General features: G+C 62.2%; 118 protein-coding genes, 2 tRNA genes, 1 other RNA gene and 1 pseudogene (1 of these 122 running past the window's edge). 74 read left to right on the top strand and 48 right to left on the bottom strand.

The window, feature by feature from the left end:
• The 6 genes from MU521_RS16500 to MU521_RS16480 form a co-directional block, all read left to right on the top strand.
• A protein-coding gene (locus MU521_RS16500) for a TROVE domain-containing protein (protein WP_092693959.1) crosses the window boundary here: on the top strand, positions 1–1166 show its 3' portion. The gene continues 364 nt to the left of window position 1, outside the view; the window shows 1166 of its 1530 coding nt (coding positions 365–1530); its start codon lies beyond the left edge, outside the window; it ends in the stop codon at positions 1164–1166.
• Positions 1167–1191: 25 nt separating this feature from the next.
• A tRNA-Gly gene (locus MU521_RS16495) sits at positions 1192–1266 on the top strand.
• 144 nt (positions 1267–1410) lie between these two features.
• A complete protein-coding gene (locus tag MU521_RS16490) occupies positions 1411–1713 on the top strand; it encodes a hypothetical protein (RefSeq protein WP_092693958.1) in 303 nt (100 codons plus the stop codon).
• 288 nt (positions 1714–2001) lie between these two features.
• A complete protein-coding gene (locus MU521_RS16485) occupies positions 2002–3246 on the top strand; it encodes a hypothetical protein (RefSeq protein WP_175452905.1) in 1245 nt (414 codons plus the stop codon).
• A 212-nt stretch (positions 3247–3458) separates the two neighbouring features.
• Positions 3459–3947, top strand: coding sequence for a DUF8154 family protein (locus tag MU521_RS21685; RefSeq protein ID WP_092693957.1), 489 nt, complete (start codon positions 3459–3461; stop codon positions 3945–3947).
• Positions 3948–4105: 158 nt separating this feature from the next.
• Complete coding sequence (locus MU521_RS16480) at positions 4106–5149, top strand: HNH endonuclease (protein ID WP_092693956.1); 1044 nt, start codon at positions 4106–4108, stop codon at positions 5147–5149.
• A gap of 124 nt (positions 5150–5273) precedes the next feature.
• On the opposite strand, the gene MU521_RS16475 is transcribed toward MU521_RS16480, so the two are convergent.
• Positions 5274–5630, bottom strand: a complete 357-nt coding sequence (locus tag MU521_RS16475) for a DUF8165 family protein (RefSeq protein ID WP_092693954.1) — start codon at positions 5628–5630, stop codon at positions 5274–5276.
• 120 nt (positions 5631–5750) lie between these two features.
• On the opposite strand from MU521_RS16475, the gene MU521_RS16470 reads away from it, so the two are divergent.
• A complete protein-coding gene (locus MU521_RS16470) occupies positions 5751–6593 on the top strand; it encodes a CBS domain-containing protein (RefSeq protein WP_092693952.1) in 843 nt (280 codons plus the stop codon).
• A gap of 205 nt (positions 6594–6798) precedes the next feature.
• On the opposite strand, the gene MU521_RS16465 is transcribed toward MU521_RS16470, so the two are convergent.
• The 10 genes from MU521_RS16465 to MU521_RS16420 form a co-directional block, all read right to left on the bottom strand.
• Entirely contained in the window at positions 6799–7425 is a 627-nt protein-coding gene (locus tag MU521_RS16465) for a hypothetical protein (protein WP_250864815.1), read from the bottom strand.
• Complete coding sequence (locus MU521_RS16460) at positions 7416–9308, bottom strand: hydantoinase B/oxoprolinase family protein (RefSeq protein WP_250864814.1); 1893 nt, start codon at positions 9306–9308, stop codon at positions 7416–7418. Before MU521_RS16460 ends, MU521_RS16465 begins: the two co-directional genes overlap by 10 nt.
• The gene (locus MU521_RS16455; RefSeq protein WP_092693946.1) at positions 9298–9696 is read right to left on the bottom strand and encodes a hypothetical protein; all 399 of its coding nucleotides are present in this window, start codon (positions 9694–9696) and stop codon (positions 9298–9300) included. Before MU521_RS16455 ends, MU521_RS16460 begins: the two co-directional genes overlap by 11 nt.
• On the bottom strand, positions 9693–10373 hold the full coding sequence (locus MU521_RS16450; protein ID WP_092693944.1) for a helix-turn-helix domain-containing protein: 681 nt from the start codon (positions 10371–10373) through the stop codon (positions 9693–9695). The genes MU521_RS16455 and MU521_RS16450 overlap by 4 nt, the downstream gene beginning before the upstream one ends.
• A gap of 182 nt (positions 10374–10555) precedes the next feature.
• Positions 10556–10972, bottom strand: coding sequence for a VOC family protein (locus MU521_RS16445; protein ID WP_092693942.1), 417 nt, complete (start codon positions 10970–10972; stop codon positions 10556–10558).
• Positions 10972–12537, bottom strand: a complete 1566-nt coding sequence (locus MU521_RS16440; protein ID WP_092693940.1) for a long-chain-fatty-acid--CoA ligase — start codon at positions 12535–12537, stop codon at positions 10972–10974. The genes MU521_RS16445 and MU521_RS16440 overlap by 1 nt, the downstream gene beginning before the upstream one ends.
• Before the next feature lie 32 nt (positions 12538–12569).
• Entirely contained in the window at positions 12570–13082 is a 513-nt protein-coding gene (locus MU521_RS16435) for an acetone carboxylase subunit gamma (RefSeq protein WP_092693938.1), read from the bottom strand.
• Positions 13083–13098: 16 nt separating this feature from the next.
• Positions 13099–15621: a hydantoinase B/oxoprolinase family protein gene (locus MU521_RS16430; RefSeq protein WP_092693936.1), complete on the bottom strand. Its 2523-nt coding sequence runs from the start codon at positions 15619–15621 to the stop codon at positions 13099–13101.
• Positions 15622–15767: 146 nt separating this feature from the next.
• Positions 15768–17936 carry a hydantoinase/oxoprolinase family protein gene (locus MU521_RS16425; protein ID WP_092693934.1) on the bottom strand — a complete coding sequence of 723 codons (2169 nt, stop codon included), beginning with the start codon at positions 17934–17936 and terminating at the stop codon, positions 15768–15770.
• Between the two features lie 177 nt (positions 17937–18113).
• Complete coding sequence (locus MU521_RS16420; protein ID WP_092693932.1) at positions 18114–18473, bottom strand: hypothetical protein; 360 nt, start codon at positions 18471–18473, stop codon at positions 18114–18116.
• Positions 18474–18526: 53 nt separating this feature from the next.
• Between MU521_RS16420 and MU521_RS16415 the strand changes: the two genes are divergently transcribed.
• Complete coding sequence (locus MU521_RS16415) at positions 18527–19162, top strand: IS6 family transposase (protein WP_092693930.1); 636 nt, start codon at positions 18527–18529, stop codon at positions 19160–19162.
• Positions 19163–19165: 3 nt separating this feature from the next.
• Here MU521_RS16415 and MU521_RS16410 read toward each other — a convergent pair whose 3' ends face one another.
• On the bottom strand, positions 19166–19837 hold the full coding sequence (locus tag MU521_RS16410; protein ID WP_092693928.1) for a hypothetical protein: 672 nt from the start codon (positions 19835–19837) through the stop codon (positions 19166–19168).
• A 224-nt stretch (positions 19838–20061) separates the two neighbouring features.
• Positions 20062–21087, bottom strand: coding sequence for a DUF7961 domain-containing protein (locus MU521_RS16405; protein WP_092693926.1), 1026 nt, complete (start codon positions 21085–21087; stop codon positions 20062–20064).
• A gap of 408 nt (positions 21088–21495) precedes the next feature.
• Here MU521_RS16405 and MU521_RS16400 point away from each other — a divergent pair, with 408 nt between their 5' ends.
• Together MU521_RS16400 and MU521_RS16395 are read left to right on the top strand one after the other, a co-directional pair.
• Positions 21496–21843, top strand: coding sequence for an Hsp20/alpha crystallin family protein (locus MU521_RS16400; protein ID WP_092693924.1), 348 nt, complete (start codon positions 21496–21498; stop codon positions 21841–21843).
• 134 nt (positions 21844–21977) lie between these two features.
• The gene (locus tag MU521_RS16395; RefSeq protein ID WP_092693922.1) at positions 21978–22931 is read left to right on the top strand and encodes an HNH endonuclease; all 954 of its coding nucleotides are present in this window, start codon (positions 21978–21980) and stop codon (positions 22929–22931) included.
• Between the two features lie 861 nt (positions 22932–23792).
• Here MU521_RS16395 and MU521_RS16390 read toward each other — a convergent pair.
• Both MU521_RS16390 and MU521_RS16385 read right to left on the bottom strand, forming a co-directional pair.
• A complete protein-coding gene (locus tag MU521_RS16390) occupies positions 23793–26663 on the bottom strand; it encodes a DEAD/DEAH box helicase (protein WP_092693918.1) in 2871 nt (956 codons plus the stop codon).
• Between the two features lie 2 nt (positions 26664–26665).
• The gene (locus MU521_RS16385; protein ID WP_092693916.1) at positions 26666–27523 is read right to left on the bottom strand and encodes a hypothetical protein; all 858 of its coding nucleotides are present in this window, start codon (positions 27521–27523) and stop codon (positions 26666–26668) included.
• Positions 27524–27681: 158 nt separating this feature from the next.
• Between MU521_RS16385 and MU521_RS16380 the strand changes: the two genes are divergently transcribed.
• From MU521_RS16380 to MU521_RS16335, 10 genes and pseudogenes are all read left to right on the top strand, one after another.
• The gene (locus MU521_RS16380; RefSeq protein WP_092693914.1) at positions 27682–29463 is read left to right on the top strand and encodes a DEAD/DEAH box helicase; all 1782 of its coding nucleotides are present in this window, start codon (positions 27682–27684) and stop codon (positions 29461–29463) included.
• An 80-nt stretch (positions 29464–29543) separates the two neighbouring features.
• On the top strand, positions 29544–33017 hold the full coding sequence (locus tag MU521_RS16375; RefSeq protein WP_139171145.1) for a hypothetical protein: 3474 nt from the start codon (positions 29544–29546) through the stop codon (positions 33015–33017).
• Positions 33018–33043: 26 nt separating this feature from the next.
• Positions 33044–33994 carry a hypothetical protein gene (locus tag MU521_RS16370; protein ID WP_139171144.1) on the top strand — a complete coding sequence of 317 codons (951 nt, stop codon included), beginning with the start codon at positions 33044–33046 and terminating at the stop codon, positions 33992–33994.
• Positions 33991–34884 (top strand): hypothetical protein, encoded by an 894-nt coding sequence (locus MU521_RS16365; protein ID WP_092693908.1) that lies wholly within the window; start codon positions 33991–33993, stop codon positions 34882–34884. The genes MU521_RS16370 and MU521_RS16365 overlap by 4 nt, the downstream gene beginning before the upstream one ends.
• 161 nt (positions 34885–35045) lie before the next feature.
• Complete coding sequence (locus MU521_RS16360; protein WP_092693906.1) at positions 35046–36485, top strand: hypothetical protein; 1440 nt, start codon at positions 35046–35048, stop codon at positions 36483–36485.
• A gap of 407 nt (positions 36486–36892) precedes the next feature.
• Positions 36893–38956, top strand: a complete 2064-nt coding sequence (locus MU521_RS16355) for a PD-(D/E)XK nuclease family protein (protein WP_217630176.1) — start codon at positions 36893–36895, stop codon at positions 38954–38956.
• The gene (locus MU521_RS16350) at positions 38949–39857 is read left to right on the top strand and encodes a RecB family exonuclease (protein WP_217630175.1); all 909 of its coding nucleotides are present in this window, start codon (positions 38949–38951) and stop codon (positions 39855–39857) included. The genes MU521_RS16355 and MU521_RS16350 overlap by 8 nt, the downstream gene beginning before the upstream one ends.
• Complete coding sequence (locus MU521_RS16345; protein WP_092693902.1) at positions 39854–43294, top strand: UvrD-helicase domain-containing protein; 3441 nt, start codon at positions 39854–39856, stop codon at positions 43292–43294. The genes MU521_RS16350 and MU521_RS16345 overlap by 4 nt, the downstream gene beginning before the upstream one ends.
• Positions 43295–43370: 76 nt before the next feature.
• Complete coding sequence (locus tag MU521_RS16340; RefSeq protein ID WP_092693900.1) at positions 43371–43652, top strand: ribbon-helix-helix domain-containing protein; 282 nt, start codon at positions 43371–43373, stop codon at positions 43650–43652.
• Positions 43645–43924 (top strand): annotated as a pseudogene (locus MU521_RS16335) (type II toxin-antitoxin system RelE family toxin). The gene MU521_RS16340 and the pseudogene MU521_RS16335 overlap by 8 nt, the downstream one beginning before the upstream one ends.
• Before the next feature lie 58 nt (positions 43925–43982).
• On the opposite strand, the gene MU521_RS16330 reads toward MU521_RS16335, so the two are convergent.
• Both MU521_RS16330 and MU521_RS16325 read right to left on the bottom strand, forming a co-directional pair.
• Complete coding sequence (locus tag MU521_RS16330; RefSeq protein WP_092693898.1) at positions 43983–44417, bottom strand: type II toxin-antitoxin system VapC family toxin; 435 nt, start codon at positions 44415–44417, stop codon at positions 43983–43985.
• Positions 44418–44669, bottom strand: coding sequence for an AbrB/MazE/SpoVT family DNA-binding domain-containing protein (locus tag MU521_RS16325; protein WP_092693896.1), 252 nt, complete (start codon positions 44667–44669; stop codon positions 44418–44420). It abuts the gene before it with no gap.
• Positions 44670–44803: 134 nt separating this feature from the next.
• On the opposite strand from MU521_RS16325, the gene MU521_RS16320 reads away from it, so the two are divergent.
• From MU521_RS16320 to MU521_RS16295, 6 genes are all read left to right on the top strand, one after another.
• Positions 44804–47017 carry an AAA domain-containing protein gene (locus tag MU521_RS16320; RefSeq protein WP_092693894.1) on the top strand — a complete coding sequence of 738 codons (2214 nt, stop codon included), beginning with the start codon at positions 44804–44806 and terminating at the stop codon, positions 47015–47017.
• A 77-nt stretch (positions 47018–47094) separates the two neighbouring features.
• Positions 47095–47364 (top strand): AbrB/MazE/SpoVT family DNA-binding domain-containing protein, encoded by a 270-nt coding sequence (locus tag MU521_RS16315; RefSeq protein WP_092693892.1) that lies wholly within the window; start codon positions 47095–47097, stop codon positions 47362–47364.
• On the top strand, positions 47364–47792 hold the full coding sequence (locus MU521_RS16310; protein ID WP_092693890.1) for a type II toxin-antitoxin system VapC family toxin: 429 nt from the start codon (positions 47364–47366) through the stop codon (positions 47790–47792). The genes MU521_RS16315 and MU521_RS16310 overlap by 1 nt, the downstream gene beginning before the upstream one ends.
• Positions 47793–47858: 66 nt before the next feature.
• Positions 47859–48203, top strand: coding sequence for a DUF8165 family protein (locus MU521_RS16305; protein WP_092693888.1), 345 nt, complete (start codon positions 47859–47861; stop codon positions 48201–48203).
• Between the two features lie 100 nt (positions 48204–48303).
• Positions 48304–48597: a UPF0175 family protein gene (locus MU521_RS16300; protein ID WP_092693886.1), complete on the top strand. Its 294-nt coding sequence runs from the start codon at positions 48304–48306 to the stop codon at positions 48595–48597.
• Positions 48597–49085 carry a PIN domain-containing protein gene (locus MU521_RS16295; RefSeq protein ID WP_092693872.1) on the top strand — a complete coding sequence of 163 codons (489 nt, stop codon included), beginning with the start codon at positions 48597–48599 and terminating at the stop codon, positions 49083–49085. The genes MU521_RS16300 and MU521_RS16295 overlap by 1 nt, the downstream gene beginning before the upstream one ends.
• A 45-nt stretch (positions 49086–49130) precedes the next feature.
• Here MU521_RS16295 and MU521_RS16290 read toward each other — a convergent pair whose 3' ends face one another.
• The 4 genes from MU521_RS16290 to MU521_RS16275 all read right to left on the bottom strand — a co-directional run bounded on the left by MU521_RS16290 (position 49131) and on the right by MU521_RS16275 (position 54642).
• Positions 49131–50174 carry a hypothetical protein gene (locus tag MU521_RS16290; RefSeq protein WP_092693870.1) on the bottom strand — a complete coding sequence of 348 codons (1044 nt, stop codon included), beginning with the start codon at positions 50172–50174 and terminating at the stop codon, positions 49131–49133.
• The gene (locus tag MU521_RS16285) at positions 50174–50674 is read right to left on the bottom strand and encodes a hypothetical protein (RefSeq protein WP_092693868.1); all 501 of its coding nucleotides are present in this window, start codon (positions 50672–50674) and stop codon (positions 50174–50176) included. Before MU521_RS16285 ends, MU521_RS16290 begins: the two co-directional genes overlap by 1 nt.
• Before the next feature lie 70 nt (positions 50675–50744).
• Entirely contained in the window at positions 50745–52526 is a 1782-nt protein-coding gene (locus MU521_RS16280) for a HEAT repeat domain-containing protein (RefSeq protein WP_175452904.1), read from the bottom strand.
• A gap of 7 nt (positions 52527–52533) precedes the next feature.
• Positions 52534–54642 carry a vWA domain-containing protein gene (locus tag MU521_RS16275; RefSeq protein ID WP_092693866.1) on the bottom strand — a complete coding sequence of 703 codons (2109 nt, stop codon included), beginning with the start codon at positions 54640–54642 and terminating at the stop codon, positions 52534–52536.
• A 325-nt stretch (positions 54643–54967) separates the two neighbouring features.
• Between MU521_RS16275 and MU521_RS16270 the strand changes: the two genes are divergently transcribed.
• From MU521_RS16270 to MU521_RS16260, 3 genes are all read left to right on the top strand, one after another.
• Positions 54968–56533: an ATP-binding protein gene (locus tag MU521_RS16270; RefSeq protein ID WP_175452903.1), complete on the top strand. Its 1566-nt coding sequence runs from the start codon at positions 54968–54970 to the stop codon at positions 56531–56533.
• 281 nt (positions 56534–56814) lie between these two features.
• Positions 56815–57063, top strand: coding sequence for a hypothetical protein (locus MU521_RS16265; RefSeq protein WP_092693862.1), 249 nt, complete (start codon positions 56815–56817; stop codon positions 57061–57063).
• Between the two features lie 211 nt (positions 57064–57274).
• Complete coding sequence (locus MU521_RS16260) at positions 57275–58483, top strand: MFS transporter (RefSeq protein WP_092693860.1); 1209 nt, start codon at positions 57275–57277, stop codon at positions 58481–58483.
• 115 nt (positions 58484–58598) lie between these two features.
• Here the strand turns inward: MU521_RS16260 and MU521_RS16255 are convergent, their stop codons facing one another.
• Positions 58599–58928 carry a PadR family transcriptional regulator gene (locus MU521_RS16255; protein ID WP_092693858.1) on the bottom strand — a complete coding sequence of 110 codons (330 nt, stop codon included), beginning with the start codon at positions 58926–58928 and terminating at the stop codon, positions 58599–58601.
• 387 nt (positions 58929–59315) lie between these two features.
• Here MU521_RS16255 and MU521_RS16250 point away from each other — a divergent pair, with 387 nt between their 5' ends.
• Positions 59316–59600 carry a hypothetical protein gene (locus MU521_RS16250; RefSeq protein WP_092693856.1) on the top strand — a complete coding sequence of 95 codons (285 nt, stop codon included), beginning with the start codon at positions 59316–59318 and terminating at the stop codon, positions 59598–59600.
• A gap of 115 nt (positions 59601–59715) precedes the next feature.
• Here the strand turns inward: MU521_RS16250 and MU521_RS16245 are convergent, their stop codons facing one another.
• Positions 59716–60060 carry a helix-turn-helix domain-containing protein gene (locus tag MU521_RS16245; RefSeq protein ID WP_092693854.1) on the bottom strand — a complete coding sequence of 115 codons (345 nt, stop codon included), beginning with the start codon at positions 60058–60060 and terminating at the stop codon, positions 59716–59718.
• Between the two features lie 94 nt (positions 60061–60154).
• Between MU521_RS16245 and MU521_RS16240 the strand changes: the two genes are divergently transcribed.
• A complete protein-coding gene (locus MU521_RS16240; RefSeq protein ID WP_092693852.1) occupies positions 60155–60472 on the top strand; it encodes a hypothetical protein in 318 nt (105 codons plus the stop codon).
• An 897-nt stretch (positions 60473–61369) separates the two neighbouring features.
• Here the strand turns inward: MU521_RS16240 and MU521_RS16235 are convergent.
• Positions 61370–61723 (bottom strand): Hsp20/alpha crystallin family protein, encoded by a 354-nt coding sequence (locus tag MU521_RS16235; RefSeq protein ID WP_175452902.1) that lies wholly within the window; start codon positions 61721–61723, stop codon positions 61370–61372.
• A gap of 450 nt (positions 61724–62173) precedes the next feature.
• Between MU521_RS16235 and MU521_RS16230 the strand changes: the two genes are divergently transcribed.
• Positions 62174–62320, top strand: a complete 147-nt coding sequence (locus MU521_RS16230) for a hypothetical protein (protein WP_175452901.1) — start codon at positions 62174–62176, stop codon at positions 62318–62320.
• 184 nt (positions 62321–62504) lie between these two features.
• Here MU521_RS16230 and MU521_RS16225 read toward each other — a convergent pair whose 3' ends face one another.
• Together MU521_RS16225 and MU521_RS16220 are read right to left on the bottom strand one after the other, a co-directional pair.
• Positions 62505–63422, bottom strand: coding sequence for an ADP-ribosylglycohydrolase family protein (locus MU521_RS16225; protein WP_092693850.1), 918 nt, complete (start codon positions 63420–63422; stop codon positions 62505–62507).
• Positions 63423–63747: 325 nt separating this feature from the next.
• Positions 63748–63822 (bottom strand) — tRNA-Arg (locus MU521_RS16220).
• Between the two features lie 139 nt (positions 63823–63961).
• Between MU521_RS16220 and MU521_RS16215 the strand changes: the two genes are divergently transcribed.
• The 3 genes from MU521_RS16215 to MU521_RS16205 all read left to right on the top strand — a co-directional run bounded on the left by MU521_RS16215 (position 63962) and on the right by MU521_RS16205 (position 66056).
• The gene (locus tag MU521_RS16215) at positions 63962–64822 is read left to right on the top strand and encodes a geranylgeranylglycerol-phosphate geranylgeranyltransferase (RefSeq protein ID WP_092693848.1); all 861 of its coding nucleotides are present in this window, start codon (positions 63962–63964) and stop codon (positions 64820–64822) included.
• Between the two features lie 129 nt (positions 64823–64951).
• Entirely contained in the window at positions 64952–65587 is a 636-nt protein-coding gene (locus MU521_RS16210) for an RAD55 family ATPase (RefSeq protein WP_092693846.1), read from the top strand.
• Between the two features lie 58 nt (positions 65588–65645).
• Entirely contained in the window at positions 65646–66056 is a 411-nt protein-coding gene (locus tag MU521_RS16205) for a CoA-binding protein (protein WP_092693844.1), read from the top strand.
• An 18-nt stretch (positions 66057–66074) separates the two neighbouring features.
• Here the strand turns inward: MU521_RS16205 and MU521_RS16200 are convergent, their stop codons facing one another.
• Complete coding sequence (locus tag MU521_RS16200; RefSeq protein ID WP_092693841.1) at positions 66075–66389, bottom strand: DUF5798 family protein; 315 nt, start codon at positions 66387–66389, stop codon at positions 66075–66077.
• Between the two features lie 110 nt (positions 66390–66499).
• On the opposite strand from MU521_RS16200, the gene MU521_RS16195 reads away from it, so the two are divergent.
• The 4 genes from MU521_RS16195 to MU521_RS16180 all read left to right on the top strand — a co-directional run bounded on the left by MU521_RS16195 (position 66500) and on the right by MU521_RS16180 (position 68867).
• Positions 66500–66895, top strand: a complete 396-nt coding sequence (locus MU521_RS16195; RefSeq protein WP_092693839.1) for a DUF7548 family protein — start codon at positions 66500–66502, stop codon at positions 66893–66895.
• 97 nt (positions 66896–66992) lie between these two features.
• An RNA gene (gene ffs, locus MU521_RS16190) (signal recognition particle sRNA) lies at positions 66993–67304 on the top strand.
• A 230-nt stretch (positions 67305–67534) separates the two neighbouring features.
• Positions 67535–67897 (top strand): VOC family protein, encoded by a 363-nt coding sequence (locus tag MU521_RS16185; RefSeq protein WP_092693837.1) that lies wholly within the window; start codon positions 67535–67537, stop codon positions 67895–67897.
• A gap of 94 nt (positions 67898–67991) precedes the next feature.
• Complete coding sequence (locus tag MU521_RS16180) at positions 67992–68867, top strand: formate/nitrite transporter family protein (RefSeq protein WP_092693835.1); 876 nt, start codon at positions 67992–67994, stop codon at positions 68865–68867.
• Between the two features lie 15 nt (positions 68868–68882).
• On the opposite strand, the gene MU521_RS16175 is transcribed toward MU521_RS16180, so the two are convergent.
• The 3 genes from MU521_RS16175 to MU521_RS16165 form a co-directional block, all read right to left on the bottom strand.
• Positions 68883–69767: a mechanosensitive ion channel family protein gene (locus MU521_RS16175; RefSeq protein WP_175452900.1), complete on the bottom strand. Its 885-nt coding sequence runs from the start codon at positions 69765–69767 to the stop codon at positions 68883–68885.
• Positions 69764–70012 (bottom strand): YhbY family RNA-binding protein, encoded by a 249-nt coding sequence (locus MU521_RS16170; protein ID WP_092693833.1) that lies wholly within the window; start codon positions 70010–70012, stop codon positions 69764–69766. Before MU521_RS16170 ends, MU521_RS16175 begins: the two co-directional genes overlap by 4 nt.
• Before the next feature lie 94 nt (positions 70013–70106).
• Entirely contained in the window at positions 70107–70391 is a 285-nt protein-coding gene (locus tag MU521_RS16165; RefSeq protein ID WP_092693831.1) for a ribonuclease P protein component 4, read from the bottom strand.
• Between the two features lie 108 nt (positions 70392–70499).
• Between MU521_RS16165 and MU521_RS16160 the strand changes: the two genes are divergently transcribed.
• From MU521_RS16160 to MU521_RS16150, 3 genes are all read left to right on the top strand, one after another.
• A complete protein-coding gene (locus MU521_RS16160) occupies positions 70500–71561 on the top strand; it encodes a glycosyltransferase family 4 protein (protein ID WP_092693829.1) in 1062 nt (353 codons plus the stop codon).
• Between the two features lie 25 nt (positions 71562–71586).
• Complete coding sequence (locus MU521_RS16155) at positions 71587–72693, top strand: glycosyltransferase (RefSeq protein ID WP_092693827.1); 1107 nt, start codon at positions 71587–71589, stop codon at positions 72691–72693.
• An 89-nt stretch (positions 72694–72782) separates the two neighbouring features.
• Positions 72783–73853, top strand: coding sequence for a sensor histidine kinase (locus tag MU521_RS16150; RefSeq protein ID WP_092693825.1), 1071 nt, complete (start codon positions 72783–72785; stop codon positions 73851–73853).
• Positions 73854–73903: 50 nt separating this feature from the next.
• Here MU521_RS16150 and MU521_RS16145 read toward each other — a convergent pair whose 3' ends face one another.
• From MU521_RS16145 to MU521_RS16125, 5 genes are read right to left on the bottom strand one after another with little or no spacing between them, the layout of a single operon-like run.
• Positions 73904–74386: a hypothetical protein gene (locus tag MU521_RS16145; protein WP_092693823.1), complete on the bottom strand. Its 483-nt coding sequence runs from the start codon at positions 74384–74386 to the stop codon at positions 73904–73906.
• A 49-nt stretch (positions 74387–74435) separates the two neighbouring features.
• Positions 74436–74750: a DUF8060 family membrane protein gene (locus MU521_RS16140; protein WP_092693821.1), complete on the bottom strand. Its 315-nt coding sequence runs from the start codon at positions 74748–74750 to the stop codon at positions 74436–74438.
• Positions 74747–75766: a DUF7490 domain-containing protein gene (locus tag MU521_RS16135; protein ID WP_092693819.1), complete on the bottom strand. Its 1020-nt coding sequence runs from the start codon at positions 75764–75766 to the stop codon at positions 74747–74749. Before MU521_RS16135 ends, MU521_RS16140 begins: the two co-directional genes overlap by 4 nt.
• Before the next feature lie 60 nt (positions 75767–75826).
• On the bottom strand, positions 75827–76585 hold the full coding sequence (locus tag MU521_RS16130; RefSeq protein ID WP_092693817.1) for a DUF2797 domain-containing protein: 759 nt from the start codon (positions 76583–76585) through the stop codon (positions 75827–75829).
• Between the two features lie 58 nt (positions 76586–76643).
• Positions 76644–77573 carry an NAD-dependent epimerase/dehydratase family protein gene (locus MU521_RS16125; protein WP_092693815.1) on the bottom strand — a complete coding sequence of 310 codons (930 nt, stop codon included), beginning with the start codon at positions 77571–77573 and terminating at the stop codon, positions 76644–76646.
• 397 nt (positions 77574–77970) lie between these two features.
• On the opposite strand from MU521_RS16125, the gene MU521_RS16120 reads away from it, so the two are divergent.
• Together MU521_RS16120 and MU521_RS16115 are read left to right on the top strand one after the other, a co-directional pair.
• The gene (locus MU521_RS16120) at positions 77971–78258 is read left to right on the top strand and encodes a hypothetical protein (protein WP_139171142.1); all 288 of its coding nucleotides are present in this window, start codon (positions 77971–77973) and stop codon (positions 78256–78258) included.
• Positions 78259–78307: 49 nt separating this feature from the next.
• A complete protein-coding gene (locus MU521_RS16115; protein WP_092693811.1) occupies positions 78308–78520 on the top strand; it encodes a hypothetical protein in 213 nt (70 codons plus the stop codon).
• A gap of 139 nt (positions 78521–78659) precedes the next feature.
• Here the strand turns inward: MU521_RS16115 and MU521_RS16110 are convergent, their stop codons facing one another.
• The gene (locus MU521_RS16110) at positions 78660–78977 is read right to left on the bottom strand and encodes a hypothetical protein (protein ID WP_092693809.1); all 318 of its coding nucleotides are present in this window, start codon (positions 78975–78977) and stop codon (positions 78660–78662) included.
• A 128-nt stretch (positions 78978–79105) separates the two neighbouring features.
• On the opposite strand from MU521_RS16110, the gene MU521_RS16105 reads away from it, so the two are divergent.
• The 6 genes from MU521_RS16105 (at position 79106) to MU521_RS16080 (ending at position 83139) form a co-directional block, all read left to right on the top strand.
• A complete protein-coding gene (locus tag MU521_RS16105; RefSeq protein WP_092693807.1) occupies positions 79106–79654 on the top strand; it encodes a tRNA (cytidine(56)-2'-O)-methyltransferase in 549 nt (182 codons plus the stop codon).
• Between the two features lie 103 nt (positions 79655–79757).
• On the top strand, positions 79758–80291 hold the full coding sequence (tfe, locus tag MU521_RS16100; RefSeq protein WP_092693805.1) for a transcription factor E: 534 nt from the start codon (positions 79758–79760) through the stop codon (positions 80289–80291).
• The gene (locus MU521_RS16095; RefSeq protein WP_092693803.1) at positions 80291–80956 is read left to right on the top strand and encodes a DUF2110 family protein; all 666 of its coding nucleotides are present in this window, start codon (positions 80291–80293) and stop codon (positions 80954–80956) included. Before tfe ends, MU521_RS16095 begins: the two co-directional genes overlap by 1 nt.
• Positions 80953–81720, top strand: coding sequence for a DUF5803 family protein (locus MU521_RS16090; RefSeq protein ID WP_092693801.1), 768 nt, complete (start codon positions 80953–80955; stop codon positions 81718–81720). Before MU521_RS16095 ends, MU521_RS16090 begins: the two co-directional genes overlap by 4 nt.
• A 56-nt stretch (positions 81721–81776) precedes the next feature.
• Positions 81777–82412 carry a chemotaxis protein CheC gene (locus tag MU521_RS16085; RefSeq protein ID WP_092693799.1) on the top strand — a complete coding sequence of 212 codons (636 nt, stop codon included), beginning with the start codon at positions 81777–81779 and terminating at the stop codon, positions 82410–82412.
• Between the two features lie 31 nt (positions 82413–82443).
• A complete protein-coding gene (locus tag MU521_RS16080; protein ID WP_092693797.1) occupies positions 82444–83139 on the top strand; it encodes a competence/damage-inducible protein A in 696 nt (231 codons plus the stop codon).
• Between the two features lies 1 nt (position 83140).
• Here MU521_RS16080 and MU521_RS16075 read toward each other — a convergent pair whose 3' ends face one another.
• A complete protein-coding gene (locus MU521_RS16075) occupies positions 83141–83281 on the bottom strand; it encodes a hypothetical protein (RefSeq protein WP_175452899.1) in 141 nt (46 codons plus the stop codon).
• A gap of 132 nt (positions 83282–83413) precedes the next feature.
• Between MU521_RS16075 and MU521_RS16070 the strand changes: the two genes are divergently transcribed.
• Both MU521_RS16070 and MU521_RS16065 read left to right on the top strand, forming a co-directional pair.
• Positions 83414–84481 carry an ATP-NAD kinase family protein gene (locus MU521_RS16070; protein WP_092693795.1) on the top strand — a complete coding sequence of 356 codons (1068 nt, stop codon included), beginning with the start codon at positions 83414–83416 and terminating at the stop codon, positions 84479–84481.
• Between the two features lie 103 nt (positions 84482–84584).
• Positions 84585–85619 carry a phosphate signaling complex PhoU family protein gene (locus tag MU521_RS16065; RefSeq protein ID WP_092693793.1) on the top strand — a complete coding sequence of 345 codons (1035 nt, stop codon included), beginning with the start codon at positions 84585–84587 and terminating at the stop codon, positions 85617–85619.
• 53 nt (positions 85620–85672) lie between these two features.
• On the opposite strand, the gene MU521_RS16060 is transcribed toward MU521_RS16065, so the two are convergent.
• Positions 85673–86092: a DUF7528 family protein gene (locus MU521_RS16060; protein ID WP_175452906.1), complete on the bottom strand. Its 420-nt coding sequence runs from the start codon at positions 86090–86092 to the stop codon at positions 85673–85675.
• Positions 86093–86233: 141 nt separating this feature from the next.
• On the bottom strand, positions 86234–87436 hold the full coding sequence (locus MU521_RS16055; RefSeq protein ID WP_092693791.1) for an LEA/WHy family protein: 1203 nt from the start codon (positions 87434–87436) through the stop codon (positions 86234–86236).
• 127 nt (positions 87437–87563) lie between these two features.
• Between MU521_RS16055 and MU521_RS16050 the strand changes: the two genes are divergently transcribed.
• The 4 genes from MU521_RS16050 to MU521_RS16035 are packed head-to-tail and all read left to right on the top strand — an operon-like array spanning position 87564 to position 89318.
• Positions 87564–87749 carry a DUF7525 family protein gene (locus MU521_RS16050; protein ID WP_092693789.1) on the top strand — a complete coding sequence of 62 codons (186 nt, stop codon included), beginning with the start codon at positions 87564–87566 and terminating at the stop codon, positions 87747–87749.
• 53 nt (positions 87750–87802) lie between these two features.
• Entirely contained in the window at positions 87803–88027 is a 225-nt protein-coding gene (locus tag MU521_RS16045; protein ID WP_092693787.1) for a DUF7123 family protein, read from the top strand.
• A gap of 50 nt (positions 88028–88077) precedes the next feature.
• On the top strand, positions 88078–88506 hold the full coding sequence (locus MU521_RS16040; RefSeq protein ID WP_092693785.1) for an SRPBCC family protein: 429 nt from the start codon (positions 88078–88080) through the stop codon (positions 88504–88506).
• Entirely contained in the window at positions 88503–89318 is an 816-nt protein-coding gene (locus MU521_RS16035) for a carbon-nitrogen family hydrolase (RefSeq protein WP_092693783.1), read from the top strand. The genes MU521_RS16040 and MU521_RS16035 overlap by 4 nt, the downstream gene beginning before the upstream one ends.
• A gap of 211 nt (positions 89319–89529) precedes the next feature.
• Here the strand turns inward: MU521_RS16035 and MU521_RS16030 are convergent, their stop codons facing one another.
• The 3 genes from MU521_RS16030 to MU521_RS16020 all read right to left on the bottom strand — a co-directional run bounded on the left by MU521_RS16030 (position 89530) and on the right by MU521_RS16020 (position 92315).
• Positions 89530–91056, bottom strand: a complete 1527-nt coding sequence (locus MU521_RS16030) for an aldehyde dehydrogenase family protein (RefSeq protein WP_092693781.1) — start codon at positions 91054–91056, stop codon at positions 89530–89532.
• Entirely contained in the window at positions 91053–91424 is a 372-nt protein-coding gene (locus MU521_RS16025; RefSeq protein WP_139171141.1) for a hypothetical protein, read from the bottom strand. Before MU521_RS16025 ends, MU521_RS16030 begins: the two co-directional genes overlap by 4 nt.
• A gap of 93 nt (positions 91425–91517) precedes the next feature.
• Complete coding sequence (locus MU521_RS16020; protein WP_092693779.1) at positions 91518–92315, bottom strand: RIO1 family regulatory kinase/ATPase domain-containing protein; 798 nt, start codon at positions 92313–92315, stop codon at positions 91518–91520.
• Positions 92316–92409: 94 nt separating this feature from the next.
• Here MU521_RS16020 and MU521_RS16015 point away from each other — a divergent pair, with 94 nt between their 5' ends.
• The 4 genes from MU521_RS16015 (at position 92410) to nth (ending at position 95019) form a co-directional block, all read left to right on the top strand.
• Positions 92410–93552: an acyl-CoA dehydrogenase family protein gene (locus MU521_RS16015; RefSeq protein WP_092693777.1), complete on the top strand. Its 1143-nt coding sequence runs from the start codon at positions 92410–92412 to the stop codon at positions 93550–93552.
• A 103-nt stretch (positions 93553–93655) separates the two neighbouring features.
• Positions 93656–93880 carry a hypothetical protein gene (locus MU521_RS16010; RefSeq protein WP_092693775.1) on the top strand — a complete coding sequence of 75 codons (225 nt, stop codon included), beginning with the start codon at positions 93656–93658 and terminating at the stop codon, positions 93878–93880.
• Positions 93881–93882: 2 nt separating this feature from the next.
• A complete protein-coding gene (locus tag MU521_RS16005) occupies positions 93883–94260 on the top strand; it encodes a hypothetical protein (protein ID WP_092693773.1) in 378 nt (125 codons plus the stop codon).
• Between the two features lie 75 nt (positions 94261–94335).
• Positions 94336–95019, top strand: a complete 684-nt coding sequence (gene nth / locus MU521_RS16000) for an endonuclease III (protein ID WP_092693771.1) — start codon at positions 94336–94338, stop codon at positions 95017–95019.
• A 155-nt stretch (positions 95020–95174) separates the two neighbouring features.
• Here the strand turns inward: nth and MU521_RS15995 are convergent, their stop codons facing one another.
• Entirely contained in the window at positions 95175–95660 is a 486-nt protein-coding gene (locus MU521_RS15995; RefSeq protein WP_092693769.1) for a DUF7321 family protein, read from the bottom strand.
• A 94-nt stretch (positions 95661–95754) separates the two neighbouring features.
• On the opposite strand from MU521_RS15995, the gene MU521_RS15990 reads away from it, so the two are divergent.
• From MU521_RS15990 to MU521_RS15955, 8 genes are all read left to right on the top strand, one after another.
• Positions 95755–96645 (top strand): DUF7319 domain-containing protein, encoded by an 891-nt coding sequence (locus MU521_RS15990; RefSeq protein WP_092693767.1) that lies wholly within the window; start codon positions 95755–95757, stop codon positions 96643–96645.
• Positions 96646–96714: 69 nt separating this feature from the next.
• Positions 96715–97365 (top strand): halocyanin domain-containing protein, encoded by a 651-nt coding sequence (locus MU521_RS15985; RefSeq protein WP_092693765.1) that lies wholly within the window; start codon positions 96715–96717, stop codon positions 97363–97365.
• 2 nt (positions 97366–97367) lie between these two features.
• Positions 97368–97757 carry a DUF7318 family protein gene (locus MU521_RS15980; protein WP_092693763.1) on the top strand — a complete coding sequence of 130 codons (390 nt, stop codon included), beginning with the start codon at positions 97368–97370 and terminating at the stop codon, positions 97755–97757.
• A gap of 3 nt (positions 97758–97760) precedes the next feature.
• Entirely contained in the window at positions 97761–98636 is an 876-nt protein-coding gene (locus MU521_RS15975; RefSeq protein WP_092693761.1) for a cytochrome B, read from the top strand.
• Between the two features lie 2 nt (positions 98637–98638).
• Positions 98639–99442 (top strand): cytochrome b, encoded by an 804-nt coding sequence (locus MU521_RS15970; protein ID WP_092693759.1) that lies wholly within the window; start codon positions 98639–98641, stop codon positions 99440–99442.
• 4 nt (positions 99443–99446) lie between these two features.
• A complete protein-coding gene (locus MU521_RS15965) occupies positions 99447–100208 on the top strand; it encodes a cytochrome b family protein (RefSeq protein WP_092693757.1) in 762 nt (253 codons plus the stop codon).
• A 43-nt stretch (positions 100209–100251) separates the two neighbouring features.
• Complete coding sequence (locus MU521_RS21860; RefSeq protein WP_394327229.1) at positions 100252–100650, top strand: DUF7315 family membrane protein; 399 nt, start codon at positions 100252–100254, stop codon at positions 100648–100650.
• A complete protein-coding gene (locus tag MU521_RS15955) occupies positions 100643–100909 on the top strand; it encodes a DUF7314 family protein (protein WP_092693755.1) in 267 nt (88 codons plus the stop codon). The genes MU521_RS21860 and MU521_RS15955 overlap by 8 nt, the downstream gene beginning before the upstream one ends.
• 433 nt (positions 100910–101342) lie before the next feature.
• Here MU521_RS15955 and MU521_RS15950 read toward each other — a convergent pair whose 3' ends face one another.
• Positions 101343–101783 (bottom strand): DUF7313 family protein, encoded by a 441-nt coding sequence (locus MU521_RS15950; protein WP_092693753.1) that lies wholly within the window; start codon positions 101781–101783, stop codon positions 101343–101345.
• 57 nt (positions 101784–101840) lie between these two features.
• Complete coding sequence (locus MU521_RS15945; RefSeq protein WP_092693751.1) at positions 101841–102608, bottom strand: NAD(+)/NADH kinase; 768 nt, start codon at positions 102606–102608, stop codon at positions 101841–101843.
• 123 nt (positions 102609–102731) lie between these two features.
• Between MU521_RS15945 and MU521_RS15940 the strand changes: the two genes are divergently transcribed.
• Entirely contained in the window at positions 102732–103796 is a 1065-nt protein-coding gene (locus MU521_RS15940) for a polyprenyl synthetase family protein (RefSeq protein ID WP_092693749.1), read from the top strand.
• Here the strand turns inward: MU521_RS15940 and MU521_RS15935 are convergent.
• Entirely contained in the window at positions 103793–104113 is a 321-nt protein-coding gene (locus MU521_RS15935; RefSeq protein WP_245681201.1) for a DUF7410 domain-containing protein, read from the bottom strand. The genes MU521_RS15940 and MU521_RS15935 overlap by 4 nt on opposite strands.
• Complete coding sequence (locus MU521_RS15930) at positions 104110–105507, bottom strand: hypothetical protein (protein ID WP_245681200.1); 1398 nt, start codon at positions 105505–105507, stop codon at positions 104110–104112. The genes MU521_RS15935 and MU521_RS15930 overlap by 4 nt, the downstream gene beginning before the upstream one ends.
• Before the next feature lie 149 nt (positions 105508–105656).
• On the opposite strand from MU521_RS15930, the gene MU521_RS15925 reads away from it, so the two are divergent.
• Together MU521_RS15925 and MU521_RS15920 are read left to right on the top strand one after the other, a co-directional pair.
• Complete coding sequence (locus MU521_RS15925; RefSeq protein WP_092693745.1) at positions 105657–106526, top strand: cytochrome c oxidase subunit 3; 870 nt, start codon at positions 105657–105659, stop codon at positions 106524–106526.
• Between the two features lie 434 nt (positions 106527–106960).
• The gene (locus MU521_RS15920; protein WP_092693743.1) at positions 106961–108154 is read left to right on the top strand and encodes a PAS domain-containing response regulator; all 1194 of its coding nucleotides are present in this window, start codon (positions 106961–106963) and stop codon (positions 108152–108154) included.
• Between the two features lies 1 nt (position 108155).
• On the opposite strand, the gene MU521_RS15915 is transcribed toward MU521_RS15920, so the two are convergent.
• Positions 108156–109613: a PAS domain S-box protein gene (locus MU521_RS15915; protein WP_092693741.1), complete on the bottom strand. Its 1458-nt coding sequence runs from the start codon at positions 109611–109613 to the stop codon at positions 108156–108158.
• A gap of 150 nt (positions 109614–109763) precedes the next feature.
• Here MU521_RS15915 and MU521_RS15910 point away from each other — a divergent pair, with 150 nt between their 5' ends.
• The 3 genes from MU521_RS15910 to MU521_RS15900 all read left to right on the top strand — a co-directional run bounded on the left by MU521_RS15910 (position 109764) and on the right by MU521_RS15900 (position 111686).
• Complete coding sequence (locus MU521_RS15910) at positions 109764–109934, top strand: hypothetical protein (protein WP_175452898.1); 171 nt, start codon at positions 109764–109766, stop codon at positions 109932–109934.
• Between the two features lie 225 nt (positions 109935–110159).
• A complete protein-coding gene (locus MU521_RS15905) occupies positions 110160–111164 on the top strand; it encodes a tyrosine-type recombinase/integrase (protein WP_092693739.1) in 1005 nt (334 codons plus the stop codon).
• 63 nt (positions 111165–111227) lie between these two features.
• Positions 111228–111686: a hypothetical protein gene (locus tag MU521_RS15900; RefSeq protein ID WP_217630174.1), complete on the top strand. Its 459-nt coding sequence runs from the start codon at positions 111228–111230 to the stop codon at positions 111684–111686.
• Positions 111687–111794: the final 108 nt, after the last annotated feature.

The following is a 111794-nucleotide window of genomic DNA, read 5'->3' as shown; positions in this document are numbered from 1 at the left end:
GAATGGACGAGACGGCGACCGCGCTGGCGGTCCACGACGACCTCTTCGGCGGCACCGCGCCGTGGCCGCTCCGGCGCGGTATCGAAGACGCCCTCGTCGAGATGGCCGACGCGTACACGCTCGGGAAGTACACCCTCTCGCGGCGTGAGGTGACGCTCCACGACGTGTTCAACCGCGTCCACCCGACGCCGGTCGACGCCGACCAGGAGGCCCTCTTCGAGCGGTTCATGCGCGGCGACCTCGACGACTACCCGGATGTCGAACCGCTCCCAGCCCCGAACACCTGGGAGACGGTGATCTCCGAGCGCGGGAACACCCGTGAAGCCTGGGAAACACTGATCGAAGACGAGGCGTACACCCTGCCGATCTTCGCGTCGATCCGGAACCTCCGGAACATGCTCGAGGCCGGCGTCGACGAGGCAACGATCGTCGACCACCTCGACCTCGAGGCGGTCCGGCACGCCCCGCTGTACCCGTTCCGGTACTACCAGGCCTACAAGGCCCTCCAAGCGGCCCGGATCGACGCGCCGGCCGTCGAGCGCTGGCTGGAACAGGCCATCGACGTGGCCGTCGAGACCGTCCCCGACGGCCTGGGCGAGACGTTCGTCGCCGTCGACCTCTCGGGGTCGATGGACGCGACGCTCTCGCAGAACGGCACCCTCCGGTACAAGGAGATCGGCTCGCTGTTCGGCGCGATCCTCGCCGACCGCGGTGCCCGCGTCGGTGGCTTCGGTGACGACTTCCGGGAGGTCCCGATGCACGCCGACGCGCCGGTCCTCCAGCGACAGGACGCCCTGCTGGGCATCGACGAAGACGTCGGTCATTCGACGAACGGCTGGAAGGCGCTGCGACACCTCCGCGAGGAGGGTATCGCCGTCGACCGCATCGTCGTGTTCACCGACATGCAGATCTGGGACTCCCGAATCGGGTTCAGTGACGACGCCGCGACGGTTCGCGAGGAGTTCGACGCCTACCGAGACAGAGTCGCGCCGGACGCGTCGCTGTACCTGATCGACCTGGCGTCCTACGGCGACCTCGTCACGCCAGAGGGCTACGAGGACGTGTACAACGTCTCCGGCTGGTCGGAGAACGTTTTGGAGTTCATCCAGCACGCTGAACAGCCGATGCAGGTCATCGACGAGATCGATGCTGTCGAACCGCAGTAGTGCGGATTCCAATTTTTCGAAGTGCGCGCGAGTGGTGTAGCCTGGCCGATCACGCGGCCTCGCCAGGGCCGAGACGAGCGTTCGAATCGTTCCTCGCGCATCGGAGTGTGGCTCGCGGTGCTACCGCGCGGCTCGCGGCTCGACGCGTCGCGTCTCGCCGCTCGCACCGACCGAGAATCTCCCTGCGAACTCATCGGTTCGCACGGGTCGATTCTCGCGCCGCTCTCCAACGGAGGTGACACACATGGCAATCACAGACACCGACACTGAACAGAACACGACGACCGTGCCGGCAGTGCTCGCCGTCCGAATCCCCGACAGCGCCGGGGCCGACCTCGCGACCGGCGCCGAACAGCGACTCGGTCGCGTCGAAGGCGTCCACGCAGTCACCGTCGACGGGCTCCGCGGGCTCGAACCGCGGTTCACCGCGACGCTCGTGACCGTCGCCGTCACCATCGAGAGCGGCGCGGCCGTCGAGGATCTTCGCGAGCGGCTCTCCGACGCGGTCTGTGTCGACACCATCGACCGGCTGGAGACCAGCGAGTGATGCTCCCCAGTCGGTTGATGTGAATAGGGACGACGAGAAACGTGGTGAGTACGCCTGACAAAATATCGGGGGAAGAATCGTCCCGCTCAGCCACTGACTGGTGTTATCTCGAATTGACGGCAGACCGTTTTTACGTAACGCTGAGCGGAGTACTTAACCGGTGCCGGATGCACGCGATTCTTTAAATATGTTCTGAGGGTGTTTAAGTACACATCGGTCGTCGGGAGACCGTGCTTCCGATGGCGACCCCCTCTAACCCTTTTACGTGAATCGCCAGTATTCTCGGATATGGTTCGCAGATCTGGCGTCGACGACGTTCTCCCTCCCCATGAGTTCGAGACGCTGTTTCAGAAAGCAGCCACGATCAAAGATCCTGCCAGAGCAGTCGAAATGTCGGGTCTACTGGTGTTCGCCGGTCGCCTCGGCGGGCGCAACGCAGAGGTGTTGCACACGTGCGATGACTACGTGATCCGCAATTACAAAGGCGAGATCGTCGACTACCAGATCCCGACTGGCCTCGAGTGCAGTGACGACTGTCCTGTCTGTCGGATGCTCGCCAAGCAGGCCGCACGGGATGCTGACGCCGACGATGCCCACTGGACCGACTTCATCGACCAGTACTGGTCGCCCAAGTCCCACGCCGGAGGGCGCAAGATCCCCGTTCTTACCGAACGCCAAAGCGAGATGATCGACCTGTATCTGGAGTATTACGGTGGGTATGAAGCCCCGATGACCGAGCAGACGTACCGCAACCGATTGCTCCGGCTCGAAGAGGTCTGTGACGCGGTCGATGTCAACCTCTATCCCCAGTCGTTACGCGCGACAGCCGTCAACAACCTCATTCTTCGCGGAATGAATCCTGTGATGATTACGAATTTTATCGGCTGGAAGTACCTCTCGACCGCGATCTACTACGTGACGAAATCTGATCATCGGCTACGGATGGCCCTCCAGGAAGCCTATAACCGCGACGTCACGATCCCGTACCATCTACCGGACGAGCCGCGGACCTTCAGCGAGATCCGAGCGAACAACGATCTGTGGGAACTCGACCAGCTGACGCCGGAGCGCTACCGCGCGAGTGACGACGACATCGATGGGAACGAAGATCCGTTGGAAACCCACGCACAGAAGTCGATCGAGAATACCACGCTGTCGGATTTCCTGGACTCGGCCGAGAACCAGAGCCAGATCGGGCCGGCTGTTCTCACAGCTGGGACGGAAGCAATCGATCACCTCGAGGAGCGCGGCCGGTCAGTCTGGGATCGCGTCGTCGGCCTGCCGCTCCTGGACCAACTGGGGAAGACGCGTCGACGGCTCCTTCCCAGCGGCATGGTCCTGCTAACGCTCATGTTCGTGACCGCTCTCGTGATCGCCAGCACCACGAACGCCGTCGACCTCGCGGCCGGGAGCGTGGAACTGACCCAGCCCGCGGCCGCGGCGCTTCTCCTCGCCGGCTATCAGCTCTTCCAGAGCTCGGATTCAGTACTCGGGGACCGCCTCGCCCAGCTGGACGGTGAGACCGATGCGTGATGACGTCGACGACGAAACTGAGCTGGAGCAGTCATCGCGACCAGAATGGCATACGTGGCGTGTGTCGTTGCGATCTCTTGGAACTACACTGACGAGCTCCGCGACGTACTCGGCGATGGTCTCGTTGTCTAGGACTCGGAGAAGTTCGAGACCGTTCGAGATATGGTCTTCGACGGTGATCTCGATGAGTAGAGACCTCTAACCCGCAAGCCATCCTCGACGCACTCGCCGCAGCTATCGACGCATTCAACGAAGAAGGATACGGTGTCCCGACGCGCGAAGACGCGATCAATTCCGACGCCGACTGGAAAACCCAGCTGACAAAAGCATGCCGGCTGCTGGCGGCGGTCGATACACTCTCCAGCCAAGGCTTCTATACCGCGACAATCGAATTGTGCTTCGGCGCGACCGAACGCTCCGTCGAAGCCTACGCCCTAGCTGAAGGTGGCGACGATCTCGATGACTTTCACGACCACACCACCTGCTACGACGGCGCAACCGCCCTCGGCCTGCTCTCCGATGCGACAACACGCAAACTCCGGCAGCTGTACAACACCAACCGCACAGACAGTTACTATGGCGGCCGACGCCCGACAGAACGTCAAGCGGAGACAATGCAGCAACTCGCTCGAAGCGTCCACAAGTACGCGACAGACCAGATCCGGGAAGGCGGGGTCTGCGTCTGCAACTCTCTAGAGTGACGGATCTTGGTTCTCATTCAGCCGGCTAAGGTGAGTAACCTGAGGGAGGACGGCAACGCCAAGCTCTATTACGGCAAGTCCAACAAGGTCACATCCTGAGCTCTCTTTTGAGTATCACGCAGGCATTTATTGACTAACGGATGTAATGCCGCGGTAGCATGCAACACGCGTTCCGGGTCGGGCAACAATACCGCGACACCGGGAGTTACCGCAACCCGGACGACCAGTTCCTCCGATGGATTCGCGGCCCGCTCGACACCGGCATCAAGAACACCGGCGGCATCCGCGACCTCGGTGCGGACCGGTCTGACACGCCCGCAGCACTCGTTCTCGTCTCCAACGACAGCGGTATCTCCCAGCACGACGACCCGTGGGAGGACACCCTCGCTGTCAACGCCGGGTACATCAGCTACTGGGGCGACGCGAAAGCCGACAACCCCTACGACGAGTCCACACAGAACCAGAAAATCAAAGCCGCCTTCGACAACGCCGCGGCCGGTCGGCGCGAGAACGTCCCGCCGGTTCTCGTCTTCCGCAAACCCGAATCAGGCGTCGTCGAATTCTGCGGCCTCTGCGTTCCCGACCACCTCGAGGTGCGCGCATACCGTGCTGAGGACGGAACACAGGTCCCGAACTACCAGTTCCACTTCTCAATCCTCAACACCAACACCGTCCCCGTCACCTGGCTGCACGAGCGCGCCCAGCAGAACGATGACAGCGCGGCACCCGACGTCTGGCAGCAGTGGGTCCAGTCAGGAGAGGTCGCACAATGGCCGACCGGTGAACCCCTCGATTCGAGCGGCCGGGTTCGCCGCTATGAGACTGCGGAAATCACCGTGAGCGACGCCTTCCGGGCAGACACACTCGAACGCTACGGCCACGAGTGCACCCTGACTGGCATTCAAGAAGATGCTTTGCTGGATCTCGCGCACGTCCTCCCCCGGAGTCAGCACCCTGACTTAGCTGAACACCCGGAGAATGTGCTCGTGTTGAACTCGCTGCACCACCGTGCGTTCGATGCCGCGCTGTTCACCATCGACAGCGACTACCGCATCCAAACGAGTCCCTCATTCGACCCAGCCCATCCCTTCCTTCGCGAAACCATCCTCAATCGACAAGACGACCAACTCTCGTTCCCACCGACTGTTGAGATTCGGCCATCGTTCCTCGAAGAACTCAACGCGGGTCTCTCATGGCTATAACTCACTCTTCCAACAGCTTGCCGGATGTACAGGGCGGCCTCCGGGTATTCTTCTTCGAGATTAGTGGTCATTGGCAGGCGAAGGTATTGCTGATCTTCGGCCAATTCGAGCCACCACTAAACGGTCAGGGGTTTCCAAATTCGGCAAGTGAGTGGTTCGGGCTGTCAGTGGTCCATTTCCCGATCTGAATGAGCTCGAACGTGTCGAGGGAAGCCGTAACCTCTTCGCCGAGTTGTGCCTGGGCCGCTGGTGGGAGACTATCGATGGGAATCGCGGTGAGTGCGTGCTGAGTGAGAAAGTAGCTGGTAGCGAGACTCGTCGGGGCAACAACAACGACATCCTCGCCGTCAACATCGGCAAGTTCCAGTTGGGCATCCCGATGCTGGAGTACCTCAGCATCAAGATCATCGACAGGGAACAGCTCGGCAGCGTCCCCGTAGTCGATGCTCGCCGTCGCCGACTGAAAATGCTCTTTGGGCATTAATAGTTGAGAATATATGCCCCATGAGCATTAAATTTGTGATGGGTGACTTCCGTACTCCCGACCTCAGCAGGCACCTCCGTCCCTCAGTTTGACTATCCAGCCACCCCACGAGTCGATATGCCCCGCGATTTGTACGACTGTACAGCAGCCGAACTCGCCACGCACTCAGTCGTATCTCTCGACGACAATATGGCTCCGAGCGACGCCGCCACATGGCTTGACGAGAACGGCTACGACGCCGCCCCAGTCTACGCAGACGACGAGCCAATCGGGTTCCTTCACAAAGACGACGTCACAACGGACGACGACGGCGACACTCTCGACGACCACCTCACCCCACTGACCATCAACTACCTAATCAGCGGCGACGCCGCCTTCCCCACCGTCCTCGACGCCCTCATCGAACATCCCGTATACTTTCTCGGCGGGCACAACCACGTCACCGGCATCCTCACCCGCGCCGACCTCAACACCGCCCCAGCGCGCATCTACCTCTTCGACCGCATCACCTACCTCGAAGAACACCTCCGCGAACTCATCCTCGACACAACGCCCGACTGGAAGAACACACCCGTTACTGTCGATGAGCTTGAGGATATCCAAGACCGATACGAAGACGCACAAGCCGCGAACGTCGCCTTAGACGAACTCCACTACGCGCAATTCTCCACGCTCGAAACCATCGTCACCAACATCAAGGCCTGCTGGGAAACCTGCGGCTTCTCCACCAACGGGACCGCTGAGACTCGCCTCCACGACATCACCGGGCTCCGCAACGACGTCGCCCACGCCAACCTCCTCGTCGAAAACACCGACAGCAACGACTTCCTCACCGAAGGCCGCACCACCGAAAACCTCTACAATACCCTCGATACCATCACTGACGTCCTCGACAACCTGCAAGAGGCTGGCTACGATCCGGGAGCAGCACAACCCGCCCAATCCCACCCTGAAACCTGATCGGTTCCTCGAGTCACCAGTCGTGTTGACGGCCATCGGATACGGCAACCAACTCGAAATTCCAGATTGACTCCGCCTCGGCCCTCTCTCGGAGCGATACTACCATATCACAACAATCCTGAGGAGATGCGACAGGTCGAGAAGCGCCACGAGCGAGCTGCCGCCGAAGCCAGAGAGGGTTCTCACTCACGACCGAACAAGGAAATCAATCGTCGTCGGTTGCTTGCTTGTGGTCGCCGAAGGTAGCCTTTGGCCCGGATAGGCTTTGGATAGACCGATTGAGCCAAGTATATGGGACGTACGGCTCGTCATCAACGTCTGCCCACGTTTTGTGTCGCTGAGTGTAATTGTCCCACATCGGACGAAGTCCCGTGTCGAATCGATTGTCGAGTGACCGTTCGGCTTGCTCACTGAGATCGAACTCGAAGTCCTCGGGCAGGTTCCAGAACTCACGGAAGAACGTATCGAAATGGTCACTCATCCGCATGCTGCTCGCGTAGGTCTTCTTGATGTCGTCGATGAGCGCCTCTTCCTCAATAATCCGTGCTCGTTCGTCCTCGTACCATTCCGAGACAGGTTTGGCGTCTTCGGTGCGCTCCTCACGCATCTCGCGGCGCCGTTGCTCGGTTGCTTCGTCGTCAATCTCCCACTCACCTTCCACCGCAGAGTTGTGTTTCGCGTTGTCGTCGACTTTCTCGACGACAACGCCGTAGGCATCCGCAGCGTGGCGCGGGAGCACGTACCCATCGTGGATGTCCGAGAGCACGTCTTCGGGGTCACGTTCGAGCGGGTCCCCGAGTCCTGACCCACCGCGGAGGTAGTTCAGGTACATGTCGTAGTCGGTGAATTCTTTGGGCGTGCTGATGCCCTCCGGCCGCCGATTGATTTCGCCGTCGATTTCGGATTCGAAATCGCCGCTTTCAGGATCAAGATCGTGCTGTGGGTAGTCCTCCTGGTTCTCGAACCGTTCCTTGAGGTCTGTATCTGGGCGTTGAGGATATACCCCGAGGCTGCGGGGTAGCCACCGAAGAGCCCGCCGTCGCTGGTCATGTAGCCGTTCCCCATCTCGTAGAGCAACCACCGGCTGACGTCTTTGACGGTGCGCATCGACTCGAATCCAGCGCCGCCGGCGCGCCGACCGGCACCGCCGGTGTTGGGCTTGACGGCACGACCCAGGAACGGCAGCGGTTCAGTCATTTCCCACACTTCCGCGTCGCCCATGTCGCCTTCGGGGTTCCAGATGGCTGCCGCGTGGGGTTCACCGTCTTCGACGTAGCGGGCGCCGACACCCTCACACGCCGACTCGAAGGAATTGACGGCGTGGAGTTTGTCGAACTGGTCGATGCCGCCGCCCTGGAGCCAGTTCGACGTGTTGGCGTTGCCAGCGTTGATTTCCTCCCAGAACCCGCGGGCGTAATACCCCCGGGAGAGGTGCTGCCACAGCGGTGCCCAGGCGGACACGAGGAAGTGCCACGCGTAGGCGTGGGCTGTTTCTGTATTCTGGGTGTTTGCCCAAGAGCCGACGGGGAGATGGAAATCACAGGCGTAGTAGGCCCCATCGTTGACGAGTTCGTTCGGGATGACAGTCTGTGTGAGCATCACCCAGATCCCACCCTGGATTGCGGCGGGCGTGCAGTTGTAGGGATGCCACCCCCACTTGTTCGCGCCCTCAAAGGACACTTGGAATGTTCCGTCTTCGCGGACGTGCAACTCTGAGGGAGCGTGCATGATGTGGTTCTCGTTGGCATACTCACGAGTGACGTTCTCTTGATCCTCGTAGAGGGCGTCAACGAATGAGGCGCCGCGGTAGGTCCCCGGGAACATTGTCCGTTTGATGCGCGTCCGGAACCCTCGACGCCCGTTTTCAATGGCCTCTCGTGAGAGTTGTTTGAACGTCTCGATGCCAACCTGATCGATGAGGTTTTTCACGGAGTCGCGAATCATCAGACAGCCGGTCACACGCGTTCGTTCGTCGAGTTTCAGGAAATTCGGGGTCCGCGTCTTCGCAGGATACTCTTTCCGCCACGAGTTATACAGTTCGAAGTCTTCACCGATTTTACGCGCGGTATAGTAGGCGCCATCGCCGAAACGAGATGCCTGTGAGACGTTCATGCTCCCGGGCCCGATGGCACCAGTGTCGATAACGTGGTTGACACCGCCGGCCCAGGCGACCAATTCCCCATCGTGGAAAATGGGGATCAGCGTCATCAGATCGCACGGATGCACGTCCCCGACGTGAGGGTCGTTGTTGACGAAGATATCACCTGGTTCGATGCCAGGGTTGTCTTCGTAGTCGTGATTAATCATGAATTTAATCGCCTCGCTCATCGTGTGGACGTGGACGATGATCCCCGTCGAAACGGCGATAGAGTCACCTTCAGGGGTAAAGAGGCCATAGCACAACTCACCCTCCTGCTCGACAATCGGTGTAGCGGAGACTTCTTTCGACGTCTCGCGTGCTGTGACTAGATCGCCACGGAGACGGGAGTACAACTGCTCGTAGCGGATCGGATCGTCATCCTTCATCGAGAGATCCGATAGACCGGCATAGTGATCCGTCGCTTCTGTCTTGTCCTCGAGCATCGCCAACTGTTCGCGGAGGGTTTTCCCGCCCCAACCGATGCCCTCGCCCCGGCGTTGCTTTTCTCGTAGTTTCTCTTTTTCGCGCTGTGCTTCCGCTTGCCGTTGCTCGCGTCTGGATTGGTTATTGACCATACTCAAGTTCCTCCAAGATGATTGCGTCCTCTCCAACCACCAAGTCACCCGAAATCCCATCGTGGAGTAAAATCGATTGCGTGGCGTCGTCGATGCGAGCCTTACCAGTGAGCGTTCGCTCCGAAATACCGATACAGATCCGTGACGCGTCAACCTCGACAGCGAAGGCGGCAAGATCTGACGCGTCATAATTCTCTGGAAGGCAGTCAATGGTATACTCCACGCCGTAGTTGAGCATCGGATTGATCGCTTGGATGAGTGGTCCAAGCCCTCGAGCGCTCGACAATCGCAGGAAATAGACCGTCTCACCAGCCGTCACGATAGAATCAAGGATCTCCTCGACCGCAGATTCTTCCTCGACAGAGTCGATAATGATAATCGTACTCATTCTTGCGGTCCAAAGAGGAGTTTACAGAAGTTGTGCTGGACACGACGGAGCCGTTCGCTCAGCGTGGACCTACTGATATCGAGCTCGGCCGCAATCTCTTCGGCGGTTACCTCTTGTGGGACTTTGAAATACCCCATCTGATAGGCAGTCTCCAGCACTTCCAACTGCTCGTCGGAGAGTTTCCCCGACATGCTTTGTTTGATTTTGTTGCTTCCCAACGGGAACCCGATGCGGTTGGTCTGTGTCGTCCCGAGTAGCTCGAGTGACCCGTATTCTTCCTCGACAGCACTGGCGACCTCTTTCAGGTGATTCCAGTCACGAACAGAGGCAACAACCTCCAGTTGCGAATTCTTGCCCACGATGCGGTGTGGAATCGCTCGATTCTCCGTCAGCAACCCGAAGACGGTCACGTCTGTCGAATCGGCGATCACACCCAGATAGTAGGTATGCGAGCTGACCTCTGCTTGTGACATGTCGATGATCTCGAGCCCGGGGAGTTCCATCGCAAGGCTGTCTTCGGTGACCTCAGAATCGGTTCGGACCGTCAAAAAAAGAAACACAGCACTGTTTGCCACAGGCATTGCGTTGTCAATTTCGATGCTTTCGACCGCTTCCCCAGTCTCGAGGAGTCGTGACGGAATCCCCGCCATGCCAAGCTGAAACTCGATTCTGAGCATGTATCAGTGAGTTGCCCGTCGTCTCTGTGGTCTCTCATGCTGCTCTGCCTGTTCGCCAACAACCTCACATGTGTTCAGACCATGCCGTCCAAGCTCTGGAGTGGCTGGGTACAGACGCCAACGGAGAAACCATGGTAACGATTTGCACGAACGGAGGCGATATATGTTTTCCCCTTACGTCATCAGAGGAATGCTGGTTCACTGTTGCGTTCGACCAGTTCGATTCGAATGCCGTTGGCTGCTCGCCGCTCCAAAAACACGACGCGTGCTTCGCCTGCTCCCTGCCGCGGAGTCTCGTCTGCCAGAGGAACGTCCAGCGATTTCAGGTCTGTCAACCACGCCTCGATATCATCAACCCGCAAGGCAACATGATGTAACAGGGCCCTCTGCTCAGTCTCAGCAAGTTCCGCGGTAAGGTCCGATCCCTCCTCAAGTGGTTCGACCAGTTCGAGTAAACTCTCGCCGACGGGAAGAAACGCGATACGGACCCCGAACCCTGGGACCGTTTCCACAGCACTGACGTCCAATCCGAGGGTTTCGAAGAGGGATGTATGCGACTCGATATCATCAACGAGGATACCGATGTGGTCGATGTGCATCAGCTCACCTCCCGTGTCTCGTCTTCCCAGTACGGTTCCCGAAGCTGCTTCTTGTCGATTTTTCCGTACGGCGTCGTCGGCAGTTCATCAACCACCTCCACGGTTTTCGGGACTTCATAATCGGCCAATCGGTCGGCACAAAACGATCGGATTGCAGTTCGGTCGATCGTGTCGCCTTCGGGAACGACGACAGCTGTGACAGCCTCACCCCACTCGTCGTCAGGGATCCCGATGACAGCGACGTTGGCGACCTGCTCGTGTTGCTGGACGACGTCCTCAACCGTCACGGAGTAGACATTCATGCCACCACTGATGATGACATCGGCATCCCGATCGACGATGTAGAGATATCCGTCTTCGTCTCGCTTCCCGATGTCACCGGTTTTGATCCAGCCGTCGTCCATCGTCTCGGCAGTTACTTCGGGCAACTCGTAGTAGCCCGTCATGGAGTAAGCCCCGCGAGCCAGAATCTCGCCCGGTTGGCCGGGCGGAACCGCCTCGCCATCGTCGTCAACGACTTTGACCTCACACATCGCTGTCGGCAGCCCACACGACGACAGGCGTTGCTCGTCCGCCGGGTCGTGAGCTGTCTTCGGGAGAACCGTGATGAGATCCGGTGTCTCGTATTGACCGTACAGTTGCACGAAGACGTCTCCGAGCTTGTCCAGCCCTTCCCGGAGGCGGTCGGGTTTCATCGGTGCAGCGCCATAGACCAGCGTCTCCAGCGATGCCGTATCGAACGACTGCCCGTCGAGTGTATCGAGGAGACGGTACACCATCGTCGGCACCATGAACGTCCACGCGATGTCGCGTTGCTCGATGAGCCTGAGCGCACGCTCTGCATCGAACCCCTGGGTGACGACGTGGTGACTCCCCTGCGTTAACCCACCGGCCAGGATGAGACCAGCCGAATGGGGCAGTGGCGTCATCAACAGGAGTTTGTCGCGGGGTTGGATGTTGAGTTCGAGAGCGTGTGCGTGGGCGTTCAAAACGAGGTTTTCTTGTGTGTGTTTCACTCCTTTCGGATCGCCTGTGGTACCACCTGTATGGAAGACGCCAGCGAGGGTATCCGCAGTGACTGCGACGTCCGGTGTTGATGGCGTCGCTGCGTCGAGCAGCGCCTCGAATTGATGGTACTCGGCTGTTTCCGCGACCTGGTCAGCAGTCTGAATGCCGATAATCCGATCCAGTGTCGGGACCGCCGGAACGATATCCCGCACCGTGTTGACGAAGTTCGGCCCCGCGATGACTGTCGTTGCATCACTGTTGGCAAGCATATACTCGATGTCATCGGGCCCGAGCATGTCATTCAGCGGCACTTTCGCCAGCCCAGCACGCGCAAGCGCGATATCGGCGACGGCGTATTCGGGCCGGTTCGACATGAGCACCCCCACGCGGTCCTCTCGGTCGTGGCCGAGTTCCACGAGTGCGTTGGCAAGGCGTGCCGACTGCGCATCGAGTGTGTCGTAGGTCACCGTCTGGTCGTCGAACGAGATGGCCGGTGCTGACGCGTGGCGACGCAGTATCGACTCGTACAGATGTTTCAGTGTTGGTTGTGCGGACATAGGTCGTCAGGAAAGAGACAGTGTCTGTCCTGCTATGCTGTCTGCTCGGGCGTCGGGATCGGCTCGTCGATCCACTCGTTGTAGAACGTCTCGATGTCAGGTTCGAACTCGTGGATGAGTGGGTAGCCTGGCATCACGTTCGTCACTTCGAGCAGCGTCTTGCATCCGGGACAGAAGAACTCCCGCAGTTCCATGTAATCGGGATGGGGATGCATATTCTCCGGGTAGATGTCGAGATACTCCTCTTCGGTGTCGCGGACGTTGATCAGCGCGTCAGCCTTCCAGTTCTCGTCGTGTTCACAGAACTCGTGACCGCAATCACACTTGATGATCCACTTATCGTCTGATTTGGCCACGACGTAGAGATGGTCCGCATACGGGATGATAATCGGATCGTCCCAATCGACGCGCTCCTGGAGCACGTCGCGGACCTTCTGGAAGCGATCAGCATCTTTGAAGTCGCTCATCATGTCGTGCAACTGGTTCCACTCGAGATTGTCGTCGACGAGATCTTCGATGTGTTCGCGTGGATAGGATTCTGGCATTGTTTGTCACCTCTTGTCAGTCGTCATCCATTGCTTTTCCGGAGGTCGGTTCGCCAAACGACGCGTCGGGGCTCGAGAGATCCTTGATCGAGCGGTCAGAGTTCCACGTGTAGGGAACCGCAGGTTCGTCGTCGCGGCCGACACCCCACCACGTCTCGTGACCTTTGGTGGGATTCTTCCACTTCCGCTTGAAGCCAGTCTTGAAGCGGTTCTCGAGCGACTTCTCGGCCTTCTCGCTGAGATCGAATTCGAAGCCCTCAGGCAGATCCCAGAACTCGTGATAGAACTCCGCGAACTGTTTGCTCATCCGCATGCTGCTCGCGTAGGTCTTCTTGACGTCGTCGATGAGATCCTCTTCCTCGATGATTCGGTCACGCTCCTCTTCGAGCCACTCCGTGACCGGCTGGGCCTTTTCCGCACGCTCTTCACGACGTTCGGCGCGGAGTTGTTGGGTTGCTTCCTCGTCGACTTCCCACTCGCCTTGAACGGCGGAGTTGTGCTTTGCCTCCTCGTTGACTTTTTCGACGACGACAGCGTATGCGTCCCTGGCGTGCCGGGGGAGCACGTAGCCGTCGTGGATATCCGAAAGCACGTCTTCGGGGTCACGTTCGAGCGGATCGCCCAGTCCCGAACCACCGCGGAGGTAGTTCAGGTACATGTCGTAGTCGTCGAACTGCTTGGGCGTGCTGATGCCCTCCGGCCGACGCGTGATCTCGCCGTCGATTTTGGACTCGAAGTCACCGCTTTCGGGATCGAGATCGTGCTGCGGGTAGTCCTCCTGATTCTCGAACCGTTCCTTGAGGTCCGTATCCTGGGCGTTGAGGATATACCCCGAGGCTGCGGGGTAGCCACCGAAGAGCCCGCCGTCGCTGGTCATGTAGCCGTTCCCCATCTCGTAGAGCAACCACCGGCTGACGTCTTTGACGGTGCGCATCGACTCGAATCCAGCGCCGCCGGCGCGCCGACCGGCACCGCCGGTGTTGGGCTTGACGGCACGACCCAGGAACGGCAGCGGTTCAGTCATTTCCCACACTTCCGCGTCGCCCATGTCGCCTTCGGGGTTCCAGATGGCTGCCGCGTGGGGTTCACCGTCTTCGACGTAGCGGGCGCCGACACCCTCACACGCCGACTCGAAGGAATTGACGGCGTGGAGTTTGTCGAACTGGTCGATGCCGCCGCCCTGGAGCCAGTTCGACGTGTTGGCGTTGCCAGCGTTGATTTCCTCCCAGAACCCGCGGGCGTAGTAGCCACGGGACAAGTGTTGCCACAGCGGTGCCCAGGCGGACACGAGGAAGTGCCACGCGTAGGCATGGGCTGTCTCCGTGTTCTGCGTGTTCGCCCACGATCCTTCCGGCAGGTGGAAGTCACAGCTATAGTAGGCGCCGTCGTTGACGTTCGCGTTGGGAATGACGGTTTGGGTGAGCATCACCCAGATGCCGCCTTGAATCGCGGCCGGCGTACAGTTGTAGGGGTGCCAGCCCCACTTGTTCGCACCCTCGAACGAGACTTGGAAGGAACCGTCCTCGCGGACGTGCAGCTCCGAGGGTGCGTGCATCAGGTGGTTCTCGTTCGCATAGGACCGCGTGAGGTTATCCTGTCCTTCGTAGAGGGCGTCAACGAACGAGGCGCCGCGATAGGTGCCCGGCAGCATCGTCTTCTCGATGCGGTTGCGGAATCCACGGCGGCCGTCTTCGACGGCCTCGCGGGACAGCTGTTTGAACTTGTCGACGCCATACTCGTCGATCATCTCGTTGACTGCATCCCGGATCATCAGACAGCCGGTCATCCGCGTTCGTTCGTCGAGTTTCAGGAAGTCCGGCGTTCGCGTTTTGTCGGGATAGTCGTTCTTCCAGGAGTTGTACAGTTCGAGATCCTCACCGATTTTGCGCGCGGTGTAGTAGGCACCGTCACCGAAGCGGGAAGACTGCGAGACGTTCATACTCCCGGGCCCGATGGCGCCGGTGTCGATGACGTGGTTGACACCGCCGGCCCAGGCGACCAGCTCCCCATCGTGGAAAATGGGGATCAGCGTCATGATGTCACAGGCGTGTACGTCGCCCACGTCCACGTCGTTGTTGACGAAAACGTCGCCCGGTTCGATACCGGGACTCTCTTCGTAGTCGTGATTGATCATGTACTTGATGGCCTCGCTCATCGTGTGAATGTGGACGATAATCCCCGTCGAGACGGCGATGGAATCACCTTCGGGGGTAAAGAGGCCATAGCACAGCTCGCCTTCCTGTTCAACGATCGGTGTGGCGGCGACTTCTTTTGATGTCTCGCGCGCCGTCACCAGGTCACCCCGGAGCTGCGAGAACATCTGCTCGTACTCGATCGGCTCCTCGTTTTTTAATTCGAGTTCGTCGATACCGGCGTAGTGGCCGCTCTCCTCCGTCTTCCGTTCGAGTTCTTCAAACTGCTCACGGAGCGATTGGCCGCCCCAGCCGATACCTTCACCGTTTTCTTCCTTTTCGTGGACCTTCTCCTTCTCGCGTCGCATGCGAGGGAAGTCTTCCTCGGACTGTTGTTGTTGGCTCATAGATGGTCAAAGCGTGTTCGGGTGCATCTGTTCCGAGCCAGATGCGGGCTCGTGTAGTGCACCTACTGCCCGAGGCTCGCACCAACCGAACCGGTGCATCACGACGAGCAGTAGGTGCATCTCTACACGGGGAGTGGGGAATGGTGTTAAGCCGAGTCCGAGAGGTGGTGGACGCGATGTTCATCAAGCCACGTCTCATGGCCCGGCGGCAACACGAACGTCGTCGCGGCACCTTCCAAGACAGCCGGCCCGGTGATTTCGTTGCCTGGCTGGAGTGCGTGGAGGTCGTAGATGTCCGTCTCGACCCACTCGCCGTCCCAGTACGTTTCCCGCGGCTCTTTGTGCGCTCCTGCTGGCGGCTCAGGACCGTGCGTCTCCTCGGTCGGGATTTCCGGTTTGACCACGTCTCGGACGCCGCGAACTGACGCCTGTGTAACCGTGTGTCCGAGCTCCGGTGACCGGGCTTCCTCGGAGTACTGGCGCCGGTAGGCGTTCTCGAAAGTATCCAAGAGCCGCTCGAGTTTCTCGGCCGTATCGACTCGACTGACCGGCGATTCGATGTCGATGGCGTTGAGCTGGCCTTGGTACTGCCCGAGAATGTGGTACTGGAAGTCAATCTCGTCGCGGCCGATGTTGCTGTTCTCGAACTCAGCAGCCACCTTGTCCTCGAGGTGTTTCCAGATGTCAGTCAGTTGCTCGCCGGCCGTCTCGGCCGCCTCCTCCATCGAGAGGTCGGCGTCGATGTCGATGTTCGTCGTCTGGTCGTACCGGTATTCGAAATCAGCTGCCCCACAGCCGAACGCGGAGAACGCGGCCGCCCACTCGGGAATAAGTACCTCGTCGAACCCGAGATCCTTGGTGTAGCCAGCGGTATGTACCGGGCCGCCGCCGCCGTAGGACAGACACTTGAAGTTCGACGGCGCGTAGCCTTCGCCAGTGACGACAGCCTCGAGGTCGTTCCGAAGTTTGTTTTCGAGGATATCGACGACGCCCTGCGCGGCCTCGTAGACGCCCATATCGAGCGGCTCGGCGACCTGCTCTTCGATCTCTTCGAGGGCGACTTCACGGTCGATAGGCATGTCGCCGCCAAGGAAATTCTCGGGGTCGATCCAGCCGAGCGCGACGTGACAGTCAGTCACGGTCACAGTCTCGACATCCGTCTCGACAGCGCTGACACCGACCTGGTCGCCGGCACTTTCCGGCCCCAGCTCGATTTTGTCGAACGTCGGGTTGACGCGCACGTAACTTCCCGTCCCGGCGCCGACACTCTCCATATTGACCATCGGCAACGACAGCAGAAGGCGAGCCATCTCGGGATTGTAATCGATATCCCAGTCGTTCCCGATGATGATCCCCATGTCGAAACTGGTCCCACCGATGTCGGTGCAGACCATGTTCTCGTAGCCCAGTTTCTCGCCGAAGTAGTTCGCCCCAATCATCCCGCCAATCGGTCCTGAGATGAGTGTCCGCGCGAGCTCGTTGGCATGAATGTCGACTGTGCCACCGTGACTCGCCATCACACGGACGCCCACTTCGCCGCCGTGGTCGTCAACGGCATCTTGCACATTCTGGAGCTGATGGCGCGATGGTTCGGCGGCGAAAGCCTCGGCTGCGAGCGTGTTCAACCGCGGGAGCTCCTTGAGCGTCGGATAATACTCACTCGACAACATCACGTCGGTGTCCATATCGCGCTCCGCGATGATCTCCTCCGCAATCTCCTTGGCCCGATGTTCGTGGGTATCGTTCTGGTAGGCGTGGAGGAACATCACCGCGATGTGGTCAACACCCCTATCGAGGAGGTCGTTGACCGACTCCCGGACGTCGTCCTCGTAAATCGGCACCAGCTCGTTCCCCTTCACATCGATCCGTTCTCGCACTCCGCGAATCTGATCGCGCGGAATCAGCGGCTCGGGGTGTTTGTGTGTATTGACGTGGAGCCGGTCCGAGTACGAAAACCCGGTATAGGATTGTCGGCCACGCCCCATCCGAAGTGTGTCTTCCATGCCGCCCGTGATGAGAATCCCGACATCGACCTCGCTCTCGCGCTCGACCAGCCGGTTGAGCATGGCTGTCCCCGAGTACACCGTCGAGACAAGGTCTGGGAAGCCTTCCTCGACATTGAGGTTCCAATCCTCAAGGGCATCCTGAGAGGAGTTGATGAACCCTCGGGACTCGTCTTCCGGTGTCGTCTTGGCTTTGCCGACAGTGAATTTCCCGTCTTTATCCATCAGGAACGTGTCCGTCATCGTCCCGCCGGCGTCAATTGACAGTATCTCTGCGTTGTGGTCTGTTGGGTTGTCTTCTGAGCTCGCCATCACGTCAGTGCAACCAGTGTGGTTAGTTAGTCATTACCACGAAGCCCGTTGAACGGCAATGACACGAGATGACAACCGGAACACAAATGTTTAGCCTTTATAATAAGAACCTCAGTAGCTGCTGGCGCCGCACCACCCAGCCCCGATCTTCACATTCGGCCCCTTCGCTCGCTGCACCTACAACGCGTCCTCCACCTCCTGGAGCGCATCAATTGCTCGTTGCAACCGAGCACGCACCTCCGCAGCAGCGTTCTCACCACCCCCTCCAGCGTTCTCCTCTCCACCAACGTCGTGAGCGCCTGACGCCGCCTCGGACTCCTCCACGACTCCCGTTTCCTCTCCTGACTCCGGGGACTGGTCGGCGACCACATCGAGTTGCTGCTGTTCATCACTGCCATCCTCTGTGGTCTCACTGGTTACAGAGGGCTGCTCGGAGTGCGTGTCGTCAGTGGGCCGGCCGCCGCGGTTGAACGCGTCCAGCGGGAAGGCGTACGCGCAGGCGCGTTTGTGCTTGTTGAACGTCGTGCGGCGCGACACGGCGGTGTTCAGATAAGATTGAAAAGTGAGGCGGATGCGGTTTTTAGTGCTCTATGCCAAAAACCAACCGCCTCAACGGCTGTTTAGACCAGATCGAGTTAGAGTTTGTGGAGCGAGAAGCGACACCGCGACTGCTGATGAAGCTCAGTATTCAGTTACATCTGGCTGGACTCTATCCTTCGAATACTGTTTCGTTTCTTGAGGTATTCGGTGTCCAACGCGCACGATCCACCGTTCACAACTGGGTTCACAAGGCCGATCTACAGCCCCAAGACGGACGCCAGCCGGATCACGTTGCAGTTGACGAGACCGTGATCCAACTCGACGACGAGCAATACTGGCTGTACGCCGCCGTCGATCCAGATACGAACGAATTACTCCATACAAAGCTTGAGCCGGTGAGAACCAATGCATTCGCTCACGCGTTCTTCGCTGAACTCCGCGAGAAACACGATATCGATGACGCTGTGTTTCTCGTCGATGGTGCAGCTCCGCTGAAAGACGCCTGCCAGCGACACGGCCTCGATTTCAGATACGAACGCCACGGAAATCGGAACAGTGTCGAACGTGTCTTTCGTGAGGTAAAACGCCGTACCTCTTCGTTCTCAAACTGTTTCAGCAACGCCGACCGAGACACAGCTGACGACTGGCTCCAATCATTCGCCTTCGCATGGAATCAGCTAATCTGAACACTACCCCTCATCTCGGGAAGAATGAATATCAAACATGAGCTCCACGAGACGGGCGATACCCTGATCATTCACCATAATCTCTCGTGTGAGCCCAGTCCAGGCCGGCAACGCATCAACGAACAACTTTGAGGTGCCAAAGAACGAACGCAGTTCATTGAGGGCAGCGTCTGTGCTATCGTGCTCACGCTCTGCAAATGAGACGAGTCGGTGACCGAGATTGGTGAGGTGAGTTGTCTCCCCAGTCGTCTCAACTAAGTCGAGATGGTGGGCGCCAGCACGAGCGCCCGAGATATCGCTTGTAATTTTCTTACCGTCCTTATTTTGTTCCGTCATTAACGAAGCAACTGCTCTGGCAGGGTTCATTGTAGCAATATCTACAGCCAGCGTGTATCCAAAGTAGTTTTTTGGATGGTTAAGACGGAAATCCGGAATGGTGGGTGTCGGTTCGGGAAATCGGTAGTTGCCGTTATCGTCAACAAACTTTATCTCGCCACCTTCCCGTAGTCGTTGCAGAGTTTGACGGATTTTCGCCTGGATGGTGTTGTTATTCGGGTACTCTGCGGCGAGTCGGTCCTCGGCAAACTCATAGAACTCAGCTAGTGTGAATGTTTTCTGGTCGTGTTCTTCCCGGTAGCGATCAAGTTCCCGCTTAACCGAGTCCTTCCAGGTCATGGCTTGGGTAAGATAGATTGATCCATAGGTGTCATAGTGTGAAGTGTGATCCAGTGGTAGATACTTTTATTATTCTCTGACACTTAATGACGCTAACTGTCCATGGTTGCTATCCGCTCAGTAGCTTGTTGATTGAATCCGACTCCTTCTTGAGTGTTTGTTGTATTATTAAATCCATTACTAAAATTACCTCTATTGGAATGGTTTAACTTTCATATTTGGCTTTATTTATCAGTTTGGCCAATGTCAGCGAATTCCAGTTCTGTGTGGGAATACTCGTATGTCGACAAGCCTTCTTCCTCACAATGATCCGGCAGGTTAGCTGGCGGGACTTCGTCGCCTCGCGGCCCCTCGTAGACGACAGTGAGAGTATCATCTGTCTCGGATCGTTCAACGACAACCGCTGGGTTGGGATCGTCGTGTGAGGTTTTGATGACGTAGTCGCCGACGGTGAATGGGTTGGCTGCGAACTGGAGGTTCTCGTGCTTGTAGGTGTAGAGGCTGATATCTTGGTCGACGCAGTACGAGGATAGGAGTGCTGGGTCGATGTCGCGCCAGTCGCCTGGGCCTTCGTCCATGGAGCTGGGGAAAGCGACTCTAACGGCTTCGCCGTTCAGTTCTTGCCCGTAGAGTTCGACCTGAGTTTCCGGTGGAAGTACTTCGACCACGACGCCGACCGATGCGTCGTTGTCAGCAGCTTTCTCGACGCGGTCGCCGGGCTGGAATGGGTTCTCGGGTGTCTGGTTCATGTGCGCGGTGTTCGGACCGAGATCCTGCAAATCGTTCATGGGTCGGGTTGCAAGGTGCTCCAGTTTCATGGGTGAGTCCCCGGAATACTGCTGTTCGGTCCGGACTTTCGAGAGCAGCGTGTCGACTCGCTCCCACCCGATGAGTATCAAGCTGTCCTCGTTGTCTCGGTGCCAGACCATGACGATAATATCGTCGTCCGAGTCGTTTTCGACGAGGGCGTCTGGTTTGAACGCGAGGATGTCTCGCGATGTTTTGACATCGACTTCGTAGCCGAACACCTCGTAATCGTGTCCGGCAAAACTCTCGGGATTACAGCGACGAATCGCGGTTTCGTTGTTCCACTCCCACATCTCGCTCGGGAGATACTCACGGCAGAACTGCTCGAACGCGATCTCACCCAGGTTCCCGATTCGTTTGGCATCAATGTCATCGGCATCCTGTTTGACCGCCTGGTGGTGGGCTCGCTTTCGGTCCATTTCATCGGGGACAAATTGGTACACGCACTAACCCGTTCCCGCAGCCAGCATGAATGTTTTTCATTCTACCATTCATCGACCAAGCCGTACCCTCTCATAGAAGCTTGTCATTATATTTGAACCATCGGCCTGAAACGGATTGAGACGAGTCGTGGCGCGTTCAGCGTCAACAGAGTTTCGGCGTTGAGTGACCCGCCGATCGTAGAGCAGAGATTCGGTGGTCAGTTCTCTTGTCTGATCCAGTGAGTACCCTGGCGCGACAAAGGAGTACTCAGAGGAGGTCAACAAGTTGATCCGTAAGCTCATGCCGGCACCGATGCCGGTATGCGATCCACGAAGAAAGCGATTCATCGAATTGCGTAGTCGATGAAGTAGGCGCGCTTGTCGAACGAGCACCGAATTCTTATCGGCGTGACGACGGTGTAAATAGTGATGAGACGGAACACGGACGACGACGAGAATCCGTTCGGTGATGTCTTTGACGAGATCAACGAGATGCTATCTGGTGGCGATGAGGCGGAGGCTGTTGATGTTCACGAATACGAGGATGAAATTCGGGTCGTCGCAGACATTCCTGACACCAGCCAAGACGAGATCGGCATTCAGTGCGATGGGCGGGTACTAGCGATCCGAGCAGCACGTGACCCGCGCCCGTTCCGCACGCGCATCGACCTGCCAGCATATGTCGACGATCAGTCCGCGCAGATGAGCTACAACAATGGCGTTCTCGAAGTCACGCTTGACCGTGACTCCGACCCGGCTAATATCGGATTCCATTAAGCTAACCGCAGGTAAGTCACCAAGACAGAGTACCACCGTCGCATAGAAGTTCCGGCTTTGCCGGGGAAAAGATCATCATCTGGCTCTGTCACTATGTCTGCATGCCTTCGGACCGCCTTCGGAGTATTGTGCCGATGTTCGGCGGTGCAACACGGTACGTCGAGACGTTAGACGCTATTCTCGAGTTCGTCGAGTCGCATCAGCCGACGGCGGACGAGCTCGTCGGGTGGCACCGCGGATCGTTCCCGAACGTGTCGAGTCGAGAGTCGATACTGCGGCGAGTGAGCTATTTACAACAGGTCGGATTCCTTCGCGAGACAGACGATCACTGGGAACTCGGTGATGCTGGCCGCGAGTACGTTGAGCAGGGTGATGTCGGGACACTGTTGGGTATCATGTGTGAGCGGAACGTCGGACTGCGGAGTCTCCTGTATGCGTTGTCTGCTGGGCCGATGTCGTTGGCGGAAGTGAGCGAGCAGCAACTGGACACGCATCCCGAGTTGGGGTGGAGTCCCGGGGAGCCGGATATGGCGAAGCAACGGGTGAATTGGCTGCGAAGCATGGGTCTCGTCGAGAAACGGGACGACGAGTTCGCGTTGACGAGTGAGGGGCGAGGATTCGTCGAGAGTGCGGTGGAGGAGTGGGCGGATTCGGAGTGGACGCCGGCTGGGGGTGACTCGGACGTGTCGGTTGGGACCTACGAGACGGTGGTGACTGCGCGAGCGGTCGATCCGGAGTTTCGCGCGACGGTGATCGCACAGCACGACCGGACGTGCCCAGTATCCGGCGTCGATCATCCGGGACTACTAGACGTGGCGCACGTTTTGTCCTGGAGTGAGTATCCCGACCACAGGGCAGACCTGGGGAACGTCGTGCCCTTGAGTAAGACGCATCACGCTGCCTTTGATCGGGGCCTGTTCACGTTCGATCAGGACTATCGACTGCGCGTGAATCCGTCATTCGAAACGCAGAGTGACTTGCTACAGCGGACGATTCTTGAGCGAGCGGGCGAGCAGGTTGCAGTGCTCGAAGCCAGCTTGGAGACCGCGTATCTCGCCGAACACAACGCAGAACTCGCGTGGGTCTGAGTGCAGAGGTATGAAATCCGTCTGATCGGGAACGAGTTTGCCAGTGTTCACGGCATTCGTAGTCTTCGTACTCTTCATCGAATGCTACAGTCGAGTAAACCAGTATCCGCATTTTAGCGCCTCTAAGAGAGAATATTAGAGGATTTAGTCTTGTAGAAATGGATTGGAACACACCCACTCCTAATTTCATGGATTCCGCACCAGAGTTGCGGTGGGGTTAACGACCGACAACAAGAGTACCCACCACACCATATAAATAATATCTAGGATAAGGTATAGTAACAAGATATCTTGACTATTAGCACTTGTTGGAAGCATATTGTTACAGCAGATTGAACAGTTTTTGTCTATACAGTAAGATTCAAACAAGGTCTAAAGACTTCCAGATTGCGCTTCTAATCAGGGGATGTAGAATTTGACCACCCCACCCCCACCCTCAATGAAGTGAATCCATGAAATTAGGTGTGTGGGGGGATTTAAGTTCAAGAAGAGATTGAACGCTATGAAATCCGCGAAAATTACATCTCATTTACATATAGGAGGATGAAATTAGGCGGGGGTAACGAACAGTACGAAGTACAGGAAGGCTTTGAGCGCCACGAAACTGGGGTGCGGTCTTTACCCGAAACCTACCACAGCCTGTGGCTAGGGGAGTCATGGGGCTTCTCTCGGCAGTTCGTCGGAATTCTCATGCGGGGAAACCACACCGTTCACGGCGTGGAATATCTCATTTGGGGATTCTAACATATATTCTACAATCTCTCCGGAGGCACGAGAGGAACTATGGAAATCGTAATTTCCGAAATCGTAGTTTCCGAACTCCAAGTGACGTTTTTTTATCTTTGACTTAATAGGTATATTTTATAGGTCATCGAGGTCCATATCGGGCTCATCAGTGAGTCCGCCGGATGCCTCGCTGTACGTGATGTTGTCCGGTGATTTGAGGCCGCCGAGAAACACCATTTCGCCGTCAACCCGGGTTATCGCGTGGTTGGCTTCGTTCACTCTCACCGTTCCGCCACCTTTCATCTCGTATGCAATGTCTGCGACAGCCTGGTAGTCATCGTCATTGATGTATTTTCGCCCGTCGGTTTTCTCGAACGGGCGACCGTCAGCGTCGACGCTAAACTCGTATCCGCGGCGTGGACCGGGGTACGGATCACCCACGTCGAGTGTCTCTGGATCGGGAATCTCACGTGTCGTCGGTGGTTCTGGAATCTCGTCTTCGGTTGCAGGCCGTAGTTCACCCTCGACAGCGTTTTCGCCGGTTTCCCAGGTTAGGTGGCGAACGTCGGCACGGGCCAATTCGTCTCGCCAGTCGTGCTTCTCGAAGATGTCTGCGTCGACCGTATCGCTCGCGTACAGCACGTATAGTTCGGAGCGTTTACTCGCGTCCTCGCCCGTCCGGAGGACGCGACCGAGCGTCTGGATTCGTTGGCGGACGCTCCCGGATGAGACCCGGACGATGCCGACGTCGGCACTGGGGACGTCCACGCCTTCGATGAGGGCTTTGACGCTGAGCATCACGTTCGCGAAGCCGTCGTCATCGAACCATTCGATGGCGAAGTCGTTCCAGGCGTCGCTCCGATGGCCCGAATGGTACATCACGGGTTTGTACTTGGCCGAGAAAAACAGGTCTTCGAGCTGTCGGTCGACGGTTTCGAGAGCCGGGTACTGTTCGTAGAGGCGTGTTCTGTCGATGTCCGCTTGTGACACGTCGCCCGTTCGGGGGTTTCGGCCGCGGGTTTCCTTGGGGGCGACCATTTGCTCTAACTGGTCGATTCGTTCCTGGAAGACGATCGCCTTCTGCTCGTTGTCGATCGTCTCCTCCAGCAACCGGAGTGTAATCGCCTGTCGAGCGACGGCGTCGGCGACGAGCTCCCGGCGTTCCTGTGTGTACTGGAAGTAATCGCTGATCGCCGGTGTCGGACCGTCGATGCTCTCTTTGATCACCTGTAGCTTCCGGGCAAAACTCCCGTTCAAATCGTACAGTCGGTTCTGGTATCGGTTTTCGATCTTCGTGACCGCGTCGGAGACCTGATCGCTCAGTCGTTCGTACGCCGTTCCCTCGGCGTCGGTCAGGTCGAATCCGATATAGTTGATCCGGAACGGCGGAATCAACCCGCGTTCAAGCCCTTCGTCGTAGGAGAGTTCGTAATAGATCTCACCGAGTTCCTCTAACAGGAGTTCATCACTTGGAGAGAGTTCCTCGTCGCTGGGGTCCGAAAGTGGTGTCGCGGAGAGTCCGAGTGAGGCGGTTCGCGGATAGTCGAAGATGTTCGAGAACGTGTCGCCGGTGTAGCGGTGGCACTCGTCGGCGACGAGCAGGTGGTCAGTGGCGTCGGCGGTGTTCAGGGTCTCATGCAGGTAGTCGTCTTTGACTGCGGAGTTGACGATGCTGACGAGAATTCTGTATCCGTCCTCGAAGCCGTCTTTGTGTCCGCCACCAGCCCAGCCTATCTCGTCAGCTGGGACGTTCAGTTTCTCGACGAGTTCGGTCAGCCACTGCTTCATAAGGACCTTCGTCGGGACCACGACGGTCACGACACCGTCTGGATTGCGGTCGAGCCACTGGCGAACGATTTCCAGGGCCATGACGGTCTTGCCAGCGCCGGTTACGACCTGTGCGATCCCGCGCTCCGACGCTGAGTCGGTATCGAACCATTCGTCGGCCGCTTCCCGTTGCCAGTCGTAGAGTTCGAACTCGTCAGGGTAGGTGTACGATGGGCGTGGTGCGTCTGCCATCGCTTCGAGGTCAGCACGGGACATTCCCGAGCCGGCACTGGATTTGATTCGAACAGCCTCACGTTCGGTCGGGGCTGCCGCCATTCGCTCGAGAACGTCCGTCGAGAGCCCGGCGAGGGAGCGAGAATCCAGCGCGTCGAAATGATCCTGGATCTCGTCGCGAAGTTCACGACGATGGCGTCGTTGCTCCAGATACCGGTCCGAGCGTCGGAGTTGGGGTTTCGAGGTGTCGGTAAGCGACGCGTCAGCGAGATAATCGGTTCGTGCGGTATCGAGTAGGTTCCGATGGCGGCCATGCCCGCCGGATTCCCGGTACATGTAGTATTTCGCCAGATCTCGCTTTACTCGATCCGGTGGCGGGTTCGTGTTCGGGCCCTCGCGTTTGAGCCACTGTTCGAACTGCCAGAGGAAATCGGCGTTACGGAACCGTTCTGCGAATCGGTCGGGCGCTAACGTCACGTACCCGTCGTCGGTTTGGTGGAGGGCACCCATGCTTTCGAGGAGGGAGGGATAGCCGCGGATTCGTTCTTCGTTGAATTCGTAGCCCTGTTCGGCGGCGAGTCGTGATTCTATCTCGGAGCGCGTGACTGGGGCGTCGGCCTGGTGTACTACCGAGTGAATACTGTACAGTCCCTCGACCCCCTCTGGAAAGTCGCCTTCGATGGCCCACTTTCGTTTGACGGCGTACCAGAGGAACGTCCCGAAATCCAGTTCGCCGTCGATCCAATCCTGCGCGAACTGGTAGACGGTTAGTCCATCGTTGGTTTGTCGGAGGACGCCCAGTTGTACGTATGTCGAAACGATGCGCCGCATGTACTGTTCAGAGTAGCGTTCACCGTCTGGTTTCGTGAGGCGGTCGCGACAGCGGTCGACGAACGCATCTTTCGAGAGGGGGTCGGACGAGTCAGTGGCGAGCGTGACGAAGGCACGGCTCCTTGCCTTCATGTCCTCGGCCCCGAACAGCGGCGGCGGGAAGCGTCGCCCCATCGCTACCAGTCAGTCGGGTCGTCGTGTGGAATATCGTTTTCGTCGGCGTCGTCTACTGTGTGGTCTTCCGGGTCCGTCGATGTCGTGGAGCCGAGCGACGACGCCCAAGATTCCAGTTCGGATTGTTCTTTGGCCGAGAGTTGGTCGGTGAGTGAGTCCGGTTCGGCTACCGTGAGCGGTGTTTCGTCGATGGAGCCGAGGTAGACGGGCAGTTTCTCGACGCCGCGTTCTTTGCGGAGTTTGATGATGTTTTTGACGACGCGGGGGAGGTCGTTGAACTGCTGGCGGAGGTTGTCCGATGCCGGGTGTGCATCGACGAGCGTGATGACGTCATTCCAGGGAGTCACTCGTAGCGAACCGCCCTGTGGTTTGTAACGGGCCAGTCGCTCTGTGATGTCGGTGGGAAGAGCCGATGTGACGGGATGTCGCTTGTGCGTGCCTGGATTACTCCACCAGACGCGCTCTGCGCCTGGGCCGAACGAATATTTGGCGCCGTCGTACACGCTAGGCCAGAGGTCGCCGGGGCTCAGGTTATCAGGTTGGATGTCGATACTGTATTCTGGGTCGTCTGCTGGGACGAGTTCGCCCGATAGCGAGAGCGTTCCGATCCAGATGGTTTCGTAGTCGTCGCCTCGTTCTTCTTTGGCGATGACATCGTTTCCTTCGGTGACTCGGATCCGCCCGCCGAGGCGTTTGACCGTGAGCAGTTGTTCGACGAGGTCCTCTGGTGTTGGGTCGAGATAGAGGCGGTCGGTTCCGTCGTAGACTTGCCACCAGACGTCGCCTTCTTGGTTGGTGTGGAGTCGGTAGCCGCGATAGTGATTCTCCCATTCGTCACCGGATGCGTGGCCATCGGACATATCGTATCGAACACCAGTGAAGCGTTCTTGTCTAACCTATCGCTGGGTTTACTATATGCCTGTCGACACATATTGTGTTACATCATACATATTAATGGGTGAAACAGCACTACACTACGGAAATTCTTATGTGTTAGCTAGCAGTACAAGTTTGTCATATGTCAGATGGCGGGGCAAGGCGCAACCAGTCCCCTGGTTCGACGTTTTCGATCGACGATGCGTCGGTCGCCACCGAAGCCCTCAGTGAGGACGGACCTGACGAGACGACAGAGCATCTGCTGAACGTGCAGTCACATCGGTTTTCAATCGCTCAGGGGCAGCAGGAGTTGCTCTCGGTCGAGGAGATCAAAGACCGGATCAAACTCCTGGATCACCAGCTCAACGCTGCGCATCGTGCATTGTTCCAGATGGGATCAGGTGCGTTGTTCGCCGACGAGGTCGGGCTCGGGAAGACCATCGAGATCGGGATGGTGTTGAAGGAGATGGATTTCCGAGACAGTCGGGACACGTTTCTGGTATTGACGCCGGCGCAACTCGCGCCGCAGTGGCAGGACGAACTGCAAGAGAAGTTCGGTCTCGAGTTCGTGTGCAATTACGACGATGACTTCGAGGGATTCGATGCGCACGACAAAATCGTCGCCAGCGTCGACACGGCGAAATCAAAAACACACCGTGACGACGTACTCTCACGGCGCTGGGACGTGGTGGTGCTCGACGAAGCGCACCACGTCCGGAACGCCGACACGCAACGGTACGAGTTGATGGATGCCATCGATTACGGAAACGCGTTTTTCGCGACGGCGACGCCGATCCAGAACGACATCACCGATCTGTACAACGTCGTCGATCTCATTCGCCCTGGATTGCTGGGGACGGAACAGGAGTTCAATCGCCGGTACGTCGCTGATAGGGAGAGCGCTCAGATCAAGAACGCGGACGATCTTCAGCGCAAACTCAAGCAGGTGATGATTCGGAACCGGCGTGAAGAGACGAAGATCGATTTCACGAACCGCGAGGTGCATACGAACGTCTTCGAACCTGCTGACCGTGAACGAGAACTCTACGACGAAGTGACGCGGCACGTCCGCGAACACTACTCCAGTCAGGGAGCGCGTCATCTGGTGTTGCTCACGCTCCAGAAGGAAGTCGTCAGCAGCCCGTATGCTGTCGAGAAGACGGTCAGTCGCTGGCTCGCCGACAAATCAAAGCAACTGTCGCGTGCGGAGCGGCAGTCGATGGAAGAGATCCAGGCTGTTGTCGACAGGATGGGGCAGACGACCAAGCAACAGCGACTCCAGAACGTCATCGAGACGATTCAGGAGCAGTTGAACACGACGCGTGTGGTCGTGTTCACGCAGTTCCGGCCGACACAGGATGCGATCGCCGAGAGTGTGCGGACACTCGACGAACCTGTCCACGTCGTCAACGGTGATCTGTCCAGTAAGCAGAAGGCCCAGAAAGTCGCCGACTTCGAGGCGGAAGGCGGTGTCATGGTGGCGACGGATTCGATCAGCGAAGGGCGGAATATGCAGTTCTGCAACGTCTTGGTCAACTACGACTTGCCGTGGAATCCGATGAAGGTCGAACAGCGGATCGGGCGTGTCGACCGGATCGGGCAGAACCGCGAAGTCCACGTGTTCAACATGGCGCTCGAGGATACCGTCGAGGAACACGTACTGGACAAACTCTACGGGAAGATCGACCTGTTCAACCAGTCCATCGGTGGGCTTCGGGATATCCTGTCGCGGATGGAGCAGTCCGGGAGTGACTTCGAGCAGGAAGTGTTCGAGCGCCTTCGCAGCGCGGATTCGGAGGTCGAACTGGAGAACAACTTCGAGGAGATGGCTGTGGATCTCGAGGAGAACACCGAGGCCGCCGAGAAGATGAACGATTTCAACCAGAGTGTGTTCGACAGCTTCGAGTTCGAAGGGAATGCATGAGTTCTGTCGACCGAGCAGTTCTGAACCGGCTCTCAGTGCGGCGGTTCGCCGCGGAAGTTATCGAAACTCACGGTGGTCGCGTGGAACGGTCCGATACGGCGTGCTGGCACGTCGACTTACCATCCGAACTCGAAGATCTTTCGGACGACCGTGACGTGACGCTCGTGTTCGATCCGAAAGACCAGCAGCCGGGGCGCGGTGATCTGATCGTCCAGCCCGGGTCCAGAGCGTTCAACGCGCTGTTGGAGCTCGCGACCCAGGATGTCACGGTCGGCCATCTTCGCGTTGGGGCTAGTGATTTCCAGGTTCAGTTACCAGACGTGTTAGACGTGTCGGACCTGCAAACGACCGTCCAAGGGTTCGACGCGACTCGCACGGAAGACGTAGTCGTCTTCCACTTCTCGGTGGAGTTCGAGAGTACGAGTTCGTTCCACCGGGAGCGTCTGGAGACGGTTGCGTTCGATCTCGAGACGGGGGTTCGACGCCCGGCGCTGAAAGAGCGACTGCACACCCATCTAGATCCGTTGCTCGAGAGCAGTGAAACGGTCCCTGTGCAGACCTCCGACGAGACGGTCGAAGATCGGTACGAGGAAGCAGTTGACGTCGTCAAGCAGCGTATTCAGGATGAAGTCGACGAGTTGACCTCGGACGCAGCCGACGAGGCGACACAGCGAGCAGAGGAGATCCGGGAGTTGTACGATCAGCGCATCGAGGAGTTAGAGGAGAAACTCCCGGCGCAGAAACAGGAGATTCGGAAATGGCAGGACAAGGTCAACAGTGCACGGAAGAACGAGACGCGGCGGCGGTATCGCAAGAATCTCTCTGAGGCCAAAGAGGAATACGAGGAGCTTCAGGAGCTGATCGAACAGCGTCGCGAGGAACTCCGGGAAAAGCAACGCGAGGAGATCGCCGAGACGACGGAGCGTCACACCGTCGACGTCGATATTTCGTTGCTCGGGATGACGCTCGTCGCTCACGAGAACGGCGAGCTCAGCGTCGGGGTGGACGATGGTGAGCGAACTGGTGTGACGACGCTGGAATATGCGCCTGGACCCGGAGAGACGCATGCGTTCGACTGTGCGACCTGTGGCACGGCGTTCGAGTCGGCGACGATGCCGCAGGTCTGTGAATGTGACAACGTCGTCTGTGGCGGCTGTCTCGATGTGTGTGAATCCTGTGGTGCGTCAGGGTGTCCGGACTGTGAGACGCCGGTGGATACGTGTGCGATCTGTAACCGGAGCGAGTGCGCGGACTGCGCCGAGACGTGTACGGAGTGCGAGCGGTACGTGTGTGGTGCGCATTCCCGGGCCTGTATGACTGACGACGAGACGGTGTGTCTACTCTGCGGGACGACCTGTGAGACTGACGGGCGGTTCCACTGTGACACGCATCTGAGCGACTGTCAGCACGACAGCGCGACGCACTGCCAGGCCCATCTCACGACCTGTGATGACTGCGAACAGTTGTACTGCGGCGAGCACACAGGTGCCTGTACAGCCTGTGACGGCACGTTCTGTGAGAACGATCGCGTGACGTGTGCCGGCTGCGGTGACGACCGGTGCGACGAGCACGCGGTCGCGTGCGACGGGTGTGGTGGCTACCACTGTACCGACGAAGCAGCGACCTGTGCGATCTGTGCTGGTGACTTCGGGACGGGCCATCTAACTGACTGTGCGACCTGCGGGCAGGCAGTCTGTGAGGACGATCGCGCGCCCTGTGAGTCGTGTGAAGAGATCCATTGCAGCGGGCACACGACGGAGTGTGCCCACTGCGGGGACGCTGTCTGTGATGAGCACGGACGAGTGTGTAGCGTCTGTGATGAGACGATCGCGAAGGACCACGTCGTTACCTGCGCGACGTGCGACGCTGGCGTCTGCCCGAGCCACGCCGAGACGTGCGCAGTTTGTGATGACCCTCACTGCGTCGAGCACACGACCGAGTGTGCGGACAGCGGCGACATCGTCTGTGACGAACACGTCGCTACGTGCAGCGTCTGTGAGGAGCCGATTTCCGAGGAATACGTCGTTTCCTGTGGGACGTGTGGCGAGGTCGTCGGTCCGAGTCACGCCGTGGAATGCACGGTCTGTAACGAGTTCCACTGTACAGAGCACGCCAGCGCCTGTACCGACTGTGGCACGTATATTTGTGATCAGCATCTCGAAGTGTGCTCGGACTGTGGGGACGCAGTCTGTCCCGAGCATCAGGTCGCCTGTACCGAACACGGAAACTTGCTCTGTGAAAACGACCGAGACGACTGCGTCCAGTGTGGTGACCCGTTCTGTTACGACGCGCTCGACCGCTGCTCGGAGTGTCGGTCACCGGTCTGTCCCGACCATCGGACGGACTGTGAGGTCTGCCTGGAGTCCAGCGAAGACGCCGCCAGTGCACGCATCTGTACCGCGCATACCGCCACGTGTGCTGACTGCGGTCGGACAGCGTGCCCGACACATCACGTCGAAGTGACTGCGAACGACGAACTGCGGTGCACCGATCACGCAGTGGAGTGTCACTCCTGCCAGGACTACTTCGCACCGGAGAACACCGATGCGTGTGATGTCTGTGGCGAGACCACGTGTCTCAGTGATCTCGTCGACTGCACGACGTGTGACCAGTCCCTCTGTGTCGACGATCAGTACACCTGCGCCGTCGGTGGCGACGTGCACTGCGAGCGGGACAGTGTCGAATGCCACTCTTGTGGTGACACGGTCTGTGAACAGCATGCTGACGCGTGCGGCATCTGCGATGCCGTGACCTGTGAGGCCGACCTGGCCGAATGTACGAACTGCGGTGAACTGCTCTGTCCCGACCACACTGAAACGTGTGCTGATTGTGACGACGTGCTCTGCCAGCGCGACGAGAACACGTGTCACGAGTGCGGCGAGTACTTCTGCGACGACCACGGTGACACGTGCAGTGAATGCGACGAGTTGGTCTGTGCCGACGATGCGACGGTCTGCACTGCGTGTGGTGACACGGTCGGGCAGTCACACGCAGCGGCCTGTGGCGGGTGTGGCGAGTCGTTCTGTAGCTCCCATCACTACATTTGCGCGACGTGTGGAACACCGCGCTGTGGCGAACACAGTGTCATCTGCGCCGACGGCGGCGAACACCATTGTCCGAGTCATATGCGGGCCTGCGACGTGTGTGACGAGAACAGCCCGTACTGTCAGGACCACCGCGAAACCTGCACTGTCGACGGTGAGACGCTCTGTGCCGACCACGCCAACCACGACCCAGTCACCGTGGAGGCGGTGTGTGACGAGCACTTCGTCGACTGCGAGCTGTGCCAGCAACCCTACGCCGAGACCTCGCTGGAAAACGACCGATGCCGGGCTTGCCGCAACATCGACGGGAAACTTGAGACACTCGTCCCCGACACGGTCGCTGATGATCTCGGGCGCTACGCGGCCGGAGCCAACGAACGATACCTCGTCATCTATTCGAAGGCGCTGCTGAGTTCGAACGAGGTCATCGTCGTCGACCGTGAGACGGACGAAGTGGTGAACCGACGGTCGGTTGGCTTCCTGGCTCGTCTCAAGGGGGTGTTCTCATGACGCCGTGGCGGCGGCACCTCGACAGAATGTCCGCTACATCTGTGCAGACGATCATCCGGCGCGTCGCTGACGGCGACAGGACAGTCGAGGATGCGATCGACGACCTCCGGGACGCGGAATTCGGCGACGACGCGCCTGAAGACCGGCTTCGACGCATCGTCGAAGCAGCGGCTAATCGTGAAGGCGGAGCTGACGACAACACAGTTTCGCTCTCACAACCACCATCCACCGATCGACAGCCCCGGGACCGACCCCGACGCTACACGAACATCGAGGACATCGCGTATCTCTCGGACAAGGAGTTCGCACGCCTCCTCGGCGCGGTCTTCGAGTGGTTCGGCGGCGGGACGGTTCGTCCGTCGGAAAACGACGATGTCGTACTCGACCTGTACTGGAACCGTCAGCACACTACTGTCGGATTCCGAACGGTAGTCCACCCGGACGGCGACCAGGTTTCGGAAGACACGCTGCGAGCAGTGGTGAACGGCGACACCGATCTCGATGGCCGGCGCGCACCCTCGACGATCGCAGTCGTGACGAACACTGGATTCACACCGCCCGCAGAGGAAGGCGCACCGAAAGGCGACGTCGAGTTGTTCGACGGCCCGTACGTCGCCACTTGGCTTCGACAAGTACAGTTCCCGCCCGACGTGACCGGGGCCGTATTGGAAGAAGGCGAAAATCACGACGGCAACCTCTCGGACCTAGTCGATCTCCCACCAGCCCCTGCCTACGTGAGTGACACCGATCCGCTCGCGATGTCGCCGACAGCCGCGGCAGAAGACGCCGGCCCCGGAGGAACCGGGCCGGGTACTGTGAAGGATGATGTGGACGGTAAGGAGCAAATCCCCGTCGACGAGGACCTGCCCGAGGACGGCGCAACTGGGACGCTGTACGCCGACCCGCGAGAAGACGGCGATTACGCTGCATTAGACAGGTTCGTCGACGGGATGGAAGAAACTGACACGGAACAATGAAAGCGACACTCGAAGAGGAGTCGACGAAGGTACCGATCGACGGCGCCCAGACCGTGACGATAGACGCCGGGCAACCGTGGCCCTCCGCATACCGGGGCTCGCAGTACAGCATCGTCTCACACGAGGATTTCTCCGATCCAGTGCTCAAATGGGAGAAACAGGATCTCAAGATTTTCACCGAAGTGCCGGACGGACTCCGTCGCTCACTCGTCTTACTCGGGAAGAGTGGCGGGTATGGAAGCATTCGCGTGACCAGCGACAGAGAGATCCTGACCAAAATTCCCGCCGACGACTACAAATATGTCGACCAAGCACCGATTGACACCGGCTGGATACCCGTCTACGTCGGCAAGCTGGCCGGGACGATCGACTTCGACGAAGTCGATACCGATCCCGCAGCTCCGAGTTCCGGCGTGAAAATCTGGACAGGATTCACGTTCAATCACGGCGAACGCTGGAGTGTCAGTCACGACGGCACTCTCGTCTGGAACTGGCGCGACTACCGGTTCGAATCCGCGTTCGACCACGACGAGATCGTCGCGACGTACCGTGAGTACCGTAACAACGCGGGCCGCCTCTACATCACCGAACACGGACACATCTGGATCAACGTCCCTCGAGACGATATTCCAGCCGACAAGACAACCGAGATAGGGAGTGCCGTTCGGTCCTGGAAACGCGGCGCCGAGTCCCGAGGTGAGGCAGCGACACTACGTTTGGTCAATCGCCGACTCGTCGCGACCAGCCGTGACGACGACCCCGCAACAGGACTACTGCCAGTTCATATCGGACACCTCTCCCAGTTCGATACGGGTCAGATTCCGCGAGCAGTCGTGGACGACGAGAGCTACTACCAGGCTGTCTGTGAGTACGAAACCGTGTGGGAGTAATCGGCCGTGGTGCTCGCGATAAGATGTCGGGATTTACTATCAGAATGAGATAGAGTCTGAGGGAAATGTCGATGAGTCTCGTGGAAGGTCAGATAGTATAGATAGTTTCTGGTCGTGTACTCAGTCTAAGGTTTTTGGTGGTTACATTCGCGCTGTAGTGTATGCCAGATGCAGATATTGAGCGGGCAAGAGAACTTGCTGAAGATGCTATGCACGATTCGGTGACTCCAGATCGGTTGGTGAGCAACGATATTGGCTTCCAGCGATACAGGCTGCATGACCAGCCGCTGTATCGGTATCTCCGTGCAGAAGAGCAACCGGAGTTTTTGTTCCATGCTGATCGTAAGGAGCCAGAATTCAACGGTCCAGGAGCTCCTGACCCGGTCGAACGGTCGATCCGATATCGTGTGTTACACCTGATTACTGACGAGCGGTGGGTGATGATTGCAGGAAACACCGAGGGGGATCAAGTCTGTGAACTTGAACTCGGAGAAATTGAAGCAGTGAATTACGAGGCCGGGGGTCGTCTCTCGAATAACACGTTTGTCTTTGAGATTGACAATGCGCACATCAGTGTGCCGATGGCGGGCGATTACAATGAGGATGACTTGGAGACACTGAGTGAGTACTTACGTGATACCGTTGGAGCAGTGCGTGGTGATGTAGCGGTAGATTCTGATGAGGCGAATTACACGATTTCAGGCGATGATTCGATTAGTTACGATAGTCGTGATGTGCGGAACCGGCTTGACCAACTCCCAGATGATGCAATAGAAGATGCAAATGCGGTCGTTACAGAAGCAGATAGTGTTGAGGAGTTAATCCCGCGGCTGGATAATCTCTTAGAAGAGCATATAGAGGAAGAAGAGCAGACGCTTGACGATGTTGTGGCCAGTTCTGAATCGGCTGAGGAGTTGCGGCGAGAGGTGGAGACACCGTCGGAGCGGGCTCGTCGGCGATTGAAGGAGGATGCTGCATCATCGGCTGAGCAGGTGCGAGAAAAAGTGGAAGAAACCGCTGGTCAGGTTCGTGGCACGCTCGGCCAAGCAGATCCTGAAGAAGTGGGCAGATGGGCGATACAGACTGGCCACGCTGCTCGGCCGATGGCTCGTCGGTCACCATACCCGACATCGTTGGTGCTGTTGGCTTCGTTGACTGTTGGTGCTTCTGCTGGTGTTTATGCAACTGGGGCTGATGGCGATCTGTTAGCGGATGTTAATCCTGAAGAACTGGGAGAGGCAATGACAAGGCTCGCTGGAGAGGGTGAAAAATTAGAGAATATAGACGGTGAAGCAGCCGGTGCGCTACTCGGTGCATTCGGTTATCTTGGCGGTCAGTTAGCCCCAGAAGAGTATGCAAAGTGGATCCGGGAGGCTGACCCCGAAGCTATCCTTGCTGGAGCCGATGCTGGCGCCCGGTTCGCTCAAGACGATGCGGGTAGGGGAACAGCCATGCAGGGGGCGCTTGTTGGAGGAGGTCTCGGAATGCTCGGCAGTTACACTGCCGATGAAAGCGATGCCTTCCGGGATACTCTCGATGAAGACGTGTATAAAGAGTACTTGGAAGAGTTGGCAGAGAGAAATCTTACATTACCCGAGTGAGAGGCGGTATGGTATTTCTGGTCAGTATGTAGAAACAATCTGAACCAGTTTGTTTTTGACCAGTGATAATGAGAGGGCGAAGGTAGGATGTCAGGGACATCACTGGGTTGTAAGTAGGGAGGCGTCTCTGAGGAAACCAGTTAGCACCGTGGTTTGCACGAAAACATGTGATTGCCTGAGTAATGAGTCCAAAGACGATGTTGCTTGGAGAAGTTGGCTGATAGATCTGAATCATCTCAGATTTCACGATGGTCCTGGACTTCTAAAGCCGATTACGCGTTCTGTAAGTCCCACTACTATTATGCGGATTCCGTCAGACGGCATGGGTACCGCAGTATCTCGTATGTATATGGCCCACATCATAGCGAAAACCGGATCGCAGTCGCCCTGCCGTTGGAGGATATTTGATGAGTGAGCAGCACACCTACGACGGAACGATAATCGAAGTCCCGTTCGGCTCAGATCAGGTTCAGCGAACAGTTCTGGAGCAGTATCGACAGTGTATCGCGGACCGCGACCCACAGGATGTGCTGGTAGTAGCTGGGTCGCCGACGAGTATGACGACGTTCGAGGCGCTACTCGAACCCGAACTCCCTGGTGCCGCAGTACCGCGGGTAACGTCGCTGATCGTGCACGCGACGGACGTGATCAATCGCACGGACGACCGCGCGATTCTGTCCGATGCGATGCGGCGTGAACTCGTGCATCGCTTCCTGGAAGACAGAGACTGGAAGACCGACTACCTCCGACGGGCCGCCGAGCAAGAGTCGTTCGAGGCTGATTTCGCACAGCTCATGGAGACGGCTGTGTGGCAGGGGATCGAGTTCGATACCACACCCGAACTGCAAGCGGTGACCAATGCGGTCGACGAGTTCCACGCGTGGCTCGGCGAACACGATCACCTGGAGCGCGGGGAGCTGATTAGCGAAGCCTTGGCCGCTCTTTCGGACGACGACACGGACGAGAGTGTTCACAACGGGGAGGCGGTTCTGGTCGTGGAGTTCGAGGAGTTCCTCGAACAGGACCGACGGTATCTGGAAGCGTTGGCCGCGGATCGACAGCTGGTGTGTATCGGTGAACGAGACGCCAGCATCCGGCGGGCCTGGGCGGAACCGGGTCCGATCACGGAGCGCGTCTCGTTCACCGAGGAACGGACTGTCGAGGAATCACCACCGGAGACGCGACCGGGCGCGACGGCCCGCTATCTGGCCTGTGAGGAGACCGATTCTGACCCAGGGACCGGCGGCGTCGAGGTGATCGCGGCGGACACTGCGAACGAGGAGATCGAACGTGTCGCGGACGAGATTGAACGATTGCGCGACGAGCACGGCTGGGAGTACGAGCAGTTCGCTGTCGCGCTCAAGCGCAGCGGGCAGCCCGTGATCGACACGCTTCGGGAACTCCGGCAGGCTTGCATCCCGACCGAATCGGCGACGGTGGTGGGGTTCGGGGACGACCCGGCGATCCGCGAACTCCTCCAGGTCGTCCGTGCGCTCGCTGAGACGGACGACGATGGGCCGGCGATCACTGCCACGGAGCAGCCGCTTGACGCGGATCGCCGCGAGGAACTGGTTGCGATGGACGACCTGGGTGATGCGCTCCGTCGCTGGGCGACGGCGTCGAATCTGAAACAGCGCATCGCCGAGGGCACCGACCCGCTGGAGGCACGAACGCGGTTCGGGAACGTGAGTCGCGCGTTCACCATGGCGGATTTCGTCGAGGAGACGGCGTTCCTCGAGGCCTCGTGGGCGTCGTTCGCGAGGATGCTGGAGCGCGCCCACGAGTATGCGCCTCAGCACAACCAGACCAGCGCGATCGAACGGGACGGCGGGGTGCGCGTGGATCACCTGCGGTCGCTCAAGAACGGGTCGTTCGAGGCCGTGTTCGTCACGAACGTCGTGGACGCGGAGTATCCCGGGGAGCCGGCCGTGAGTCGGCTGTTCCCGCGGGAGCGCGTCACGAGTATGCCGGATTATCCGGGCGTGACGCAGGTGACCGGCGAGGATGTGGCGTCGTCGTTCACGACGGAGTCGACGGCGTCGACCGACCCGTTTCGCCGGTATCACGCCGAGTACGCGCGCCGGCAACTGGCTGTCGGTGCGTCAGTTGCCAACTCCCAGCTCTATCTCTGCTTGCACGAACACGCGGACACGGCGCTGGACGAGCGCGTGCAGCCCTCGCGATTCCTCGCGGACGCGTATCGGGAGCTACCGTGGCTTGGCGAAACGGAGGATTCGACGATTCGGACCGAGCGCGCCGCGGAGGAGTATCTCCTGTCGCGTGTCGACCGGGCGCTGGCGGACGTGCGGCGCACGAACAGTCAGGATATCACGGTCGCGCTGGACGACGTGGAAGCTGATCTCGCCGATATCGACGCGTTGCTCGGCGAGAGCGGTGTGCGCGGCGACCAACTGCGTGAGGCGTTACGTGCCCGTATCGACTTCGCGACAGGGAGGGTGCGCCGTGAGTGACGTCGTCTACCTGTCGCCGTCGCGGCTGGCGACCTATGCGGATTGCCAGCGGAAGTACGACCACTCCTACGAACAGGACGTGTCGGCCCCGGAGCAGACGCTCCTGTACGCCAATCAGGGCAAAGCGTATCACGAGACGATAGAGGCCGTCTGCAACGCCACCGATCCGGGCGAGGATGCAGAGACCATCCACGACCGCGCGATGGAGGCGTTCGCCGAGAAGTGGGAGGAGCACCTGGACTCCGACGAGTACTCGTCGCGCGCTCACGAGGCGTATCAGCGCGCGGAGAATCGTGCGGCCATCGACGCGTTCTTCGCTCCGGACGGCGGTGACGGCATCCGGCACGCGCGCCAGTCGGTCGCGACGGAGATCTGGGTCGAATGCGTCCACGAAGGGCTCGGGCTGCATGGCTACGCGGATAACGTCCTTCGGACCGAGGACGGCCTGCACGTGATCGACTACAAGCGAAACGTCCACGGAATCATCACGTCCTATACGGCGCAGTATCTCGCCGAGCATCTGAACGGCGAGACCCACGAGCCGGGCCGCGTCAAGAACGCGTTCCAGACGGCCGCGTACGTGGAGGGCATCAAGCAATCGGACCTCTACGAAGCCGGGATGGATGTCCGGTTCAGTTTCTACGGGGTGCTCCACGACACGACGTTCGAGAGCACGCCGACGGGCTACGAGGTCACGGCCAGTGGCCGCGAACGCGAGACGACCGCGATCTACGACGACCACTACGAGGTGATCTGGGACCTCGTCGAAGATGCACACGAAGGTATCAGAGAGCAGGCGTACGATCCGGAGCCGTTCACGTTGATCAGCGAGGAGGCCTGCGGGGACTGTGACTACCGGGAGATGTGCCCGGAGCATCTCGCCGCGGAGGTGCAGCGATGACCGAGGACCGACCGGCGTGGCTGCCGACCGTCGAAGAAGACGTCGATCCGGAGGACCAACAGCGCACGATCATCCGGTCCGACGAGTATCCGATGCGCGTACTCGCCGGCGCGGGGACCGGGAAGACGTTCACGATGGTCCGGAAAATCGAGCACCTCATCGACGAGGGAGTGTCGCCCGACCGAATCCTCGCGTTGACGTTCACGAACAACGCCGTCGATTCGATGCGGGAGAAACTCAACGCGAAAATCGGGACGGCTGGCTACGACATCGACGCCTACACGTACCACTCCATCTGCAACGAGATTCTGACCGACTACGCCTACGAGGCCGGGCTGGACCCGGACTTCGAGATCGTCAGCGACGCCGAGAAGTACGCTATCGTGCTGGACGTCCTCGACGACATCGAGTATCGGTGGGTCAAACCTAACGTGTACGGCCCGGACTCCTACGGGAGTGGTGTGGCGTCGAAGCTCCTGTCATTCGTCGGGACGATGAAACGCAGCGGCGTCGCCCCCGAGGACATCGACGCGTTCCTCGGGCCAGCTGAGCGCCTCCACGAGTTGGCCGACCTCGCCGACGAGATCGAAGCGATCGCCAGCGACCACCTCGGCGGGCGTTCCGTGTCGTCCGTGCTCGGCGGCCTCCCCGACGCTCGCGCCGCCATCGTGGCGAAACGGGACGCACTCGGCGACGAGGGCGTCGAAGCCGCAATCACCGATTTCCTCGACCGATTAATTCGCCTGTGCGACGCGCTGGAGGCGGCCTTCGAGGCCCACGAGGCCGGCGAGCGGTCGCTGCCCGATGACGCGCACAAACTCCCGAAGTACTTGCTCGGCGGGTACAGCAGCGGCGCGCCCTCGGGGATTCCGGACCTGAAGTTGGAGCTCACGGACCAGCTCGGCGACTTCGTCGACGACTGTCTCGTCGCGCGAGACCTTGTCGCCGGCTACGCCGCGTACGAACGGGAACTCGCCGAGCGCGATCTCATCGACTTCGACGGGCTGGTCGTCGAGACGAAGCGATTGCTCGACACCGAGGCCGGGAGTGAGGTCGCTGCTCGGTGGGACTACGTGTTCTGTGACGAGTTCCAGGACACCGACCGACTCCAGTTCGATCTGGTCACGTCGCTGGTCTCGGACGACCAGTTGTTCGTCGTGGGGGACGACGACCAGGCCATCTACGAGTGGCGGGGCGCACACGTCGCCAACATCACGGGCGAACTCGATACCGAGTTCGGCGACGCGCTCGTCGACGAACCCCTCGAAGAGAACTTCCGGTCCCGCCAGCCGATCCTGGACCTCGCGAACGACCTCCTCGAAGAACTCGAAGGCCGGGGCGATGGGAAAACCCTGACACGCGTCGACGAGCCCGCATACAACGGTGACACGGTCGCGGTCGTCGACGAGGCCGACGACGAAACCAAGCGCGCCCAGCAACTCGTCACCGTCACCCAGAACCTCCTGAGCGGTAACGCCGCGGAACTGGACCAATCGTACGACCCGGGCGATATCGCGTTGCTCGTCCGGAAAAACGACCACGCGACCCCGATCCTCGAAGCGTTCGACCAGGCCGGCATCCCCTATCAGGTCGCCGGCGACTTGGCCACGGAATCGGTCGGCGTCGGAACCGTCGTCGCGTACCTGAAAGCACTTGCACGCCCCGAAGAAGACGAGGTGAGCTGGAACCGCGTCCTGACGATGCGGTACCGTCTCAACGACGCGGACCTGCGCCGCCTCAACGACACCGGGGAGGACGGCACGCTCGTCGACGAACTCCGCGACGCGGCCCTCGACGAGTTCGAGGAACCGGAGCGCGTGCGCGAAGCCCGCGACCACGTCACGACACTCCTGGACGTGCGGGATACCGCGTCGCTGTCGCACCTGTACGCGGAACTCAAGGACGTGACGAACGTCGAGTGGTATCTGAGCGAGCAGGAACGCCGGGATCTCGCACACCTCGACGAGATCGTCGACCAGTACGGCACTGATGCTGTGCAACCCCCGCTGACAGGGGAGTTCGTCGACTCGCTCCAGCACTACGACTCGCTGTTCGACGAGAGCGGCTCCACGCCCACCGACCAGCCCGAACTGGCCGACGACGCGGTCAACGTCATGACTGTCCACAAGAGCAAGGGCCTGGATTTCCCGGTAGTGATGATGCCGCGGCTGACCGCCGACGAGTGGGAACCGGGATCGCGAACCTACGACGCGCTGGAAACGGCGCTGTCGGACGGTCCCGCGGCCGCGTTCGCCGAAGACTTCGTCGCGCGCGACGCCCGGGAAACCCGTCGCGTCCTGCACGTCGGGATCACGCGCGCCGAAGACGTGCTGGTCCTGCAAGGTGGCCACGACGAAGACGAGGAAACGGACCACGACGATCCACATCCGATCGCCGAGTCGCTGACGGAGATTCTCCCAGGACGCGTCCCGTGGCGACCGGACCGCTCCCATCTCCCGATCTGGCGGGACATCCAGGACTGTCTGCCACCCGGAGCGACAGACTGGACGGACACGCTGGCCAGCGAACCGGTCGGTCGCGTCGGCGGCGCGGTCGAACACCGCGACGACGAACTGACGGCCACAGCGGGCCGCGACCGGCTGCTCGAGCTCGCCACCGCGTCGCTCGACGGGCGTCTGGACGGGAACGGTGAGCAGTCCACGCTCCGAGTCGACACGCTCACCGGGCCGGTGACCCCGACGCCGGCTCTGTCCCACAGCTACACCTCGCTAGAAGCCTTCTCGGAGTGTCCACGCCAGCACTACCTCGACTACGTCGTCAACGCCTTCGCCGACTACAGCGACGGCGACGGCAGCGAGTACGATGGCGTCTCCCAGCGCGAGGTCGGGTTGCTGTTCCACGACACAGCTGAACAGGCAGCCGACGAGGGCGCGGCGAGTAAATCGGAGTGGTACGAAATCTGTGACCGACTCGCCGGACAGCGCCGCGCTCGCGACGCACTCCCGGACGCCAGGCAGTGCATCGACCGGTACTTCGAACTGGACCTGAGCGAGTACGACGTGATCGACGCCGAGCGCGAATTCGAACTGGATGTCGACGGGCACACGCTCACCGGCTTCATCGACGCCGTCTACCGCACGCCCGACGACGAGTTGCTGGTCATCGACTACAAAGCGACGGAGCGCCACCGCGATCTCGACGAGGACAAGCAACTCCCGATCTACCTGCTCGCGTGTCGCGACCTCTACGACGAACCAGTCACTCGCGCGGGCTACGCGTACGTCGGGCCGATCGGGCCGAACGTCGAGACTCGCGTCTTCCCCGAAGACGAGTTGAACAGCGTTCGATCGACGGTTGCCTCGACGATGGACCGAATCGTCGACACCTCCTTCCAGGAGTTCGAATCTGGTGAGCACTGCCAGTGGTGTTCGCACAACGAACTGCCGTGCGCGCCACAATCAGTCGAGGAGAACTGAGTCAGGCCCTCGAAGACCAGTCATGGCGGACGGGTCGGCGAGACATCTATTGGTAAGACTCTCGTATTACTCTTGTATGTCCGGAGCAACCACGCAAGATGACGGTGAAGACGAGATCGTCACGGTGAATTTCAAAGTCACCGAGTCCTTTCTCGCTGATATCGACGATACGTGGCAGGGGCGTGGGTTCAACAGCCGGAGTGAGTTCATTCGGTACACGCTCCGGGATGCGGTCGAATTCCCGACCTTCGACCGCGACGAACTCATCGCCCTTCTCGAAGCCGAAGACGACATCCGGACAGGACAGACGATGACCGCAGACGACGCACGTGAGGAATTCGGTACGAGCGATGAGTGACGACGGGTGGAACTGGGAACTCTCCTCGACGGCACGGGACGACCTCGACGCACTGTCCCCGGACGAGCAGGACCGAATACTGGACAAACTCGACGAGATCGTCGACTCCCCGTGGCGTGATCCACCCGATTACGGTGAACCGCTCCAGAACGGCCCGTGCAAGAATATCCGAGTCGGTGAGTACCGTCTCTCCGTGATTTTCCGCCAGGACGCAACTGGTCGTCGTCCGTATCAAACGTCGCGACGGCGCGTACACTGCTGAGGACGATTAATTTGCAGTATTCGCTGAAATTCACTAACCGGAAAATTGTCGTTCGGCTGTAGACAAGATCATTTGGGACGATAGGGATTGGTTGCAGTGTTGAGCCGATAGACATCTGAAGCGACGTCGAAGTCATCGTCGAACGCGTAGAGATACCCGAGTCCTTCTGCCTGCATATACGCGACGATAGCGGCATCGACGAACGAGAACTGTGAATACTGCCGGAAGAGCGCTTTCGCCGTAGCGAATGCATCCGTGGAGAGACTCTCGATGTGAAACTGCGTATTCTCTTCGAGTCGGTCGAGGAAATCGACCGCGGGCTCGTGACCTGCGTGTGTCGTCAAGCCATTCAGTGTCTCCGCCAGTACGTAGTCGAGGATCACCGCTTCCGGGAGGTCAGCCCCATCGATACTCTTCAGAATAGGGAGGGCGTCGTCGTGTGCTCCGTCGTGGCGGTACCCGGCCGCGAAGAGAACCGACGTATCGACGAGTGCGCGAGGCATTTATTCGATATCGACACCCCAGGCGTCGTGTTCGGCTGTGACGTCCGTCTCCTGATCACCGTCGTACCCTTCGAAGTCGCTGAACGTCTCGGTACGTTGTTGAACAACCTGTACGCGGAGCGTACCGTCGTCCTCGATGTGCCACCTGAGTTTGTCGCCGTCGTCGATGTTCAACTCGTTACGGATGCTGGCGGGAATATTGGCCTGGTTCCCCGAAACCTTGCTCTCGGAGTCGACACCCTCACTAGTCATACACGAGATATGGCTACCACCGTTCAAAAAAGTAGTGTACGGGCACACTAAATTCGACCACTCCAAACTCGACCCGGAGATTCGAATGGGACTCGCGAACAGTTATATATGTTACAGGGGACAGTTGGAGTTAGATGTCACTGCTGTTCGAGCACGCCGTCGAGCAGTTTTCTCCGGGTCGTGCCTCGCTCTGTGCCGCTGACGAGAGTGATCTGAACACGACGGACACGGACGTTCCGGTTCGCCCTATCGGCGAGTTCGCCAAGCACCACGAATCACTCGCCCATCCCGAGCGGGACTGGATCTGTATTCCGCTTCACGGCCGCGACGATGCCGAGCCGACCGACGAGTTCGTCGCATACACCGATCACAACGTGCGAGGCGAAATCTTCCTCGTCGAACGCGACGGCGACTACGAACCGATCGCGGCCGAGGAGTTCGGACGAACCAAGCTGGCCGACCGCATTCGGTTCTGGCATTCCGATTACCTACCCGAGTCGTCCCCGCCGGGGTACGACGCCCCGATCGACGATCACGAACCGCCGCGTAATCCCGTCGATGGTGACCTGCTGGATGAGTTTCGGTCGTACGTGGCCGAGGAGCGGGATGCGACGCGTGATAGCAACTGGGAGAGCGCACGCAGACAGTCGGCGCGGACGCGTTACGAGCAGGGTGAATCCGCGATTCCGTCGCTCACCTGTCTTGGCGAGGACGACGATGCCTATCGGTTCCGAGTTGAGTTGGACTCCCGTCTGGAGGATCGCAGGGACGGTGACTGGGCGTACTTCGTCGAGAGCGAGTTCGGCATCTACGAGGACAACGAAGTGTTGCTGCACGCCGCCGATGACCCAGCCGATCAGTTCCCGATCGCGGCCGACGTGCAACGTATCCGCGGGTTGACCCTCTGGCTGACGGTCGAATGGAGCGCGGTCGAGGACTCCGCTGCGGTCGGGGCACAGCTTGAACGTGACCGAGAGTTCGAGCTTTCGGAGCTGCTCAATCCTGTGCCTTTCCAGCGGGAACTGGACGCAGTTGACGATCTTCGGGACGAGACGTTCCGTGAGGTACTGGTCGGCGACCGGGCGCTGACGTTCTCCAACGAGGCGGCTGCGTTGAGTGAGTCGTTCGATGCTGAACTGAATCAGGAACAGCAACTGGCGGTCGAGTACGCGTTGCTGGCCGACGATCTGTTCTGCATCCACGGGCCGCCCGGCACTGGGAAGACACGTACCCTGCTGGAAATCATCCGGCGAGCGGTCGACGCCGGCGAGGACGTGCTCGTCTGTGCTGACTCCAACCAGGCGCTCGACAACCTCGTCGTCGGATCGTCGACACCAAGCGATCCTGATGCTCAGTCCCTGCACGCTCACGGGCAACACGGCGACGACGAATTCACGCTCGACCGCGCGAACGCCGGACGGTCGGCGCACGAACTCGTCCGCCGACAGTACGGCGACGTTCCCGAGCGCGCGGATGTCGTCGCAGCGACGAACAGTAGCGCGGCCGCGCTCGCCCGAGACTTCGATCTGGTAGTCCTCGACGAGGCGACGCAGTCTACCTGTACCGCCTCCTGCATCCCGCTGGCCCGGGCCGATCGGGCAGTGCTGGCGGGTGACCACCGACAGCTCCCGCCGTTCAGTGCGACCGAGGACCCGCCCGCGTCGGGTTACGGACTCTCGCTGTTCGAGCATCTCTATGCCGACGGTGGCGTCTACGAAGGGGTTGGCCTCCAGTTGAAGACTCAGTACCGGATGCATCCGGACATCGCCTACTTCTCGAACCGGGAGTTCTACGACCGGACGCTCCGGAACGGCGAGGTCGTCACGCCGCTCCCGGACAGACCGGCAGTCCAGGGGTACAACGTCGGTGGGTCAGTCGATCTCGTCGATCACTCCCGGGCGAACACGACCGAAGCCCGACTGGTCGTCCACCTTGTCTCTGAGTTACTCGACGAGGTTCCGCCCGAAGAGATCGGCGTGATCACGCCATATGCGGCGCACGCCCGACTCGTGAGAGAGCGTCTCGACGACCACGTCGATTGCAGCGACGCGATCACGGTCGATACGATTGACTCGTTCCAGGGCAGCGAGAAAACCGCGATCGTCCTCTCGCTGGTCCGGAGTAACGCCGAAGGCGACATCGGCTTCCTCGGGCGACCACAGGACGGCCCGCGGCGGCTGAACGTCGCGTTGACGCGGGCGAAGCGCTACTGCGCCGTCGTCGGCGACTTCCACACCCTCCGGTACGATACCGATGGCAAGTCGACCGAACTGTACCAGAACTTCCACGATTTCTTCGCGACGACTGGGCGGTTGCGTGACGTCGACCCGGATTTCATTCCAGTCTGAGGGGGCTTACCGATTGGCGACCCGAGAGGGGTACATGTGGCGCAACATGTATTTGGAGAGGGTGTGTATATCCGAATATGGCAACTGATGATGTCCCCGAAGAAACCAAAGTTAGCGACCGGGGGATGGTCACAATTCCGGCCTCACTCCGGAACCGACTCGACATCGAGGCCGGCGACAAACTCCGGTGGAATATCAACGAGGATGGGGAGCTCTCCGTCGAGGTCGTCAAAGAGCGGTACGGGGCATTCGACGACTTCGAACCGGTGTCTATGGGGGGTAAGGGGTCCGAAACGCACGATATCGCCGGTTACGAGGATGATTCTGCGTTCTCGGGGGACACGTAATGGCGGTCGCAGTCGTCGACACAGGTGTTCTCATCGGAATGGCGGATGTCGATGATGCACATCACGAGGTCGCGACGGAGATCGTCCGGCAGATGGACCATGGCGACTTGCCAACTGGACGCGTGACGAACTACGTCGCGCTCGAAACCCTCAATTGGATTCACAACCGGAAGCGTCACGAAACGGCCGTGGAGACGTACGAGCGTCTCCATCGCTCTGCTGGATTCGAAGTACGCGACGCGGCCCAGAAGGATTTCACTAACGCTGTGACGCTCTTTCAGAGATACGAGGAACTCTCCTTTGGCGACGCGACTATCGTTGCGTACATGCAACGTGAGGATATCGAGTATCTATACTCCTTCGACGACGACTTCGACGCCCTCGACGGTATTACGCGCCTTGCGACAGCGAATAACCCGTTTAATTGAGATTGCGTCTGCGACTATTAGCACTGCCACAAGGAATAAACAGGAGTAATTAATATTTACCAGTATATGTACATAGGGCATTATCACAACGCTGGTGACTACCTTGATTACGACGACGCGTCAGTGTTGTTCCCGGTCGAAGAACTGTCGGCGACGGTCCACACCCACCGAGACGCAGAACTCATACTCAGGGATGCCGACTCCGAGTCTGTACTCGTCGTAAAGCCAACCGGGTTCGCCAGCAGTTACGCGCTCACGCAACGCCCGTTGACGGTGATCGAAATCGCGTCGATGAACGATGATACGTTAGACCACATTCAATCAAGCGTCGACGACCCAGGTCGCTTTGAGTACATCCAGGTCGGGCGAGCGACGAGGTCCGCGCAGAACCGCAGTCTCGCCGAATATTGACTGTGGTCATAGTCACTCCCACACGTCGGCCTGAAAACAGCGGTACGCGGCGGAGCTACCGTTACGATTATGCTGTATCGTAACGTACCTTGTTGTAACGATGAAGACGGTCACGACCCGAATCCCAGAGGACGATGAAGAAGTCTTGGCTGAACTCGAAGCGGAGTTGACCGCGGACAGATCAGAGGTGCTTCGCCGTCTTATCCGCCGTGGGTTGGCGGACTGGCGAAAAGAGAAGGCACTGGAGCAACTCCGTGAGCATGAGATTACAATTCGTCGCGCGGCCGACGTGGCCGACGTGTCGTACGTCGAAATGCTCTCGCTCGCCGCTGAGGAGGGCATCGATATCGGGTACACGACCGAGGACCTCGAACGCGATTTGGAGCGCCTCTGATGGTCGTCGTGGATTCGTCTGCGCTGATCCCGCTGGCGCGGATCGGCCGCCTCGATCTCGTCTCTGCTGTCTTCGACGAAATCCGAACACCTGACGGGGTGAGAGAAGAAGTCATTGCCGAGGGGCAAAGAGGCACCGCCCCGCTTCGCTCGTTTTTGGAGGATGTCACAGTGTGCGAGACGCCGGCACAGGCCGAGGAAGTAGCCGCGATGGAGGGGATCGCCGTCACGGACGCGGCTGTGGTTTTGTTGGCCGACGAAGGCGAAGAAGTACTTCTGGCCAACGACAAGGGACTGATCCAAGTTGCCCGGAGTCATGGCGTCGAGTGTTGGTGGGTGACCACACTGCTGCTAAAATGCGCAAAAGAGGGTGTGCTGTCACCAACAGAAGCCAGTGATGTCCTGTACGATCTCGTCAACGAAGGAATGAACCTTCATCCGACAGTGTACACGCAAGTCCAAAACAAACTACAGGAGATCGGAGAGTAGGGGATGCGAGCGGCTACGCCGGAGAATCTGCGATACTCGGGAACCTTACCCGTCGTACGCGTCCACGATTCGGCTATCGCGGTCGAGTTGTGCTTCGAGTTTCGGGCTTCGGTTTTCGATGACCAATTTCTGATTTTTCCAATGTGATCCGTTCTTTCCGTTCCAGACACCGTATAGCGTCGCCTTCGGAAGCACGATGACACCGAAGATGACAGCTGCAACGTACAGTAGATCACACAGCGTTTCCCACTGGACAGTCGCCCGCTTCGGAACGTTCGGCGGGAAGGCGACCTTCTGAGCTTTGACGCCCGCGTCGTTGGCGCGCTCAACGAAGCCCGTGTCGTTGCTGAACAGCAGGACTTCCTTCCGGTGTTCGTCCTGGTAGTCGACGTATCCCTCGACGATCTCGGCGTCACCGGTATCGCTGTACGCGAAGTCAGTCTGCCGTCGCGCCATCAACCGGCGGAACTGATACAACCCGAGGAACCCCTCGCGGTTCTCCCCGGCGGGCTGGTTGTCGAGGCGCTCGAACTCGTCGCCGAAGGCCCGCGTCAGCTCTCGAGTGTCGTAGTGCTTGTAGTGCCAGTCCAGTTCTTCTTTGACGCCCGAGGAGAGGACGAATCCGGTCACGGGCGGTCTGCCGTTGGATCGGTGATATTGCTCGGCATCGGGGTCGAGATCCAGGACCGAGGGTAGTTGCCAGCCAAACAGGTTCGTGTCGATCCCGGCCATCACTGGATCGTGTCCAGCCTCCAAGTCCGGCGTGCCGTGTCGTCGCAGGAACTCGTCGATCTCGTCTTTGTTAGCTACGTCGAACAGCCCGCCGGCGATAAGCGTTCGAACGTAATCCTGAGGCTGGGGCAGGTCCTCGTAGGCGGCGTCGCCGTACTCACGCTCGACCTCGGCGCGGCGGTCCTCGTACTCGTAGCGATCGGCGGTGATGCTCACGGTCGCTTCGGTCGTATCGTCGAGTCGGATACGCAGTAGTTCCCCGATCTCGTCCGACGGATGTTCGACTGTGATCGTGGTCTGCCCATGGTCGTACAACGCGTTGAGCAGTAACATCAGAGATGAGCGTGCCAGTAGCATCAGAATACCTCCGTGAAGTCCACGAGGTCGACACCGGGCCTGGGGATCTCGGGATAGACCCGATTGTAGTAGTCGCTGGAGTGGAGATGCAGATAGTACACGTGGTCAGCGTCGAACTGGATGCCAGCCTGGAAGGCGATCGCGGACATGAACTTCCGGCCGGGCGTCACGTCGATCGCGACTGTCGCACCGTCGTCGTGAGCGTCTTCGACCGCGTGTCGGTGGTAGTCGACGATGGCTTCAAAATTACGTTCGGTTTCGATCGTGATGCGGTCGATGTCGGGTTCTTCACCTGCGTGTGCAGCGACGAGCTCTCCCGCCAACTCGGCAGCTCGCGCACTGCTTTCGCGGACAGTGGGATTGTCCAAGATCCGAACGACGTCGGGAACGTACCCGGCTTCGGTACAGGCTGCCGTCAGCGGGTTCACGACGGCTTCGATCGTCGGACTCGCGGTCGTTATCCAGTAGTTGGGAGTGCCGTCTGAGTCTGGTGTTGACATTGGTAGGAAAGGGAACCCCGCCGAGTGGGTGCGCTATGTTCATCGCTCTGTCAGAAGAACCTTCGCGCCGTTACGGGTCGTGTGCACCTTCGATCTGAGCGACCGCCCACATGGCCCGGGTCCGGACGTCTTCGTCGTCGTCCGTCTCGCTGATCGTTTCTAGCGTCGATTTTGCCGTGTCGTCGCCGAGGTGGCCGAGCGCCCAGCACGCGTTTTTCCGGACGACCGGATGGTCGTCGTCGAGCAACGTACGGAATTGCGGTGCAAGCGGGGCCACCTCGTCCGGGAAGTCTTCGGCGATGCGAGCGAGCGCCGCACTCGCGTTGATCCGCGTGTACGTGTCGTCGACAGTCAACAACGATCCGATGTCGTCGGTGTATGGTTCGACGACGTCGGTGTGGACCGTGGCGACGTCACCGACCAGTCCGACGGCGTTGTTCCTGAGTTTACGATTGTCGGCGTCGAACAGGGCCGCGACATCGTCGACGATGTCGAGCCCGGTGTCCGGGTGTTCACCGACGATGCGGCCGAGCGCTGCGGTCGCGTTCAGCCGGACGGAATCCTGCTGTGTGGCGTCAGCGATTACGTCACCGAGTGCACCAGCCGCCGGTTCGACCGCTTCCGGGAACTCTTGGGTGACACAGGAGAGCGTGTACACCGCGTACGGCAACCCGTCAGCCTGGTCTTCGATGACGGTTGCGAGCGCGGGCACAGCGTCGACTGCGTCCGCTGGGTCACCGTCTGCGATCGCGGCGATGCATCGGACGGACTCGCGTCGAACCGCGTCGTCGGCTGCACCGAGATACGTCCTGATCTCCTCGGTCAGTGGCGCGATGTCAGCGGGGTCGGTTTCGCCGATCGCTTGGAGTGTTCCGAGTGCATCGGCGGGCGCAGCGAGGTCGTCGCGCTGTAACAGCGACCGGAGGATCGGAATCGCTGGCGTGCAGTCCTCGGGACGATTATCCGCCACGAGGCGCAACGCTCTGAGCGCGTCCTGCCGGGAGTCTTCGTTTTGATTGTCCAGCAACGTGAGGACCGCAGAGACAGTGACTGCGTCGGGTTTCGCCTCGGCCAGTCGCCGGAGCGCGGTCGCGCGTTCGGTTGGCGCCTCGGCGGCCGCGGTGAACGCCTCTGCCGGTGGATCGACAGTCGACAGTTGCTCGACGGCATCGACGCGCACCGAGAACGGATCAGCTCGTGGCGAAGCTGGGTGACACCGAATCGCCGGTGCAGCAGCTGGGCGCTCGACCGTCCGGTCGATCACCGAGATATCGGCCAACAGGTAGGTGCGCTCCGAACTCTCATCATCGTACCTGAGTTCGAACGCCGGCGCGTCAGCATACTCGTCGATGAACTCCGCGAGATCGGCGGCGTCGACCGGGATGATGCCCGCACTCGTCGGATATCCACCGTCGGCGACAGGCTCGCGAGCCCAAGGGAGGTCCGGATGTATCTCCCCGCGTTCCACGGCTGGGACGAACTCCCAGGCGTGGTAGTGCGCCCAGCCGGCGATATCGCTCAGGTCGAGGTCGTCGACGACGACGTATTCGTCGGCGTCGGGATGCAGGTCGGCGATGAGTGACAGGCGTTCGCGGCGGGTCGGGAATCGTTCGTAGTATCCATCGGGCTGTTTGCCGCCGAGCCACTCGTCCCAGTTGTCGGCGTGGCGACCGACGATGTCGACCACGCCGGGGATCGCCGCTTCCTCGGCAAGGTCTTGATTCCCGATCGCGTACACTGCGTGATGGGTCTCGTGGGCGAGATGCTTGACCCACTCTAGCGGCACGGCCTCGTGTCGCGGGTGCGGATTCACGTCGACGGTCCAGTCGCGATCGAAGGCGAACACGTGCATCGGTGAGTCACCTCTCGGATTCCTGGTTCGTGTCGGGGTTTCTGTTCGCACCGTGCTCGAGGAGCATGTCGAGCAGCGCCAGTTCCTGTTCCATGTCGTCGTCGCCGACAGCCTGCATCTCGGCGTCCAGATACGCCCGGAGTTGCTCGAACCGTGCCGTGTACTCATCCGGGACGCCTAGCGGCACGGATTCCCGTTCGTGTTCGCCCCGCTGGTCGGTCGGCAGCCAATCGTCGACCCCGTTGGTCGACGCAGCGCGCTCGTGGACGTTTCTCGCCCACGAGCGGAGTTCCCTGGCGTAGCGGGCCAGCGCGACGGCCTTCCGAACGCCGTCGTGGTCGAACGACTCCGTGCCGTCGGGGAGCGCGACGGTCACCCGCTGGGAGTGCTCGCTCCCGTCGCGTTCGGTCCAGGACGCGATCAGGTCGACGTTCACCGGCCCGACTCCGCCATCCAGTCGGAGCAGGACCACGCCGCCACGGGCTTCCCCGTCGTCCTTGGCCGAGGGGAACAGCGTGGTGACGTGCATCAGCTCCCCGGTCGCGTCGTCGGCTGACGGGGACCCGTGTACCGCGGCGATCTCGCATTCGTCGGTCTCCAGTTCCAGCCCAAGGTCATAGACCAGCGGTGTGACCATGTACGCGAATTCCTCGCCCAGGCGCTGCTCGAACTCCGTCGCCGAGTGAACGAAGTAGTGATTCGCACCCCGAATCCCCGACAGCGCGTCGGCAAGTTCGGCATTGGCGTCCAGCCCCATCCCGATGAACGTCGTGTGGATGCCACGGTCGGCCGCGTCGGCGAACAAGTCGGTGAGCTCGCTTTCGTCGGTTGCGCCCATATTGGGCATCATGTCGGTCATGAACACGACGCGCCGTTCGAGATCTTCGCGGGGTTCACCGTCAGCGAGCATGTCCCAGGCAGCCTCGAAGCCGTCTTCGAGGTTCGTTCCGCCGCCCGCACTGACCTCGCCGATGTGTCGCCGGATCGCATCCATGTCCGTCGATCCGACGTCCCGGAGTGGTTTCGCGACGTGCGCCCGGTTGTTGTACAGCACGACGCCCAGCCGGTCGTCGTCGCAGAGCTGCTCGGTCAGTGCACAGAGCGATTGAGTGGCGGCTGCCAGTTTCGTCGTGGCGTCGTTCTCGGCCTCGCGTTTGCGCCCGTGTTCATCGTAGTAGTACCCGTCGAACTCGCTGTTCATCGACCCGGAAACATCGAGTACGGCGACCAGATCCAGTCGGGGGCGTTCGAACTCCGCCACCGAGAGCGTCGAGTCCAGCCCGACCGACAGATAGCGCTCGGTTTCACCGGAGATCGGGTGTTCGCTCACGGCCGCTGCGTATCGCGGCGCGAACAGCGCGTCCGTCTCCGTCGGCGCGCCCGTCTCGAAGTAGTAGTCGTAGAACAGCCCCTCGTCGCTGATTGCCTCGGGTTGTGGCGTGTAGCCGCTCTCGGCGTTCTCCCGGAAGTTCGTGACGTCTTTCGCCCCGCCGGCCGCCAGCCCGACCGTCTCGGGACTGGCCATATCAGCACTAGCCGCAGGGGCGTGGTCCGCCATTATCTGCGCGTTATCCGCCGTTGCGTCTTCGTGGCTGCGTAGTTCGTGCTGACTGACGTGCCGCCCACAGGCATCACAAACGTAGTCTGGAGCGGTAACGGCCTGGGTTTGGTTATTCTGGGGGCGCGGCTGCCAGTCGTCGACGTTCGTGTCGTCGTCACGGACCGGCGTGACGGTCGTCTCTTCGCCTACGACGCCGAACACGTCCGAGAGCTCTAGCGTCGTAGCCGCCTCGGTCACAGCGTCGCCGATTGCGTCGACCGTCGTTCCCTCTCGAAGCCGGTCCCCACAGTCCGGGCACCTCGCAGGCGCGGATGCCGCTTTGTCGACGGGTGCACAGCCGACGATATCGTGGAAGTCGTACCGATTCCCGGTCTCGAGGCCGCCGATCGGGCTCCGCGCCGGAGTGACGACCAGTTCGTGTTCTTCCCCGTCGTCGGTGGTTACGACGAGACGTTGGACGGTCTCGCCGCAGCTTTCGAGTGTGCGCTGTGTGACGAACTCGACGGTGAGATCGCTGCGCACTCCGTCGCGAAGGTCGGTGTGATTCGAATTCATGGATCGGGCTGGCCGCCGTGCCCCGGGCGACCGACGGGCGTTCGACGAACTGACTCGGGAGTGGCACTCGTAACCGACATCTGGATGTTCCTTATTCTCCGAATGCACCCATTTGTTTTCGCTATAATGATTTAAATCTGTCGCAAATCCGAATAGCGGTGAGTGTCTGGTTGATACAAACAACACCGTGATGTGGCTTATAGTTCATGTCGGTAGAACCGTTTATCTCGGCCACGTTTCAGGGGGTAACCTCCGTTTGTACGACGATAGTTCGGTCAAAAGAACCATTACGATGGGCTTCTTGATCCAGGACAGAGAATTCCATATGGCTCTCGATGCGGGCGACAGCCTCATCCGGTCGCTACACGAGCACAACCCCTGGTGGGACGAGGGAGCGGCCGCGTTTTCCCTGCCCGACCGCCACAAGAGCGACTTCTACCACCTGGCGCGACCCGACGAATCAGGGAACCGTGTCGAAGGCCAGCAACTGTTCGCACTCGTCGGTCGCAGCGGCGTCGGGAAAACGACGCTCCTGCACGCGTTCATCAAGCACCGGATCGAAGCAGGCGATTCACCGGAGCGGTTTCTCTACCTCCCCTTCGACGCGGACCCGCTCTACCAGCTCGACTCCGACGACCAACTCCGACAGGCTATCCGTTACTACGAGACACGAATCCTGGGCCGTACCGATAGCGACCGACCGGAGATCGTGTTGCTCGACGACGTTCACCGGATCGAACACCCGAACAAACCAGCTGTCGACGGCTGGGGAACGGTCGTCTCGGAACTCCTCGCAGACAACCAGGACCGCCACGTCGTCGTTACTGCCAGCGCCGGCCTCCAGGTCGAACGCGAACTGGATCGCGTCGGCTTCGACGATGGCGCCTACGACACTCAACCTGTCCTCCCGGAGAAGTTCCGCGACTACGTCTTTGCGGTGTATCCCGAACTCGAGACCGGCGAAACTCGCGTCAGTCCCAGTTCACTGCGAACGGGCGAACGCAGCCTCCCCACCGCGATGGACACCGGAGACATCGACCCCTTGATCGACGAACTCGAGAGCAAGTACGAGCAGGTAGCGGCCGATGCTCGCCGCATTCAATCACAGGTCGTGGAATACCTCGCGATGGGCGGCGTCATCAGCTACGAGCGCGATGGCGTCGTAGAGTCAGCGCGAGACCTCACCGCCGACGACTACGCACGACTTCGCGACGACGTACGTAACGCGCTCTACCAGGAGGTCCCAGACTTCGAGTCGATCAAGACCATCGCCGACCTGGAACGCCTCTGTGCGCTCGCCGCTCGCAACCGCGGCGTCGAACCGATTCGCTACCAGGAACTCGTCGACCTCTTCGACGTCGACCGGCGAACGATCGCCGATAGCTACCTCTCGGCGCTCGCCGAACTGTACGTCCTGACCGGCGTCACCGAGTACGACAACAGCCGCCCGCGGTCCGTGCGACTGTTCCTTCGCGACACCGGGCTGGTGACCGCGCTCGCCGACGGCGACCCGTCGACCGTCCGGAACGACTTCGACCGAGAAGCAGAACTCGCACGCGTCGCCGCGTTCGACCACACGATGCGCTTCGCGTACGGGATCAACGCCCAGCAGGGCAACGACGTAGACCCGACCGTTCAGTACTGGCGTGGCCGCAACGGCGAGGTCGACTTCGTCTTCGAGATAGGGGATACGCCAGTTCCCGTCGGCCTTGCGTACCGACCCCGCGAGCGCGACGACGCATTAGCCGCCGGCGAGGAATTCACAGGTGCCTACGACGCTCCAATCGGGTTCGTCCTGACCGGCGACACCATCCGCGGTTCCGAACCCATTAGTGAGGTCCGCGACGGCATCGTCGAACTCCCGTACTGGCTGTACCTCCTGCTCTGCTGACGCCGGGTTCTGGACCGTCGTGATTTCCTCTGATATCTAAGACAAGGGACATTCGTGCAAAATAGGGGGAACGAGAGGATACGCCAACGTATTCGTCTAGAGGGTGTTATACATCGATTCCAACCTCTTTTCACTTTCTCGCTCCACTCGGTACAGGGCGTGTGCAGCAGGGTTGCGCCTATGCGAGTTTGCTGCGTACTCAATTCCCGACTGTAGTAAGCAGAAAGGACTCACCAAGTCTCTACCTCCCTGTTTTTGTTGGTGCGCTGTCCAGTCTCCATGTGGTCTCGACCGACTGGCTCATTACGGTACCACTCGGCACCGCTGCATCGGTCATCGGGCTGTTTTTGCTCTGGCTGGCACTCAATGGTTCACACGAGGATCTTCGCCCGCCGATCGACTGGGGTGCTGATCTGGGACTTGTCTCCGTCGAGCAGACACGTACCAGACGACTAATCTGGGCAGCATACGGTTTCATCTCGCTACTCGTTGGCCTGGCGTTTTTCGCCGTACTCGTCGTCGCCTTCTGACTCCTGAGAAGAGGTTGGTCCCTCTCACAGGGAGCACATCGGTCGGTATCGTCGTCGAACCCAACGAGTGGGAGCAGGAACTTGACGGCGGACAGACGCTGACGGAAACGAAACGTTGTCAGTTAGCGGCTACTCTGCAATGCGGATGACCCTGTCTCCGGAAACCGCAGTCGTATAAGAGAAACACACGTCGGTCTCATCAATACCGGCTATGGACGAAAACCCGGGCGGAGACACGGGTGGGTCAGAGATCCCGTGGTACTCCGTCGTATTCTATGTCATCATCTCGAGTTCATTAATCGGTGTCATGGGCGTTTCACTAATCAGCCCCCTCCTCCCAGAACTCCGCGAAGTCTTCGGTGTTTCAGATGCAGCGGTCGGACTCTTCATCACCGCCTATTCGATCCCTGGAATCTTCCTCACTCCCTTTATCGGCTACGCAGCCGACCGAATCGGTCGGAAGTGGGTGCTGGTTCCACTACTTTTCACGTTCGGCATTGCCGGCGCTGGAATCGCCTTTACGACGAGTCTTCCCGTGGCCCTGGGACTGCGATTCCTCCAGGGCATCGGGGCCACGGCACTCGTGATGCTCGCGGTTACCCTGATCGGTGATATCTATGATGGGAACCGTCGCGATACCCTCATCGGCATCAACGGTAGTATGATCGGCGTTGGTGCAGCCTTCTATCCGCTACTCGGTGGTGTACTCGCAACGGTACGGTGGAGCGTCCCATTTCTCTTTTTTGGGGTTTCGATCCCCGTTGGGATTCTCGCAGTGGTAACATTGGATAACTCGACCGGTGCGTCAGACGTCCAGCTCTCCACGTATATTACCCGAATCTATGCGGTGATTCAGTTGCCAGAAGCACTCGCGCTGTTCGCTGCAATGTTCTTGGCGGTGTTCATCTACTATGGCGCCGTGGTAACAGCGTTGCCGCTGCTGTTGAGCGACGAATTTGGATTGACCTCCTCGGCAATCGGGTTGATACTGGCCATCGCAGCGCTGGCGAATGCTGTCACGTCATCGCTGTATGGACGGTTTTCCAGGCGGTGGACCGCTCCGGAATTGATATCGTTGGGATTCGTCGCCTTCGGCTCGGGCTTGCTTATCATCTGGCGGTCCTCCACGACAGCGGTAATAGCGATCGCGTTACTCGGGTTCGGCATCGGGATCGGGCTCGCGTTGCCGTCCATCGATATGAAGGTGGTTACGCTTGTCTCGGACGACCTCCGTGCTGGGATGATGGGGGTACGAACCAGTATGCTTCGTCTCGGACAGACAATCGGGGCGGTCGGGTTTACGTTCGTCGCTGATGCGTTCTTCGTGAGCACTGTCGAAGGATACCGAACACTGATGCTCGGTACTGGAATACTCGTAACAGCGACAGGCGGACTTCTCTATCTCTCATTTCGCAACTAACCTCAACTCGTCCCTGATTCAGCCAGAACTGAGACAGTAGCTCGGTGGTCGATTTAGCGAGCCTGGTGAGTGGCGATTCATCCCTTTGATCCAAAATTTACGCCAATACGCTGCTCTAGAGGCTTGCGACGGTCTCGGTCACGTAGTCCCGGTAGTCTCTGAGCAACTCTTTCCCGTCGTCGGTGAGCGTGTATCTGTTCGTCCGCTTGTCCATCTGTGCCTTCTGGAGAATCCCCTGCTCGACGAGGTCGTCGAGGTTGGGGTAAAGCCGGCCGTGATTAACGTCTTCACCGAGACGCTCCGCCAGTTGACGCTTGATACCGAGGCCGTAGGAATCGTTCTCGCTGGCTTCCAGACGGGCGATAGCGAACAGTGCTTCTTTCTGAAACGCCGTTAGGTCTGTTGCCGATACGTCGTCTGTCGACTCCGTTGTGGTCTGACTCATGGGTGGGTGGGGGTTTGAGTGCCAGCAGGCCGAGTGGGGAAGTCGCTCAGCCAGAATGGCTTGAAATTTTGTCTATTTTAACCTTTTGAATCTGGGATCTTCCACCGTAGCACCCCTCATTCGGTCCAAATCCTCGACCTGTTCAAATCGCCACCGACAACAATAGGATGGATCGTCTCTACAACCCACGATTTCCTCACATTAGCAGGAATACCTGATTCGATTCATTCAGGAAACCACTCCGGGTTCAAACAAGTAATAGCCGAGTTACTAAGGGCGCTGTATCATGGTTTACACGCCTGTTTTCCCGTTTCGATCCGTTCAGTAGGGGAGACGATCACAACTGGCTCCCGAAAGTGCATATGTGCTGATGTTAGATATCGATACATGGTCGTAGCCCTCCTCGGTTTGCTCGTGGTTGCGTTTGCAGCCGCCTGTGGTATCGCTGTGTATCGAACCGGGCGGAGACCACCAGTGTTCCGGGCCCTCGTAACGTTCGGGATATTGCTTCTCACGCCGGTCATCGTCTTCGCCCTCTTGTCAACGACGTTAACGAGCGCGCTCCCTGTATTCACACTCATCCCGGTCCTCGTCTTTCTGGGGCTCGGACTGTACACCATTGCCGAAGGCTCGTTCCCGTCGCCGATTCAAAACCGCCTGGAAGCTCAATAGCTCAGACGGCAGGGCGACTCCCCGCATCACATCTACGCTCAATTCAGACGATGCATCGCCCGAATCAGACGCACGAACCCACCAATCTGATGGGCACGCAAATTGAGGCTTGGAGTTACTCACCGGCCGCGTTCAGCGCACTGTTCAGTTCGAACAGTTCCTGCACAACATCGCTCTTGGCGACTCGATACCGGCGAGGTGATGAGTTCGCTACTTCCTCAATGATATCGGTTTCTACCAAGAGATCGATGTATTTGCTCACTGTCTGCCGGGTCACACCAGCGTGATCCGCCAGTTCTGTCTTGGTGAACTCCCGCCCCGGCGGAAGGGTGAGGATGGCATCGATGAGGATCGGGACGCTCTCGTGCTGAAAAAGATAGAGGACGCCGCTCGGATTCTCTAAGCGGGCTTCCTTGGTATCCTTCTCCGCTGCCGGGTGTGTCTGCGATGACTCGCTCATGTTTCTGGTTTACCGGTGTACGCATATAGCTGTTTCCCCGAACGTAACTGCGCGTTAACGTACTCTTATCAGGAAGGGGTAGGAAACGAGGGATATGCGTAAGCCGTCGGTGAAATGTGCTCTCCTCGCCGCGATGATAGCTGAGCATCGGTGGGGGTCACCTATCGTTGAAGAGAATCTCATCTCTATTGCTGCTATCGAGACAAGTGACTACCCCACTGCTAGCGATATATTCGACGATCTGCGGTCCAAACCCTACATCACGAACCGAGGTAACCGAGGGATCGAACTCGACAACAGCGAGTTCAGTCAACTGGCCGATGTCCTCTACCACGAGTGTGACTGGGACCCGCTTGAGATCAAGAGCCGACTGAAACACTACGAGGGCTGGGAAAACCACAACTGGGCGTAACCGTGTTCAGCCCGCAGTGGCAGGCGATCTTATGATAGATATGCAGACACACTGAGCAGACGTTCACCTCCACCTTCCCTGAAACAAGCTCCATGGGAACTGTTCTATCCCCCTCCTACGCCATGGAGATCTCCTGAAACTGGTTCAGAAGTGACGAACTAGTAGGTTGGATGGCCCTGATACCCATCCCAGATTTCCGGAAATCCCCCTGCAAGAGCTAATACTGCACCGCTGCCAGCAATGGTATGTCCCACTACTGGACGACGATCCGACTCACGAAGACCGGCGAGCGATGGACAGCCACCCAACACGGCGTCGACGCAACTGGAACAGGCGAGACAGCCCAACAAGCCGCTGCGGACTACTGTGCGACTGTCGAGGAACAAGTGAACGGAACTAGGCAGGAACCAACGGACACTGATAGAGTTACACTCGAATGAGTCTAGCTGGCACCCACATGGCTGCCGTTCCCAATGGAATTGGTATTTGCCCTATACTATATTGGCTTGCCACCGTACTGAAGATGTTTCAGACTTCTGTGGAACAGGCCACCAGTGTACTGAGGGGTCAGACATCCGGCTGACACGGGTTTCGTCACCGGCGTTCCGTCCTGTGGTTTTCAGTTTCGGTGTGGCTGGCGGGCCTATTTACCCGTTCTCGCCTATGCACCGATAGTCATGATCAACCGGATTACGCATATAGTCACACGACGGGGACAGCGGAGTCAATTTTGTGAGTGTCGCCACTGTGGTTTCAGAATCGACGATCCAACTATGAAGTGCCCTGAGTGTGGGTCCACAGAAGTGGCGCAGTACGAGTTTTGAGGTCAGACTGATAACGGCACCTGCTGAGAACTATCAATCAGAGACTATAGAACGAATTTCGCCCAGCTTCGTTTTACTGGAACCCGATATTAGCAGGATCGGTTGTCTGGCCGAGCGTGATTTCCAGAATCCCACTATTGTACCCCATCTCCGCGGATTGATCGTCGACGTACGCTGGAAGATTGATGCGCTTGATTACCGGCCGTGGGTCACGAGCGACACGGATCGCTAGAATCCGCCCATCGCACTGGATATCAATCTCATCCTGGTTTGCCTCTGGAATATCTGCGACGACACGAAGCTCATCGTCGTATTCGTGGACATCAATAGGTTCCGTCTCTTCGCCGGCCATCTCGGAGAACATTTCGTTAATTCCGCCAAAGTGATCGCCGAACGGGTCTTCGTCGTCGTCCGGATTCCGTCTCATCGCTTTATATAGGTCAGTCAGGCCGATAAGCCTTCTGCGCAGGATCTACTTGGCCAAATAATAGGCTGAATTCAGCAGTGAGTCGGCAATGACGGATGTCTATGTTGCAGGATAAATTCAATTCGTGTGAAATCCAACTTCTTCGCTCAAAGGTACGCGCCTCAGCCGATTTAAACGATAAGTTCTGGAATGAGCTATTAGGCCCATAGACAGTAGTAGTTCGACTTCCGGGCAGGATACGAACGGGAGTCCACCAGTCGATTCCTTGACCGGATCGGTACTCCCGTTCCTGATTGATAATTGAAGTATACGACAGCATCGCCGAACTCCTATACTGGCTGTACCTCCTGCTCTGCTGACACCGTAGTTCGGTCCCGGAATCAGTAAAGTCTCAGCCGACTTTCCAAATCGAGCAGAAAATTGTTTGCAGTAGCTAGCCAACGGACGACTATGCCCGACGACGAACAAGCCGATGTCGAGGTTCCGGAAGACGAACAGGACGTCGTAGAGATGATCTCCGGCGAGGATGACTCCGAGCCGACGGAACAGGAAAAGAACCTGGCTATCGCCCAGACAGAGCTCATCGGCGACCTCTGAGTAATAACTATTTCCATCTCGCCATTCTCCGTCTCTTTTCACCGTCACCAACCGGTTTCTAGCCGGTCCCCGGTCTCGCTAGGGAGTACCTGGGATTCGACGGCTCGTTGCCCCCGATCGACATCGTACTCGACGCGCCGAAGGTCCGTCTCCCACGTCTCTGTATGGCAGTTTCGCTGCATGCTCACGATGTGATCGGGTCCTCGTACAATGTCGTCGCCAACGAGCGGAGTTCTACCTCGCAGTCGAGTTCTTCAAACCAACGGTCGGGGAGGCTATCGACACCGAACCGAGCGCCGGCGACCGCGCCTGTGACTGCTCCCACGGTGTCGGTGTCGTCGCCCATGTTCACCGCAGTAACGATCGTTTCTTCGGCAGAGTCCGCGGTGAGGCCGAGGTAGAGCGCCGTCTGGAGCGTGTGGACGACGTAGCCACTCGAAGCGAGCTCCCTCTCTTCGATACCGTCCGGGATCGGCGCGAGTGCGTCGCGAAGTTCCGCGGGCACGTCGTGGAGAGCTGAGAGTGAATCCGCGAGCGCATCGTCGCGACCTTCGATCAGTCCGGCGACAGTACTGTTCAGGATCGCGCACCCAGTCGTACATCGCGGGTCGGCGTGCGTGATTGATGAGGACTGTCGACTCACCTCGACGAGGGTCTCGTGACCGTCGGCGAACGCCAGTGCGTGCGGAACACATCGCATCACGCTTCCGTTGCCCGCGTTTTGGCCTTCCGGTCGTTGCTCCCAGACCATCTGTCCGGCCTCGTCCAACGATGCTCCGGACTTGATCTGCCGCAATGCATCTGCGGTCATCACTCCGATGTCGAACGGACCGCTATCGTACCACTCGACGAACCGCGCCGCGATATCCTCGGGGTCGAATTGCCCGCGCTCAGCGAGGCTTCTGGCAATGCACAGCGCCATCTCGGTGTCGTCAGTGATCGTGCCCGGCGGCTGGCCGTGCGTACCGTGCCCGAGCATCTCCGTCAAGCGGTCATGCCGCTGTTCGATCTGTGCGGCCGAATTGAACTCGACGGGTCGTCCGAGCGCATCGCCACAGGCCAGGCCAAGTAGCGCCCCCCTCGCTCGTTCAGTACGTGTCACGACTCGTCATATTCGCGCTGCTCTCAAAAGTACAGGTCACCAGTGCCTACCCTTCTGCTGGGAGTCCCAACTGGGATTCCTGGTACATCAAGTGCGATAGCGACCGGGTACGGAACCAACTGAGAGTCATTTTCCGGGGTGATTTATGTTCTGTGCTTGACTGATCCACAGAATTATGGGCCAGCGCCGTCCAGTAAATGCAGGCGAATCGCACGACGGCGAACACCCCCGTTATGGAACGTAACGAAATCAAACCGGCAGAATCGGGATGTGTTTATAAGCGTCCCGTCGCCGTCCCGGAAATGTGGGCCGTTACGCAGAATGATGGGCGCTGCAGGATTTGAACCCGCGACAGCTTGGTCCGAAGCCAAGTACTCTGTCCAGACTGAGCTAAGCGCCCTCGGTCGCTCGGTAATCAACCTGCCGTGTTAAACCACTCGGTTGTCGTCGGTCGATGAGACGTAGGGGCACGGTTCCGGAGCGGGCCACTGGCGTGCCGTATCGGGTGGTTTATCAGTTGGTCGTCGGGAGGACAGCACATGGGAACGGTGGAGCGCGTTCGCGGCCTGGTAGAGTTGACGCGGCCGGTCAACGCCATCGCGGCCGGCGTGCTGACGTTCATCGGTGCATTCGTGGCCGTCGGTAGCTCGCTTCCGACCCTGCCGGTCCTCGCGGCCGTCGTCGCGACGGTGCTGGCCACCGGGGCCGGCAACGCCATCAACGACTACTTCGACCGTGAGATCGACCGGATCAACGCGCCGGACCGTCCGATTCCGCGGGGCGCGGTCTCGCCCCGTGGGGCGCTCGTGTTCAGTGCTGGCATGTTTCTCGTCGCGGTCGTACTCGTTCTGGCGCTGTTGCCGCTCCTGGCCATCGGCATCGCCGTGTTCAACCTGCTCGCGCTGATCACGTACACGGAAGTGTTCAAGGGGCTCCCGGGTGTCGGAAACACGCTGGTGGCGTATCTCGGTGGGAGTACGTTCCTGTTCGGGACTGCGGCGGTCTGGCCGGTCGATACCACCGTTCTGGCCTCGGTCGTGGTCCTCTTTTTGCTGGCCGCGCTGTCGACACTCGCTCGGGAGGTCATCAAGGACGTGGAGGACGTGGCAGGCGACCGCGAGGAGGGGCTGAACACACTGCCGATTGCGCTGGGGGAGCAGCGGGCGCTCGGTCTCGCGGCGGGGCTGCTGGCCGTCGCGGTCGTGGCGAGTCCGGTGCCGTATCTGCTTGGGACGTTCGGGGTGGGCTACCTCGTGGTCGTGGTGCCGGCGGATCTGGTGATGCTGTACGCGGGCTACGAGGGATTCGGTGATCCGACGGCCAGCCAGTCCCACCTCAAATACGGGATGTTCTTGGCGGCAGTCGCCTTCGTGGTCGGGCGTGCAGTAACGCTGGCGTAACCGCGTCCGCGGGCGGTCAGCAGCGGTCAGTACACAAAAGCATATATGTATGCCGGCAGCACAGTATAGTATACCAATATCGGCCGCGTTCGGTTGCTCGTGGTCGAGTGCTCTCAACGAGGCCATTCCATGTACGATCTGGGTACGGAGTTCGGAAACGCGACGGTCGACCCCGGGACCAACATTCTCGTCGCCGGGCCGCCGCTGTCGGGCAAGCGCGAGTTAGCGATGGGTGCACTCGAAACCGGGTCCGAACAGGGGGAGGGGTCGATCATTGTCACGACGCGGGACAACTCCGACCGCGTGCTGACGGACTATCGCTCCCTGCTCACCGACCCCGACGAGGCACACATCGGTGTTGTCGACTGCGTCACCAAACACCAGGGTCAGTCGGCCTCGGATACGGACGTCGTCAAGTACGCCTCCTCGCCGGTCGACATGACCGGCATCGGGATCAAGTTCTCCGAGTTCGTCGAGGAGTTCTATCGCAACCGCAACAGCAAACGCAACCGCGTGATGGTCGACTCGCTGTCGACGCTCCTGCTCTACTCGAACCTCCAGACCGTCTTCCGGTTCATGCACGTGTTCACCAGCCGCATCGAGAACGCCGACGCCGTCGGCATCCACGTCATCGAGTCGACGGCTCACGACGAGGAGACGATGAACACGCTCATCCAGCTGTTCGACGGCGTCGTCCGCACCGACGAGGACCGCTCGGTCACCCTCCAGTTGCCCGGCGTCGACACCGAAACTGTCGGCCCCTGACTCCGGGCCGGCCCCCGTCGCCAGCAGTCTTTTGATCGCGCCCGTCCTCGGTTCTCCCATGTCAGTCGAGACAGACGACGAACTCCGTGAGATACTCGACCTCGAAACCATCGCCGTCGTCGGCTGTTCGTCGACCGCCGGCAAAGCCGCCCACGACGTCCCCGCGTACATGCAACGCCACGGCTACGAGATTATCCCGGTCAACCCCTATGCCGACGAGATACTGGGCCGAACGGCCGTCGATTCACTGGCCGACGTCGAGGAAAAGATCGACATCGTCGACGTGTTCCGCCCCAGCGAGGAAGTGGCGGGCATCGTCGACGCGGTCCTCGAACGGGAGGACGTAGCGGTCGTCTGGATGCAACTGGGCATCGAGGACGACGAGGCGGCCGCCCGCGCCGAAGACGCCGGGCACAGCGTGGTGCAGGATCGCTGTCTGAAAGTCGAACACCAGCGGCTCGTGGACTGAGGCGGGCGTACCCCGGAGTCAGTCCTCGGGTTCGGCCGCGCTCCCGCCCGCTGCGCCGCTGGTCTCGGCACTGTCCTCGGCGTCGGCATCCTCGATGGCGGCCTCGGCGAGGACTTCGTCCACGTCGATCCCCTGCTCGCGGGCCATCCGTTCGATCAGCACGCGCTGTTCGTCGAGGTCGTGTTCCATCGCGTCGACCTGCTCGCTGGTCTGTTCGACTTTCGACCGGAGGTCGTCGACCTGTGCCCGCAACTGATTCATCTTCTCGTACAGCTCCTCCGCCGCCGAGATCATCTTCTCGATCTTCTTTTTCGTGTCACCGAGTCCGACCATGTGAAGCCGTTTCGCGCGCACACTTGTGGCCGTTTCGGCTGGGCGGCGCGATGGTGGGTCGGCCGACGGCACAACGCCGCGGTTAAGTCCGGTCACCTGCCAGTACGGGTATGGACGACCTCCGGATCGCCCCGCTCGTCGGTATCGTCGGCTGTCTGGCCGTCCTCCTGGCCCTGGGTGCGCCCTACGTCCTCGTCGTGGACGCCGGCGGCGTCGGCCTCTACTACGGGTCCGGCGCGGTCAACCCCCTGCTGGCTGCCCTGTTCGCCATGGTGACCCTCATCGCGCTGGCCGCGGGTCGTGAAGGCCGCTCCGATCCGGCGATGGCCGCCGGCGTCGCGCTCGTTCTCGGCGCGGCGATCACCGTAATCGCTCTCGCGTGGGCGCTCACAGCCCGCGTCGACGTGATCGCCATCGACACCGCCCACCGCTGGGTCGTCGCCGGCGTGAGCGTCCTCGTCCCCGCCGGGTCGGCGTGGTTCGCCCGCGCGCTGGGACTGATGTGACCGGCCCGTGTCGTGACTCGGACAGTCTCCAGCCCCCGTCGAAACCGGACGATGGGAGCGCATCCGAAAGGCCCTTATGGGGCTCCGGATAAGGGGAAAGTGGACTAGGTCGGGCAGTTAGGCCCTGCTCGGAACCCGCGATATGGTCTTTAGCGGGGACCGAAGCTCGGGGGCGTCCGGTCAGACGGACGCGGGCCCCGCAAGCCAACGTCGAAGCCTCGTCCTGCGGGGGCGGCGGTCCCCACGGGCTCGCCTGCAGGGGCGATCCGGTGGGGTTGATCGGAGATACCCCGTCAGGCGCGGAAGCGAGCAGCGGATCACCGGACACCCGTCGCTCGTAGGGTCGCGGGGTGGAGGAGGCACGCGGGATTACCCGCGCCCGAACGCCGGGCAAACCCGAGGTCCATTCCACTCATACCACCTTTTTCCCGCTCGGGTAGCGGCTTCGCCGCTACCACTCGCGGCAAAAACGTGGGCGAAAAAGGCGCGAGCGCCGGAGGCGCTCGCGTGGAACCGGCGCGCTTCGCGCGCCGGATGCTGGCATTCAACCAGCCGACCGCCAACGACCAAACTCACGACACTGGCAGAACGTTCCGCCGTCACCAGTGACATGTCCTGGCCGAGTTATTTTCACAACGCATGACTGAACTAGAGTTTATTACCTTCGCTTGTTCAGACCCGAACGAACCGGCCGCGTTCTGGGCGGCCGCACTGGACGGCGAGCGCCCTGAACTGCCGCCCGCCCTCGATCCCGAGATCGTCGACCGGCCCGGTGACGGCCCGGATCTACTGTTCGAGCAACAGCCGAAGAGGACCGAATGTGACCTGCCGATCCACCTCGATCTGTCGACTTCGGATCGAGAGGGGACCGTCGAACGACTCCGGGACCTCGGTGCTTCGGTCCGGGAGACCAAAACCGAGGAGTCCGAGCCCCACACTGCGACGTGGGCCGTGATGGAAGGCCCGGAGGGAAACGACTTCTGCGTGAGCGAATATCGATAGCCGGGCGTCGACGGTGACAGCCCGGCCGAAAGCCAGCAACCTTTTTCACCTCGCGCTTCCGGTCCCGACTGGAACCTTCGTTTCGCGTACCAGCATGACTCGGAGTGACGACACTGAGCCGAGAAGCGGCGTCACGTCGGACCGACCGGAACGGGAACGACTCGACGACTCTCTCTCCTACCACGACATCCTCCAGCGCGAGATCCGGAACGCACTCCAGGAGATCAGACGGCCGACGCCAGCAGTGTTTATCTCCGGCGTCTCGGCCGGACTGAACGTGAGTTTCGGCGCGCTGTTCATGGGGATGGTGCTGTCGCTGTCGAACGGATTCTCGTCGCCCGTTGTCGCCCGACTGACCCTCGGCTCGGTCTCGACCATCGGCTTCCTGTTCGTCATCCTCGGCCAGACGGAGCTGTTTACGGCCCACACCACCATGGCCATCCTGCCGGTGCTGGACGGGCGGGCCTCGCTCCGTGACCTCGGCGAGCTGTGGGCGGCTGTCTACGTCTCGAACCTCCTCGGCTGCGCCGGATTCGTCGTCCTGATCGCCATGCTCGGCCCGACGCTCGAGATCGCCGGTGGCGCGGCTTTCACCACGCTCGCGACGGAACTGGTCGACCCGGCCGGACCGGCGATCTTCCTCAGCGCCGTCATCGCCGGCTGGCTCATGGGGCTGGTGACGTGGCTCGTCGCCGGCTGTCAGGACACGACCAGTCGCGTCCTCGTCATCATCATCGTCACCGCCGGTATCGGATTCGCCCCTTTCCACCACGCCCTGCTCGGGACGACCGAAGTGCTGAGCGCCATCGCCCTCGGACCGGCCGTCACGCTGGCCGACTTCGGGCACTTCCTCCTCTGGACGACCGCCGGAAACGTCGTCGGTGGCGCGGTGTTCGTGGCGCTGCTGAACTACGGCCACGTCGCCTACTTCACCGAGAGCGAATACAGTTACTACGACGAGAATCAGTGAGTCCGCCGCTCTCGGTCAGGACTCCACGAGGCCGTCGACGTTCTCGATGGACAGGTCGCCGCCGATGGTGCGGTTCGGGTAGGGGATGTCGATTCCTTCCTCGTCGAACCGCTCTTTCACGGCGGTGACGTACTCGCCGCGGACCTTCACGAAGTCCGCACGACTCGGATTGTCGATCCAGATGCGCGATTGCAACCCGACCGAGGAGTCACCGAGTTCGGTCAGGCGCACGGAGGGTTCGGGGTCGTTCATGATCCCGTCGTGGTTCTCGGCTTCCTCGACGATGATCTCGGTCGCTTCGTCGATGTCGTCGTCGTAGCCGATACCGAACAGGAACTTCAGGCGGAGTTGTTCCTTGGCGACGGGGTTCTTGATGACGCCGCCGGTCAGCTGGGAGTTCGGGACCGTCAGGAGTTCGTTGTCGAACGTGCGGACCCGCGTCACGCGCAGGGAGATGTCCTCGACGACCCCCGAGTAGCCGTCCCACTCGATCCAGTCGCCGATGCGGAAGGGCTTGTCCGTGTAGATGAACACGCCGGCGACGAAGTTGCTCAGGACGTCCTGCATCGCGAAACCGATCGCCAGTGTGGCGGCCGCGCCGATGGTCGCGATGGCGGTGAGGATGTTGCCGTAGCCGGCGAAGGTGAAGGCGATCGCGACGGCGGCAAAGGCGGTCACGATCCGCACGAGTTTCACGAGCGGCTTGCGCGCGTGTGCGTCGAGATCCCGTCGCTTCAGCACCCGATTGATCAGGGGGGCGACGACGGTCCGGCCCACCAGATAGAGGACGAGAAACGCGATGAGAAACGTGATGGCCGAGCCGACCGCGCCGGCCGCGGGGAGGCCGAATTGTGCGAGTTGATCCGCGAGAAACGTGTTCGCGGACTGCAGCAGGATCACCGCTCGATCACCGCCGTGTGCCCCCGGGTCCGGGCGAGGTCACCGCTGACCCGCTCGGCCAGGTCCTCGGCCAAGTCCTCGGTCGTGGTCCCCCCACGCGCCGCACGGAGGAACTTGACTTTCACCATGTCGCGGTCGTCGAGCTGGTCCGACAGCTCCTCGACGACGGACTCGACCCCGTGCTTCCCGACCCAGACGGTCACGTCCAGGTCGTGCATCCGCCGGCGCTTCTCCTGTTCGGTCATGTCGTCTTCACTATACGGCAACCGTTCTTAAAAGCTATCACCGACCGAGCGTGTGGGAGCAGGTCTCACTACCGCGCTCCGTCGGCCCGCGCGGTCAGTACGGGTATCTCGCGTGTCCGCCACAGTCACAGGTGACCACGACGTGGCCGTCCCGGGTCCGGACGCGGGCGTTCACGCCGGGCTGGAGGTAGGCGTCACAGCGGTCGCAGGTGAACCGCTTGAATTCGGGCGGGAGCGAGAGCCGGTTGCGCTCGGCGACGCGGCGGGCCCGGCGGACGTACGCCCGGGCGCGGTCGGTCTCGCCCGCGGACGTAGCGGCCTTCGCGAGCGCCTGGAGGCGCTCGATGCGCTCGGCGGCCAGTTGCTCCTCGCTGGGCATACCCGTGACTCACCGGGCGAGACGGGGTATAGGTTCTGTTTGCCGTCGCGGCGCCGTCCATCGTGTTCTTTCGGTAGGGTTTTTTCCCACGCTCGTCTCGCCTCGCCTGTGCAGGCGCTCAACTACCTGGAACTCGCAGGGAAACTCGACCGGAGCGGCATCGGGACGGCCGTCGAACAGCAGCGCCGTGCGCTCGCCGAGACGGACGTGGACGTGCGCACGTCGCCGTGGGCCGGTGGCGATCCGGTGAGTGGACTGCGACGTGCCGTGACCGACGGCGACGCCTTCGCCGATTTCGATCTGGCCCACTGCAACATGATCGGGCCGGGGACGGTCGCGGTCGCCCGGTACGCGCGCCGCAACGGCGTCCCGCTGGTCTTGCACTCACACGTCACCAGCGAGGACTTCGCCGAGAGCTTTCGCGGATCCACGTATCTGGCCGACCCACTGCAGCGCTACCTGCAGTGGTTCTACTCCCTGGCGGACCTGGTCCTCTGTCCGAGCGAGTACACGAGACGAACCATCGGATCCTACCCCGTGGACGCACCGATCCGCCCGATCAGCAACGGGGTCGACCTCGACTCCCTGGAGGGGTACGAGGACTGCCGGCAGGAGTACCGCGACCGGTTCGATCTGGAGGGGATGGTGGTCTTCTCGGTCGGCAACGTCTTCGAGCGCAAGGGGCTGACGACGTTCTGTCGCCTGGCCCAGGAGACCGACTACGAGTTCGCCTGGTTCGGGCCCTACGACACGGGGCCACAGGCGTCACAGACCGTCAGGGAGTGGACGCAGGACCCGCCCGAGAACCTCACGTTCACCGGCTGGATCGACGACAAACGGGGCGCGTTCGGTGCCGGCGACGTGTACCTGTTCCCGACGAAAGCCGAAAATCAGGGCATCGCCGTGCTGGAGGCGATGGCTTGCCGGAAAGCCGTCGTCCTCCGGGATATTCCGGTGTTCGAGGAGTTCTACACGCACGGCGAGGACTGCCTGAAGTGTGAGACACGCGCGGAGTTCCGGGACGCGCTCGCGGAACTGGCGGCGAACCCGGATCTGCGCGAGCGACTCGGTGAGAACGCCCGCGAGACGGCCGAAGAGCACGCGCTCGGACGCGTCGGGCAGGAGCTGAAAGGTATCTATCATGATCTCGTCGATGACACAACGTATTAGAGACCGGTCGTCGAACGGTCCGGCGATGGGTCGGACCGTCGCCGTCTTCACCGACACGTATCTGCCGACGGTCAACGGCGTGACCTACACGGTCCAGACCTGGCGGAAACGGTGGGCGGAGCGGGGCGGGCGGATGCCTATCGTCTATCCGGGGACCAACGATTACGAGCCCGGTGAGGACGAACACCCGGTCAGGAGCATCGAATTTCCGTTCTACGACGAGTTCAACGCTGCGGTTCCGGGTGTCCCCGACGACATCACGGCGGCCGACCCCGAGCTGGTTCACACCCACACCCCGTTCCTGCTCGGCCTCAGCGGCCTGAGGTTCGCCCGGAGCCACGGCGTCCCGCTGGTCGCCTCGTATCACACGCCGACGGCCGAGTACGCCGACTACATCGCGGAGGGGTGGCTCCGCTCGCCCGTCGAGCGTGCCGCACGGGCCTACGAGAAGTGGTATCTCAACCGGGCGGAGATGGTGGTCGTCCCGAGCGAACCCGCCCGTCACCACCTCCGGGAGATCGGCGTCCGGACGGCGGTCGAGGTCGTCCCCAACGGCGTCGACACCGACCGGTTCGGCCCGGTAGACACGAGCCGGTTCGCCGAGGCCCACGATCTCGACACCGGGAAGCCACTGGTCGGCTACACCGGACGGCACGGATACGAGAAGCAACTCGACCTCATCGTCGAAGCCACCGACGGGATGGACGTGACCGTCGTGTTCGGCGGCGACGGCCCGGCTCGGGACCGGCTGGAGAAGCAGGCCGCCGACGCCGACGTGGACGTGCGATTCCTGGGCTTCCTCGACAGGGAGGACCTCCCCGCGTTCTACAGCGCGCTCGACGTGTTCGCGTTCCCCAGCCCCGTAGAGACACAGGGGCTGGTGGCACTGGAGGCCAACGCCTGCGGAACACCCGTGGCGGCCGTCGACGCCGGCGCGCTCTCCGATACCGTCGTCACCGGTGAGACCGGCTACCGCGCGCCGCCGGGTGACGCCGATCGGTTCCGGGCGGCCATCGAACGGACGCTCGCCGAGCGCGACGCGTTGCGCGAGCACTGCCTCGACCGCCGGGACGCCGTCAGCGTCGACCACGCCGTCGACAAACTCTCCGAGGTCTACGAAATGTTGCTGTAGGGAGATCGAGGGGACTTCGAGTCTCGTGCCGTGAGCAGGCTTCATTACCGTGGCCGACTTCGACCCGACGAGTCGACGGCCCGCAGATCATGATCAAGAATAGGGACGAGCGACGGAGAGTCGGTTTCGGAGTGGCGTCGCTCCTGCTCGTGTCCGTCCTGCTGCTGGCCACGAACGTGGCCCTGATTCTCGGGTCGGGCGCGGCGGACGTGACAGTCGCGGTCTGGCTGATCGCTCCGGCCGCGGTGATCGTCCTGCTGGTCGCGGTCGCTGTCTGGGTCCAGGCGGACCGCGACCGTGCGAGGTACCTCACGCGCGTCGCGGCCTGGGCGTTCGTCGGTGCGGCCGCCCTGGGTATCGGCGGCGCGCTGAACGGATACCTGAACGCCGTCGAGGGCGTCAGGTTGGGCTCGACGGTGGATCTGTTCGTGGGCTGGGCGGCCGGCGGCCTGCTCGACGGCGGTCTCATCGGGATCTACGACGCCGAACGACGGCTCGAACGCGAACGCAGCGAAGGCGCCCGACAGGAAGCCGAACAGCTTGCGGCCGGGCTCTCCGTCGTCAACCGCGTCCTCCGACACGACCTGCGTAACCACGCGACCGTCCTCGAGGGACAGATAGGCGCACTCGACGCCGACGACGGGGACGTCGAGACCATCCGTCAACACGTCGACCGGATCGTCGAACTGGCCGAGCAGGGCCGACAGATGGAGTCCGTCCTGCGGACCGACGACCGGATCGTCGCCGACGCGAGCGAGGTCGTCGAGCGCGTCACAGAGGACCTCGCTGCCGTCCACACGGACGCGTCGGTCACGGTCACCACGCCCGACGCCGCACCGGTCACCGTCGGCAGCATGTTCGAGGTCGCAGTCGAGAACGTCGTCGAGAACGCAATCGTCCACAACGACAGTCCCGAACCGACCGTCGACGTGACCGTCACGAACGGGGACGGGACCGTGGCGGTGACAGTGAGCGACGACGGCCCTGGGATTCCGGACCACGAACTCGACATGCGGGAGTTGCCCGCCGAATCCGCACTCGAACACAGCAACGGACTCGGCCTGTGGCTGGTCGACTGGTTCGTCGAACGGTCCGAGGGCGACCTCCACATCGAGACCGACGACGGCAGCCGGGTCCGGATGGTCCTGCCACGGGCCTGAGCAGGTGCTGACTGGCCGAAAAAGGGAAAAGTTCGACACCGCGAGCGGCGTCAGTCTTCGAGCGCGTCGGCGATCCGGTCGAGGGTGCGGCGCACGTCGTGAACCTCGTCGCGGAGCTTGCGGACTTCGCGGGTCAGCTCCTCGTTGTCACTGCCACCCTCCTGTTCACGACCGCGGCCTTCGCCGCCGGGACCGCCGCCGCCGGGACCCATGCCGCCAGGGCCGCCACCGCCGGGACCCATGCCACCGCCGGGACCGCCGCCCATCATGCCGCCCATCATCTGCGCGAACGGGTTGCCCCCGCCGCCACCGCCCATGCCGCCGGGGCCGCCACCGCCGCCCATCATCTCTTCGAGGCGCTCCTCGCGACTCATGCCTTCGCCTTCTTCGCCCTCGCCTTCCTCGGCTCGCTGCTGGCGGATCTCCTCGACCCGCTCGCGGAAGGACTTCTCTTCGCCCTCGCTCTCGGGCGCTTCGCTCTCGGGGGCTTCGCTCTCTGCTTCTGTCTCCTCGGAAGGATCGTCCTCTGCCATGGGTTCCGGTTCGGGAGCGGCTGGGAAAAGGATTGTCGTGTCCGACGACTCAGGTCGGCACCGATCCCAGCCGGCGGGCCAGTCGGGCGATGCCCGCGACCGCGCTCAACAGCACGGCGAGGTTGAACGCGGCCATCACGACGGGCTGGTACCCCGTCCCGACCCAGACCTCGATGGCCCGGGTCGCGCTCAGGTAGAACTGCGCGGTCGCCCAGATGGCGGCGACGATCAGCAGCACCAGCGCGCCCCACTGGAGCTGTTCGAAGACACTCATCTCGCCGTCCATCGGGCCGGACGCGTCCGAGCCTGCGGGCGACGGATCGGCGGTCGGTGCGTCGTCGGTCGGGTCGGTCGAATCTGTCATTGGAACCTCCGTGCGTAGATCGCGACGACGAGGACGGCGACGGCGACGGCGCCGACGCCGAACCCGGGACCCGAACTGGACGTCGTCCCGCGCTCGTCCGGCGCGCGCTCGGTCCGCTGGACGCCCTCGTCGGTCTCGAAGTCGCTCGTGTCGAGCGTATCGGCCGACGAGTTGGTGGTGTCGACCGTCACCGTCTGGTTCGGGTTCAGCGTCGCGGTAGCCTGGGCCGTCCCGACGAGCACGTCGTCGGCCTGGATCATCGCCATCAGCTTGTAGTTGTAGTCGTCGGGCACCGTCAGCAGCGTCGAGGGCATGGCCGTCCGCCCCGGTCGAATCGACCCGACCCGCCTGACCGACCGGTCGGCGACGATGTTCGAGTCGGCCTGCCGGGCCAGGAAGGTGATCCGCAACTGATCGTTGGCTACGTCACCGGTGTTGGTCAGGTAGGCGGTGACGTTCAGCGTGGCCGACGCCCCCTCGGTCTCGGCGATGGAGAACTGGATCGGGGGCAGCTGCCCCGAGCCGAAGCCCTCGAAGCTGTGGAACTCCACGCCGGTCCGGGCGTAGGCCGGCTGGAGGCCGCCGACGCCACGGACTGTCTTCCTGCCCGAGGCGACCCGCTCGCCGTCCTGGTAGACGATGGTCTCGATCCGGTAGTCGCCCTCGCGGTCGACGCTGATGTTCTGGACGACCGGAACCTCGCGGGTCCCCTGGACCGAGCCGACTTCCTCGGTGGTCTCCGCGGCCACCAGATCGGTGTCGAGGTCGACCGCACGGACCAGCACCGTCACGTTCTCGCCGGGGCCGCCGTCGTGGGAGAGACGACTCCGCACGGACAGCGTGGCGGTCCCGCCGGTCACGTCGCCGGCGGCGATGGTCTGTTCTCGAACCGAGAGTTCGGAGGGCGGCGGGTCGGGCGTCGCGTCGGCCAGCGCACCCGGCGCAACGGCGACGAACAGGGCGGCCGCGACGAGGACCGCCCCCGCCGCGCCCAGGAGTTTCGTTTCACGCTCCATACACGACGATCCGTGGTTCACGGTAAGTGTTTTGTGTGAAACACGACTGGGGCGAAGGAATCAGAACGCGCCGAGACTGGCCTGCAACTCCCGATCCGTCCCGCCCGCCGAGAGATCGTAGCCCACCAGATCTCGCATGTCCACGGCGAAAGTCGTCCCGCCGTTGTCGAGGACGAGGACCCGGCCCTGGGTGCCCCGCACAGTACCGGTCAGCAGCGTCTCCGCGACCGGCCGGTCGGCCAGCACGAACCCGCAGTCGAAGTCGTAGGTCTCCTTTGGATCGTAGTCGGCCAGCAGGTCGCGCCACGCCGCCTCGTCCACGTCGCGGTGGAGGCCCTCGATCTTCGTCGGAACCCGCACCCGGTCGCCGACCTCGCGGGCGATGTCGGCCTCGACCTGCCGGGCGATCCGGCCGTCGGCGACCGTCCGGAGGTGGGCCGCCCTGTCGGTCCCCTGCTCGCGCAGGCGGGTGTCGAGTCGCCACGAGCGAGTCACGCCGACCTTGAACGTCGCCGGGGCGAACGCGGCGAGGTAGACCGCGTGTTCCTCCCGGCAGGACGGGAGCGGGAGGTCGCAGTTCCCGACACAGCGGGCGCAGGCCCACCGGCTCGTGTGGTCGTCGCAGTACGGTGCCGTCGGGTTCGAGCAGGCCTCGTGGGTGCCGTCGCTGATCGTGCCGGCGCAGTGGCGCTCGTCGAGGGTGTAGGCGAGGCCGGTCCCCGGCGCGAGCGACAGCCGGTCGAGCCCCTCGGCCGTCGCGAGTCGTAGCGCAGGCTCGCGGTCGTCACCGACACCCGTGTCGTACCCGACGACCTGCACGCGGCTGGCTACGAACCGGGCGATAAAAGGACTGCCGTTGGGCGCCTCGGGTCGTCGGTCAGTGCTCCTGCACGAGTTCTTCGGCGGCCTTGCGCACGGCGTCGTCGCTGGAGTCGTCGGGCCTCCAGCCAAGCGCCGCCAGTTTCTCGATGGACAGTCGCATTCGGGGCACGTCGCCGACCCAGCCGCGGTCGCCGCCCGTGAACTCGTAGTCGGGATCGAGCCCCATCGCGTCGCTCACGATGTCGGCGATGGTGGTGACCGACGTGGTCGTCCGGGTCCCGAGGTTGTAGACGTTCAGGTCGGCGTCGGCGTTCTCGACGACGTGACACATGGCGTCGACGCAGGATTTGACGTGCATGTACGACTTCTCCTGGCGACCGTCGCCGAGAATTTCGAGCGAGTCCGGGTTCTCCCGGAGCTTGTGAATGAAGTCGGGGATCACCGCGCCCTTCTGGAGGCGGGGGCCGACGATGTTGGCGAAACGGTAGACCCACGCGGTCATCCCGTAGCTCTTGGCGTAGACGGAGATGAGCGACTCCTCGGAGAGCTTGCTCGCGCCGTAGGCCGAGATGGGCTCCATCGGTGCGAAGTCTTCGGGCGTGGGGCGGGGCGCTTCCCCGTACACCGTCGAGGATGAGGTGAAGGCGATGTTGTCGACGCCGACCTCGCGCATCCGCTCCAGCACCGTGAGCGTGAGGTCGCCGTTGAGTTCGTACTGGGCGCGCGGGTCGTCGGTGTCCACGGTTCTATCGGCCGCGAAGTGGAAGACGCCGTCCAGATCCTCGGTGATGACCGCCTCGGCCACCGCGGGGTCGGTGAGGTCCCCCTCGACGAACTCGACGCCGTCGGGGACCCACGAGGGGTCGCCGTTCGAGCAATCGTCGACTGCCCGCACATCGTTGTCCTCGACCAGCCGTTCACAGAGGTGTGAGCCGACGAAGCCCGCGCCGCCGGTCACCAGGAGGGCTTTTCCTGTCAGGTCCATACAATTCCTGCGAAACCACCGGTCAAGACACTTGTGAATGGTGCCAGGGCTGCCACACGATTCGTGAGTTTCCCGGGCCCGAGCGACCGTCCGTAGCCACCCGGTCAGTACCCGTCGCCAGCCTGCAAGTAGCCTTATTCCATCCCCACGTGCAGCCGGCACACGTCGCAGGTGTGCAGATGATTGCAGGAACGCGAACGAGCCCCGACGCCCAGTGTCGACGAACGGCCGTACATCCGGCCAGGGAGCGGCGATGACCGGCCCGTGCGAGTGGCTCGCGACCCGGACCAGTGAGCGCACGCTCGCCCGGTTGACCCTCGTGTTCGCGGCCGGATTCGTGGTACTCGGCGCTGGCGTCGCCTGGTAGGTCGGAAGCGTCGGCCTCGCGATGGGCGCGATGGCCTACGACAGCGGCGGCCGCACGGTCGTGATCGGCGAGGCGGAGCGTGCCGCCTTCGCCAGCCACTACGACGAGCGTACGGAGGTCGGCTGGTGTCTCTACGGGACGACCAGCGAGACACACGTCCGCATCGACGAAGTGGTTCCCGCCGCCCCCGTGGGCCAGGAGCCGGAACGCGTCACGTCCACCTGCCTGCCCGAGACGGCAGGGCAACTGCTCGCCGGCGAGACCACCGCCCTGCTGGGCACGGTCCACAGCACCCCGGCCACGACGAGAGCGAACTGAGCGGGATCGACATCGCGCTGTTCGGCCGTCTCACTCCCCTCGTCGACGTATGGGCGTCTACACCGAAGCCGACGGCCCCGCGTTCTTCACGACCGGTAGCATGACCACCGCGCTCGACACGCGGGTGGTCGGCGACGGGACCGACGGGCTGGGAGAGGGCGAGCCACGGAATCGGTCGGGCCGAACCGTCACCGGATCGGCTGGCCCTGCCGTTCGAGAGCATCGCCGCGATGGAGCCGCCGGCGAACGGTCCCAGCGATGACGACACGGACGCCGTCCGGAAGACGGGAGCGGCAGTCAGCGGACGACCATTAGCCCATCCCGACCCCGGGCGGTCAGTCCTCGCCGTTGCCCGACCGAGTTCCCACCGGTGCCACACGCTACAGCGTGTGGCGGACGGTTCAGAGAGCCCGGCGGAACTCCGCCCCGTAGGTCACGTACAGGAGGGCGGCCGGAATCGTCAGGACGAGTCCCCCGAGATTCCACAGGACCTGGCTGAACGGGTCGGGCGGAGCCAGCACCGTTCCCGCGAGAAAGGAGCCGAGCGTGGCCAGCGCACAGGTCGTCACAAGCCGCTCGCGTCGGCTCTCGGGCGCACGTTTCGCGAACAGCACGTCGGAGTTGGTCAGATAGGTGGCGACGATCATCACCGACCAGAAGACGATCATCACCGCCAGGATCGCGATATCCGGGATCGCAGCGACGGAGAGCGGGCGCATGGCGGTTCCTTTCCCGGCGGTTGTGTAACTCTTTGCATCCTCGGAACGGGCACGGTCGGCGGGCGAAGGGGCAACGGCGCAATCGACGGATCGAAACCCCCTAACCGGGCAGCGTTCTTCGGGGGCATATGCAGGGAGATCCCGAGGTCGCGGTACTCAGACTCGGCCACCGGCCGGGCCGGGACGAGCGGATCACGACCCACGTCGGGCTGACCGCGCGGGCGCTGGGGGCCGACCGCGTGATCCTCGCCGGCGACGGCGCGAACCGGGCCGAGACCGTCGCGGACATCACCGAGCGCTTCGGCGGCCCCTTCGCCGTCGACACCGTCGAGTCCTGGCGATCGATCCTCCGGGAGTGGGAGGGAGAGATCGTCCACCTCACGATGTACGGGCTGGAAGTCCAGAACGTGGAAGCCGAGATCCGGGAGGCCCACCGCGAGCGACGGGAACCGCTGCTCGTGGTCGTCGGCGCGGAAAAAATCCCCTTCGACGTGTACGAAGCGGCCGACTGGAATGTCGGCGTGACCAACCAGCCCCACTCCGAGATCGCCTCGCTCGCGGTCTTTCTCGACCGCCTGTTCGAGGGACGCGAACTCGACCGGGAGTTCGAAGACGCCGAGAAAGTGGTCGTCCCGCAGGCGGTCGGGAAGCGTGTCGTCGAGGCCGACGACGAGTAGCCGGCGACGACAGACACGCCGGACCCGGGCAGGCCCGGGAGCGCACCCAGTCGTGAACCCGGTTCGGTGCTTTTAAACGAACTAGGCACGGATAGATACACCAATGGCTTTTGAGGAACTCCTGGAGGACCCGGTCATACAGAAGTACCTCCACGAACTGGTGGGCCCGAAGGGGATGCCCGTCGCGGCCGCACCGCCGGACGGCGAGGTGACGGACGAGGAGCTCGCGGAAGAGTTGGGGCTGGAGCTCAACGACGTTCGCCGCGCCCTCTTCATTCTCTACGAGAACGATCTGGCGAGCTATCGACGGCTCCGCGACGAGGACTCGGGGTGGCTGACCTACCTCTGGACGTTCGAGTACGACAAGATCCCCGAGAAACTCGAAGAGGAGATGTACCGCCTGCTGGACGCGCTCGAGGACCGCGAGCAGTACGAACACGAAAACGAGTTCTACCTCTGTGAGGTCTGTGGCATCCGCTTCGAGTTCGACGAGGCGATGGACTTCGGGTTCGAGTGTCCCGAGTGTGGCTCGTCGGTCGACGCCATGGAGAACACGGCGCTGGTCCAGGCCATGGAGGACCGCATCGACGCCCTGCGCGACGAACTGAACGTCGAGCGAGAAGAGACCGAAGCCTGATGGTCGTCCTCGCAACGAAGTGCTACGTCGGCGGTGACGCCCGCGAACGCGCACTCGACGGACTGGGCTCTTTGATCCAAAACACCGTCGGCGATCTGGACGTGACCTACGAGGTCGGCCGCCGGGACGACGACTTCCCCTCGGTCACGCTGGAGGGCGAGGACGCTGTGGTCGCCCGGAACCTGCTCCGCGAGGAGTGGGGGGCGATCACGCAAGACTTCGAGGCCGGCGAGACTTACGTCGGCACCCTCGAATCCTGGGACGAGGACGGGTTCGTCCTCGACGCCGGTCAGGCGGTCCGGATTCCGGCCGACGAGATCGGTCTCGGACAGGGCTCGCCCGAGCAGATCCGCACGCGGTTCGGCCTCGTCCAGCATCTCCCGCTTTCGTTCGTCTACGGCGACTCGCCCCGCCTCTCGGACGATCAGCGCGACGAGTTGTACGACTGGACGCGCGGAACCGGTCGGGTCAACGTCAACAGCGCGACCCGGGCGGAGGTGCGGGCCACCGTCAACCGCGCGGGCCACGCCCAAGACATCGTGACCGTCGAGCGCCAGGGCTTGCTCGAACAGTCGGTGATCTGCAAGGAGGGGACCGACCCGCCGGGACTGCTCGCCAGCATCGGCACACACCTGCCCTCGGAAATTCTCGCCGTCGTCCCATGAATCGCCGCCTCGTCCTCGGAGTCGTCGCGCTCGCGGCCCTCGTCACGCTCGCGGGCTGTTCGGTGCTGGGCCCCGGAGAACCCGACGCCGAGGCGCTGGGCAAGAACGTCTCGTACGACTGGTCGACCGACGCGAACGCGACCATCGACATCAACGACACGCGCTACGAGGCCGTCTACCGCGTCGAGAACCGGTCGTCCATCGAACTCTACGACCGGGACGCGCTGGGAACGGAGCACCCCCTGGAGATCGAGGGCCTGAAGTTCCAGTTCGAGAACGGGACCGTCCGGAACCTCACCGCCGAGGACGTGGAGCTGAGCCGCAAGCGGATGACCGTCTCGTTCCCCGGCGAGAACGTCTCCGGGAAGGTGGCGTTCTCCGCGCCCCGGAACGGGAAGAGCTTCGGTCTCCCGACCTTCCTCTCGGGGCGGTACGTGGTGACGCTCCCCGGGAGCGCTCGTGTCCGTGTTCCGATCCTCGCGCAGGTCAGCCCCGGCGGGTACGAGCGGACGCTCAGGAACGACCGCGTGACGCTCACCTGGGGCGACGTAGAGCAGCGGTCGCTGTCGATCCGGTGGTATCTGGAACGTGACCTGTGGTTGTTCGGCGGACTCGTGGTGATCGCCCTGCTACTCGGCGTTGGTGGCACGCTGTACTACCTCCGGCAAATCCGCGCGCTCGAAAGCAGACGCGAGGAGGTCGGGCTGGACGTAGACACGGACGACGACTTCGACGACGACGGGCCGCCGCCGGGAATGCGGTAGTTCGGGGCTCGAAGCGGCCAAAAGCTTGAACCGGGCGGCCGACGTCCCCACTGTGAATGCCGCTGTTGATCGACGTGCGGAAGCTCCGGATCATCAACGTCCTGATGGAGAGCGGTGCGGGTAACGTCGCCGACTCCCTGTCGTCACTCGCGGGGCTCGACGCGTCGGTCGCGGTCAAGAGCCTCTCGATGGTCGAGCCGGGCGACATCCCCGACGAGCTGGGCGACGAGCACGTGTTCTGTGCCTCGATCAAGTTGACCGAACCCCCATACGGCTACTTCGTCATGACATTCGGGATGGAGACGGCGGTCAACGTCGCCGAACACATGACCGGGCGGGACGTCGACGGCGAGTTGAACCAGTTCCACGAGAGCGCCCTCCAGGAGATGTGTAACATCTTCACCTCCGGGTTCATCGACGGCCTGGCCAACACCCTGGGACGCTCCATCGAGATGGGGACGCCGGACCTCGAACGCGGGACCGGCCGCGAATTGATGACGTCGAACCTCTCGCACATCACCGACGACTCGCTGGCCATCGTGCTGGACTCACAGGTCGACGTGACCGAACCGCGCCGGGAGTTCCGGATTCGGATCTTCCTCGTCCCCGACCCCGGAGCCTTCGTCAACGTCCTCGATCACCTGGAAGTCGAGGACATCCGGACCGAGGAACCCGACGTGGCCGGACTGTAGGACTTTTATTCGCGGGTCGCTAACCCGAGGTATGCGCGTCGCGCTGGTCACGGTGGGCGACGAGTTGCTCGCCGGGGACACGGTCAACACGAACGCCGCCTGGCTCGGCGAGCGGCTGACCGAGCGGGGTGCGACCGTCGAGCGAGTGACGGTCGTCCCGGATCGGATCGGGGAGATCGCCCGCGTGGTCAACGAGTACCGCGCCGAGTACGATGCCGTCGTCGTCACCGGCGGACTGGGGCCGACCCACGACGACGTGACGATGGACGGCGTCGCCGCGGCCTTCGGTCGCGAAGTGACACGGAGCGAGGAAGCCCTCGCCTGGCTCGAAGAGTACGGAGGATACTCCCACGAGGACCTCGCGGAAGGGACCGCCGACATCCCGGCGGGCGCGGAGATGCTGCCGAACCGCGAGGGCGTCGCACCCGGCTGTGTCCTCGGATCGGTGTACGTCCTGCCGGGGGTCCCAGACGAGATGAAGACGATGTTCGAGGCGGTCGCCGATCGATTCTCCGGCGAGCGCCGCCACGTCGAGACCGTCGAGGCCGACGAACCCGAGAGTGCCCTGCTCACCCGGATCCGCGACGTTCGCGACCGCTTCGACGTGAAAGTGGGGAGCTACCCCGGCGAGACGGTCGAGATCAAGCTGGAGAGTACCGACGAGACCGAGGTTCGAGAGGCAGCCGCGTGGCTGGCCGACCGGGTCGAGAAACCGGAGAAGGAGTGAGTCAGCGGTAGAGGTAGGCGATCCACGCGGCGGCGAGCAGGAGGCTCACCAGGCCGACGAGGGCCCCGGCGCTGTTGATGACGGCCGTCTGGACGCCCGGCTCCGTCGCGTTCGTGGCGGCAGTCGAGAGTATCGCGTTCATGATCGGCCGTTCCGACCGCTGGGTCTTAAGAATCCCGAACCACGAGCGGAGCGTCTCGTCAGTCGGAAGGTCGGGAGTGACTGGCCTGCCGTCAGCGGACGGCTTTTGACCCTCCCGCGGGTACGTCCGATAATGCGAACCATCGGGGTCGTCGTCAACCCCATTGCTGGGATGGGTGGCCGCGTCGGGCTGAAGGGGACGGACGGGAAAGTTGACGAAGCGCGCGCACGCGGTGCGGAACCACGCGCGCCATCGCGTGCTCGTGCGGCCCTCGACCGGCTCCACGAACTCGCCCCCGAGACCGAGATTTGTACCTACGAGGACCCGATGGGTGCGGGACTCGCTCGCGAGGCCGGCTTCGAGCCGACCGTCGTCGGCGCGCCCGAGCGCGACGAGACCACGGCGGCCGACACGCGGGCCGCCGCCGCGGACTTCCTGGATCGCGGTGTCGATCTGATCCTGTTCGTCGGCGGCGACGGGACCGCCGTCGACGTAGCGGAGACGATCCAGGAGCGCGACGCCGACCTACCGATGCTGGGTGTCCCCGCGGGCGTGAAGGTCTACTCGTCGGTGTTCGGGGTCACGCCGCGGGCCGCGGGCCAGATCGCCGCGACCTTCGCGGACACGGAGCGCGCCGAGGTCAACGACATCGACGAGGACGAGTACCGCGAGGGCGAGGTCCACACGGAGTTGCGCGCGGTGGTGCGCGTCCCGGCGGCCGAACAGCGCCAGGCCAGCAAGCAGTTGGGCGGCGGTACTGTCGAGAGCCTCGCGGAGGGCGTCGCCCGCGAGGCCCGCGACGGCGTGACCTACGTCCTCGGCCCCGGGAGTACGGTCGGCGCGGTCAAAGAGCACCTCGACTTCGAGGGCTCGCCGCTCGGCGTCGACGTGTGGCGGGACGGCGACGTGCTGATCGCGGACGCGAGCGAGCGCGAGATTCTCGACGCGCTGGGCGAGGAGAACGTCATCGTCGTCTCACCCATCGGCGGGCAGGGGTTCGTCTTCGGCCGCGGGAACCAGCAACTCTCGCCGGCCGTCATCGAACAGTGTGATCTCGAAGTCGTCGCCTCGAAGTCCAAGCTCGACGAAATTGGGACGCTTCGCGTCGATACCGGCGACAGCGACCTCGACGAGGAACTCCGCGGGTGGCTCCAGGTCCGTGTCGGCCGGTACGAGCGACGGCTGATGCAAGTGATTTAGGAACGTGGAATTTCTGCCTGATCGATCAAGCACTATTACATTCGTCAGCGGATTAAGTGGTGTATAGATAAGATTAAGGTCGCTGGGGTATCACAAAGGGAGTATGGAAACGCGGAAAGTGCAGCGGCTCGGTCCCTCCACGCTGGCGATGACCTTACCGGCGGAGTGGGCGTCCGAGCACAACGTCGAGAAAGGCGATGAGGTGTCTCTGCGCATCGGCGGCAAAGGGACGCTCACCGTGATGCCCGAGTCGGTGCAGACCGAGGAATCTGAAGCGATCATCTACACCGAGGATCTGGACGCGGACGCCGTCGAGCGAGCCATCGTGGCCCAGTACGTCCTCGGCCGGCGCATCATCCACGTCGAGGCCGGGGAGGACGGGACCCTCAAGTCCGAACACATCAACGCCGTCTACAACGCCGAGACCCAGCTGATGGGCCTGGGCGTCATCGAGGAGACGCCCGAACGCATCGCCATCCGCTGTTCGGTCGACCCCGAGGACTTCACGCTGGACAACCTGCTGGAACGGCTGGAATCCACGGGCTCGACGATGCGCAACGAGGGCGTCAAGGCGCTGGCCCACGGCAACCCCGACCTCGCCCAGCGGGCGTTGAACCGAGAACGACAGGCCAACAAGATCTTCGTCCTCCTGCTCCGCCTGATCTTCACGGCCTACCAGAACCCCAACCTCGCACGGGCGGTCGGGCTGGACAACGGCTTCCCGCTGATCGGGTACCGGTCCATCGCGAAGAACCTCGAACTCACCGCGGACAACGCCGAGGACATCGCCGAGATCGTCCTCGAAACGGAGGGCCACGCGCTCAACGTCGAGTCCTCGACCATGCGGCGCATCCGGGAGTTCACCGATCAGGTCAACGAAATCACCGAGATGGCCGTCACCGCCGCCGTCGAACGCGACTACGACGCCGCCATCGAGGTCCGGGAGCTGTACGCCGAGATCGGCAACCGCGAGCAGGACATCCTGAGTGACCTCCCGGAGATGGAAAACGAGGAACTGCTCCGGATCCGGGAAGTACTGGTCAGCCTCCAGCAGACCGCGCAGTACGCCGTCCGGAACGCCGAGATCGCGACGAACCTGGCACTCAACGAGGAGTCCGTTCACACGGAGATCCAGTAACGCACCGCTGTCTCTTTTTTGAAACGACGTGACCGATTGGCGAGCGAAGCGAGTTAGTCCGCTGTCGCTTCGTCGCCGGTGCCGTCGGCCGTCGTCTTCCGCACCGTCAGCGGACTCCGGCGCGTGATCGTACAGTCGAACGCCGGATGTTCCGCGTAGTGGCGCACGAGCATGTGCCGGCGCGAGCCGGTGATGCCGGACCGACTGACCGCGTCGGCCGTGAACTCCGTCGGCAGTCGCTCGTAGAGCCGGCGCACCTGTTCGAAACTCTCGAACACTTTGCTGTTGCCGGCCGAGTCGGCGCCACGTCTGGAGACGACGTACGCGCCGTCGTCGCGGTACTCGCCTGCGGTGTGCAGGTACTCCTGGCGACGCGTCAGCGCGTCGTCGATCTTCCCCCTGAGTTCGGTCGCCTGTTCGCGGGTCAACTCGTGGGTCACCCCGTCGACCTCGACCCGGATGCGATCCCCCATCGCCGTAACACCCTTCCCGGTGTCGCGATCCTCGTTACCCTCGAAGAACGCGACCAGGAGCGTCAGCACTCCGTGTCATGCAACCACACGTTTCGATGCGTCCGATAAAGCCCTGTCCGCGGGATGACATGGTGTTTTAAGTCAGCCCAGCAGTCCGCCGTCGTCGTCGGTCGTCGTCGTGACCGACCCGCCGGTGTCACCGTCGGTCCCGTCTGCGGTCTCCGTGGTGGAACCGTCCTCGGCGGTCGTTTCGGACGAGCCGCCGTCTGCACTCCGGTCCGCCGAGTCCGTGGGAGTCGACTGGCCGCCGTCGTCACTGCCGGTATCGGCGCTCCCGCTCGCGCTTTCGGTTTTCGTGCCGAACATGTCGGTCTCGATGGTGGTCCGGTAGTCGAGTGGGTCCAGTGGGATCCGGAACGATCCGGTGTCTCCGAGTCCACCCTCGAGGGCGTCGTCGGCGGGGTCGACGACGGCGTAGAACTGGATCTCCAGGTCGGTCACCTGCCCGTTTCGGAGGTGGGTCACCCACCAGTCGTCGAGGTTCTGGTTTCGGATGGCGACGTCGGCCCGGATGCGCTGGGTGGTCCGGGGCAGGATCGTCGCCACGTCCTCGCTACTGCCCTCGCCGACCTGTACGTCGTTCATCGTGATCGTGTACCCGAGTTCGGAGACGGCGTAGGGGTACTGTTTGGGGTTGTACGCCCGGAACGACATCGCGATGGGCGTGCGTTCACGGGAGAGGTCCGCCCGGTCCCAGCGGGCGCTCGTCTCGTTGACGAACAGGATCGGGTCCGAGGGGAACGGACGGTCCGCTTCGATGGGGCGCGTCTCCGAGGAGTTGAACTGGCCGAGCAGGTCGGTCTCGATGGTTCGGTTCTGCGGGAGGCTGATCTGGCGACCCCCGAGCAGGCCCGACCTGACGACGGCGTCGATCACGACCTCGGTCCGCTCGCGGTTCTCGATGTGGGAGTGCCACCACGGCGGAATGCGGTCGTTTTGCATGTAGGTCCGGAAGGGGAGCGTCGAGTTGCCGGACTCGATGGCGAGGCCCGCTTTCTGTCCGGAAGCCATGGACACGTCGTTCATCTTCACGGTGTAGTCGACCGTGGTGCCCGACAGCGAGACCCCGACCGGGTTGGGGTTGGTGACGACCAGATCCGTCTCGATGACGGTGGTGGAGTCGTTGACGGTGCCAAAGCGGTTCTCGACGGCCCCGACGCCGGGGACGCCGATTACGCCCAGAAGGACGGCGAAGACGACCAGCACGACCAGTCCACCCCCGACCGACCCGGCTATGCGACGCTTACTGCCGAGAAACGCCGACCGAATCCGTTCGGTATCCATTGGCGGGGTGTGGTACAACTGATCGGATATGTCTTCCGGCCGACAGTGGGAGCACCGGCAAGACGGGGCGCAGACGGCAGTAGCGTGGTTCGAACAAACTAAGTACGCGCTACCGGTAGCTCGGATAATGGCAGAAACCGGACTACAGTCGGACAAGGCGCTGGGCCTCGGACTGCTCTTCGGGGCGCTCGGCATCGCCGGAGCAGTCGTGATGTACGTGGCGGCCGCACAACAGCTGTTGGCCGGCTGGGGCTTTGCCCTCGCAATCGTGTTCGGATCGCTCGCCGTCGGCGTGATTCACGTCTTCTCGTAGGCAGGCGTTTCGGTAAAACGAGAGCTTAAACGTCTGGACCGCCTACGTTCGGCATGGCCGATTTCAGCGAAGAGGAACAGCGTATCCTGGAGCACCTCCGTGACCAGGTCGGCGGGGACGAAGCCTACGTCCGGGCCAAGAATATTGCCGAGCAGATCGGACTCTCGGCGAAACAGGTCGGTGCGCGCCTCCCTCGACTGGCAGAGAAATCCGACGACGTGGACATCGAGAAGTGGGGCCGTGCGCGGTCGACGACCTGGCGCGTCACCCAAAGTTGAGTCTCGAGGGAAGTCGGACTCTTTTTTGACCGGCGGTCCGAAGGTAGGCTATGACCGTCCGGGTCGAGCGGACGTTCGAGTTGCCCGCCGAACGGGACCGCGTATGGTCGTTCATCGCAGACCCGGAGAAACGGGCCCGTCCGATCAGCGTCGTCGACGATTTCGAGAAGACGGGTGAGCACACCGCGACGTGGTACGTGAGGCTCCCGATCCCCGTCATCGACAGACGCGTCGCCATCGAGACCGAGGAGACGACCTTCGACCCGCCACGCTACGTCGAGTTCGTCGGTCGTTCGAAGGTGATGCGCGTCGTCGGTGAACACGAACTCCACGAAACCGACGAGGGAACCCGCGTCGAAAACCGCTTCACCGTCGACGGCAAACTGCCCGGCGTCGAGCGGTACTTCAAGCGCAACATGGACGAACAGCTCCAAAACATCGAGGCCGCCATCCGCGAGGACCTGGGGATCGAGGCGTGAAGGTCGCGCTGGCCCAGCTGTCCATCGACCCCGGCGACGTGAGCGGCAACGTCGACCGTGGGGTCGCCGCCGTCGAGCGCGCTGCCGACGCGGGTGCGGACCTCGTGGCCCTCCCCGAACTGTTCTCGGTCGGCTACTTCGCCTTCGACCTGTACGCCCGCACCGCAGAACCGGTCGGCGGCGAGACCCACCAGCGACTCGCCGCGGCCGCACGCGAGCACGACATCGCCGTCCTCGCCGGTACCGTCGTCGAAGATCTCGACGCGACGGCCGCACGGACCGATCTCACGGTGCCGAGCGAGGACGGACTGGCCAACACCGCCGTCGTTTTCGACCGGGACGGACAGCGCCGCGCAGTCTACCGGAAACACCACCTCTTCGGGTACGATTCGGCCGAGTCGGACCTGCTGGTCCCCGGCGAGCGTGCGCCGGTCGTCGACTTCGAGGGGTTCGGTATCGGGATCACGACCTGTTACGACCTGCGCTTCCCCGAACTGTACCGGGACCTCGTCGACGACGGCGCGACGCTCGTGCTCGTCCCGAGCGCGTGGCCGTACCCCCGGGTCGAACACTGGCAACTCCTCCCGCGAGCGCGCGCCGTCGAGAACCTCGCCTACGTGGCGACGATCAACGGGAGCGGGACGTTCGAGGACGCGGAACTGCTGGGGCGCTCGACCGTCTACGATCCGTGGGGCACGGTGCTCGCGAGTGCCGACGACGACCCGACGCTGGTGACGGCCGACCTCGACCCCGAGAAGGTCGCGTCGGTCCGAGAAGAGTTCCCCGCGCTGGCCGACCGCCGAGACACGTGATCGGTCCGAATATTTATGCGGTGGGCAGCCCAACCGGTGGTTGCCGGTACGGCGCTTTTCACGTCACGCCGGCAACTAACAGGCGCCCGCCTCGCTGCTCGGCCACCGCCGCTCGGTCCGTCCGGCGGCGTCGAAAGACGCCAGCCGCCTCGTCCCGTCGGCGAGACCGACTCCGGCCGGGATGCCGGCCGGCTGGAGCCGGTTTCGAGGGTTACTCCTCGGTCGTGATATCCGCCGACAGCCCCTGTGCCATCTCGATGTCCGTCGAGTTGTTGAGCGTCCACGCCGTCCGTTCGGTGACGGCCTCGATCACCTCACGGGCGCTCGGCGCGCCTTTGCCCGATTTCTTGACGCCGCCGAAGGGCAACTGCACCTCCGCGCCGATGCAGGGCAGGTTGGCGTAGGCCAGCCCCACCTCGCCGTGGTCGCGGTAGTAGTTGAGTTGCCGGTAGTTTTCCGAGACGATGGCTCCCGCCAGCCCGTAGGGCACGTCGTTGTGAATCTCGACGGCACGCTCGATGTCCCCGCTGTAGGGGAGCAGGGCGACGTGGGGGCCGAACACCTCCTCTTTGAGACAGCGCATCTCGGGGTCGTACTCGGTCTCGTAGACGAACGGGCCGACCCAGTAGCCGTCGTCACTGCCGTCGGGGATTTCTCCGTCGGCCAGCTCGGAGCGGTCGACCAGCACGTCGACACCCTCCTCACGAGCCAGTCGGTTGTACTCGTGGGACTTCTCGACCTGACTCTCGTCGACGACGGGGCCCATGAACGTCGACTCGTCGAGGGGGTCGCCGACCGCCACGTCCTCGGCGAGGTCGACGAACCGCCGCTTGAACTCGTCGTAGACGGCATCGTGGACGATCAGGCGCTCGGCCGAGACACAGCGCTGGCCGGTGGTCTTGAACGCCGACATCACCGCCGAGTGGACGGCTACGTCGATGTCCGCCTCCTCTGTGATCACGATGGCGTTTTTGCCGCCCATCTCCAGGGCCACCTCCCGGCCGGGTTCGCCCCCGAGTTTGTCCGCGATGGAGTGACCGACCTCGGCCGAGCCGGTGAACAGGACGGTGTCGACGCGGTCGTCCTCGACGATGGCGTTGCCGGCCTCGCCGAAGCCCTGGACCATGTTGAACACGCCATCGGGGACGCCGGCGTCGTCGAGCATCTCGGCGATCACCTGTCCGCACCACGGCGTCTGTTCGGCGGGCTTCCAGACGACGGTGTTGCCCTCCACGAGGGCGACGGCCATGTGCCAGAACGGGATGGCCACGGGGAAGTTCCACGGCGTGATACAGCCGACGACGCCGCGCGGACTGCGCCGCATGTAGGAGTCCTTGCTGGCGATCTCGCTGGGTACCACGTCACCGTGGGGATGGCGAGCGTTGCCCGCGGCCCACTCGACCATATGCCAGGCCTCGGTCACGTCTGCTTTCCCCTCGCTGATCTCCTTCCCGCACTCGCGGGTGACGACCTCGCCCAGTTCCGCGTGGCGATCCCTGAGTTCGTGGAACACCTCCCAGAGGTGTTCCGCGCGGTCGACGTACGAGAGGTCACGCCAGGCCGGAAATGCCTCGGTGGCTGCGGTCACTGCGCGCTCGACCTCGGCCGGTGTCCCGCGGTAGAACTCGCCCAACGACTCGCCGGTCGCCGGATCGACGCTCTCGAACCGCTCGCCGCCGCTCTCGATCCACTCGCCGTCGACGTAGTGGCCTGCCGGACCCTGGATTTGCTGGCTCATGAGCTCCGGCAAAAATTGCATCGGCGAGGATAAAAATCCATCCCCGCTTGGCGGTTCGGTGGTCGGGGGTCAGGTCTGAGGAACCCACCGTCTTCGGTCGTCGTAGTCTCGTTTTCGGGCATCGCGAGGGTTCTCGTCTCCGTCTCCTCGCCCGGCGACATGGGTTCCTCGGTGGTCGTCCCCTCACCCGGCATCGTCGGTGTCGCCGTATCTCCTTCGGGCGTACCGCCAGGCCCGCCACCGTCCGGCGTACCGCCCGTTTCGCCGTCGGGACTGGTTTCGTTACCGCTATCTTCCGGGCCGGCACAGCCCGCCAGCGCGGCGGCGGCCGTCCCAGCGAGCAGTCGTCGGCGTGTGCGTCGAGTCATCGGCACGCGGCGGTTCCGAATCCAGCGTGATAGCTATCCACCGCCTACCCGGGGAGTAGGCCGGCCGTTAGGGGTGACACGGTCGAGGGCCCGTCAGGTCGCCTCCCGCTCGATCTCGCCTTTGACCGCGGCCGCGTCGAAGCTGTGGTCCGGACGGATGTTGACGAAATCGAGAAACGCCCGGGCGTTGAGCAGGTCTGCGGGCGAGTACGCGGTCAGTGCCGCCGCGACGGCCGCTCTGGCACCGATCTCGGGTGCCAGCGCTCCCAGCGCACAGGCCACGTCGTAGGCTCGTGCGTCGTCGAGGCCGTCCCCGCGGACGTTCGTCGCGTCGATGAAGTAGAGGTCACCGTCGGCCACGAGGACGTTCTCGGCCCGCAGGTCGCCGTGGACCAGCCCGTCGGCGTGCATCGTCGAGAGCGCCGCGAACAGGTCCGGGGCGTGCCCCTCGACGGTCGCCGCGTCCAGCTGGTCGAGCGTCCGGAACTCGGGGAGGTACTCCAGGACGAGGACGCCGAAGCCGTCGACCTCGAAAGCCTCCAGGGGCTCGGGGACGTTGACCCCGAGTTCCCGCATCCGCTGGGTCGCGGCGAGTTCGTGTTCGGCCATCTCGACCGGCGAGTCGTAGTGGCCGAAAAAGCCCGCCGTGCCGCTGGAGAACGCCCCGAGGTTTCGACCCGCCGTCAGGAGCGCGTGGACGAGTGAGTGGCGGTCAGTAATGATCTTCACGAACACTTCGTCGTCGATCACCAGCGGGGTCGACAGCCAGTTGTCCGCCTCCAGAAAGGTCACGCGGTTGGCCGACAGGTCGTACCGCTGGGCGACCGCCGCGACGATCGGTTCGACCGCCGCTGCCGAGAGCTGGCCCCTGAGCAGTCGACGGATCGCCATCGGTTCAAGCGAGACGGGCCACGGACAAAGCCTTTCGGCCCTGCAACCGGGTCGACGGCCGAGAGTTTTTGTCGGCGCCGTGCTATGGAGCGCCATGGACTTCGATCTCCCCGACGAACACCGGATGATCCGGGAGACGGTGCGTGAGTTCTGTGCCGAAGAGATCGACCCCATCGCACAGGACATCGAGGACGACCACCGGTTCCCCGCGGAGATTTTCGACGAACTGGCCGACCTGGACGTGATGGGCGTCCCCGTCGCCGAGGAGTACGGCGGCCTCGGCGGCGACTACCTCATGTACGCGCTGGTCGCCGAGGAACTCGGCCGCGTCTCGGGCAGTGTCGGCCTCTCCTTCGTCGCCCACACGTCGCTGGGCGCGAAACCCATCGAGGCCTTCGGGAGCGACGAGCAAAAAGAGGAGTGGCTCCGCCCGCTCGCCGAGGGCGACGGGATGGGCGCGTGGGCCCTGACCGAACCCAGTTCGGGGAGCGACGCCTCGAATATGCAGACGACCGCCGAGCGGGACGGCGACGGCTACGTCCTGAACGGGACCAAGCAGTTCATCACCAACGCCAGCGTGGCCGAGTCCATCCTCGTGAAGGCCGTCACCGATCCCGAGGCCGGATACGACGGCATCTCCACGTTCATCGTCGACCCGGAGGCCGACGACGGGTTCTCGGTCTCGACCGTCTGGGACAAGATGGGGCTGAACGCCTCGCCGACCTGTGAGATCCAGTTCGAGGACTGCTGGGTCCCCGAGGAGCGCCTGCTCGGCGGCGAAGGCGAGGGCTGGACCCAGACGATGAAGACGCTCGACGGGGGCCGCATCTCCATCGCGGCGCTCTCGGTCGGCCTCGCCCAGGGGGCGTTCGACGCCGCACGCGAGTACGCACGCGAGCGCGAACAGTTCGGGCAATCCATCTCGAAGTTCGACGCCATCCGGGACAAACTCGTGTCGATGGACCGCAAGATCGAACGCGCTCGCCTGCTGACCCACAAGGCCGCGACGACCTACGACGACGGCGGTGACGCCACCCGCCTCTCGTCGCTGGCCAAACTCGACGCCAGCGAGATTTCCCGAGAAGTCGCCGAGGACGCCGTGCAGGTACTCGGTGGGTACGGGTACACCGAGGACTTCTCCCCTCAGCGGTTCTACTGCGACGCCAAACTCATGGAGATCGGCGAGGGGACCAGCGAGATTCAACACGCGATTCTGGGCGACGAACTCGGACTGTAGGGTGTCACTCCAGCGCAGCTCGGCAGTGCGAGGGGGGCCGGCCGTGTGGCAACGGTGCAGGTCTCGGCGTAACTATAAGTAAGACCACTCCTGGATTAGATACGTGAGTGAGTCTGATACAAACCCGGACGAGACGATAGAGGAAACGACCAGTTGGCCGGAACTCGCGATCGGTCTCTACGATCGACTGACCGGTCGGGGTGCCGAGATCGTCTACGAGTTCGAGGACATGGAGGTAGCCGTCCCCAGCAAGGTGGGCGAGGACGCGGATCACGCTCACTGGCAGGTGGACGGCACGGTTCGTATCACCACCCAAGAGCGTGACTGAGCGTGGCAACGAGCAGTGATCTGGCCGCCACGGTCGCGCGGGTCGCGCGTGCTGGCGACCGACTCGACATCACTGCGAACCTCTCCGTGACGGTCGACGGGGTCGACCTCGCGATCAGCACCGTCGACGACCGCATCCGCGTGCAGGTCCCGTCCGTCTGGGCCGGCATCCGCCTCGGCCGCACGGAGCGCGGCCAACTCGGGCGACTTGCCCGAATCCTCGACGGAGCAGGTGAAACGGCCGAGATCCGGGTCGGGGATGCGGTGCTCGCAGTCGTCGGCGCGGACGCCACGCCGGGGCGTCTCGGCTGGGCGCTGTCGCTCGGACCGGTCGAAACGCGACCCCGGGCTGTGGTGCCGGCCCTGTTGCGACTCCGGTGAACGGCACGGACGGGTCGCGACGCGGTCGCACGCTCGAACGATAGTGCCAAGTTCTCCGCGAACCGCCAGTCGAGCATGGGCACGCCGCGTTCCTCGCGCGAGGACCAGACACAGGAGGTCATCGACCGACTCCACGACGAGTATCCCGACACGACCATCTCGCTGAACTTCTCGAACCGACTGGAACTGCTGATCGCCGTCATCCTCTCGGCCCAGTGTACCGACGAGCGGGTCAACGGGGAGACCGAACACCTCTTCGAGAAGTACGAGTCGGCCGCGGACTACGCCGCGGCCGACCAGGAGGAACTCGCCGAGGACCTGAACTCGATCACCTACTACAACAACAAGGCCGGTTACATCAGGAACGCCTGTCGGACCATCGTCGAGGACCACGACGGCGAGGTCCCGGACACGATGGCCGAGTTGACCGACCTCCAGGGCGTCGGCCGGAAGACGGCCAACGTCGTCCTCCAGCACGGCCACGAGGTCGTCGAAGGGATCGTCGTCGACACGCACGTCCAGCGGCTGACCCGCCGCCTGGGCATCACCGAGGCGGAACGCCCGGAAGCCATCGAGCAGGACCTCATGCCAGTCGTGCCCGAGTCGGAGTGGCAGGACTTCACCCACCTGCTGATCAGCCACGGTCGGGCGACCTGTACGGCACGGAACCCCGACTGTGCGGACTGTGTTCTCGAAGACATCTGTCCGTCCTCGAAAGTGGACGGCGACGTGGACCTGGCCAGTGGCGAGGCCTGGTAAGGCATTCGTTACTCGCGGTATCGCGGCTGATCGTCGACCGATCCGACCGGCCGGTGGTTCACAGGTTCTGCACGGCTTCCCGCGGACGCGACGCGCCGGCACTCGTGGCGACGACCAGCCTGTCACCCCTGGCCGGAGTCTCCGGCCACTCACTTCTAGAGGTACTTGATCGCGTACCGCGAGACGCCGACGAGGTAGGCGAGAATCCAGAAGAACGTGTAGCCGAACACGCCGATCCGGATGCGCCGTCGCCAGAACTGCATCCGGTCGGACCCAATCTCGTCGAGCAACACGTCCTCGTCGTAGTCGTGATAGAGGTCGTGTGCCCACTTCGCCCTGAAGACACGCACGATACCGGTAAAGCCGAACACGAGCATCGCGTAGGCCTGCAGGCCGAGAAACGCGTGTATCGCGGCGGCCCCGGCCATCTGATCGAACAGCCGCGGGACCATCCACAGGAGCATCGGGACCGTGGTCAGTGTGAGTCCGGTCCCGATGAACTTGAGATGGTGGGTCAATACCCCCCACGTCACGTCCTCGGCGTCGATCATGATCCAGGCCCCGTAGAGGAAACAGGGGAAGCTCAGCGAGACCGCCACGAGGACGAGCGTCGCGATCGTCGCGTCCGACAGGGCGACCATAGCCAGGCCTAGGGACAGGGGCCGCTAAAACGTGCCGAAACCGGGGGAACGCGGGTCGGAAAGCGTATACGGCTTCCCCCCGTATCGCCGCCAAATGGCCGATCCAGAGTCGACGTCCGCCGGCGACGAGGACGGTCCAGACGACGCCGAGACGGGTGCGCCAGCGAGCGAGAGCCCGGACGAAGCGGAGGCGGTGTCGACCGACGAGTTGCGCGAACAGGTCGAGGCCCAGTACGACTTCGACGACTTCGGCCCGGAGCAGATGGCCGAGATGAGCGCCGACGAGTGGGAGGCCGCGTTCGACCCCGACACGTGGATTACCGGCCAGGAGTTGCTCGACCGGGTCGAGGCGGACCTCAAGAATCGGGTGGTCGTCCGCGACGTATTCGCACGCGTCGAGCGCCTGAAGGACGGCCGAGTGGTCGCTTACTCCGACGAAGGGTACGCCGCCGTCTACCCGGACGGCAGCGTCGAGGGGTTCGGCACCGTCCTGCGCGACGTAAAACCCGTCGTCGCCCTCTGTTCGATGGACGAGTACGACGTGCCCGACATGCCGGAGGGCGAGGTCCTCCCCCAGCCGACGGAGGTGCCCGAGGGGAGCGGCGAACTCGGGAACCTGATGCTCCAGTTGGTCGGCGGGATGCAGGTGCTGGCCGGGATCGGCCTGCTCGGGGCCTGGATCGTGTTCGGTCTGAACGTCGTCGCTATCGTCGCCGGGTTCGGCTTCCTGGTGATCGGCGTCGCCCTGTTTTTCACCGTGGCGAACGCCCGGCTCTCCGACCGGTTCCGGGCCGAGGAGTACCGCAACCGGTTGCGCGCCATCGGGATCGAGGACGGCGAGCGACCGGACTTCCTCCCCGTCGAGGACGGAGAGTGGCGCGACGAGGCCGGGGGGGCGAGCGGCGAGTCCACGGCGGAGATCGGGGGCGCCACAGCGGCCGACGAGCGCGACGAGGAGGCCCGCGGTTCCGGACCGGTTTCCTGAGTGTCAACCCCGGTCTCGGGGCCGTATTCGGTGGGTTTATACAAACCCAGTCCTGAGTCTGATGTGTACATGAACAGGCGGGACTTTATCCGGACAGCCGGCGGGGCTGCCGGCGCAACCGCCGCCGTGTCTGCGAGTACAGGCACAGCCGCCGCGTCCTCCGAAGGCGGCGGTGGTGGCGGCGCAACCAAGCCGGACTTCGGTGGCTGGCTCGACGGCGCGAACGGCTACAGCGGGTCCGTCGCCGACAAGACAGGTAACAAAGAGGTGACGGTCAAGGTCGGTGCCGGCAGCCAGGGCTACGCATTCAACCCGGCGGCCGTCCACGTCGACAAGGGAACGACCGTCAAGTTCGAGTGGACCGGTAACGGCGGCGCTCACAACGTCGTCTCCGCGGACGGCGGCCCGCTCGATTCCGGAGCGGCCGTCGGTGGCTCCGGTGTCCAGTACGAACACACCTTCGAGAAGAGCGGTATCTTCAATTACAAGTGTGGCCCCCACGCGGGGCTCGGGATGAAAGGATCGGTGGTCGTCGGATCGGACTACCCGACGGTGAAAGCCGGCGGTGGCGGCGAGAAGAGCCTCCACGAGATGGGCGTGCCCTTCCAGGCCCACTACGTCGGTCTGGCGACCATCCTGATGGTGCTCGTGTCGCTGGTGTTCACCTTCTTCCTGCTGAAGTACGGTGAATCGCCACACACCAAAGGAGGGAACGACTAACGATGTCATCGGACGGTAGCAGTTACGGCGACATCCACAGGTACGAACCGCCCAGAGAGAGTACGGCCGCCGCGCTGGCCATCGTGTTGCTGACGGTCGTCGAGATCATCTTCGTCGGCCTGTTCACCTACGGCCTGATCGGCGGCTGGGGACTGTCCGAGGTCGGGAACATGTTCCTCGGCGGCATCCTCGCGGTGATCTTCATCGACCTGGCCTTCATTCTCATGCTGTACCGCAAGGAGTTCCTCCCCGACGTGATGATCGTCAAGAAGCGTCGGCGCAAGTGGGAGGACCTCTACATCCGTGAGGATCAGGTCGACGGCGAGTCGTTCACAGAAGAGAGCCCCTGGGAAGGGGTCAAACGGGCGCTGTATCCCTACTACAAGAGATAATTTATGCCACTTGACGAAGACAAATATCCGAGCGAGACGGGTCGACGGCGCTTCGTGAAAGGCGTCGTCGGCAGTGCTGCGTTGTCCAGCGTCGGTGTCGGCGGTGCGGTCGCCCTGGACACGGCGACCTCACCGACCGGTGTCGGTGGTGGGATCACGCAGTTCGTCGGCATCGAGAACACGGACGGTCCGGCACCCCGCGGGATGCCGCTGATCCCGCTGACCATCGACTCCGAGGGTGCGCTGAAGGGTCGCTGGCCCGAAGTGAAGACCGAGACCGTGCAGGGTCGGGAAGTCACCACCGCGGAGACGACGATCAACGGGACGACGTACTCGTCGGCCTGGTACCAGTACTGCGGCATCCAGACTGCGCAGGGACTGACTCCCGACGCCGATCAGGACAACTTCTTCCGGGCCGTTCCCGGTGCGTCGCTGGCCTGGCAGTCCGAATCGAAGGAAGCCGGCGAGAAGTTCTTCGTGTCCGACTTCGACGACTACGAGAGCTGGGGCAACGGCATCGGACAGAGCGGTCTGGGCAAACCCGCCAAGGGGCAGTGGCGCTCCGAGGGTGACGTGCAGACCATCCCGGTGCAGGTGCTTCGCAGCCCGGAAGTCTCGAAGGTCGCCAAGGGCAAAGGTCGCTACAGCGACATCCCGGCGGACGTCCGAGACTTTTTCGACGCGGCGACCGAACAGGATTTCATGGCCTGGCTGAACAAATGCACCCACTTCTGCTGTGTTCCGGGGTTCAAGACCTACGAGGGCAGCGCGAAGTTCGGCGCGGAGGACCGGGTGTACTGTCAGTGCCACCAGTCGGTGTACAACCCGTTCAGTCCGGTCAGCAAGTCATTCGTGGCGCTTCCACGGCCGGGTGAATAACAATGAGTCTCGAGAAAAAAGACGAACACGATCACAGAGGCTGGATGGAGGAGCGTGACCTCACGGTGCTGGAGGAGCGCTACCTCACCCTGTTGATGTGGCTCGACAAGCGGCTCCGGTTGGTCGACTACCTGGAACTGCTGGAAGACCTCTACTACAAGGTCAACATGCAGATGCCCAAGAGCCACACCGAGCAGTACGGGCTCGACAACAAGTTCTGGTACTGGTACCCGCTGTACGCGCTCGGGTCGTTTTCGACCATCGCGTATCTGGTCGCAGCGATATCCGGGGCCTTGCTCGGGTTCTACTACGCGCCGGCCGCGGCCAGTTCGTCGGGCGACCCGACGGTCGCGTTCGAGTCCCTGCGATACATTATGCAGGACCTGAACTTCGGGTACATGCTTCGGTCGATCCACCGCTGGAGCGCCCAGGTGATGACCGCAGCAGTGTTCCTGCACATGCTCCGTGTCTACTTCACGGGCGCGTACAAGGAGCCTCGCGAACTCAACTGGATCATCGGCATCGTGCTGATCTCGATGACGATGGTGTTCGGGTACAGCGGCTACCTGCTCCCGTGGAACCAGCTGAGCTACTGGGCGGGTCAGATCGGCGTCGAGATGGCGCTGTCGATCCCGCTGGCGGGTGAGTGGACGGCACAACTCCTGTTCGGCGGCTTCACGCTAACGCAGGCCACGTTGCAACGGATGTACATCCTGCACGTGTTCTTCCTGCCGTTCCTCGTGACCGGGCTGATCGCGGTCCACATCGGCATCGTCTGGATGCAGGGCATCGCGGAACCACACTAATACAATGAGCGACAACGACACTCCCGAAACGGAGACGGACGGAGGTACGGGCATCGTCCCGCCGGACGACGAGACCCCCACCTGGAGCGAGCGCAAGGAGCGCACGCAGGGGCTCTCCCGGCTGACCTACGAGTACTTCGAGCGAGCGCGCCGCGAGGACCAGGACCTGCGCCAGGAGTCCAGTTACGTCGAGCGTGACGTGCTGGGCTTCCCGGCCTGGCCCCACGAGATGATCCGAAATCTCGCGCTGACGAGTTTCTTCGTCGGCATGATCGTGTTCCTCTCGGCGACGCTGCCCCCGGAGATGATGCCGCCGGCGAACTCCTCGAGTACGCCCGCGGTCATCCTGCCGGACTGGTATCTCTACTGGTCCTTTGGCCTCCTGAAACTCGGGCCGCTCAATCCCGACCTGGCGTTGCTGGGCGGGAAGTCCCTGATGGCCGACCGGACCTACGGCGTCCTGGCGAACCTGGTCGTCGTCGGTGCGATCACCATCGTCCCGTTCCTGAACAAGGGCGCAGCCCGGCGGCCGGTCGAACAGCCCTTCTGGGCGTCGGTCGGCGTCTTCGGTGTGATCTTCGCGTTCACTGTCGCCGTGCTGTCGGTCAAGAACCTAGTGCCGATGGACTCACACCTCCTGTTCGACCTGACCTTCCTGCTCCCGTTCGTGGGCGGGTTCATCGCCTACGCGATCCTCAAGTCGATGCGCGAGGGGTACATGTTCACCCTCAACCGTCGCTACTACCGGCTGCGGCCGCCGAAGTAACCGCCCGTCCCGCCGCCCCCGACTGCCTATTCGCATTTTTCCCATGATATCAGACGACGATCCCGATCCGTCCGAGGCGTCACCAGACGTAGAACCCGCCGACACACCCGACAGTGGGCCGTCGGGGGAAACGGCGGAGGAAAGCACGGACGGTGACGGGAGTAGCGACCGCGACATCGAAGTTCCGATGCGAGTCTACAAGGCGATCACGGTGTTCACGACGCTGTTTGCCATCGCAACGGTCGTCGGCGGGTTCGTGGTACTCGACTCGGCGACCAACCGGGCGACCGCGTCGCTCTCGGCGATCCAGCCAGTCGCGGCGCTTTTCGGCATCGGTCTCATTCTGGCCGGAGCGGCCGCGTACGCGTTCTCGACGCGGTTCCGCGCGGCGGGAATGGGAAAGTCTAAAGACGACACCGCCGAAGGTACAGATAATGGCTGACGAATTCGCCAAGGGTCTCGGGATCCTGACGACCGCGGGACTGGCCTGGATGGTGCTAGCAGGCTGGTACACCACGGCAAGCTTCGCGGAGGGACAGTTGCTCGCGCCACCGCCGTCGGACCCGGGCGTCTACGCCAGCATCGGGTTGTTCCTGAAGGACGCGCTGTTCTGGTTCGCGGTCCTGGGCGCGCTGACGTTCTGGGTCGTCGTCCCGCTGGTCGAGCAGGCCCGCGAGGCCTGGGCCGAGCGCAGTAGCTGATCGTACTCAGACCGACAGTTCTTGGCTGCCCGTCTCACTGGCCGTGAGACGGTGCGGCCTCCACTCGCTTCTCACTACCGTCCGTCACGTAGAGGTATGTCGGCACCCTGCTGAGGGGGGCCTCGCGGCGAACGCCTGTCGACGGTTCGCTCTCCGGTGACGCGTCCGGGGCTGACCGCCGAGGCGTGTGCCCCACAGACGTGATCGAGCTCCGATCACGCCGTCCGGGGCCTCGGAGAAAGCACGGACCGGCGACGCGAGCAGGTCGCCGCCCCACCCGGTCACGACGACGGCGGTGTGTCGAGGGAGGGGTGTGAAGCACGGTCCAGGCGTGGGAATGCGGCGGAGTGGCACCACCGCGACAGCACTTCCGCATCGAAACCCGACCCACAGTGGACGGGTGACCGGTGACCGAAAAAAGAGCGAGCCGCGTTCAGATGACTTTCCCGACGAGGCCTTCGAAGAGGAAAAAGAGGCTGAGGTACGTGATGTATGCGAGTGCGAGCAGGGACGCGCCGATGGCTCCCTTGGGTCGTTCGATGTCGATCCCGCGTCGGGCTTCGACCTTGCGGGCCTCGAACTCGAAGAAGTCGGCGATAAAGACGCCGGCAACGAGGACGGAGACGACGACGCCGGAGTGGGCGTGGAGCGTCGTGTAGTAGAAGGCCGCGAGGATGAACAGGACGTTGCTCGCGGCGTGGATCGGGTTCCGCGTGACCGCCTCTGCGCCGCCCTCCTCGGCCTGCGTGACGTGTTGCCGGTAGGTGAACGCCCGGGTTCCGATGTTGATCACGGCGAGCGCCAACAGGACGTACTCCATCTGGCCACCCAGGATGGCATCCAGCGGGCCGAACAGCGTTACCGAAGGTTGCATATCAGAATCTCCGTCCGTGACGCTTTAGTGTTTTTCCAATCCGTCCGCGCGGACGGCTCAGCGCGGGTCCGTGTACGGGTGACTGCTCTCGGGTAGCGAGAGGACAGAGAGCGTGTCGACGACCGAGAGCGAGACCGGCACACCGGGGTCGATTTCGTCGACGCGGCGGTCGTCGGCCAGCAACTCGACGGGCACTTCGTCGCGCTCGACGCGCAGCGAGACGGTATCGATGTCGAGGATCCAGTGATCGTCGTCGGTCGCGAACGGCGCAATGGGCGCGACGGCCGCGACGCCGGTGTCGTGGGCGACCACGGGCGCGTCGACCCGGCGAGCGTACCCGTGGGAACCGGCGGGGGTCGCGACCACCACGCCGTCGGCCCGGAACTGCGCGACGGTGGTTCCGTCGGTCGCAACCGCGTACTCGGAGATGCGCGCTGGTTCGGCGGTGAGAAGCGTCACGTCAGCGAGCGCGCGGGCCCGGCGGGCGTCACCGACGTGGACGCCGAGGACGGGATAGGAATCGACCTGGCCGGCGCCGGCGACGAGGGTGTCCATCGCGCCCTCGACGCGTGACCGTGGGACCGACCGGACGCCACAGCCCACTTCGACGGGGAGTACCGGAGTTTCGGGTAGCTCCGACCGTGCGGCGAGGGCAAACAGCGCGTCCTCGCCGGCGGTGACGAGAGCGTCGGGTTCGGTCGCGAGTACGGTGTCGGGGTCGCCGATCTCGGGTGTCCCGCCGGCGGCCGTGACGGCATCGGAGACTCGGTCGGCCGACCGCTCCCCGACGACGCCGACGGTCGCCCGTTCGGCTGGGTCGCTCATCGGTGATCCGTGGGGCCCCGCCATGCAAAAGCGTGCGGTCTCGCCAGTAAGGGCGACGGTGACGAGGCCCGGGGGAGGGTGCGTTTCTGAACACTTTTGGGGAGCGGGCGTGACCCTTCGGTTATGCGAGACGTGCTCAGGGAGTGGCGACCGGTGGTCGACGAGGCCATCGAGGAGTTGCTCCCGCGAGTCGTCGACGAGGCGTATCTCGCGGAATTTTTCGGTCCGGCGAGCCACGCGTACGACCCGGACGCGATCCAGGCCGCGCTGGCCGACCCGATCTGGGAGTTACTGGACAGAGGGGGCAAGCGGTGGCGGGCCGTCGTGTTCTTGCTGCTGGTCGAGGCATTCGGCGAGGAACCCGAGGAGTACCTGCCCTACGCCTGCATCCCCGAGATCCTCCACAACGGGACGATCATCGTCGACGACGTGGAAGACGGGGCATCGATGCGGCGGGGCGAGGAGGCGATCCACCACGTGTTCGGGACCGACATCGCACTGAACGCCGGCAACGCGATGTACTTCCTCCCGCTGAAGATCATCACCCACGACCCGGGCGATCTCGACGCCGAAACCCGGCTGGCGGCCTACGAGATGCTGATGCACGAACTCAACCGCACGCATCTCGGACAGGGGATGGACATCACCTGGCACAACGAGCGGGAGATCGACATCACGGAGGCGCAGTATCTGGAGATGTCGGCCTGCAAGACCGGTTGTCTCGGTCGGATCGTGGCCCGGCTGGCGGCCGTCGTCACCGGCCAGTCCGACGCGGTCGAGGAAGCCGTCGCCAAATACGCCCAGCAGATGTCCATCGCCTTCCAGATCGGCGACGACATCCTCGACGTGGAACACTCGCTGGACCGGGCCGGCGACTTCGGCAAGGCCTTCGGCAACGACATCCGGGAGGGCAAAAAGACGCTCATGGCCATCCACGCCGTCGAGAACGCGATGCCCGAGGACACCGCTCGCCTCGAGGAGATCCTGTGGGCCGACGACAACACCGACCAGGAGATCGAGTGGGTCCTCGACCTCTACCAGTCGACCGGAGCCGTCGAGTACGCCCGGGAACGGGCCCAGTCGCTCTCGGAACGAGCGCGGGGGCATCTCGACGGACTAGACCTCGCCCCGGAACCGAAAGGACAGCTCGCGGAGTTCACCCGCTTCGTGATCGAGCGCGACGCCTAGGCGAACACGGAGTAGGTGATCAACAGGCCGAAGTACAGCAACACCAGTGCACCGAGCGCTTTCAGCCTGAACGACCGCAGCCGCTCTCGTTCGCTCTCGTACGCGTCTTCGAAGGCGTCGCGCTCGGAGTCGTCGAGGGCATCGGCGTGGTCGATCCCGCGGTGGAGCACCAGCAGCTCCTCGTCGGCGAACGGTGCGCCACAGTGGGCACAGACCGACGGGTCCGCGTCGGGCGGGAGGTCGTACTCGTCGGGGATCTCCGGTCCGTCCCCGGTGGCAGTGCCTGATCGGTCGGTCGACTGGGTCGTGTCGGTCATAGGAACGGTGGTGTGACACTCGGTTGTGAGACGATCCAGAGACTGGTCATGGTGTAACAGATCATCACCAGGGTGAACGTGTACTGGCTCCGGATGGCCTGGAGTCGACCGGGGAACCGGTCGAAGGCCGCGGCGTGGGCGACCCAGATCGCCAGCAGGTGCCCCAGCAGGACGAAGGTGAGGTTGAGCGCGCCGAACCAGCCCGGGACCACCCCGATGGGAACTTCCCCGGTCGCGGGCCCGGAGAGGGGTGTCGGCGCAACAGCGAGCGCGGCCGGGGCAAGCGAGAGGAAGTATTCGAGGTAGTGGGCCAGGTGATAGCCGGCGGCGATGGCCAGTAGCGGCGGCGCGAACCGCTGGGCCAGGACACGGGTCGAGACGTACGAGTCGGCCAGTCGACGCGCACCGCGGGCCGCCAGCCAGTAGGCCCCGAAGAAGGCCAGGTACCCGGCGACCAGCGCGGCGGGGTACAGGACCGCGGGCGGGACGCCGACGCCGACGATCCAGGTGGCGAACCCGCGCCACAGCGGTGTCGCGACCAGTCCGTCGTAGGTGGTGACCCACACCAGGGCCACCACGAAGGCCACCTCGTCGAGGCCGTCGACGAGTCGGGCGTCCGTGAGCGCGCTTCCGGGCAGCCGGAGCCGGAGGCGACCCGTGTCGTCGTCCCGGGTCAGTGGCGCGACCCGCCCGTAGTACCGGAAGACGCGGGCGACGGGATCGGCGTCGGCGAACCACTGGGTGGGGCCGAAGACGGCCGCGCCAGCGAGCGTCACGGCCCCGTAGCCGAGGACCGTCGTCGCGAGCAGTCGGGGGTCGTCGGCCAGCGGACTGACGACTTCGAGCCAGATCAGCGCGAGCAGGCCGACGGCGCTTGGCCAGGCCCCGAAGCGGTCCGGATAGTCGCGGTCGAGCGTCGGGAGGGCGCTCGTAATCGTTCGGAAGGGGTTGAGGATCGGCCAGGAGTTCCCGACGAGGTAGGTCGTCATGGTGAACCCGGCCCACCAGCCGACCCAGACGAGCAACAGGCCGAGATTGGCCAGTGCGGCGTCTGGACCGAGAAAGCCGACCACGACGACGGCCGCGAGGCCGGCGAGGCCGGCAAGGTGGCCGAGTGCGACGAGGAGGCGGCGTGCGGGAACGACGGCATCGCGGCCCCACCCGTGGAACTCCCGGATGAATAGTCGGTCGGTGACGAACGAAGAGAGCAGGAACGAGGCCCCAATAGCGCCGCCGCCGGTGAGCAGGAACAGCCAGGTCGGAATCCGGATGGACTCCCGGCTACCCGCACCGAGACTGCCGCCGTGGGCCGCGGCGGTCCCGACGAACAGGGTGCCGGCGAGCACCGGAACGAGGAGGCGGCAACAGTGGCGACGGAGTGACGAACCCACCATCTGTCGACGCTTGGGATGGACCGGTGGAGTAGCTTCCGGAATGGGACGGGCAGGTCGCCGTGGGGGTGGCCGGCAACGGGCGGAAGTGGGGTCCAGCGGCGACGACTTGGGCAGGTTTTTACCGGTCGACTCGTAACTCTCGTACACACATGGGCGTCGCAGACGATACTTCGGACGACCACGGTGGCCACGGCGGTCACCACCTGCCCGCGGTCGAGGACTGGCCGCGCGGGTTCGGTGAAGCCAGCTGGTGGCCGTTCATCACGGCCATCGGCGCCAGTGGCTTCTACATCGGCGCAGCGCTGTACGTGCTGGGCCGCGGTGACAGCGCCATCGTCGGCCCGATGGTCGGACCCGGGGCCTTCATCGCGAGCGCGGTGCTGTTCCTCGGTGGCCTGTACGGCTGGCTCTATCACGCCTTCGTGGTCAACTTCTGGGAGCACGGCACGGGAGAGCACGACGACTCGACGCTGCGGCTGGCGATGATACTGTTCCTCGGGACGGAGATCGCCACCTTCGGAGCCGGGTTCGTCTACTACTTCTTCATCCGGGCGGGCACGTGGCCCCCGGGTAACCTCCCGGAACTGTTCGGGACGCTGGTGATCGTGAACACGCTGATCCTGGTGGTCAGCAGTTTCACCCTGCACTTCGCACACACCGGCCTCCTGAAGAACAACCGCAAGCAGTTCCTCGGGCTGCTGGGGACCACCCTGTTGCTCGGGGTCGTCTTCATCGGCGGGCAGGTGTACGAGTACTACGAGTTCATCGTCCACAAGGGCCTGACTTTCCAGGGCGCGGTCTTCGGCAGCGCCTTCTTCGGCCTGACGGGCCTGCACGGACTGCACGTGACGCTTGGCGCGATTTTGCTGTCCATCGTGTTCATCCGCGGCCTGCTGGGCCAGTACTCGGCCGAACGGCACACCTCCGTCAGTACAGTCTCGATGTACTGGCACTTCGTCGACGTGGTGTGGATCTTCCTCGTCGTCGTCCTCTACGTCGGCGCGGAGTTCGGCATTTAAATCGGCCCCGATTCTTCTGAGCGTAGATCCGGCACCAGCGACGCGTCCGCCGCCGCGGCCGCCGTGGCATCTGCCCGACCGCTTGCTCGGCGGTTACGGTCTCGCAGTTCGGTCTCGGCAGCACCGCCGTCGGTCCAGGTAGCGGACCGGGGCATCGTCGGAACGAGCGGTGCGAAATCGGTACTTGCGTCTGTCGTGTCGTGTGGCATGTGTCGTCGGTGTGTGGCGGTCGAACGGCCGTACTCGGGGCGGATCAGGCGGCGCAGCGTACGAGTCTCATGATCGTCTATACACGATACAGTGAGATGGGCGCTATAATACACACCCTTATCACCGTGGAATGAAACGGGAAGAGAAGTGTAACCGGTTTAAACAGCGAGCGGGATTCGATGTGTTGCCAACACTTATCACGAAACGTGCGCAGTTGATGATCAATGGTACAGGTCGGCCGGGGTCCGCTCAGAGTGTGTTACGTCGGCGGTGACGAGGAGGTGGCGGACTGGATCGGAGCGGGGTTCGAGCGCGTCGACTCGGAGGTGGGGTTGGTCGTGGAGGAAACGTTCGAGGACGGAATCGAACGGATCGCCGAGGCACAACAGCGGATCGACCCGCAGATGCGGAGTCCGCTCGCCGACACGGAGGACCCGTTCGACTGCCTCGTCTGCACGGACGACGCGGCGTACGACCCGGTCGCGTTCGTGGAGGCAGTGCGTGCAAATCAGGACGCTCTGCCTATCGTCCTCTTCGCCGCCGACGGCGACGAGGGACTCGCCAGCGATGCCATCTCCGCGGGCGTCGACGACTACGTGACGACCGACGGGGAAGATCCGACCGGGACGCTCGCCGAACACGTCGTCGCGCTCTGTACGGAGTATCGAGACGAGATGGACGAGAAGCGCCGCGGCGCGCAGGCCCAGCGCCTGCTGGAGGCCAACCCGGATATGATCAGCGTGGTCCGCCCGGGCGCGGCGATCACCTACCAGAACGAGACGGTCACGGAAATCCTCGGCCACCCGGTCGAGGACCTGAAAGGCACCGTCCCGTACGACCGGATTCACCCCGACGACTGGCGACGCCTGCGCGAGGATTTCTACGACGGCGTCATCGACACGAAACGCTCACCGAGCGCCGAATTCCGCATCGAAGACGCCGACGGCGACTGGCGCTGGCTCGAAGCTCGCGGGCGGAATCTGCTCGACGATCCGCTGGTCAACGGGTTCGTCGTGACGACGCGGGCCATCGACGAGCGCAAGCGTCGCGAACAGGATCTGGAGGGCTACCAGCGCGTCGTCGAGAACGTCGGGGACCCGGTGTATCTGCTCGATCCCGACGAGCGGCTCACGTGGGTCAATCAGGCCTTCCTCGAACACAGCGGCTACGACCGGGAGTTCGTCGAAGGGACCCACATCTCCCGATTCATGCGTGAAGAAGACCTGGAACGGGGCCGAGAACTGGTCGCCGATCTGCTCGCGGACAGGGACCGCCGCTGGGGTATCCTCGAGTTTGCGACCCAGACAGTCGACGACGAGGTACGGTGTTACGAGGCCAGCATCGCCGTCATCACCGACGACGACGACCAGTTCCAGGGGACGGTCGGCGTCCTCCGCAACGTGACCGAACGGGAGTGACTCACCCGCCGCCCATGCCGGTGATTTCGACGCGCGTCCCGTCGTCGGTGCTGTCCGCGATACGGAGCGACCAGCCGTGGGCCTCGGCGACCCGCCGAGCCAGCGCGAGCCCGAGCCCCGAGGCCTCGTGATCGGTCGTCTCCCCGTATTCGAGCAGGCGGTCGCGGTCGTCCTCGGGAATGCCCGGCCCGTCGTCGGCGATGTAGAAGCCGTCGGCCACGTCGGCGACGGTCACGGTCACGTCCGGCCCGGCGTGTGTCACCGCATTGTCCAGCACCTGTTCGAGGAGCCGGCGGAGCCGGTCGCGGTCCGCCAGGAGCCGCCGGTCGGTGTCGACGTGGATCGACGCCGCGTCGGTTCCGCAGTCACTCCACACGGTCTCGACCAGCGATGCCAGCGCCAGCGATTCGGTCTCGTCGACCGGCTTGCCCTTCCGGGCGAGGATGACGAGGTCGTCGATCAGCGTCTCCATCCGGTTGGTCGAGCGCTCGACCGCTTCGAAGTGTTCTTCCCCGTCGTCCATCTCGCGAGCCAGCTGGAGGCGGCCGGCGATGACGTTCAGCGGGTTCCGAAGGTCGTGTGAGACCGCGCCGATCAGCTCTTCGAGTCGCTCGTTCTGTCGTTCGAGTTCGCGTTCGTACGCGATCCGGTCGGAGATGTCACGGGCGACACCGGCGACGCCGACGGTCGCACCGGCGTCGTCGGTCAGCCGTGCGCTCCGGAACTCGACGGGCACCTCGCCACCGTCGCGGCGCTGCACGGCGGCCTCGACCGTCGCCCGCCCGGTCTCGAAGGCCTCGTCGATGGCGTCGGTGATTCGGTCTCGGTCTCCGGGTGCGAAGAAGGCAGTCGGATCCATCCCGTCGAGGTCGGCGTCGTCGTACCCGGTCACACCGGGAATCGACTCGTTCCAGTAGACGACGGTTCGGTCACGGTCTAACACGAAGAATCCGTCCTGGACGGTGTCGAGCGCGTTCGCGAGGACGGCCCCCTGCCCGCCCAGATCGAGGTCGGCCAGTTCGGGTCGTGCCGAGGGTTCCGACCCCCCGTCGGTGTCGACCCGACTCCCCTGGTCGACGGCCGCGAGGATCTCCGAGGCCAGCGTCGCGTATCGCTCCGTTCCCGACCCCTTCTGCAGGTAGCCGGAGATGGCGGATTCGATGTCGGCGTCGATCCGTGCGCGGTCGCGGCCGGTAAAGAGGATACACGGGAGCTCCGGGTCGATGTCGTGGACGGCCGTCACGAACTCGGCACAGTCCATATCGGGGAGGTGATAGTCGCTGACGAGACAGTGAACGTCACCCGCACGGACGCTGTCGAGTGCCTCGGCGGCGGTCTCCGCGGATGTCACGTCGAGACGGTCGTCCTCACGGCGGAGAAAGGTCGCGGCCAGATCGACGATTTCGGGATCGTCGTCGACGTGCAGCACCCGAACCCGATCGACATCGGCGTCACTCATGACAGCCCCTTCGGCGAGTGTACTGTTAAGGGTTGAGGGCGTTTCGGCGCCCAACGTCGTCGCCCCGCCCCAGTATGGATCGACTACTCCCCGACACACGGTATCCGGAAGGGGACGCCTAACCAGACGCCGCCACCCACGTCCGAGGCCATGGACAACGTCGCCGTCGTCGTCCTCGATACGCTCCAGTACGACGAGTTCGTCGGCGACCCCAAGGTACGACTCCACGACCTCCGTGCCGATCTGGACATCCGGTCCGTCGAAGACGAACCAGTCCCCGAATCCATCCGCCAGCGACTGAAAAACCAGGGGTATGCGTGAGACGATGGTTCGAATCCTACACGTGGCGCTCTCGTCCTCACGAGAGTTCGACCCAAAAGAGCCGGTGGAGGGATTTGGAACCCCCGCGCTCCGTCGGGCGATTTCAGCACCGCATCGCCCGCCCTCGCGTGCCGCAACGCAGGAGCCTATTCCCCGCCACGAAGGACTGGCGTAGCCACCGTCTGTACTCACCGGCGCTCTCCTCGGGGTAGCCGTGATAGAACGATGCCACTGAAACAAACACCACCCGAGGACGCGAAGAATCGCTACCTGAAAGACAAGAAGCACAGCGTCACACGGAAGACTCTCTACAATTACGACACAACCCTGGCACAGTTCTGTGAGTGGTTGGACGACAGGAACATCGCAGACCTCCGGGATCTCGACTCCGATCATCTTCAGCAGTTCAGAGAATCTCGTCTAAGCGATGTCGCCACGATCACTGCCAGGAACGACATGGTGACAGTGCGTGGATTCATCGAGTTCTGCGAAACGATTCAAGCAGTTCCCAGGGGCCTCTCTGAGTTGGTCCGCATCCCGAAAACCGACGAGTCGGACGAAATCTGTGACGACTTGCTGACCCGCGAAGAGTCGAAGAAAATACTCGAACATCTCGGGAAGTTCGAGTACGCCAGCGACCGGCACGTCATTTTCCTCATCCTCTGGAAGACCGGAATGAGACTCAGCGGTCTGCGAGCGCTCGATGTCAGCGACTTCGATGAAGTTCGTCCCGCGCTTGAAATCCGCCACCGGCCTGAGACTGGGACACCACTCAAAAAGAAGGCTAAGGGCGAGCGTGATGTACTCATAGAGAAGGACGACGGGAGAGTGGTTGCGGATTACATCGAGAACGCCCGGCCCGCCGTCGCTGACGGGTACGGCAGAGAACCGTTGATAGCTACCGATCACGGACGCCGAGCGCGGACGACGATTCAACGGATGGTCTATACGGCGACTCGTCCGTGTCATTACGAGAACGCCTGCCCATTCGATGAAGAACCCGAGACGTGCGAGGCGGCAACTTGGAACGGTGCATCTCAGTGTCCAGGGTCAGTGAGTCCGCACGCACTTCGTCGCGGGTACGTCACTGCGGCTCGGAACGCAGGCCAACCGAAGGACGTGACTGGTGAGAGGGTGAATATGAGTGGTCGGGTCTTATCAAAACACTATGACAAAGGAACACACGACGAGAAGGCCGAGAGGAGGAGAAGTCACCTAAGAGATATTTGAAAGGGGTGCGGTGGCTTAGATATGTTCAGCCGATTGAGGTCGGTTGTTTCTACTGCTGTCATCATGACCGCAGTCGTAGTAGTGTTACTACCTCTGTTAGCCGTCATTTCCATTTTTCTATATGTGATGGATTTACCTCGGAAAGTTGGTGAGATTGTTAGTTTCGATAGCGCGATTCGTCTTGTCATATTCCGCATCAGCTCACCTGATGAGATGAGAAGTTTCCGGGATGATGTTCTGCACATTTTAGAAAGTGGAATCAAAGATCCTGGCACTGACAGATGGAGCCTCTTGCATGAGATGGATGATGCAAAAGACGAAATAGAAGAAAAACTACGGAACGGAGAGTTCGCGTTCAGTTTCGTGGGGACCATAACTGCGCTCCTGATGGGGAATGTCTTCGGTATTGTCTTCGGGGCTGTAATAATTACTATCGTTGGATTGATTTTCTCATTCCTTGTATCAGCTCGGATTATAGTAACAGATGTTCTCTGTTATGAGAGGGCTGTGTTGAATCACTAGACGGCGTCGGGATAGGTCGCTAAATCGAAGGAGTTGAAGCGGGAGACTTCAGTTGTCTATGACCCAAATCTCCCGCTTCACTAGCGAAATCGTCCCGATTTCTCAAAG

It is taken from the genome of Halorientalis regularis (genome assembly GCF_023698535.1).
GTDB lineage: Archaea > Halobacteriota > Halobacteria > Halobacteriales > Haloarculaceae > Halorientalis > Halorientalis regularis.
This window is presented reverse-complemented; position numbering and strand designations above follow the sequence as displayed.

Bases quoted from the DNA above. Each gene is read 5' to 3' on its own strand.
- MU521_RS16490 (WP_092693958.1), top strand. From the start codon at position 1,411: ATGGCAATCACAGACACCGACACTGAACAGAACACGACGACCGTGCCG.
- MU521_RS16485 (WP_175452905.1), top strand. From the start codon at position 2,002: ATGGTTCGCAGATCTGGCGTCGACGACGTTCTCCCTCCCCATGAGTTC.
- MU521_RS16480 (WP_092693956.1), top strand. From the start codon at position 4,106: ATGCAACACGCGTTCCGGGTCGGGCAACAATACCGCGACACCGGGAGT.
- MU521_RS16475 (WP_092693954.1), bottom strand. From the start codon at position 5,630: ATGCCCAAAGAGCATTTTCAGTCGGCGACGGCGAGCATCGACTACGGG.
- MU521_RS16470 (WP_092693952.1), top strand. From the start codon at position 5,751: ATGCCCCGCGATTTGTACGACTGTACAGCAGCCGAACTCGCCACGCAC.
- MU521_RS16465 (WP_250864815.1), bottom strand. From the start codon at position 7,425: ATGTACCTGAACTACCTCCGCGGTGGGTCAGGACTCGGGGACCCGCTC.
- MU521_RS16460 (WP_250864814.1), bottom strand. From the start codon at position 9,308: ATGGTCAATAACCAATCCAGACGCGAGCAACGGCAAGCGGAAGCACAG.
- MU521_RS16455 (WP_092693946.1), bottom strand. From the start codon at position 9,696: ATGAGTACGATTATCATTATCGACTCTGTCGAGGAAGAATCTGCGGTC.
- MU521_RS16450 (WP_092693944.1), bottom strand. From the start codon at position 10,373: ATGCTCAGAATCGAGTTTCAGCTTGGCATGGCGGGGATTCCGTCACGA.
- MU521_RS16445 (WP_092693942.1), bottom strand. From the start codon at position 10,972: ATGCACATCGACCACATCGGTATCCTCGTTGATGATATCGAGTCGCAT.
- MU521_RS16440 (WP_092693940.1), bottom strand. From the start codon at position 12,537: ATGTCCGCACAACCAACACTGAAACATCTGTACGAGTCGATACTGCGT.
- MU521_RS16435 (WP_092693938.1), bottom strand. From the start codon at position 13,082: ATGCCAGAATCCTATCCACGCGAACACATCGAAGATCTCGTCGACGAC.
- MU521_RS16430 (WP_092693936.1), bottom strand. From the start codon at position 15,621: ATGAGCCAACAACAACAGTCCGAGGAAGACTTCCCTCGCATGCGACGC.
- MU521_RS16425 (WP_092693934.1), bottom strand. From the start codon at position 17,936: ATGGCGAGCTCAGAAGACAACCCAACAGACCACAACGCAGAGATACTG.
- MU521_RS16415 (WP_092693930.1), top strand. From the start codon at position 18,527: ATGCCAAAAACCAACCGCCTCAACGGCTGTTTAGACCAGATCGAGTTA.
- MU521_RS16410 (WP_092693928.1), bottom strand. From the start codon at position 19,837: ATGACCTGGAAGGACTCGGTTAAGCGGGAACTTGATCGCTACCGGGAA.
- MU521_RS16400 (WP_092693924.1), top strand. From the start codon at position 21,496: ATGAGACGGAACACGGACGACGACGAGAATCCGTTCGGTGATGTCTTT.
- MU521_RS16395 (WP_092693922.1), top strand. From the start codon at position 21,978: ATGTTCGGCGGTGCAACACGGTACGTCGAGACGTTAGACGCTATTCTC.
- MU521_RS16390 (WP_092693918.1), bottom strand. From the start codon at position 26,663: ATGGGGCGACGCTTCCCGCCGCCGCTGTTCGGGGCCGAGGACATGAAG.
- MU521_RS16385 (WP_092693916.1), bottom strand. From the start codon at position 27,523: ATGTCCGATGGCCACGCATCCGGTGACGAATGGGAGAATCACTATCGC.
- MU521_RS16380 (WP_092693914.1), top strand. From the start codon at position 27,682: ATGTCAGATGGCGGGGCAAGGCGCAACCAGTCCCCTGGTTCGACGTTT.
- MU521_RS16370 (WP_139171144.1), top strand. From the start codon at position 33,044: ATGTCCGCTACATCTGTGCAGACGATCATCCGGCGCGTCGCTGACGGC.
- MU521_RS16365 (WP_092693908.1), top strand. From the start codon at position 33,991: ATGAAAGCGACACTCGAAGAGGAGTCGACGAAGGTACCGATCGACGGC.
- MU521_RS16360 (WP_092693906.1), top strand. From the start codon at position 35,046: ATGCCAGATGCAGATATTGAGCGGGCAAGAGAACTTGCTGAAGATGCT.
- MU521_RS16355 (WP_217630176.1), top strand. From the start codon at position 36,893: ATGAGTGAGCAGCACACCTACGACGGAACGATAATCGAAGTCCCGTTC.
- MU521_RS16345 (WP_092693902.1), top strand. From the start codon at position 39,854: ATGACCGAGGACCGACCGGCGTGGCTGCCGACCGTCGAAGAAGACGTC.
- MU521_RS16340 (WP_092693900.1), top strand. From the start codon at position 43,371: ATGTCCGGAGCAACCACGCAAGATGACGGTGAAGACGAGATCGTCACG.
- MU521_RS16330 (WP_092693898.1), bottom strand. From the start codon at position 44,417: ATGCCTCGCGCACTCGTCGATACGTCGGTTCTCTTCGCGGCCGGGTAC.
- MU521_RS16325 (WP_092693896.1), bottom strand. From the start codon at position 44,669: ATGACTAGTGAGGGTGTCGACTCCGAGAGCAAGGTTTCGGGGAACCAG.
- MU521_RS16320 (WP_092693894.1), top strand. From the start codon at position 44,804: ATGTCACTGCTGTTCGAGCACGCCGTCGAGCAGTTTTCTCCGGGTCGT.
- MU521_RS16315 (WP_092693892.1), top strand. From the start codon at position 47,095: ATGGCAACTGATGATGTCCCCGAAGAAACCAAAGTTAGCGACCGGGGG.
- MU521_RS16310 (WP_092693890.1), top strand. From the start codon at position 47,364: ATGGCGGTCGCAGTCGTCGACACAGGTGTTCTCATCGGAATGGCGGAT.
- MU521_RS16305 (WP_092693888.1), top strand. From the start codon at position 47,859: ATGTACATAGGGCATTATCACAACGCTGGTGACTACCTTGATTACGAC.
- MU521_RS16300 (WP_092693886.1), top strand. From the start codon at position 48,304: ATGAAGACGGTCACGACCCGAATCCCAGAGGACGATGAAGAAGTCTTG.
- MU521_RS16295 (WP_092693872.1), top strand. From the start codon at position 48,597: ATGGTCGTCGTGGATTCGTCTGCGCTGATCCCGCTGGCGCGGATCGGC.
- MU521_RS16290 (WP_092693870.1), bottom strand. From the start codon at position 50,174: ATGCTACTGGCACGCTCATCTCTGATGTTACTGCTCAACGCGTTGTAC.
- MU521_RS16285 (WP_092693868.1), bottom strand. From the start codon at position 50,674: ATGTCAACACCAGACTCAGACGGCACTCCCAACTACTGGATAACGACC.
- MU521_RS16280 (WP_175452904.1), bottom strand. From the start codon at position 52,526: ATGCACGTGTTCGCCTTCGATCGCGACTGGACCGTCGACGTGAATCCG.
- MU521_RS16275 (WP_092693866.1), bottom strand. From the start codon at position 54,642: ATGAATTCGAATCACACCGACCTTCGCGACGGAGTGCGCAGCGATCTC.
- MU521_RS16270 (WP_175452903.1), top strand. From the start codon at position 54,968: ATGGCTCTCGATGCGGGCGACAGCCTCATCCGGTCGCTACACGAGCAC.
- MU521_RS16260 (WP_092693860.1), top strand. From the start codon at position 57,275: ATGGACGAAAACCCGGGCGGAGACACGGGTGGGTCAGAGATCCCGTGG.
- MU521_RS16255 (WP_092693858.1), bottom strand. From the start codon at position 58,928: ATGAGTCAGACCACAACGGAGTCGACAGACGACGTATCGGCAACAGAC.
- MU521_RS16250 (WP_092693856.1), top strand. From the start codon at position 59,316: ATGGTCGTAGCCCTCCTCGGTTTGCTCGTGGTTGCGTTTGCAGCCGCC.
- MU521_RS16245 (WP_092693854.1), bottom strand. From the start codon at position 60,060: ATGAGCGAGTCATCGCAGACACACCCGGCAGCGGAGAAGGATACCAAG.
- MU521_RS16240 (WP_092693852.1), top strand. From the start codon at position 60,155: ATGCGTAAGCCGTCGGTGAAATGTGCTCTCCTCGCCGCGATGATAGCT.
- MU521_RS16235 (WP_175452902.1), bottom strand. From the start codon at position 61,723: ATGAGACGGAATCCGGACGACGACGAAGACCCGTTCGGCGATCACTTT.
- MU521_RS16230 (WP_175452901.1), top strand. From the start codon at position 62,174: ATGCCCGACGACGAACAAGCCGATGTCGAGGTTCCGGAAGACGAACAG.
- MU521_RS16215 (WP_092693848.1), top strand. From the start codon at position 63,962: ATGGGAACGGTGGAGCGCGTTCGCGGCCTGGTAGAGTTGACGCGGCCG.
- MU521_RS16210 (WP_092693846.1), top strand. From the start codon at position 64,952: ATGTACGATCTGGGTACGGAGTTCGGAAACGCGACGGTCGACCCCGGG.
- MU521_RS16205 (WP_092693844.1), top strand. From the start codon at position 65,646: ATGTCAGTCGAGACAGACGACGAACTCCGTGAGATACTCGACCTCGAA.
- MU521_RS16200 (WP_092693841.1), bottom strand. From the start codon at position 66,389: ATGGTCGGACTCGGTGACACGAAAAAGAAGATCGAGAAGATGATCTCG.
- MU521_RS16195 (WP_092693839.1), top strand. From the start codon at position 66,500: ATGGACGACCTCCGGATCGCCCCGCTCGTCGGTATCGTCGGCTGTCTG.
- MU521_RS16185 (WP_092693837.1), top strand. From the start codon at position 67,535: ATGACTGAACTAGAGTTTATTACCTTCGCTTGTTCAGACCCGAACGAA.
- MU521_RS16180 (WP_092693835.1), top strand. From the start codon at position 67,992: ATGACTCGGAGTGACGACACTGAGCCGAGAAGCGGCGTCACGTCGGAC.
- MU521_RS16170 (WP_092693833.1), bottom strand. From the start codon at position 70,012: ATGACCGAACAGGAGAAGCGCCGGCGGATGCACGACCTGGACGTGACC.
- MU521_RS16165 (WP_092693831.1), bottom strand. From the start codon at position 70,391: ATGCCCAGCGAGGAGCAACTGGCCGCCGAGCGCATCGAGCGCCTCCAG.
- MU521_RS16155 (WP_092693827.1), top strand. From the start codon at position 71,587: ATGGGTCGGACCGTCGCCGTCTTCACCGACACGTATCTGCCGACGGTC.
- MU521_RS16150 (WP_092693825.1), top strand. From the start codon at position 72,783: ATGATCAAGAATAGGGACGAGCGACGGAGAGTCGGTTTCGGAGTGGCG.
- MU521_RS16145 (WP_092693823.1), bottom strand. From the start codon at position 74,386: ATGGCAGAGGACGATCCTTCCGAGGAGACAGAAGCAGAGAGCGAAGCC.
- MU521_RS16140 (WP_092693821.1), bottom strand. From the start codon at position 74,750: ATGACAGATTCGACCGACCCGACCGACGACGCACCGACCGCCGATCCG.
- MU521_RS16135 (WP_092693819.1), bottom strand. From the start codon at position 75,766: ATGGAGCGTGAAACGAAACTCCTGGGCGCGGCGGGGGCGGTCCTCGTC.
- MU521_RS16125 (WP_092693815.1), bottom strand. From the start codon at position 77,573: ATGGACCTGACAGGAAAAGCCCTCCTGGTGACCGGCGGCGCGGGCTTC.
- MU521_RS16120 (WP_139171142.1), top strand. From the start codon at position 77,971: ATGGCCTACGACAGCGGCGGCCGCACGGTCGTGATCGGCGAGGCGGAG.
- MU521_RS16115 (WP_092693811.1), top strand. From the start codon at position 78,308: ATGGGCGTCTACACCGAAGCCGACGGCCCCGCGTTCTTCACGACCGGT.
- MU521_RS16110 (WP_092693809.1), bottom strand. From the start codon at position 78,977: ATGCGCCCGCTCTCCGTCGCTGCGATCCCGGATATCGCGATCCTGGCG.
- MU521_RS16105 (WP_092693807.1), top strand. From the start codon at position 79,106: ATGCAGGGAGATCCCGAGGTCGCGGTACTCAGACTCGGCCACCGGCCG.
- tfe (WP_092693805.1), top strand. From the start codon at position 79,758: ATGGCTTTTGAGGAACTCCTGGAGGACCCGGTCATACAGAAGTACCTC.
- MU521_RS16095 (WP_092693803.1), top strand. From the start codon at position 80,291: ATGGTCGTCCTCGCAACGAAGTGCTACGTCGGCGGTGACGCCCGCGAA.
- MU521_RS16090 (WP_092693801.1), top strand. From the start codon at position 80,953: ATGAATCGCCGCCTCGTCCTCGGAGTCGTCGCGCTCGCGGCCCTCGTC.
- MU521_RS16085 (WP_092693799.1), top strand. From the start codon at position 81,777: ATGCCGCTGTTGATCGACGTGCGGAAGCTCCGGATCATCAACGTCCTG.
- MU521_RS16080 (WP_092693797.1), top strand. From the start codon at position 82,444: ATGCGCGTCGCGCTGGTCACGGTGGGCGACGAGTTGCTCGCCGGGGAC.
- MU521_RS16075 (WP_175452899.1), bottom strand. From the start codon at position 83,281: ATGAACGCGATACTCTCGACTGCCGCCACGAACGCGACGGAGCCGGGC.
- MU521_RS16070 (WP_092693795.1), top strand. From the start codon at position 83,414: ATGCGAACCATCGGGGTCGTCGTCAACCCCATTGCTGGGATGGGTGGC.
- MU521_RS16065 (WP_092693793.1), top strand. From the start codon at position 84,585: ATGGAAACGCGGAAAGTGCAGCGGCTCGGTCCCTCCACGCTGGCGATG.
- MU521_RS16060 (WP_175452906.1), bottom strand. From the start codon at position 86,092: ATGGGGGATCGCATCCGGGTCGAGGTCGACGGGGTGACCCACGAGTTG.
- MU521_RS16055 (WP_092693791.1), bottom strand. From the start codon at position 87,436: ATGGATACCGAACGGATTCGGTCGGCGTTTCTCGGCAGTAAGCGTCGC.
- MU521_RS16050 (WP_092693789.1), top strand. From the start codon at position 87,564: ATGGCAGAAACCGGACTACAGTCGGACAAGGCGCTGGGCCTCGGACTG.
- MU521_RS16045 (WP_092693787.1), top strand. From the start codon at position 87,803: ATGGCCGATTTCAGCGAAGAGGAACAGCGTATCCTGGAGCACCTCCGT.
- MU521_RS16040 (WP_092693785.1), top strand. From the start codon at position 88,078: ATGACCGTCCGGGTCGAGCGGACGTTCGAGTTGCCCGCCGAACGGGAC.
- MU521_RS16030 (WP_092693781.1), bottom strand. From the start codon at position 91,056: ATGAGCCAGCAAATCCAGGGTCCGGCAGGCCACTACGTCGACGGCGAG.
- MU521_RS16025 (WP_139171141.1), bottom strand. From the start codon at position 91,424: ATGACTCGACGCACACGCCGACGACTGCTCGCTGGGACGGCCGCCGCC.
- MU521_RS16020 (WP_092693779.1), bottom strand. From the start codon at position 92,315: ATGGCGATCCGTCGACTGCTCAGGGGCCAGCTCTCGGCAGCGGCGGTC.
- MU521_RS16015 (WP_092693777.1), top strand. From the start codon at position 92,410: ATGGACTTCGATCTCCCCGACGAACACCGGATGATCCGGGAGACGGTG.
- nth (WP_092693771.1), top strand. From the start codon at position 94,336: ATGGGCACGCCGCGTTCCTCGCGCGAGGACCAGACACAGGAGGTCATC.
- MU521_RS15995 (WP_092693769.1), bottom strand. From the start codon at position 95,660: ATGGTCGCCCTGTCGGACGCGACGATCGCGACGCTCGTCCTCGTGGCG.
- MU521_RS15990 (WP_092693767.1), top strand. From the start codon at position 95,755: ATGGCCGATCCAGAGTCGACGTCCGCCGGCGACGAGGACGGTCCAGAC.
- MU521_RS15985 (WP_092693765.1), top strand. From the start codon at position 96,715: ATGAACAGGCGGGACTTTATCCGGACAGCCGGCGGGGCTGCCGGCGCA.
- MU521_RS15980 (WP_092693763.1), top strand. From the start codon at position 97,368: ATGTCATCGGACGGTAGCAGTTACGGCGACATCCACAGGTACGAACCG.
- MU521_RS15975 (WP_092693761.1), top strand. From the start codon at position 97,761: ATGCCACTTGACGAAGACAAATATCCGAGCGAGACGGGTCGACGGCGC.
- MU521_RS15970 (WP_092693759.1), top strand. From the start codon at position 98,639: ATGAGTCTCGAGAAAAAAGACGAACACGATCACAGAGGCTGGATGGAG.
- MU521_RS15965 (WP_092693757.1), top strand. From the start codon at position 99,447: ATGAGCGACAACGACACTCCCGAAACGGAGACGGACGGAGGTACGGGC.
- MU521_RS21860 (WP_394327229.1), top strand. From the start codon at position 100,252: ATGATATCAGACGACGATCCCGATCCGTCCGAGGCGTCACCAGACGTA.
- MU521_RS15955 (WP_092693755.1), top strand. From the start codon at position 100,643: ATGGCTGACGAATTCGCCAAGGGTCTCGGGATCCTGACGACCGCGGGA.
- MU521_RS15950 (WP_092693753.1), bottom strand. From the start codon at position 101,783: ATGCAACCTTCGGTAACGCTGTTCGGCCCGCTGGATGCCATCCTGGGT.
- MU521_RS15945 (WP_092693751.1), bottom strand. From the start codon at position 102,608: ATGAGCGACCCAGCCGAACGGGCGACCGTCGGCGTCGTCGGGGAGCGG.
- MU521_RS15940 (WP_092693749.1), top strand. From the start codon at position 102,732: ATGCGAGACGTGCTCAGGGAGTGGCGACCGGTGGTCGACGAGGCCATC.
- MU521_RS15935 (WP_245681201.1), bottom strand. From the start codon at position 104,113: ATGACCGACACGACCCAGTCGACCGACCGATCAGGCACTGCCACCGGG.
- MU521_RS15930 (WP_245681200.1), bottom strand. From the start codon at position 105,507: ATGGTGGGTTCGTCACTCCGTCGCCACTGTTGCCGCCTCCTCGTTCCG.
- MU521_RS15925 (WP_092693745.1), top strand. From the start codon at position 105,657: ATGGGCGTCGCAGACGATACTTCGGACGACCACGGTGGCCACGGCGGT.
- MU521_RS15920 (WP_092693743.1), top strand. From the start codon at position 106,961: ATGGTACAGGTCGGCCGGGGTCCGCTCAGAGTGTGTTACGTCGGCGGT.
- MU521_RS15915 (WP_092693741.1), bottom strand. From the start codon at position 109,613: ATGAGTGACGCCGATGTCGATCGGGTTCGGGTGCTGCACGTCGACGAC.
- MU521_RS15910 (WP_175452898.1), top strand. From the start codon at position 109,764: ATGGACAACGTCGCCGTCGTCGTCCTCGATACGCTCCAGTACGACGAG.
- MU521_RS15905 (WP_092693739.1), top strand. From the start codon at position 110,160: ATGCCACTGAAACAAACACCACCCGAGGACGCGAAGAATCGCTACCTG.
- MU521_RS15900 (WP_217630174.1), top strand. From the start codon at position 111,228: ATGACCGCAGTCGTAGTAGTGTTACTACCTCTGTTAGCCGTCATTTCC.